This is a genomic window from Ehrlichia chaffeensis str. Arkansas (assembly GCF_000013145.1).
Lineage (GTDB): Bacteria > Pseudomonadota > Alphaproteobacteria > Rickettsiales > Anaplasmataceae > Ehrlichia > Ehrlichia chaffeensis.
This window is the reverse complement of record NC_007799.1, coordinates 692,059-807,401: the sequence shown is the minus strand read 5'-3', so window position 1 is coordinate 807,401 and position 115,343 is coordinate 692,059. Positions and strand designations below refer to the sequence as shown.

At 29.9% G+C, this 115,343-nt stretch carries 86 protein-coding genes, 5 tRNA genes, 1 other RNA gene and 3 pseudogenes (2 of these 95 only partly in view); 47 read left to right on the top strand and 48 right to left on the bottom strand.

The window, feature by feature from the left end; genetic code table 11:
- From pyrF to ccmE, 3 genes are all read left to right on the top strand, one after another.
- On the top strand, positions 1 to 145 hold the end of the coding sequence (pyrF, locus tag ECH_RS03290; protein WP_011452816.1) for an orotidine-5'-phosphate decarboxylase. It extends 551 nt beyond the left edge of the window; only the last 145 of its 696 coding nucleotides appear in the window; its start codon lies beyond the left edge, outside the window; its stop codon occupies positions 143 to 145.
- Positions 146 to 512: 367 nt separating this feature from the next.
- Positions 513 to 1,283 carry a 5'/3'-nucleotidase SurE gene (gene surE, locus ECH_RS03285; RefSeq protein ID WP_011452815.1) on the top strand — a complete coding sequence of 257 codons (771 nt, stop codon included), beginning with the start codon at positions 513 to 515 and terminating at the stop codon, positions 1,281 to 1,283.
- Positions 1,284 to 1,397: 114 nt separating this feature from the next.
- Entirely contained in the window at positions 1,398 to 1,799 is a 402-nt protein-coding gene (gene ccmE, locus ECH_RS03280; RefSeq protein ID WP_011452813.1) for a cytochrome c maturation protein CcmE, read from the top strand.
- A 240-nt stretch (positions 1,800 to 2,039) separates the two neighbouring features.
- On the opposite strand, the gene ECH_RS03275 is transcribed toward ccmE, so the two are convergent.
- From ECH_RS03275 to ECH_RS03225, 11 genes are all read right to left on the bottom strand, one after another.
- Positions 2,040 to 2,618, bottom strand: coding sequence for an NADH-quinone oxidoreductase subunit C (locus ECH_RS03275; protein WP_006010874.1), 579 nt, complete (start codon positions 2,616 to 2,618; stop codon positions 2,040 to 2,042).
- Positions 2,619 to 3,043: 425 nt separating this feature from the next.
- Positions 3,044 to 3,583: a NuoB/complex I 20 kDa subunit family protein gene (locus ECH_RS03270; protein WP_011452812.1), complete on the bottom strand. Its 540-nt coding sequence runs from the start codon at positions 3,581 to 3,583 to the stop codon at positions 3,044 to 3,046.
- A 6-nt stretch (positions 3,584 to 3,589) separates the two neighbouring features.
- Complete coding sequence (locus tag ECH_RS03265) at positions 3,590 to 3,961, bottom strand: NADH-quinone oxidoreductase subunit A (protein WP_006010877.1); 372 nt, start codon at positions 3,959 to 3,961, stop codon at positions 3,590 to 3,592.
- A 1,022-nt stretch (positions 3,962 to 4,983) separates the two neighbouring features.
- Positions 4,984 to 7,869 carry an excinuclease ABC subunit UvrA gene (gene uvrA, locus ECH_RS03260; RefSeq protein WP_011452811.1) on the bottom strand — a complete coding sequence of 962 codons (2,886 nt, stop codon included), beginning with the start codon at positions 7,867 to 7,869 and terminating at the stop codon, positions 4,984 to 4,986.
- Positions 7,870 to 8,123: 254 nt separating this feature from the next.
- Entirely contained in the window at positions 8,124 to 8,648 is a 525-nt protein-coding gene (locus tag ECH_RS03255) for a transcription antitermination protein NusB (protein ID WP_006010883.1), read from the bottom strand.
- A gap of 4 nt (positions 8,649 to 8,652) precedes the next feature.
- Positions 8,653 to 9,102 (bottom strand): 6,7-dimethyl-8-ribityllumazine synthase, encoded by a 450-nt coding sequence (locus tag ECH_RS03250; RefSeq protein WP_011452810.1) that lies wholly within the window; start codon positions 9,100 to 9,102, stop codon positions 8,653 to 8,655.
- A 2-nt stretch (positions 9,103 to 9,104) separates the two neighbouring features.
- Positions 9,105 to 10,844 (bottom strand): membrane protein insertase YidC, encoded by a 1,740-nt coding sequence (gene yidC, locus ECH_RS03245; RefSeq protein WP_011452809.1) that lies wholly within the window; start codon positions 10,842 to 10,844, stop codon positions 9,105 to 9,107.
- A gap of 378 nt (positions 10,845 to 11,222) precedes the next feature.
- A complete protein-coding gene (locus tag ECH_RS03240; protein WP_011452808.1) occupies positions 11,223 to 12,605 on the bottom strand; it encodes an alanine/glycine:cation symporter family protein in 1,383 nt (460 codons plus the stop codon).
- Positions 12,606 to 12,618: 13 nt separating this feature from the next.
- Positions 12,619 to 13,395, bottom strand: coding sequence for a CDP-diacylglycerol--serine O-phosphatidyltransferase (gene pssA, locus ECH_RS03235; protein WP_006011456.1), 777 nt, complete (start codon positions 13,393 to 13,395; stop codon positions 12,619 to 12,621).
- A gap of 4 nt (positions 13,396 to 13,399) precedes the next feature.
- Complete coding sequence (locus ECH_RS03230; RefSeq protein WP_006011451.1) at positions 13,400 to 14,080, bottom strand: phosphatidylserine decarboxylase; 681 nt, start codon at positions 14,078 to 14,080, stop codon at positions 13,400 to 13,402.
- A 478-nt stretch (positions 14,081 to 14,558) separates the two neighbouring features.
- Positions 14,559 to 17,957, bottom strand: a complete 3,399-nt coding sequence (locus ECH_RS03225) for an FAD-dependent oxidoreductase (protein ID WP_011452807.1) — start codon at positions 17,955 to 17,957, stop codon at positions 14,559 to 14,561.
- Positions 17,958 to 18,382: 425 nt separating this feature from the next.
- Between ECH_RS03225 and efp the strand changes: the two genes are divergently transcribed.
- The 3 genes from efp to ECH_RS03210 all read left to right on the top strand — a co-directional run bounded on the left by efp (position 18,383) and on the right by ECH_RS03210 (position 21,208).
- Positions 18,383 to 18,952 carry an elongation factor P gene (efp, locus tag ECH_RS03220; protein WP_006011629.1) on the top strand — a complete coding sequence of 190 codons (570 nt, stop codon included), beginning with the start codon at positions 18,383 to 18,385 and terminating at the stop codon, positions 18,950 to 18,952.
- Positions 18,953 to 19,135: 183 nt separating this feature from the next.
- Complete coding sequence (locus ECH_RS03215) at positions 19,136 to 19,903, top strand: inositol monophosphatase family protein (RefSeq protein ID WP_006011628.1); 768 nt, start codon at positions 19,136 to 19,138, stop codon at positions 19,901 to 19,903.
- A gap of 384 nt (positions 19,904 to 20,287) precedes the next feature.
- A complete protein-coding gene (locus ECH_RS03210) occupies positions 20,288 to 21,208 on the top strand; it encodes an RluA family pseudouridine synthase (protein ID WP_044148136.1) in 921 nt (306 codons plus the stop codon).
- A 561-nt stretch (positions 21,209 to 21,769) separates the two neighbouring features.
- Here the strand turns inward: ECH_RS03210 and ECH_RS03205 are convergent.
- From ECH_RS03205 to ECH_RS03195, 3 genes are read right to left on the bottom strand one after another with little or no spacing between them, the layout of a single operon-like run.
- On the bottom strand, positions 21,770 to 23,146 hold the full coding sequence (locus ECH_RS03205) for a PleD family two-component system response regulator (RefSeq protein ID WP_006011054.1): 1,377 nt from the start codon (positions 23,144 to 23,146) through the stop codon (positions 21,770 to 21,772).
- On the bottom strand, positions 23,143 to 23,424 hold the full coding sequence (locus ECH_RS03200) for a Sec-independent protein translocase subunit TatB (protein ID WP_006011052.1): 282 nt from the start codon (positions 23,422 to 23,424) through the stop codon (positions 23,143 to 23,145). The genes ECH_RS03205 and ECH_RS03200 overlap by 4 nt, the downstream gene beginning before the upstream one ends.
- Before the next feature lie 11 nt (positions 23,425 to 23,435).
- Positions 23,436 to 28,187 carry an NAD-glutamate dehydrogenase gene (locus tag ECH_RS03195; protein WP_011452803.1) on the bottom strand — a complete coding sequence of 1,584 codons (4,752 nt, stop codon included), beginning with the start codon at positions 28,185 to 28,187 and terminating at the stop codon, positions 23,436 to 23,438.
- A gap of 566 nt (positions 28,188 to 28,753) precedes the next feature.
- Here ECH_RS03195 and ECH_RS03190 point away from each other — a divergent pair.
- A complete protein-coding gene (locus ECH_RS03190; protein ID WP_006011382.1) occupies positions 28,754 to 29,383 on the top strand; it encodes an exopolysaccharide biosynthesis protein in 630 nt (209 codons plus the stop codon).
- Positions 29,380 to 30,759 (top strand): cysteine--tRNA ligase, encoded by a 1,380-nt coding sequence (cysS, locus tag ECH_RS03185; RefSeq protein WP_011452801.1) that lies wholly within the window; start codon positions 29,380 to 29,382, stop codon positions 30,757 to 30,759. The genes ECH_RS03190 and cysS overlap by 4 nt, the downstream gene beginning before the upstream one ends.
- Before the next feature lie 183 nt (positions 30,760 to 30,942).
- On the opposite strand, the gene ECH_RS03180 is transcribed toward cysS, so the two are convergent.
- The gene (locus ECH_RS03180; protein ID WP_226988390.1) at positions 30,943 to 32,793 is read right to left on the bottom strand and encodes a hypothetical protein; all 1,851 of its coding nucleotides are present in this window, start codon (positions 32,791 to 32,793) and stop codon (positions 30,943 to 30,945) included.
- 253 nt (positions 32,794 to 33,046) lie between these two features.
- Between ECH_RS03180 and ECH_RS03175 the strand changes: the two genes are divergently transcribed.
- A complete protein-coding gene (locus ECH_RS03175) occupies positions 33,047 to 34,021 on the top strand; it encodes a ribonucleotide-diphosphate reductase subunit beta (RefSeq protein WP_011452799.1) in 975 nt (324 codons plus the stop codon).
- Positions 34,022 to 34,603: 582 nt separating this feature from the next.
- On the opposite strand, the gene ECH_RS03165 is transcribed toward ECH_RS03175, so the two are convergent.
- Both ECH_RS03165 and ECH_RS03160 read right to left on the bottom strand, forming a co-directional pair.
- Positions 34,604 to 34,876: a DUF2610 domain-containing protein gene (locus ECH_RS03165; protein ID WP_006010031.1), complete on the bottom strand. Its 273-nt coding sequence runs from the start codon at positions 34,874 to 34,876 to the stop codon at positions 34,604 to 34,606.
- A gap of 5 nt (positions 34,877 to 34,881) precedes the next feature.
- Positions 34,882 to 35,460 carry a hypothetical protein gene (locus ECH_RS03160; protein ID WP_006010030.1) on the bottom strand — a complete coding sequence of 193 codons (579 nt, stop codon included), beginning with the start codon at positions 35,458 to 35,460 and terminating at the stop codon, positions 34,882 to 34,884.
- Positions 35,461 to 35,528: 68 nt separating this feature from the next.
- Here ECH_RS03160 and ECH_RS03155 point away from each other — a divergent pair, with 68 nt between their 5' ends.
- Entirely contained in the window at positions 35,529 to 36,536 is a 1,008-nt protein-coding gene (locus ECH_RS03155) for a class I SAM-dependent methyltransferase (protein WP_011452796.1), read from the top strand.
- Positions 36,537 to 37,127: 591 nt separating this feature from the next.
- Positions 37,128 to 38,894: a DNA primase gene (gene dnaG / locus ECH_RS03150; RefSeq protein WP_011452795.1), complete on the top strand. Its 1,767-nt coding sequence runs from the start codon at positions 37,128 to 37,130 to the stop codon at positions 38,892 to 38,894.
- A gap of 448 nt (positions 38,895 to 39,342) precedes the next feature.
- Here dnaG and rpoD read toward each other — a convergent pair whose 3' ends face one another.
- The 3 genes from rpoD to dusB all read right to left on the bottom strand — a co-directional run bounded on the left by rpoD (position 39,343) and on the right by dusB (position 42,904).
- Positions 39,343 to 41,211 carry an RNA polymerase sigma factor RpoD gene (rpoD, locus tag ECH_RS03145; protein WP_006010027.1) on the bottom strand — a complete coding sequence of 623 codons (1,869 nt, stop codon included), beginning with the start codon at positions 41,209 to 41,211 and terminating at the stop codon, positions 39,343 to 39,345.
- Positions 41,212 to 41,484: 273 nt separating this feature from the next.
- The gene (locus tag ECH_RS04960) at positions 41,485 to 41,655 is read right to left on the bottom strand and encodes a hypothetical protein (protein ID WP_011452794.1); all 171 of its coding nucleotides are present in this window, start codon (positions 41,653 to 41,655) and stop codon (positions 41,485 to 41,487) included.
- Positions 41,656 to 41,950: 295 nt separating this feature from the next.
- Positions 41,951 to 42,904: a tRNA dihydrouridine synthase DusB gene (gene dusB, locus ECH_RS03140; RefSeq protein ID WP_006010026.1), complete on the bottom strand. Its 954-nt coding sequence runs from the start codon at positions 42,902 to 42,904 to the stop codon at positions 41,951 to 41,953.
- Positions 42,905 to 43,420: 516 nt separating this feature from the next.
- On the opposite strand from dusB, the gene ECH_RS03135 reads away from it, so the two are divergent.
- The gene (locus tag ECH_RS03135; RefSeq protein ID WP_006010025.1) at positions 43,421 to 44,269 is read left to right on the top strand and encodes a 4-(cytidine 5'-diphospho)-2-C-methyl-D-erythritol kinase; all 849 of its coding nucleotides are present in this window, start codon (positions 43,421 to 43,423) and stop codon (positions 44,267 to 44,269) included.
- A 277-nt stretch (positions 44,270 to 44,546) separates the two neighbouring features.
- Here the strand turns inward: ECH_RS03135 and cutA are convergent, their stop codons facing one another.
- The 3 genes from cutA to ECH_RS03120 all read right to left on the bottom strand — a co-directional run bounded on the left by cutA (position 44,547) and on the right by ECH_RS03120 (position 48,248).
- Positions 44,547 to 44,867, bottom strand: a complete 321-nt coding sequence (gene cutA / locus ECH_RS03130; protein WP_006010033.1) for a divalent-cation tolerance protein CutA — start codon at positions 44,865 to 44,867, stop codon at positions 44,547 to 44,549.
- 102 nt (positions 44,868 to 44,969) lie between these two features.
- Entirely contained in the window at positions 44,970 to 47,456 is a 2,487-nt protein-coding gene (locus ECH_RS03125; RefSeq protein ID WP_006010024.1) for a response regulator, read from the bottom strand.
- Positions 47,457 to 47,588: 132 nt separating this feature from the next.
- Positions 47,589 to 48,248, bottom strand: a complete 660-nt coding sequence (locus ECH_RS03120) for an O-methyltransferase (protein ID WP_011452793.1) — start codon at positions 48,246 to 48,248, stop codon at positions 47,589 to 47,591.
- A gap of 234 nt (positions 48,249 to 48,482) precedes the next feature.
- Here ECH_RS03120 and ECH_RS03115 point away from each other — a divergent pair, with 234 nt between their 5' ends.
- From ECH_RS03115 to topA, 3 genes are all read left to right on the top strand, one after another.
- Complete coding sequence (locus tag ECH_RS03115; protein WP_006010021.1) at positions 48,483 to 48,776, top strand: DUF2671 domain-containing protein; 294 nt, start codon at positions 48,483 to 48,485, stop codon at positions 48,774 to 48,776.
- A 123-nt stretch (positions 48,777 to 48,899) separates the two neighbouring features.
- On the top strand, positions 48,900 to 50,291 hold the full coding sequence (locus ECH_RS03110; protein WP_011452791.1) for a bifunctional ADP-dependent NAD(P)H-hydrate dehydratase/NAD(P)H-hydrate epimerase: 1,392 nt from the start codon (positions 48,900 to 48,902) through the stop codon (positions 50,289 to 50,291).
- 396 nt (positions 50,292 to 50,687) lie between these two features.
- Positions 50,688 to 53,150, top strand: a complete 2,463-nt coding sequence (gene topA, locus ECH_RS03105) for a type I DNA topoisomerase (RefSeq protein WP_011452790.1) — start codon at positions 50,688 to 50,690, stop codon at positions 53,148 to 53,150.
- Between the two features lie 393 nt (positions 53,151 to 53,543).
- On the opposite strand, the gene ECH_RS03100 is transcribed toward topA, so the two are convergent.
- From ECH_RS03100 to ECH_RS03065, 10 genes are all read right to left on the bottom strand, one after another.
- Positions 53,544 to 53,615, bottom strand: a tRNA-Met gene (locus ECH_RS03100).
- On the bottom strand, positions 53,606 to 54,388 hold the full coding sequence (locus tag ECH_RS04775; protein ID WP_006010017.1) for a topoisomerase C-terminal repeat-containing protein: 783 nt from the start codon (positions 54,386 to 54,388) through the stop codon (positions 53,606 to 53,608). The genes ECH_RS03100 and ECH_RS04775 overlap by 10 nt, the downstream gene beginning before the upstream one ends.
- A gap of 66 nt (positions 54,389 to 54,454) precedes the next feature.
- Positions 54,455 to 54,811 (bottom strand): DUF2793 domain-containing protein, encoded by a 357-nt coding sequence (locus ECH_RS03095; protein WP_006010016.1) that lies wholly within the window; start codon positions 54,809 to 54,811, stop codon positions 54,455 to 54,457.
- 373 nt (positions 54,812 to 55,184) lie between these two features.
- Positions 55,185 to 55,658 carry a ClpXP protease specificity-enhancing factor SspB gene (locus tag ECH_RS03090; protein WP_011452787.1) on the bottom strand — a complete coding sequence of 158 codons (474 nt, stop codon included), beginning with the start codon at positions 55,656 to 55,658 and terminating at the stop codon, positions 55,185 to 55,187.
- Between the two features lie 22 nt (positions 55,659 to 55,680).
- Positions 55,681 to 56,015: a transfer-messenger RNA gene (gene ssrA / locus ECH_RS04715) on the bottom strand.
- Between the two features lie 100 nt (positions 56,016 to 56,115).
- Positions 56,116 to 56,187, bottom strand: a tRNA-Asn gene (locus ECH_RS03085).
- 406 nt (positions 56,188 to 56,593) lie between these two features.
- Positions 56,594 to 56,965 (bottom strand): holo-[acyl-carrier-protein] synthase, encoded by a 372-nt coding sequence (locus ECH_RS03080; protein WP_011452786.1) that lies wholly within the window; start codon positions 56,963 to 56,965, stop codon positions 56,594 to 56,596.
- Complete coding sequence (gene proS, locus ECH_RS03075; protein ID WP_011452785.1) at positions 56,962 to 58,236, bottom strand: proline--tRNA ligase; 1,275 nt, start codon at positions 58,234 to 58,236, stop codon at positions 56,962 to 56,964. Before proS ends, ECH_RS03080 begins: the two co-directional genes overlap by 4 nt.
- 609 nt (positions 58,237 to 58,845) lie before the next feature.
- Positions 58,846 to 59,814 (bottom strand): gamma-glutamyl-gamma-aminobutyrate hydrolase family protein, encoded by a 969-nt coding sequence (locus tag ECH_RS03070; RefSeq protein ID WP_006011082.1) that lies wholly within the window; start codon positions 59,812 to 59,814, stop codon positions 58,846 to 58,848.
- Positions 59,815 to 59,907: 93 nt separating this feature from the next.
- Positions 59,908 to 59,980: transfer RNA gene (locus ECH_RS03065), tRNA-Phe, on the bottom strand.
- A 153-nt stretch (positions 59,981 to 60,133) separates the two neighbouring features.
- Between ECH_RS03065 and coaD the strand changes: the two genes are divergently transcribed.
- Positions 60,134 to 60,631, top strand: coding sequence for a pantetheine-phosphate adenylyltransferase (gene coaD, locus ECH_RS03060; protein WP_006011080.1), 498 nt, complete (start codon positions 60,134 to 60,136; stop codon positions 60,629 to 60,631).
- 278 nt (positions 60,632 to 60,909) lie between these two features.
- On the opposite strand, the gene trxB is transcribed toward coaD, so the two are convergent.
- Both trxB and ECH_RS03050 read right to left on the bottom strand, forming a co-directional pair.
- Positions 60,910 to 61,866 (bottom strand): thioredoxin-disulfide reductase, encoded by a 957-nt coding sequence (trxB, locus tag ECH_RS03055; protein WP_006011077.1) that lies wholly within the window; start codon positions 61,864 to 61,866, stop codon positions 60,910 to 60,912.
- Entirely contained in the window at positions 61,867 to 62,484 is a 618-nt protein-coding gene (locus tag ECH_RS03050) for a peroxiredoxin (RefSeq protein WP_006011075.1), read from the bottom strand. It abuts the gene before it with no gap.
- Positions 62,485 to 62,867: 383 nt separating this feature from the next.
- Here ECH_RS03050 and ECH_RS03045 point away from each other — a divergent pair, with 383 nt between their 5' ends.
- A complete protein-coding gene (locus tag ECH_RS03045; protein WP_006011072.1) occupies positions 62,868 to 64,064 on the top strand; it encodes a pyridoxal phosphate-dependent aminotransferase in 1,197 nt (398 codons plus the stop codon).
- A 526-nt stretch (positions 64,065 to 64,590) separates the two neighbouring features.
- Here ECH_RS03045 and ECH_RS03040 read toward each other — a convergent pair.
- The 3 genes from ECH_RS03040 to ECH_RS03030 all read right to left on the bottom strand — a co-directional run bounded on the left by ECH_RS03040 (position 64,591) and on the right by ECH_RS03030 (position 67,613).
- Positions 64,591 to 66,483: a peptidylprolyl isomerase gene (locus tag ECH_RS03040; RefSeq protein ID WP_044147787.1), complete on the bottom strand. Its 1,893-nt coding sequence runs from the start codon at positions 66,481 to 66,483 to the stop codon at positions 64,591 to 64,593.
- A gap of 219 nt (positions 66,484 to 66,702) precedes the next feature.
- Positions 66,703 to 67,290: a tRNA (adenosine(37)-N6)-threonylcarbamoyltransferase complex dimerization subunit type 1 TsaB gene (tsaB, locus tag ECH_RS03035; RefSeq protein WP_006010433.1), complete on the bottom strand. Its 588-nt coding sequence runs from the start codon at positions 67,288 to 67,290 to the stop codon at positions 66,703 to 66,705.
- Between the two features lie 246 nt (positions 67,291 to 67,536).
- A tRNA-Arg gene (locus ECH_RS03030) sits at positions 67,537 to 67,613 on the bottom strand.
- 609 nt (positions 67,614 to 68,222) lie between these two features.
- On the opposite strand from ECH_RS03030, the gene truB reads away from it, so the two are divergent.
- From truB to ECH_RS02990, 8 genes are all read left to right on the top strand, one after another.
- On the top strand, positions 68,223 to 69,113 hold the full coding sequence (gene truB, locus ECH_RS03025; RefSeq protein WP_006010431.1) for a tRNA pseudouridine(55) synthase TruB: 891 nt from the start codon (positions 68,223 to 68,225) through the stop codon (positions 69,111 to 69,113).
- Between the two features lie 18 nt (positions 69,114 to 69,131).
- The gene (rpsO, locus tag ECH_RS03020) at positions 69,132 to 69,413 is read left to right on the top strand and encodes a 30S ribosomal protein S15 (RefSeq protein WP_006010429.1); all 282 of its coding nucleotides are present in this window, start codon (positions 69,132 to 69,134) and stop codon (positions 69,411 to 69,413) included.
- A 30-nt stretch (positions 69,414 to 69,443) separates the two neighbouring features.
- Positions 69,444 to 71,834: a polyribonucleotide nucleotidyltransferase gene (pnp, locus tag ECH_RS03015; protein WP_011452780.1), complete on the top strand. Its 2,391-nt coding sequence runs from the start codon at positions 69,444 to 69,446 to the stop codon at positions 71,832 to 71,834.
- Between the two features lie 26 nt (positions 71,835 to 71,860).
- Positions 71,861 to 72,655, top strand: coding sequence for a methyltransferase domain-containing protein (locus ECH_RS03010; RefSeq protein ID WP_011452779.1), 795 nt, complete (start codon positions 71,861 to 71,863; stop codon positions 72,653 to 72,655).
- A 29-nt stretch (positions 72,656 to 72,684) separates the two neighbouring features.
- Positions 72,685 to 74,481 (top strand): translation elongation factor 4, encoded by a 1,797-nt coding sequence (gene lepA, locus ECH_RS03005; RefSeq protein ID WP_006010419.1) that lies wholly within the window; start codon positions 72,685 to 72,687, stop codon positions 74,479 to 74,481.
- Positions 74,482 to 75,320: 839 nt separating this feature from the next.
- Positions 75,321 to 75,893 carry a hypothetical protein gene (locus ECH_RS03000; protein ID WP_006010417.1) on the top strand — a complete coding sequence of 191 codons (573 nt, stop codon included), beginning with the start codon at positions 75,321 to 75,323 and terminating at the stop codon, positions 75,891 to 75,893.
- A gap of 215 nt (positions 75,894 to 76,108) precedes the next feature.
- A complete protein-coding gene (locus ECH_RS02995; RefSeq protein WP_006010416.1) occupies positions 76,109 to 76,657 on the top strand; it encodes a hypothetical protein in 549 nt (182 codons plus the stop codon).
- Between the two features lie 757 nt (positions 76,658 to 77,414).
- Positions 77,415 to 79,604: a hypothetical protein gene (locus ECH_RS02990; RefSeq protein ID WP_143485404.1), complete on the top strand. Its 2,190-nt coding sequence runs from the start codon at positions 77,415 to 77,417 to the stop codon at positions 79,602 to 79,604.
- Positions 79,605 to 80,089: 485 nt separating this feature from the next.
- Here the strand turns inward: ECH_RS02990 and ECH_RS04880 are convergent.
- Positions 80,090 to 80,246 (bottom strand): annotated as a pseudogene (locus ECH_RS04880) (GTP-binding protein); the annotation flags it as partial.
- 737 nt (positions 80,247 to 80,983) lie between these two features.
- Between ECH_RS04880 and ECH_RS04955 the strand changes: the two are divergent.
- The 4 genes from ECH_RS04955 to ECH_RS02975 all read left to right on the top strand — a co-directional run bounded on the left by ECH_RS04955 (position 80,984) and on the right by ECH_RS02975 (position 85,920).
- A complete protein-coding gene (locus ECH_RS04955) occupies positions 80,984 to 81,121 on the top strand; it encodes a hypothetical protein (RefSeq protein ID WP_011452774.1) in 138 nt (45 codons plus the stop codon).
- Between the two features lie 958 nt (positions 81,122 to 82,079).
- Positions 82,080 to 83,201 (top strand): hypothetical protein, encoded by a 1,122-nt coding sequence (locus ECH_RS02985; protein ID WP_006009825.1) that lies wholly within the window; start codon positions 82,080 to 82,082, stop codon positions 83,199 to 83,201.
- A 377-nt stretch (positions 83,202 to 83,578) separates the two neighbouring features.
- A complete protein-coding gene (locus ECH_RS02980; protein ID WP_011452772.1) occupies positions 83,579 to 85,234 on the top strand; it encodes a hypothetical protein in 1,656 nt (551 codons plus the stop codon).
- Between the two features lie 359 nt (positions 85,235 to 85,593).
- The gene (locus ECH_RS02975) at positions 85,594 to 85,920 is read left to right on the top strand and encodes a DUF721 domain-containing protein (protein ID WP_006009837.1); all 327 of its coding nucleotides are present in this window, start codon (positions 85,594 to 85,596) and stop codon (positions 85,918 to 85,920) included.
- Between the two features lie 112 nt (positions 85,921 to 86,032).
- Here the strand turns inward: ECH_RS02975 and prfB (ECH_RS04875) are convergent.
- Positions 86,033 to 86,193 (bottom strand): annotated as a pseudogene (gene prfB / locus ECH_RS04875) (peptide chain release factor 2); the annotation flags it as partial.
- Between the two features lie 267 nt (positions 86,194 to 86,460).
- Between prfB (ECH_RS04875) and ECH_RS02970 the strand changes: the two are divergent.
- Together ECH_RS02970 and ECH_RS02965 are read left to right on the top strand one after the other, a co-directional pair.
- Positions 86,461 to 88,101 carry a hypothetical protein gene (locus ECH_RS02970; protein WP_011452769.1) on the top strand — a complete coding sequence of 547 codons (1,641 nt, stop codon included), beginning with the start codon at positions 86,461 to 86,463 and terminating at the stop codon, positions 88,099 to 88,101.
- Between the two features lie 121 nt (positions 88,102 to 88,222).
- Positions 88,223 to 88,549, top strand: a complete 327-nt coding sequence (locus ECH_RS02965) for a DUF721 domain-containing protein (RefSeq protein WP_006009837.1) — start codon at positions 88,223 to 88,225, stop codon at positions 88,547 to 88,549.
- 109 nt (positions 88,550 to 88,658) lie between these two features.
- Here ECH_RS02965 and prfB (ECH_RS04870) read toward each other — a convergent pair.
- Positions 88,659 to 88,819 (bottom strand): annotated as a pseudogene (prfB, locus tag ECH_RS04870) (peptide chain release factor 2); the annotation flags it as partial.
- A gap of 274 nt (positions 88,820 to 89,093) precedes the next feature.
- Between prfB (ECH_RS04870) and ECH_RS02960 the strand changes: the two are divergent.
- Both ECH_RS02960 and ECH_RS02955 read left to right on the top strand, forming a co-directional pair.
- Entirely contained in the window at positions 89,094 to 90,734 is a 1,641-nt protein-coding gene (locus tag ECH_RS02960; protein ID WP_011452768.1) for a hypothetical protein, read from the top strand.
- Between the two features lie 121 nt (positions 90,735 to 90,855).
- The gene (locus ECH_RS02955) at positions 90,856 to 91,182 is read left to right on the top strand and encodes a DUF721 domain-containing protein (protein ID WP_006009837.1); all 327 of its coding nucleotides are present in this window, start codon (positions 90,856 to 90,858) and stop codon (positions 91,180 to 91,182) included.
- Positions 91,183 to 91,294: 112 nt separating this feature from the next.
- Here the strand turns inward: ECH_RS02955 and prfB (ECH_RS02950) are convergent.
- From prfB (ECH_RS02950) to gatA, 3 genes are all read right to left on the bottom strand, one after another.
- Positions 91,295 to 92,396 (bottom strand): peptide chain release factor 2 gene (prfB, locus tag ECH_RS02950; protein ID WP_011452767.1). Its coding sequence is split into 2 segments (ribosomal slippage): positions 91,295 to 92,320 and positions 92,322 to 92,396, totalling 1,101 coding nucleotides; the frame shifts between segments, so codons are not numbered across the junction.
- A 331-nt stretch (positions 92,397 to 92,727) separates the two neighbouring features.
- Complete coding sequence (locus ECH_RS02945; RefSeq protein WP_006009839.1) at positions 92,728 to 93,474, bottom strand: YebC/PmpR family DNA-binding transcriptional regulator; 747 nt, start codon at positions 93,472 to 93,474, stop codon at positions 92,728 to 92,730.
- A 12-nt stretch (positions 93,475 to 93,486) separates the two neighbouring features.
- Positions 93,487 to 94,950, bottom strand: a complete 1,464-nt coding sequence (gene gatA / locus ECH_RS02940) for an Asp-tRNA(Asn)/Glu-tRNA(Gln) amidotransferase subunit GatA (RefSeq protein WP_006009841.1) — start codon at positions 94,948 to 94,950, stop codon at positions 93,487 to 93,489.
- Positions 94,951 to 95,294: 344 nt separating this feature from the next.
- Here gatA and ECH_RS02935 point away from each other — a divergent pair, with 344 nt between their 5' ends.
- The 9 genes from ECH_RS02935 (at position 95,295) to ECH_RS02895 (ending at position 106,665) form a co-directional block, all read left to right on the top strand.
- Positions 95,295 to 96,602 (top strand): bifunctional folylpolyglutamate synthase/dihydrofolate synthase, encoded by a 1,308-nt coding sequence (locus ECH_RS02935; RefSeq protein WP_006009843.1) that lies wholly within the window; start codon positions 95,295 to 95,297, stop codon positions 96,600 to 96,602.
- 486 nt (positions 96,603 to 97,088) lie between these two features.
- Positions 97,089 to 97,985 (top strand): hydroxymethylbilane synthase, encoded by an 897-nt coding sequence (gene hemC, locus ECH_RS02930; protein WP_006009846.1) that lies wholly within the window; start codon positions 97,089 to 97,091, stop codon positions 97,983 to 97,985.
- 181 nt (positions 97,986 to 98,166) lie between these two features.
- Positions 98,167 to 99,114 carry a DUF3023 domain-containing protein gene (locus tag ECH_RS02925; RefSeq protein WP_080502266.1) on the top strand — a complete coding sequence of 316 codons (948 nt, stop codon included), beginning with the start codon at positions 98,167 to 98,169 and terminating at the stop codon, positions 99,112 to 99,114.
- Positions 99,115 to 99,400: 286 nt separating this feature from the next.
- On the top strand, positions 99,401 to 100,234 hold the full coding sequence (locus ECH_RS02920; protein ID WP_006009850.1) for a DUF3023 domain-containing protein: 834 nt from the start codon (positions 99,401 to 99,403) through the stop codon (positions 100,232 to 100,234).
- Positions 100,235 to 100,678: 444 nt separating this feature from the next.
- Positions 100,679 to 101,407 (top strand): DUF3023 domain-containing protein, encoded by a 729-nt coding sequence (locus ECH_RS02915; RefSeq protein ID WP_044147810.1) that lies wholly within the window; start codon positions 100,679 to 100,681, stop codon positions 101,405 to 101,407.
- 352 nt (positions 101,408 to 101,759) lie between these two features.
- Positions 101,760 to 102,479, top strand: coding sequence for a DUF3023 domain-containing protein (locus ECH_RS02910; RefSeq protein ID WP_006009855.1), 720 nt, complete (start codon positions 101,760 to 101,762; stop codon positions 102,477 to 102,479).
- Positions 102,480 to 102,883: 404 nt separating this feature from the next.
- Positions 102,884 to 103,762, top strand: coding sequence for a DUF3023 domain-containing protein (locus ECH_RS02905; protein WP_011452763.1), 879 nt, complete (start codon positions 102,884 to 102,886; stop codon positions 103,760 to 103,762).
- A 615-nt stretch (positions 103,763 to 104,377) separates the two neighbouring features.
- Positions 104,378 to 106,222, top strand: coding sequence for a translational GTPase TypA (typA, locus tag ECH_RS02900; RefSeq protein WP_006009859.1), 1,845 nt, complete (start codon positions 104,378 to 104,380; stop codon positions 106,220 to 106,222).
- A 164-nt stretch (positions 106,223 to 106,386) separates the two neighbouring features.
- Positions 106,387 to 106,665 carry a hypothetical protein gene (locus ECH_RS02895; protein ID WP_006009872.1) on the top strand — a complete coding sequence of 93 codons (279 nt, stop codon included), beginning with the start codon at positions 106,387 to 106,389 and terminating at the stop codon, positions 106,663 to 106,665.
- A gap of 115 nt (positions 106,666 to 106,780) precedes the next feature.
- On the opposite strand, the gene nuoI is transcribed toward ECH_RS02895, so the two are convergent.
- The 3 genes from nuoI to ECH_RS02880 are packed head-to-tail and all read right to left on the bottom strand — an operon-like array spanning position 106,781 to position 108,473.
- A complete protein-coding gene (gene nuoI, locus ECH_RS02890; RefSeq protein WP_006009861.1) occupies positions 106,781 to 107,290 on the bottom strand; it encodes an NADH-quinone oxidoreductase subunit NuoI in 510 nt (169 codons plus the stop codon).
- A gap of 8 nt (positions 107,291 to 107,298) precedes the next feature.
- Positions 107,299 to 108,006 (bottom strand): signal peptidase I, encoded by a 708-nt coding sequence (gene lepB, locus ECH_RS02885; RefSeq protein WP_006009863.1) that lies wholly within the window; start codon positions 108,004 to 108,006, stop codon positions 107,299 to 107,301.
- Positions 108,007 to 108,020: 14 nt separating this feature from the next.
- Positions 108,021 to 108,473: a HesB/IscA family protein gene (locus ECH_RS02880; protein ID WP_006009865.1), complete on the bottom strand. Its 453-nt coding sequence runs from the start codon at positions 108,471 to 108,473 to the stop codon at positions 108,021 to 108,023.
- 69 nt (positions 108,474 to 108,542) lie between these two features.
- Here ECH_RS02880 and ECH_RS02875 point away from each other — a divergent pair, with 69 nt between their 5' ends.
- Positions 108,543 to 109,736: a deoxyguanosinetriphosphate triphosphohydrolase gene (locus tag ECH_RS02875; RefSeq protein ID WP_006009867.1), complete on the top strand. Its 1,194-nt coding sequence runs from the start codon at positions 108,543 to 108,545 to the stop codon at positions 109,734 to 109,736.
- Between the two features lie 206 nt (positions 109,737 to 109,942).
- Here the strand turns inward: ECH_RS02875 and ECH_RS04990 are convergent, their stop codons facing one another.
- Positions 109,943 to 110,098, bottom strand: coding sequence for a hypothetical protein (locus tag ECH_RS04990; RefSeq protein WP_162465262.1), 156 nt, complete (start codon positions 110,096 to 110,098; stop codon positions 109,943 to 109,945).
- A gap of 87 nt (positions 110,099 to 110,185) precedes the next feature.
- On the opposite strand from ECH_RS04990, the gene ECH_RS05020 reads away from it, so the two are divergent.
- From ECH_RS05020 to ECH_RS04695, 4 genes are all read left to right on the top strand, one after another.
- The gene (locus ECH_RS05020) at positions 110,186 to 110,257 is read left to right on the top strand and encodes a hypothetical protein (RefSeq protein WP_080545548.1); all 72 of its coding nucleotides are present in this window, start codon (positions 110,186 to 110,188) and stop codon (positions 110,255 to 110,257) included.
- 205 nt (positions 110,258 to 110,462) lie between these two features.
- Positions 110,463 to 114,854 carry an ankyrin repeat domain-containing protein gene (locus ECH_RS02870; protein ID WP_011452759.1) on the top strand — a complete coding sequence of 1,464 codons (4,392 nt, stop codon included), beginning with the start codon at positions 110,463 to 110,465 and terminating at the stop codon, positions 114,852 to 114,854.
- A gap of 45 nt (positions 114,855 to 114,899) precedes the next feature.
- A tRNA-Met gene (locus ECH_RS02865) sits at positions 114,900 to 114,974 on the top strand.
- 249 nt (positions 114,975 to 115,223) lie between these two features.
- Positions 115,224 to 115,343, top strand: the 5' portion of a protein-coding gene (locus tag ECH_RS04695) for a hypothetical protein (protein WP_052281500.1). The gene runs 72 nt beyond the window's last position; the window shows 120 of its 192 coding nt (coding positions 1–120); it begins with the start codon at positions 115,224 to 115,226; its stop codon lies off the right edge, out of view.

The window sequence follows — 115,343 nt, the reverse complement described above, 5'->3', positions numbered from 1 at the left end:
TAATGATCAAAAAAGGGTAAAGAGCCCTAAAGATGCAATGTTAGCTGGTGCAAATTATTTAGTAATTGGACGTCCAATTACCATGAGTAGTGATCCTGTGCAAACAGTTGAAGATATTTTATTATCAATATCAAAATGTATATGAGTTGCGAAATTGATAATGTTTTGTATCAAAGGTCATATGTTTTTGTTAAGTTATGAACAGTTAAAAGGTAGATATCATAATTTTTTAGGATAAAATGTTATTGTTTAAATATGTGGAGATGATTTTTTGGAAATATATTAATGTAAATAATATTGATTTTTAGATAGTACATATGAAATAGCATTTTAGCTATATAATGTTATTAATGTTCTATTATTAGGTCGTTAATCTTGTATTATTAGTACTTATTGTTAATGAATAGAGAATACATCTATTATATATGTTAGAAGTATAATAATAGTTGTTGTTATGGGCTTAAAAACTATATTATGTTATACTTGTTTAATTATTAGGGAATAAAAGTGCTATGAAAGTATTATTGACTAATGATGATGGATTTCATGCAAATGGTATTAAAGTTTTAAAAGAGATAGTGATGGCAGCAGGTATTGCATCAGAAATATGGGTAGTTGCTCCATTAAGTAATTGTAGTGGTTGTGGGAGATCTGTAGGTTTAAGACATGCAATAGAGGTGTATAAAGTCAGTGATACTGAATTTATTGTAAACAGTACTCCATCTACTACTATGTTTCTGGGATTAAAAGAAATTGTTGGTGAGAAACCGGATTTAGTTTTATCTGGTATAAATAGTGGAGTTAATATAGGTAATGATGTGACATATTCTGGTACTATAGCAGCAGCGGCGGAAGCAGCTATGATGAGTATTCCATCAATTGCGATCAGTCAGGAATATGATGGTAGAAGTGGTGAAATAAATTGGGAAAATCCACGGAAGTTCTTAAAGGGTATTGTAGATATGCTATTAGGTGCTCCATCTTGGGATAAATCTACTGTAATGAGTGTTAACTTTCCTTTGATATCAGCAAAAGGTATTAAATTTACAAGTCAAGGAAAATACATGCCATATAATAAAATAGAAAAGAAGAAAAATGCTGCTAGTAGTATATCTTATACGATACATAGAACTGCTCCTGATAAGGATAGTAGAGGTGAATCTGATGATAGTATTAGGGCATTAGATGATGGATATGTTACAATTACACCATTAAAATTTGATATGACGGATTTCGATATTCTAGAATCTTTAATGTTACTTAACGAAGGCTGTAATATATGATGTTTGTAATTTTTGCGTATACTGTAAGTTTTGGTTTATTGGTTGGGTTAAGCTGTTTTATCATTTTTAGTTATAGTAAAAGTAAGAGAATTCTAGAGAGTATTGATCGAAGAGATGAAAAGAAAACATAAAAGATTGCTTTTTACTGTTGTAACATTTGCTATATTTGGGATGTCAGTTGTTGTTGTCTTAAATAAGTTACAAAATAATATATCATTTTTTTTTACTCCGACTGAGGTTCTATCAAATGCTATATATAATAATAATCGTGATATTAGAATAGGGGGTATGATAATAAAAGGTAGCGTAGAAAAACATGATGATTTTATTTCTTTTTATATAACAGATTTGGAAAATCATATGAAAATATTATATAAAGGAATATTACCTCCTTTATTCTCAGAAGGTAGTTGGATAGTAGCAAAAGGAAAAATGGTAAGCAGTGAATTTATTGCAGATGAAATTTTAGCTAAGCATGATGAAAATTATAAACCTAGTAAGTATAAAACAAAATAAATTGTCAAAGTTTCTAAAGTTAAATGTTGTGTTTGTGTAATATCAAAAATTTATTGAAATTTGTTATTCATGATAATGTTAATAAACTTGATGGAATAATATAAGTATATTTTTCTGTGTAGAAATAAGTAATTTAGAAGAACAACATAAAAGTTTGTTTAGTGAATTTATGATGTTAAGTTTAATTGTTGTTTCATGTATAAAAAATGTGTGATATTTAGTTATATAATAATAGTTGTTTCATTCATTCTTTAATTCCTTCCATGGAGACAGGAAATCAAACGATCTGAAATCTTGCTGTAAATTTACGTTTTCATAAGCTACTTCTTTTTTTGATATGTCATACCGTACTTCTTTATAGCCAGTTAAAGGAAAATCTTTTAGCATTGGGTGGCCAGAAAATCCATAATCTGTTAGAATTCTGCGTAGATCTGGATTATTGGCAAATATTATTCCATACATATCAAATACTTCTCTTTCAAACCATCCTGCAGCACTGAAAATGTTAGTAATAGATGGAATGCTCTCATTCTCTTGTAAAGGTACTTTACAAGATACTCTTATATTGTTGATTATACTTAATAATGAATAGATTACTTCAAATCTAGCCAATCTTGTTGGATAATCTATTGCAAAAATATCAACTAAAATATGAAATTTACACTTTGTATCAGTACGTAAAAATGAAATATGATTATAGATGTTTTGTACATCTGAATGTAGTTCCAACGTTATATTGTCTTTTATGACACATTCTACATTTATAGATGTATTGATATATGTACTAATATTATCTATTGCATTATTACTATCTGACATCTGTATCCTCTTTTATTTTTTCTTTACTATACATTATTTTTCTGAATTAAGGTATTAACATTAATATTATGTATGTTGAATACTAGTATATCTTGTTTATATAACTTAGGTATTTTTTATTTTTTTAAAGAACCTTTTTATGGCACTATACAGTAAGTATATTAGGCTTGAAGATAAGGATAATGGTATAACTTAATGTTGAAGAGTAAATTTTATTATTACATAATTGTGAAATTGAGGATTTCTTCATAGCTTGTGCATTATTGAGTCTAATACCTATTTCGATATAGTATTTTTCTTACTTAATAACGCAAGTCAAAGTAGTATTGTGTAAATATTATTTTTGATCAAAATTTGACTGGTGCTTACATATGACAGCTATAATGGCATTATGTTAACAATAAATTTTAGTATTGTATTATATGCTAGTCTTGTGTAGATTTTCTTGTAATAGAAGTATTCCCTCTATTGATTTTTTGTTGAAGACAAAATATTCCGTATAATAATGCTTCTGCTGTTGGTGGGCACCCTGGAACATAAATATCTACTGGTACTATGCGGTCACATCCTCTAACTACTGAATATGAATAATGATAATATCCGCCACCATTCGCACAGCTTCCCATTGAAATGACGTAACGTGGCTCTGTCATTTGGTCGTATACTTTACGTAGTGCAGGTGCCATTTTGTTGGTGAGTGTTCCAGCAACGATCATAACATCTGCTTGTCTGGGGCTTGCACGAAACATAACACCATATCTGTCTAGGTCATATCTGCTTGCTGCAGTGTGCATCATTTCTACAGCACAACAAGCTAATCCAAATGTCATAGGCCATAAAGAATTTGATCTTGCCCAATTTGATATGTAGTTGATTAAGTCAGAAAACTGAGTTACCATGAAACCTTGATGGTTGTAACTTTGCCAGAATTGATTATTTAATACAGAATCATTCTTGTTTATCATACTAGTTTACTCCCATTCTAGTGCACCTTTGCTCCACTCATATATAAAACCTACTGTTAATATAGCCAAAAAAACCATCATAGACCAAAAACCATTTATGCCTATGTCTGAAAGACAAATAGACCATGGAAATAAGAATGCTATTTCAAGGTCGAATATAATGAATAATATTGCGACTAAATAAAATCGGATGTCAAAAATTTTTCTTGAATTTCCAAGAGGGGCAAATCCACATTCATATGGGGAAAGTTTCTCTAAATCTGGGCTACGGTTAGCTAAAAGCATTGGTAAGATGCAAAAAAGAAATGAAATAAAGCCTGAAACTGCTAAAAAAATTAGAACAGGAACATATTCGGCAATATTAAACATTTGTATCATATATGTACTTTAGTGAATAGTTAAATACTTACAGAGTTTTAATTTTATGTCAATTTATTAACATATATTACACACCCTTTATCATTAATCATATCATTAATTGAAAGTGAAGTATAATATATAATTGGTATGAAAAGAGTAAAATGGCTATTTTATTGTATGTTTTATATGCGGCATTGGAATAATTGATATTATATAACTGTTTTTTATAATAGTGTACATTGATAAATCTGTAGTGTAATAATAAACATGTTAATGAGATTTGATTAATTTTTAATCTAGAAAAAGATTAAAGAAGTACTCTGTAGAAGAAATTTTTATATCTATTAATAATCTGAATAAATTTACATTATAAATTTTTACATGACTTGTTAGAATTCTATACATGTAAAATACATCTTGTTAGGAACGTCCTATTATTACTAAGGTGTTCCAATGAATGAAAAGTGGATAATTTTTGTTAGAATGCTTTAATAAAATAATATTATGTGATATTAGACTTCTAAGCATGGCATATTATTAAGCGTGAAGCATTATTTTTAATTATATTCAAGAATTCTATAATAATTTGGCATAGTTTTGACTTATATGTATTTTAGTAGGTACTATATATGAAGTTGTAAGTATAAGGTTACTTGGTAATGATAAGGGCCTGTATATTTAGATTATGGTGTATTAAGTGTAGTTATATTTCTCTTAAGTAAACAATATACAAAGTGTAGAATATTGTATTTGTTAATATATTAGAGATATTTGTGTAATTTGTGGTTATAGTTTTAAAAACTTTTGATATTGTAAAGTATACTTTTTTACTTAAGTAAACAGCATGTAATTGGGTTACTGTAGCTGTTTGGTATGTAGGTGTAAGCTAGTTTATTGATGTTTACAAAGTTTTTATGTGTTGTTCAGCTCTACTGTGCTGAATATTAGCTTACATCTACTCTTCTTGGTAAATGATGTGTGTGTATGCGTATGCTAAGTAAAAGTATATTAATTTATAATATGCTTTTTTATGTATAGCTTTATGATTGGGCATTTAAATAAGGCTTTAAGTATTGTCCAGTTATGCTATGAGGGTTTTGAACTATTTCTTCAGGAGTCCCAGTAGCTACTACTTGACCTCCATCATCTCCTCCGTTAGGACCTATATCTATTATGTATTCTGCTGTTTTGATGACATGTAAATTATGTTCTATTACTACTATTGTATTACCTAAATCACGTAATTTATGTAGAACATGTAATAAATTATCTATGTCTGCAAAATGTAATCCTGTAGTTGGTTCATCTAATATATACAATGTTTTTCCTGTTGAACGTTTTGATAGTTCTTTTGATAATTTTATTCTTTGTGCTTCACCTCCTGATAATGTATTCGATGTTTGTCCTATTTTAATATAGCCCATGCCTACGCTGCGTAAGGCATCTAATTTTTCTTTGATTAATGGTAAATGGATAAAAAATTCGTATGCTTGATCAACTGTCATATCTAATATGTCAGCTATAGATTTTCCTTGATGTGTTACTTCCAGAGTCTCTTTGTTATAACGCGATCCTTTGCATTGTTCACACTTGACATATACATCAGGTAAAAAATGCATTTCTATTTTTACTTGCCCATCCCCTTTACATGCTTCACATCTTCCTCCTTTAGAGTTAAATGAAAACCTGCTTATAGTATATCCTCTTTCTTTTGATAAAGGTAATTCAGCAAACCATGACCTTATATGGGTAAATAATCCTGTGTATGTTGCTGAATTTGATAAAGGGGTTCTACCAATAGGGGACTGGTCTATTTTAATTACTTTATCTATATGTTCTAATCCTGATATAGATGTGCATTTACTGTATATACAGTTAATATTATTTAGTTGATCAGTTGCATGTTGATATAGAGTATTGTTTATTAAGCTAGATTTTCCACTTCCAGATACTCCAGTAATGCAAGTAAAGGCATGTAAAGGAATTTTAACATCAATGTTTTGTAAATTGTTTACATGTGCTCCAATGATTTCTATCCATTTGTAAAAAGTTCTATGCTTTTTGAAGTTAGGTATTATTTTTTTGTTACTGAGATATTGGCCAGTTATACTGTTATGATTATCCATTATTTCTTTTGGAGTACCACTTGCAATTACATAACCTCCATTTTGTCCTGCTCCTGGACCTATATCTACTACATAATCTGCATTTGTGATAGTTTCTTCATCATGTTCTACAACTATGACTGTGTTTCCTATATCGCGTAATGTTTTTAATGTATTAATTAATAACGTGTTGTCACGTTGATGTAACCCGATTGAAGGTTCATCTAATACGTAAATTATTCCTGTTAATCCGGATCCAATTTGTGATGCTAGTTTTATTCTTTGACTTTCTCCTCCAGATAATGTTCCTGATTCACGATCGAGTGTTAAATAACCTAATCCAACATTTTTTAAAAATATTAGTCTTTTAATGATTTCGTCTAATATTTTATGTGAAATATGCTTCTGTTGATCATTGAGTCTAGACGGTAGTGCTTTACACCATGATATTGCGTCTATAACGGATAACCTTGTCAATTCTCCGATATGTTTATTGTCAATTTTTACTGATAGTGCTTCCTGCCTTAGTCGAAATCCTTGGCATTCATTACATATGTTTATAGATGAATATTGTTCAGCTAATTTTTCGATAACTATGTCTTCTTTGTTATTTAAGATATTTATAATGCCTTCAAATGGTTTGTTTCTAGAATATTTATATCCTTCGTGTTGATAATGTGTAGGTATTTGTACTTCTTTGCTGCCAAATAAAATTATATCTTTTATATTATCATCTAATTTTTTCCATGGTGTTGTTAAATCAAAACTATAATGTTTTGCTAAGGACAAAATAATATTTGAGTAATGATAGCTAAATTGCGAATTAATTTTGTAATTAATGGTTTTTATATCAATTGGGCCTATAGGATGTATAGCTCCTTCTGAAATTGATAAATTATCATTTTTTATGACTAGATTTTTGTCAACGCTATATTTTTTTCCTATTCCACTACAAATTTTGCATGATCCATATGATGTATTGAATGAAAATAATCTTGGTTCTACTTCTTCTATGCTAAATTCTGTTTCAGGACATGCAAAATTTTCTGAAAAAACCAGTACCTGATTCTTGTAATACGTGTCACTTTTGTATTCTTGTGGTAAATCAAGTATTTCTATGTGAGTTATACCATTACCTATTTTTAACGCAGTTTTTATGTTTTCAGTTATATTGTCAATAGAATTTTCTAGAACTGATATCTGATTTATGATTACATGAATATCATGCTTTTTATTTCTATCTAGTTGTGGAATATTGTTAATATCATAAGTAATACCATCAATTTTTAATAGTTTGTAGTGCTGTTTTTTGATTTCATATATTTCTTTATTATGTTCTCCTCGTTTCCCTCTTATTAGTATACCTAAAATTGAAATTTTTGTTCCTATTGGTAATTTCAAGATAGTTTCTACTATTTGAGAAAGTGATTGTTTTGTTATAGGTAATCCAGTTATTGGGGAATATGGTGTTCCTATCTTGGAATACATGATTCTTAAATAATCATAAATTCCTGTAGTAGTTGATACAGTAGATCTTGAATTTTTCGATAAAAGCTTTTGACTGATTGCAATAGTTGGAGAAAGACCTGTGATTGATTCTACTTCTGGTCTTGTACATGAATCTAAAAACTGACGAGCATAGGATGATAGACTTTCTACATATCTGCGCTGCCCTTCTGCATATATTGTATCAAATGCGAGACTGGATTTTCCAGATCCACTAACTCCAGTTATTACAATTAACTTATTTTTTGGAAGATCTATATTTATGTTGTGAAGATTATGTTCTTTAGCATTACGTATACTAATCAAATCAGTCATATTTAGTTTACCACATTAATTAGTGAGTAACAGAGTAGGACTATTAATGATATATGAAGATTAACAATTTTCCAGTTAATTTTGGTAATTCAATAATAATATATGTTTGTAATCTTAAGTGTGTGTTTTTATTGTATTGTGATTACACTCAATACTAGGGGAAATATGATCTGATAATTGTGGAAATAGTTTTTATTCATTATTATGTAGATATGAGGTTATAAACTATGTTCTTTCTAGTTGTTCTCATGAATTTATGTACTATTAAAAATAGCAGAGGATTCAGTTTGTTCGATATGAAAATTTATACCTTTATTTAGGACAGGACGTGCTGTAAATTTTACTTGATTTAATATTGCATTAATAAAATTAACGTCTGTTCTTTCTAATATATGACTCGCTATATTAACGTATTCGTTTATAATGATTACTGCATCTGTATCGGAACATATTAATTCACAAACTGCGGTTTTAATAATAGAAAGGCTAATTAAGTTTATGCGGTCTATTGACCATTTCTCATTTAAAAATGTTGCAATTGTTGAATTGATTGTATTGAAGGTTAACAGCATTGTGTTCATAATTTTAAGTAGTAGCTGATTGTCAATCTGTATTAAATCTAATACTTCCTTCATTTCATATAGATAATCAATTAAGTTATCGATGTCATTTATAGTATAGTTATTAAATATCATAGAATAGGTTCCTTGTATAGCGAGGAACCTAGTTGTTGTTTTTTTTGAATGCCACAAATGTGTGTGGCATATATTATCTTTCATAATTTTAACTTAAAAATTTGTTATGTAATTCAATCATCGTTAAAGCTGCTTTGGCAGCATTTCCACCAACATTTCTTTTATTGATATCTGCTCTTGCCATTGCTATTTCTAAACTTCCAGCTGTAATTACTCCAAAACCCATAGGAACAGCATGGTGAGTTGCAATTTCACTTAGAGCTGTTGTTACCCCCTTACATACATAATAATAATGATCTGTTTGTCCTTTAATAACACAACCTAAAGCAATGTATCCATCATAGTGATGTCTGTCACTCATTATTGCAAACACTATAGCCGCGGGTATTTCAAAAGATCCTGGAACGTATACTATATCATATTTTACAGGTTTAGAATATTTTTTTAATTGATCTACTGCACCATTTAATAAAAGATCTGCTACATCAGAATAAAATTGTGATACTACTATTAGTATATTGATATGATCATTTGACATAATTAATCCTCCTGTTGCACGGTTTTGTAAAAATTGAATTTTTTAGTTACATAATGCTTTATTATTAATTGTTGCACTATTGTAATCGAATTGCTACATATCCAGTAGATAATTAATCCTGCAGGAAATGATGAAAAGATAAATATGAAAATATAAGGTAAAAATTTCATAAAGTTTGCTTGAGTTTTGTCTTGATTTAAACTGCTATGATTGTTTAACTTTTGTTGAATTATCATAGTAATACCTAATATAACTGGTAAGATACCAATGCAGATAGGTGGATTAAACTTTAATAATCCAAATATTGTTAATATGTTTGCAGTATCAAAACTTGATAAATCTTTTATCCATAAATAAAATGGTGCATGTCTCATTTCAATTGTGACAAATAACACTTTGTATAACGCAAAGAATACAGGTATTTGTATTAATACTGGGACAAATCCAGACATAGGATTGACATTATTCTTTTTAAAAATAGCTGATATTTCTTTACTCATTTTATCGTTATCGTTTTTGTATAACTCTTTTATTCTTACAATATCTGGTTGTAAATGCCTTAGTTTTAGCATTGAGACATATGATTTATGTGACAAGGGAAACATTATTAATTTTATTACTATTGTTAGTAATAGTATTGCTAACCCAAAGTTCCCTATAACATTATTGAAATATTCTAATAAAAGGAATACAGGTTTAGTAATAAAATATAAAACTCCAAAATCTACAGCTTTATCGAATAAAGAAATATTTAAATTATCTTTATATGTATCTAATAGCTTTAATTCTTTAGCTCCAGCAAATAAATAATTTATGCTAGTTACTGTGTTATTAGGGTGTGCAATATAGTTATCATGGCTAAAATCTACTTGGAAACGATCTTTACTATTATGTTTAGCATGTTTTACATGGAAATTTAGATTACTTTTTTGTGAAACGTTTGGTATTAATGCTGTGAACCAATACTTGTCACCGATACCAATCCATTGATTTTGATTGTCATTTATATCTTGTTGCTGGATTTTTATGTTTTTCTCTTTAGTGATGGCTTTATATGTCCATTCTTTTAGTGTGTTCCCAAAACTCCCTACAGCTCCTTCATGTGATATCCAATAAGATTTTTCTGCAGTATGTTTAGATCTATTTATTCTTCCATAGGGAATTAAATTTATTATAGAATCAGTATTATTTGTGACCATTTGTTCTATTTTGAACATGTAGTCATTGTCTAAGGTGATTTTTATTTTGAATACAACACCTTGTTTATTATCCCACGTTAAAGTTATAGGATTATTTGGAGATAAAGTTGATTGATCTGAATTCCAAATTGAAGAATGAGTAGGTACAGTGATTTTATGTTGGGGATCTATCCACCCAAACTCAATAAAATATACATTCTCTGTTTCCTCTGGAGATAATAATACTATTCCTTCAGAATTTTTATCTGGTGTGACATGATAGTTTTTGAATATTAAATCATCAAACTGTGCTCCTTTTAATGATATTGATCCATTCATTTTTTCATTGGATAATTTGATCCTTATGTTGGTATTGCTTTCTATCACTTCAGATCGTGTCTTGTGTATAAAATTATCATCAATTTCTGGAATCATAGCGTCAGAACTTGTATTATCTTCTATAGCATGTTGTGTAGTGAAAAATTTATCATATATAAACCTCCACCCCATCATGATCAATACAGATAAAATAACAGCCAATATTAAATTACGAACTTCTACCATATTGCTTAATGAGCACATTAATGAAATTTAGTGTAGCATATAGCTTTTTTTAAATCAATAAGGCAATATAAATTATCAAATTAACTAATATGGGTATAAATACATACCATGTAAATTTTATTAGTAGTTGATATGTCAAGATAGTTCAAAGATATATTTATTTTAGATGATGACTTGCATAAAAATAGTAGATAATCAATATATTAATAATTATACTTAATCTGTGTTTTGAAAATTGTGTATTGATTGTGATGGTTTTTTAGTAACATATATAAAAGCTAGAATTGCTAGTTTTTTTGATATGAAATATGAACTTTATTGTGTGAGAAACTCAATTTGTTATTTTAATGGTTGTTATAATAGATGTTCGTAATACAATTAGTTTTTGCATAAATATTTCTTAAGTTCTTGATTTATAGTACCACTTAATAAGATAATTGTCAGTCCATTAGGTATTGTGAGAAATATAAAGAGCAGGTCTCCTAATTGAGATATAGGAACTATGTTTTTGGATAATCCACTAATTAGAATGATACACATTATTAATGTCCGACATAATACAACATGACATGAATTTCCAAATATATGTTTCCAAGATATTTCACAGTAATAAGAGTATGTGATAATTGATGAAAATGCGAAGGAGAATATGATAAAAGGGAGTATAATATATTCACAAATTGGACAAATGTTGGAAAATATATTGTTAATTATTATTACATGATTACTACTGTTTATAGTGCTATAGGATCCAGTTAGTATAACAACTATTCCCGTGATAAATGATACAAGTACAGTGTCAATAAATGGTTCAAGCATTGCAATGCATCCTACTCTTGCAGGTTCAGTATCATTTGTTGAGGCATGTATGATAGGAGAAGTACCAATTCCAGCTTCATTTGCGAAAACTGATCTTCTAACCCCTGCAACAAAAGATCCTATTGCTCCTCCAGTAACACTATTTCCTTCTATTATACCGTGTAGCATTGTGCTTAGCGTAGAAAGTAGTTGATCTGAATGACTAATAATAACAGCTGTACATACGACTATATATAATATAACCATTATGGGAGATAATTTTGTCATAATATTTGCAATACGTGTTATTCCTCCCATTATTACTAATCCACTTAATAGTGTTAGTGTTATAACAATAGTACTGCTGTTTATTTTGTGGAAGGTGTTGCTTAATAATACAGTAGCTTGATTTGATTGAAATGATATTCCTCCAAAAGACATAGCTATTATCATTATGACAGCATATATGTATGCGATGATTTTTCCTGTTTTAACTAATCCTAATTCAGCTAATCCACATTTGATATATTGAAAAGGTCCTCCTATATTTTTTTTCTTTTCTAACAAGTAATATTTGAATCCTAATGTTACTTCAGCAAATTTTACTGACATACCTAAAATACCTATTATTATCATCCACAATACTGCTCCTGGACCTCCTGTAGAAATTGCTATAATTACTCCTGAAATTGTTCCTAATCCTATAGTTCCAGATATTGCTGTAGTAAATGCTTGGATATTAGAAATAGTATTACTGTTTTTTTTGTTATATGGCTTAATTAGAACATATAAAGCGTGTTTAAAAAGTCTTATATTGATAAATTTAAATTTTAGTGTGCAGAATGTTCCTAAACATATTACCCATAAAATAATTAGTGGAATTCTGAATATTGTGAGAGAAAAAATAGACTCTAATACTCCAGAAATGTGTGGAAAAAAATCTGCAAATTCAAGGATTGTCATTGTTAATTGTGTACTAGATTATTTTACCTTTAGTTTTGCACATAATGTATATGTATACCATGCTACTTATAGGAATTGATAATATATACATCATTCCAACAACTGGAAATGTAATCCATGGTTTTGTTATTGCAAATACAATGAATATGCCAAACAGTAGAATAAATATATAAGATAGATTTTTTGGTATATAAATATGTTTTGCAGAAAATGTAGGAATGTTGCTAACTAATAAAAATGCAATAACGGCAAAGTATATTGCTACATTATTTTGATCAGATAAATTTGTAACTAACCAATGATTATCATGGTAGTAAAAGGTCAACATTATTGGAATTAATGACAGTACTGCTCCTAATGGAGCAGGTACTCCTACGAAGAAAAATTTGTGCCAATCTAATTTTTTTTCTTCATATAAGGACACATTGAATCTTGCAAGTCTGATTGACATGCAAATGACGAACATCATTACTAGCATCCATCCTATGACTTTTATTTGCTTAAGAGACCAAAAATACAATAAAAATGCTGGAGCAACTCCAAAATTTAAAAAATCTGCAAAAGAATCAAGCTGAGCACCGAAGCCGCTTGTAGAATTGAGAAATCTAGCAATTCTACCATCCATTCCATCTATGAGTGCTGCTATAATGATGAACATTACAGCAGATTCCCATTTACCAATAAAAGTAAATTTTATAGAAGTCAGGCCAGCACATAAACCTAATAGGGTTACTATATTAGGAAATAACCTAGTAATAGGAAAAAATTTGCTACTCTGCTCCTCTTTCATATTATTATATAGACTTAACTGTTAATTGTTTAGGAGCGTCTTGTAAATATGCTAAAATAGTTTCTCCACCTATTACTGTTTGTCCCTTAAACACTGATATGTGAGTATTTAATGGTAGATATAAATTAACTCGACTACCAAACCTAATAATACCAAATCTTTCTCCAGAATTAACTTGTTGACCTTCAGAAACGTTGCATACTATGCGTCGTGCTATTAATCCTGCGATTTGATCTACAATAATTGAACGGTTGTCAATTTTGGATTCAATAATTAATCTTTGTCTCTCGTTTAATTCGCTTGATTTATTTAGTGAAGCTGATATGAACCTCCCTGGTATGTACTCTGTAGCCTTAATAGTTCCAGAAACAGGAATTCTATTGACATGAACGTTCAACACATTTAGAAAAATACTAATGCATACTACTTGTGTAGAATCATCTATAGGAGAGTTCACTTCTTTAATATCTAATATTAACCCATCAGCTGGACTAGTAATGAGATCATCTCCTTCTGGCACCATACGTATAGGATCACGGAAAAAATATATACATAGCAATGATATGACTAAACAAATTATTCCTAAGCTACAAGAAATAGCAAATCCAATGCAAGACGCAAGAAATGATATCATTATAAATATATATCCCTCTTTATGGATATTATGAATAAAATTATAAAGCATTACTCAACCCCAGACTTTTTGAAGGATTATAAACTTTGCAGTATTTTATGCAATTAATATTTGATAAATTTATATAATTTGGGAAATATTGTTGCAATTTTGAATTTTTACATAATTTTGTTGGTATGTGTTATTTTCAGCTAAAGATGTAAGTTCCAATTTTTATGATTGAATTTGCTAAATTAGGTTACTGGCATTTTTATGTTTAATGTTTATGAAAATATAGGATTTCTTATGGTCATTACTTAGTAGTTTTTGCAATATGAAATAAAAAGTTTGTAGTTTATAGGATTAATGTAATTAAAAATCGAATGTTATGTAAGTTTATAGGGAAAATATTATGTGCCTACTTTTAATGTTCAAATAATATCTCAGTTTTTTAGTACATCTGATTAAGTTTAGTAAGGTGTGGAATTTGTAGGACTTAAGTTATTGTGTAAACTTAAGGGTATTGATACTTAACTTGTATTTGTACGAATTATGTTTTTGAGGGTAACTTATGTGTGCAGTAATCTATCCAGTGTTTAGTACATTTTTCTTGTAAGCTATTTTGTTTAAGTCTTTCGTTTAAGAAATTGAAATCTACATAATTTGCATACTGATCTTGATTATTGCAACTATATACAAAATTTTCTTGCTTTGTTATAGGATCAATGTGTTTTTGTAGGCATTGAGCGCATATTTCTTTCATCATGCATTGCATGGGAGAATTAATAGAAGCTATAACTTTGATCTCTTTTTTAAAAAAAGTGCGCAATTGATTAAATATAGCATGTGATACTGCATCCATCATATGGCTTGAACCAATGATAAGAATTCTATCTATAGAATATAGAGGTATGTCAACGTCTTGTGATAGGTGATTGTTATATTGAATTATGGCATCAATTATATTACCACGATAAGATTTGTCTTGGGTTCTTTTTGGTTCAATCCTTTTTTCATCGCAACACCATACTACAGTACTTGATGACTCTTCTATGGATGATGGTTCAAATACATCTTCTAATTTTTTATATCCTGCGAAATATAGAACTTTACAATTATTTGATAATAATGCTTTACCTATTGAGAATAGGACAGCATTTCCTACTCCTCCACCTATTAAAATTATGTTTTGATTATGGGGAATTTCTGTTGGAGCTCCAGTAGGGCCCATAAAAATAATAGGTTCGTTTTTTTTAAGGTAATTACATAGATGACTAGATCCTCCTGTGTTAAGTACTATAGTTGAGATTAATCCTTTATTTTTATCTACAGAAACTCCTGTTAATGCTAAGCTTTCTATTGCGAATTGTGTATTTTCTATGTTCAAACTATTACACTCAAAGTTTTGTAATCTGTAAAACTGTCCAGGTTTGAAGTTAGCTGCTGCAAGAGGGGCTGATATGGTAAGTTTGGTGATAGTTTTTGTAATGTGTTTTATGTCTACTATATGTGCTATTAATTTATGATTTAATTTTGTTAGTGATAGGTTATCTTTTATTGGTAAGCATTGTTTTAATGCTTGGGTTATGATTGGATACCCATTTTTAGCGCTTGCCATTGCTTTGACTACGCTGCCTCTATATGGTAGATGTAGATCTCCAAAAATACTAATTTTTTTATCAGGTGATATGAATATACTATCTTTTTTTGTAGGTTTTGGGGATGTAGTGATTTCTATATTGTTACCTTGTAAGTCAAAGGTATGAGTAAAATCTTGACCTAGTACCCGAAATTGTTGGTTTTCTTTTATACTAACTAAGTTTGGTTTAGTTCCTGCTGCTATTATAATAGTTTTTGTAAAAAGCGTTTTTTTGTTATTATATTGATCAATCAATGTGATATTACTTACATGATTGTATTGATCAATATTTATTTCATATGGTTGTAAATTTTCAATGAAATATATTCCTTCTGCTAGTGCGTTGTTTATTTCATCGCTGTTTAATTTGTAGCTTGGTGCATCTGATAACTTATTTCTATAAACAATAGTAACTCCTCCCCATAGTTGTAGTAGCTCTATAATTTTTGCTTCTCTATTTTCTGTTTTTGCTAATATTTTTTCTTCTCTGATTTGAATTGCATGATTTAAAAATTCATTTGCAATAAGTTTTTCTTCTTCTGTCCAGTTTTTTTCTATATATGATTTTCCATAAATTTGTATTAATGTTTCATATCTTGTGAGGAATTTTTCTACTTGTAATGGATAATATGCAAGAGCTTCTGTTGCTGTATCTATTGCTGTTAATCCTCCGCCTATTATAATAATTGGTAGTCTAATTTGTAAGTTTGCAATTGAATTTGTTCTTGCAGCGCCGGTTAGTTGTAATGACATTAAAAAATCTGATGCCATACGTACCCCTCGTACTAAAGAATTATGTACGTTAATCATATTTGGACTACCAGATCCTGTTGCAATGGCAATATGATGAAATCCCATTTCAAAGGCATTTTCTATTGTCAATGTGCTACCAAATCTTATTCCTCCATACATTGCAAAATTTTTTCTTCGTTCTAGTATTAACCTTGCTATTTTTAAATAATTTTTATCCCATCTTGCAGTAATTCCATATTCAGATACTCCTCCAAATCCATGAGGTATGCGTTCACTTAAGTTTTCGTATAATTCTGTTTCTACATTTTTAATTAATTTGAATTCTGTTTTTTCACCAAATTGAGTAACTCCAGAAATATGTTGTGGTAAAGGTTCAATTTTTAATCCATCTATTGCAACAACAGTATGTCCATCATTTAAAAGGTGATGTGATAGATTAATTCCTGCTGGTCCTAATCCTATAACAAGCACATTTTTGTTTGTACTAATTTGGGGTAGATGTCGTTCAAAGTTTATAGGATTCCACCGCGTGAGTAATGAATATATTTCAAATCCATAACTTAAAGCAAGTACATTATTTACAATTTGAGTTTCAACCATTGGAATATTAACAGGATCTTGTTTTTGGTAAATGCATGATTTAGTACAGTCGTTGCAAATGTGGTATCCTGTTAAAACACATAGTGGATTATCAATCATAGCAATTGCTAATGCTGCTATAGTGTACCCTTGAGATTTTACTAGATTCATTTCTGATATTTTTTCTTCTAAAGGACAACCATGCAATTCTGTTGATAATATTGATTTTTTAAATGTATTGTTGTTTTCTAGTAATCCTTTTGAGCAACTGTCTTTATTTTGTTTGTGGCAAAAAATGCAGTAGTGACAATTATTTAAAGCTTGATATAAAGTAGGTTGTGTATGGGTAAGATTAAAGCCATCTCTGCGTTTGATGTGTTCTGACATCATGGCAGTTGTATCATTATTGATAGTTGTTGTTGTTGTATGGACTAGGTTTGAAAAATCTATTTTATTTGGTATGTTGAATAAGATACTATTTGATTTCGAATGTACCATGTATGCAGCATATTTAGCTGTAATGTCTAAGTTTTCTGAATACTTTTCTTGATCTTCAAACCATAGTAATACTTGTTGAGCAAATTTTTTCTCTTGAATAGGTAATTGAAATAGCTGACTGATTTGTTGTATTGTTTCTGATATATTTAAGCTGTTGATGTCTGGGTATTTTTTAAGAGCATAGCGTTGTATAAATAGTCTTTTACATTTATATATTTCTGAGAACTCTTTATGTTTATTACGTTGTATTATTATTTCGTCCTCAATCTTAAATAATTGTGTTATGAAATGCTCAAGTATATATGAAAGTTCTATAATATATGGTGTATTGTCAGCTTTAGTATTATTCTGGCGTTCTTTAATTAATATTTCATATAGATCTTGATTATTAGACTGTAGGTATGATAAGAATAGGTTATCTAATTTGACTAAGCCTTCTCTAGTATATAGATTCTGTACAGTGAGTTCGAAATCTAACATATTTTTTGTAAAGATTGTAACATACTAACTGAAATATGAAAATTGTATATTTGAATATTGAAGGTTGTAATTATCAATTTTACTTTTTAAACGTTAAAATTTATGACTGATGAGTTATGTTGATATATAAATAATACACCACTAATTTGCTCATTATAAGTAATAAAATTGTTAATATCAATATAAGAATAGTGACTTATTAGTTAAGGTTATATTTATTCTTAAATCTTACCTAAGTTTGTTGTTATTTATATAGTGGTTATGTTGTGTTGATCATTGGTAGGTTAATATAAAATAAGACCTTTATAAAAGTGGTGAATCATGAAATTTACTTGTGATTAAAGTTGCTATGGATGTTTATTTTTCTTGAATTACTTATGCTTTAGGAATAGAATTTCAGAGTTATAATTTTTTGTTTATAAGGAATGGCAGAAAGAGGTAGTGATATTAGGCCTGGGCATGTATTAGAACATAATAATGCTTTGTATTTAGTTGTAAAAGTTATGCATACTCAGCCAGGTAAAGGTGGTGCCTATATACAAGCTGAAATGAAGAATTTAAAAACTGGTGCTAAACAATATGAAAGGTTTCGTGCAGATGGAGATATAAAACGAGCTATTGTTGATGAATCTGATTATCAATATATCTATGGTGATGGGTCAATGATTACTATCATGCACCTTAAAACTTATGAGCAGCTTACAATTAGCAAAGATATATTGGGTGATAAAAGTATATACTTGCAAGATAATATTATTATTACTTTAGTATTCTACAATGGAGAAATAATATCTGCTAAAGTACCAGATTATGTAACTCTTCAAGTGGTTGAAACCGAGGCTGTCATTAAAGGACAGACAGTTTCTTCATCTGCTTATAAAGTAGCAATGTTAGAAAATAATCAACGTATTAGTGTTCCTACTTTTATTAAACCTGGGGATAGAATAGTTGTTTATACTCCAGATGATAGCTATTATGAGCGAGCAAAGGGATAAATATATTTAGCATTTGTGTTTTATAGAAGAATATGTTGCAGCATATGCTGAGGTGGTATCTCTTGTGTGTTGATGTCTAAGGAAATGTTAGAAATAAAAATGTGCGTGGGTAATTATTAAGTCTATTATATGTTGAGTAACTAATTGATATTATAAAACCGTATTTAAAGTAAGAGGTTGTGGATGTCTGTAATTTTTTCTTCTGTTACTAATATTATGTTAAAGTCAGCGAGACAATCATCTAGGGCTTTAATCAGAGATTTTAGTGAAATTAGGTATATGCAATCTTCTTATACCACTGCAAGTAATTTTACTAGATCTGCTTATTTGAGATCAAAAAAAATTATTACTGATGGACTGTATAATTACCGACAAGACTATGGGATTATATTTGATGATACTAGAGATGCATCTGATGTTGGAGAAAATTTTTGGTTTGTTAACCCAATAGATAGTAGAACTAATTTTATAAATTATTTACCTTATTTTGCTACACTAATTGCTTTTTTTCGTCAAGGAGAGCCCGTTGCTGCTGTAATTGATGCTCCAATACTAAAAGAGACTTTTTATGTAGAAAAAGGAGTAGGTGCTTTTTCAGAAAATGTGCAATCTCGTTATATCAAGATGCATGTAGGTAATAAACAAAGTATAAGTAGGGCTGTAATTGATTTTGTTATTACGCATCTTAATGTTGGTATGATTGATAAACAACTTAATTCCCAAGCTGTTATAATACGTGCTATGGGATCCATGACTTTAGGTTTTTCTTATTTATGTTCAGCATCTTATGATGCGTTAATTTATTCTAATCTTAATAAATATCAAGCTGCTGTTGGAAAATTGTTTATTGAAGAAAGTAAAGGTAAGGTTGTATGTGATAATGATTTATTTATAGCTAGTAATTTTACCTTATGTGATTATTTAAGAACGAAATTTAATAATGATAAATAATATTGCAATATCTTGTTTTGTTTTTCTTATGTAATAGTTTTAAATTGTGATAGAAATTTTGTTTATGATCTATTTGTAAAATTGGATGCTTGCTTTAGTAGTTAGTATATCATGTGATTTTTTTGTAAAGAATTTACTTTATATAGAATAGTATATTAATAGAAACTGAAGAATGTTTTGTTTAAATCTGTGTTTAGCTTTAGTGTAGGTTAGGTTTTAAAGAGTTGGTGATGCTATTTAAAAGATTAGATCACCATGGGTAATAGTAGACGTAATGGAAATTAGTAGGTAATGTGCAGCAATATATATTTAGTTTACGTGTAGATTTAGAGTTTTTTGAAAGTTAGTGATTCTTTGTATGTTGTTTTAAAAGTTTGGATAGTGATGAGTAAGTATTATATCGTAGAGGAAGATGATCATAATATAAGGATAGATAAGTTTATTAGAAGGATATTAAAAATTCCCCAGTCTTTAGTTGAGAAATTTTTACGTAAAGGTGTAGTGCTACTTGATAATACAAAAGTGAAGTCTGATGTAAGAATTAAAGCTGGAAATGTAATTTGTGTAAGATATGATAGAGTCATTTATGAAAGGAAACAAATTAGAAAAATTTGTAAAGCTGATAGTGATTTTCTAGTTCATTTGATCCGTAATAGTGTTGTATATGAAGATGATGACGTGTTGATTATTAATAAACCTGCAGGCATTTCTGTTCAAGGTGGTACTAAAGTTAAGATTAGTATTAGTGATATTGTTGATAAAATTAGAGATGGAGAATCTATGAAAATTGTTCATAGATTAGACAAAGATACTAGTGGTATTTTGATGTTAGCGCGTAATGCAAGAATATCCAGATTAATTATGCATGAGTTTAAAAATAGAAGGGTAGAAAAGAAATATCTGGCATTAACCCAAGGGATTCCAAAGAATGATATTGGACAGATTAATCATTCTATTATTAAAAACAAACGTAGTCTTTCTTTAGATAAAGTTAATGATTCATATTTACAAGAAGCTGTTACTTCGTTTTCTGTATTGAAGAAATTGCCTTATGGTATTGGATTACTTGAATTGAAACCTATTACTGGAAGAAAACATCAAATTAGAATACACCTTTCACATATTGGATGTTCTATTATTGGGGATAAGAAATACGGAAAATTTTGTGAACATGTATTAAATGATAACTTACAATTACATGCATATTTTTTATCGATTAACATAGGAGAAAAAAAAATAGACTTTACTGTTCCTGTTCCATCTTATATGAAAGATGCAATTATGCAGTTAGAGAAATTGTTATAAATTGTATATTAATGTAACTTACGTTACTCATAAAGATGTATAGACTTAATGTTGAAAATCTACAGCTTTACTGTATATTATTACTTCATTAACACCAAATTTAGATGTAAGGTTTGTACTACTGTTGTTATATATGTTAGGTAAAGTACTATATTACTGCTTAAATATACTTTATTGCTATAGAGTGTGAAGTAGTTTATTGATAAATATAGATATTCTAAAATATATATGTTTACTAAGCTACAAGTAAAGCTTAAAGTTGGGGGGAGTCTAATTAATTAAAAGCAAATATGTAAAAGTCATATAAAGTTTTCTGGTTGTAATTATACGATGTTATGAATGCATTGTATATTTTAAAATCTTATGTTTTTTTACATTGAAGTATTTATAATCTTAATATGTGATATGTGATATGTGATATGTGATATGTGATATGTGATATGTGATATGTGATATGTGATATGTGATATGTGATATGTGATATGTGATATGTGATATGTGTAGGTACTTTGTAAATCAAATATGATTTACAAAGTACAAGTACTATAAACAACGTTTTGTCTATGATAGATATGTGACAACTTTGTTTCTTCCTGTATTTTTTGCTTCATATAGGCACTTATCAGCCCTGTCTACTAGTTGTTTTATATTATTAATGTCAGACTGTTGTACTTCAACTACACCAATACTGACGGTTTTGTTTATATCACCTATACTTGTTTTAAAAGGAGTTTCTTCTATTACAGAAAGAATTCTTGTAGCTATTTGTTCTGCTGTAGTAATTGTTGTATCTGGTAATATTACAACAAATTCTTCTCCACCAAATCTTGCTAATAGGTCTGTAATGCGTATATTGTCTGATACACGTTTTTTAAACTGTTGCAATAGCTCATCTCCAACAGTATGTCCAAATGTATCATTGACTTCTTTAAAATGGTCAATATCTAATATCATTAAAGATAGATTTTTATCTTTTTGTAGTGATTCATTTACTATGTTATGAAAATGCATATCAAAGTATCGTCTGTTATAGCACCCTGTGAGAGGATCAGTTATAGCCATTGCCATGCTGTTATCTACATTGATTCTTAAAGCATCTTGATATCTCTTCCTTTTTACCTGTACGTTTACCCTTGCAATAAGCTCGTTACTGTCTATAGGGTTTGTAATGTAGTCGTGGATTCCTATGTCAAAAGCTTTACTTAATAATTTTGGATCCTCATTTTCATCAAGTAATACTAGAATAGGAGTATAGCGTGTTTCTATTTTGTTACGTAGTTGTGAGCACAACCTCAATCCATCTCCAGAAAATTCTAGATCAATAATGATTAAGTCATAGTTTTGTGTATTACTTAGGGTTAATGCTTGATCTATATTATGTGAAACTACAGTTTGTTGGAAAGACTTTTGTAAAACGTTATTTATATGCTCAGATCTTATCATATCTTCATCAACAATTAAGATGCTAGCATCGTCAATTTTATTTGCATAGTCCATCATATTATTGTGTAATAAACTCATATCTGCATTTGTTTTTCCTCTTAATCGTAATTCGTCTATAACCATCTTGAATCTTGTTAATGATCTGATACGTGCAAATAAAGCTGTGTCATTTATAGGTTTTGTTAAGAAATCATCTGCGCCATAGCTGAGACCACTAACTCTATTGTCTGATGTATTATCAAGAGCTGTAACCATGACTATTGGAATATATGTAGTTTCTGGATTAGATTTTAATCTCTTGCAAGTTTCATATCCATCCATTTCTGGCATCATAACATCTAATAGTATTATGTCTGGATGTTTTTCTTCAGCAATTTTAATTGCATCCATCCCATTTGTTGCTGTTAGAACGTTATAATATTCACTCATGAGCTTAGCTTGCAACAATTTTATATTTGCAGGTAAGTCATCTACTATTAATACTTTTGCAGTCATATGTCTTCTTTTTTACTTGATATTTTTTTTATTTCATAACTTTTATATACTTTTCCATCATTTCCTACTATTTCTTTAATAGTCACTTTATCATTTTGTTCTTCTATGCAGTCCATGTAAAACTTATTAAAATAGTTAAGCACTTCTCCTTTTGTATCTATAAATTTTTTGTAATAAACTCCTAAGTTCTTTGCTAAAAAGGGAAGCTTTTTCGGATCAATTACTAGGCATACTACTAGGATTATGACAATAATTTCCGATATACCAACACTAAACATTTGGAATTGTTTTAATTAATAAACATATCAAGAGATTTTATTATAAGCATTAATTTACTTAAATCAAGTTGAGTTGTGTTTATTTCATTTAAAAAATTATAATATCTGTTCAGCTTTTCTTGATTTTTGATATACCAACTTTGAATTATGTCATTAATTATGCTGTGTACTTTATCCAATTTTACTGCTAATGATAGTGTAGGTTCTACCTGTTTTAAAATACTTTCTGTGATTATAAACTGGTAGTCATTTAAGTCATCAAGTAGATTTCTAATAGCGATGCGTTGCCAATATGAAGAGTTTGATTCCATGTGTGCTGCAAGGTCACGTATACGGCTAAAGTTTAATAATGATCTTAGCTGGAAGTATATTTTTCCTACAGTTAATAAAGGTAAATTTGAACTATTTGTTAGGTGTATTATATCAAGGGAAACAGTCAAAAATTTTAATTTTATGATTTTTTTTGTAATTGATTCTTCAATATTATGCTCGCTTAAAGAGGATAAAGTATTATTGTATATTTCTAGAGATTCATTACATAAAATACTTTCTATGTTTTCTTCAAGTGATGATATTTGTGATGATAACTCATCTAATTTTGTGTCTATATTTGTAATTTTAGAAGAATTTCTAAGAAACCAGAAAGTAACTTGTCCTATGAATTTTTGTACTTCTCTAATTAAGGAAGTATATACGTTAATGTGAACTTTACTATCTAGTTCATCTAGTGTTTTCCATATTTCATATAAGTTATATATGTGAGTTGTTATGACGTATATTTTAATTATATCTTCAACGGTAATTCCAATATTTTCGATAATGTGATTGACAAAAATGCATCCCATTCTGTTTACTATGTCGTTCACTATACAAGTTGCTAATATCTCTTTTTTTAAAGGATGTTGCCTTATATACTGTGCAAAGTTATCTCTTATATACTGAGGAAAGTAGGAGAGCAGATATTGGGATTCATATAAACTTGATAAATTGCTTGAATGGTGAAAGATATTGGAAAGCATAATTTCGTTTTTTATAAATGTTCTGGTATATGCTATCAATATTGCAATTTGAGGGCAGGTAAACCCTTTCATTTCAGCACTCATTTTTGTGATTTCTTCATCACTTGGTAAAAATTCTATATCTCGGTTTAGTACTTGAATTTTTTCTAAATATTTTAATAGCCTATGATGTTGTTCTATTCTATTTTTTGCTTGTATACATTCTAACATTAAAGCTTTTGTTTCTAATTTATTGTGTGATTCTAAAACTATTGATGGTACTTCATGCATTATATCATCTAATATCTTATTACGTTCAGCTAAAGAAATGTACTTGTTTTGCATTGCTAGTCTTAGGCATATTTTTATATTGATTTCAAAGTCAGAACATATTACTCCTCCAGAGTTATCTGTAAAATCAGTGTTGATCTTTCCTCCGTTGTGTGCATATTCAACTCTTCCAAGTTGAGTACATCCCAAGTTTCCACCTTCTATTATCATTGCGGCTTTTACTTCTGAGCCATTAATTCTTAGTGCGTCGTTAGTTTTGTCTGCTACTACGGCGTTGCTTTCTTGTGAGGATTTGATATATGTTCCTATCCCTCCATTCCATATCATATCAACTTCTGCTTTTAATAAGTGTTTGATGAGTTCATTGGGAAAAATTTGATCTTCACTAATATTAAATAATTCTTTTATTTCAGGGGTTAAGTCCAATATTTTAGAATTGCGGTTAAAGATTTTTCCACCTTTTGAGATGCATGATTTATCGTAATCTTCCCAGGAAGAGCTAGTTAAGTTAAATAGCCTTTTGCGTTCAAGAAAACTTTTTTCTGGATCAGGTGATGGGTCAATAAAAATGTGATTATGATTAAATGCTCCAATGAGATGTATTTTATTAGATAATAACATTCCATTCCCGAATACATCTCCAGACATATCCCCGATACCAATCACTGTAAATGGTTCGTTATATATATCTTTATCCATAAGCCAAAAATGCCTTTGAGCTCCTACCCAAGCTCCTTTAGCTGTAATACCCATTTTTTTATGGTCAAATCCTATTGATCCTCCAGATGCAAAGGCATCCCCTAGCCAAAAATTGTATTCTTCAGAAATTTCATTTGCATAATCAGAAAATGTGGCGGTTCCTTTATCTGCTGCAACTACTAAATATGGATCGTATTCATCATATTTTATAATGTCATTAGGTGTGACATATTTGTCATCAATAATGTTATCGGTAATGTCTAATATACCTCTTAAGAAGTTTTTATAACACTCTACAGCAGTACTTTTTAGTAGAGCTGCATTTTTTGGTGCACGTTTTAAGATGAATCCTCCTTTAGATCCTACTGGCACAATTACAGAATTTTTTGTCATTTGTGCTTTCATTAGTCCTAATATTTCTGTACGAAAATCTTCAGTTCTGTCAGACCATCTAATTCCTCCACGTGCTACTTTCCCACCTCGTAAATGTATACCTTCAAATAGGTTAGAGTATACATATATTTCTCTAAAAGGGCATGGTAAAGGTATGTTTGGTACTTTACTTGAGTCTAATTTTATAGATAAATAATCTTTATCTTTATAATAATTTGTACGCAGAATCGCTAGGATTAGCGCATATATAGACCGTAGAATATGATCGTGAACTACATCTGTAACTTCTAGTAACAGTTCATTAATTTTATTTTCTATAGCATGAGATTCTTGATCATTAGCCATTTCTGGATTAAATCTAGCCTCAAATAGTTTTATAAAATTAAACAAGACTTTTGGATATTTTATGGCAACTTTTTGAGTGTAAATTTGACTATAATTAAATGATACTTGTTTTAAATATCTACTTAGTGCTCTTATTAGCATGACTTCTTTCCAGTGTAAGTTAGCTAATATGACTAAGCTATTGAAGTAATCATTTTCTATTTCTTTAGCAAATATTTTTTTAATTGTAGTTTCGAATTGTTGTTTGATACTGTTATGGTCAAAAGATTGTTTAGTATTTGACAGTATAAAATGATGTAGGTATACAGTAATTTTTGCTGTAATAGTATAGCTGTGGTGTAGGATTATATTTGTTCCCATCTTTTTAACTATACTTAGTATTTTTGAAAGTTGAAGGTTACTTTCTTGAGGTATATATATTTTTAACTGATAGTGAACACTATTTTTTATCAAGTAAAGATCAGCTTCACTAGTATTGTATTTACAAACTTGCTCTAATTTTATTATATCATGGTAAGCGCTTTTTGGATTAAAATATTCTTGATAGCTTGGTGGAAATGCTGTTAGATATTGTAAAAATGGGTTTATAGATCCTAAATTGCAGCACATAACATCTTGTAGTTTATCTTCCCATCTTCTAGATGCTGCGATTAACTTTTCTTCAATTTCTAATTCCGAAAAATCACTAAATAACTTATCTTGTGCTTTGAGTATAAATTGTAATCTAACTAAGTTATATTCGTTTAACATGTTATATTGATTATTGACAACTTTACCTGTAAGCATCTGCTCTAATATATAGCTCATTTTATTTGCAAGTTCAGTACTTGCTAAGGCTTTTGGTATAAAAATAATGCAGTTTACAAAGCTGTGACTCTGACCTTTTATTATAAAAAGCTTAATTTTTGGGTTATTAGCTAAAGACAGTATACCGATTGAAATTTCGAATAGTTCTTCTTCAGAAAATTGAAATAATTCATCTCTAGATAACCTTTGTAAGATGTCAATCAGTGCCTTATTACTATGCCCACCTTTAGTAAATCCTGCTCTCTTTTCTACAGCTTTTATTTTGCTTCTAATCAATGGAATAGAGTTTGCATCTTGAAATGAAATTATTGACGCAAAGAAACCATAAAAACAATGTTCTTTGACCAAAATATTATCCTGATTGAATATCCTCAATCCGACACAAATCATGTATTCATGTCTATGTACTGTAGATAAAATGTTGGATTGTATAATATATACATGTTCTGTAGAGTTAGATAAATTTTTACTAGATTCATCAGATGTATTAGTTTTTTGTAACCCAAGATTAGCTTTAGTATTAATTAGTAATTTGTGTTGGTCTACAATGTATTCTTCATACCCTAAAAAGATGAAGTTATCTTTCCTTAACCATTCTAAAAATGTGATTTCTTCTTCTATAGAATTATCATAAAGATCTTTCATAACGTTCAATGCTGAATCAAAATGATGTAACATTGATTTCCAGTCATTAACGCAATAGCCTACTAATTGTAAATTTTTTTCAATATCATGTTTTAAGGATTTATGGGATTCTTTGTCAATATTGCTAATAATAAAATATACTATTGATTCACTTGTTTCATCATTTAAACAAGACTGTGCAGGTGAGATTGCATGTATATGTTGTTCTTTTCGTTCAATGTTTAATACGGCATTTGTATAATGATATATTGATGCATTGTGTTTTTTTATTGCAATAATAATAGAATCAATTATAAATGGTAGGTTATCATTTATTATTTCAATAATAGTTACGTTGCTTATTGTCTCATTATCTTGTTCTTCTATGTTGAATATTTTAACTTTACTTTCTCTGGGTCGTTTGATCTTGATGAGTTGATATAAATCACGTGCTATAAATAGAAAAAAGTTAGTATCTAAAGTAATATCGCTATCATAAGAGAAACTGTAGAATTGTTTAACAAAGCTCTTAAATAAGCAGTCGTCTTCTTGTTTTATTAATTCTAGAACCGAATCAATAATTTTTTGATTAAAATTATTAAGCATTTTTTTAGTGCGATAGTTGACAATGATAATAGTAAATTATTTTTGTTAAAATACTATTATACTTCTTTAAAGTATAATGCAATTAATTTTTAAGATACTGTTGAATTTAAGAATTAGGATACTATGGAATATTATTTACAAGATATTGATATATCATACTAGGACAAGAATTGTAGGTTAGTGCTAGATAACATAATATGTGTATCAAAATAAATTAAATATATTATCAATCTTTTACTTCTAGAATATGCTATCAGTTATATAAAATTATAGTCAATTGATAACTAAGAATTTTATGTTGAATATTAACTTATGAAAATTACTTAAAATAGTACTATGACTTGATTTCTTGGTGGTGTTGTGGTTTTATTTGTGGCGAGTAAAAATATTAAGATATTGTTTCTAAAGTAATGTTGTATAGATTTTTATTATTAATTAGATGTGTTGGTTGTTAAATAATATTTTACTACTTGTAGATAGTAAAAATGTATAGTAAATTTTATTAATTATACAGTGTTATTTTTCTTAAAAGTATGTTATATAGTTTTTGAAATGAGTTTGTATATATGTCGCACGAAAAAAATAAAGCAGTTTCAGATCTATTGGAAGAAGTTACAAGTAACGCTGATGTAGACAAAATTACATTGTTTGAGTTAAAATCTGCACTTCATGCTCGTGGTTTTGGAGTATTGATGTTATTATTTTCTTTACCTCTTGCAATACCTATACCTGTTCCTCCAGGATATACAACGATATTCTCAATACCTTTATTAATGTTTGCATTCCAAATGTTGCTTGGGTTGCAAGCTCCTTGGATGCCTAAATGGTTAGAAAAAAAGTCTTTCAAACGTACAACATTAGCTTTAATTATTGAAAAAACTGCTCCTATATTAAGAAAAGCAGAAAAACTTACAAAGCCTCGTTTATTATTTATATTTAATAGTTTTGGAGAGAAAGTTATAGCTTTTATTTCTCTTATATGTGCTATATCAATAGCTATACCTTTACCTTTAACGAATTTCATACCAGCTGGTGGTGTGTCAATTATGTCTTTGGGCATGCTTAATAAAGATGGTGTGATGGTGATTCTTGGAGTAATAGTATCATTGTTTGGTATTATTGTTACTCTTATGGTAGTTATTCTGGGTCCCAAACTTGTTGTAAGTATGTTTTCTTTTTTATCTAAATTTACATGATCATATATAATACTTTAACTGGCATTAAAGAACCTTTTGTACCTTTTAGCATTGATAATGTAAGGGTTTATGTTTGTGGTCCTACAGTCTATGATTTTGCACATATTGGAAATGCTAGGTCAGTAGTTATATATGATGTGCTGTTTAGGTTATTGAAGTTGCTATATCCTAAAGTAACGTATGTAAGAAACATTACTGATATTGATGATAAGATTATTAATGTTGCACAAAATACTAACCAAAGCATATATGATGTTACTGCAATTTATATAAAAGCGTTTCATGAAGATATGAGAATGCTGAATTGTTTGGAACCTACTTATGAGCCAAGAGCGACTGACAACATAGATGTTATAATAAGTTTAATACAGAAGTTGGTAGATTCTGGTCATGCGTATGTATATAATGGTAGTGTGTTCTTTAATATAGAGTCTTATTCTTCTTATGGTCAGTTATCTGGGCGTAATATCTCACAACTTATTTATGGTAGTAGAATAGATATAGAGGTAGGTAAAAAGCATCCAGGGGATTTTGTATTATGGAAGCCTGCAACTGAAATAGATAATCAATTAATGAGTTGCTGGTCAAGTCCTTGGGGGTTAGGAAGACCAGGATGGCACATAGAATGTTCAGCTATGAGTTATCGTTATTTAAAGGAAAATTTTGATATTCATGGTGGTGGAGCAGATTTACAATTTCCTCACCATGAAAATGAAATAGCACAGAGTTGTTGTGCTTTTCCTGATAGCCGTTATGCTAAATATTGGGTACATAATGGGTTTCTCACAGTTAATGATGAGAAAATGAGTAAATCTTTAGGTAATGTTTTAACAGTTAGGCAGTTATTGAATAGTGGGATTACAGGTGAATTGATAAGGTATGTGTTATTGAGTACTCATTATAGAAAACCTTTAGATTGGAATAGTCAAATGGTGGCTAGTGCTCAAGAATCACTTAATCGTATGTATACTGCTTTGAGTTCTACAAATGTTGATTTATCGTTGGATGATAGTGTAGAGTTATCGAGTCATGTTATTGATTGTTTAAAAGATGATATTAATACTCCAAAAGCTATTTCAATGTTGCATGAAATGGTGACAGAGATTAATAAAACAGCTGATATGATAGAAAAGATATCTTTAACGAAAACTCTTATTAAGACTGCAAATTTTTTAGGTATCTTACAGCATTCTTGGCAAGATTGGTTTAAAATTGATGATAATAATCAAGAAATAAGTCAATTGATAGATGAAAGAAAAAAAGCGAGAGCCAATAATGATTTTAAAAGGGCAGATGATATACGTCAGCTTTTATTAAATCGTGGAATAGTTCTTTCTGACAATAAAGATGGAACTACGCATTGGTATAAGAAATAATAAAATAACAAGTGAATTTTTTTATAACTCTGCGTTATAAAGTTTTATCTTGAATACATATACAGAGATTATAGTAAAATATGAAGTAAATATTTGCTAATACTGAAATTTTACTGTGTTTAGTGATACACACTTTTTTATTAGAATCTTTTTATTATGGTTTGTACTATGATAATGTCATAATTATCTTGCTATTGTTCTTGTAAGTGCAGAAAATATTTCTGAAAGTCTTGTAAGATATGAAGGTGGAGTACTGGTATTGTTTGGTAATTTTCTAGTTACTTTATTACTATCTATATAAGAATTGGAGCATTGCCCAGTAATTTCTACTGCACCATATTGTGCGATTATAGAACTATCTATTACTATTGGAATTGTAGCATTAAGAGAGTTATTTTCTATTTTAATCAATCCAGTGTTTGATATAATTTTCGATTTTCTAACTTGTCCTACAATTGTAATATTACCTTTGTTTGTATGTAATAAGCCGCAAAATTTACCAAATACGGTTACATCTGTATCATGAAGTATTAAAATTGAAAAATCTACAGCTTTACTGTGTATTATTACTTCATTAACACCAAATTTAGATGTAAGATTTGTACCACTGTGTGTTATGTATGTTAAGTAAAGTGCTATATTACTGCTTAAATTTTCAATGATTAATTGTTTATTTGTTATACGTATATTATGAATAAACATAGGAATGCTATCATTAAAAAAAGTATTTGGTAGCCTCTGATTTTTACTGATGTTGTCTATTATGTTTAAGTGGTTTGCATTATGTATTATATTATGAAATAGCAATTCAGCATTTTCAGTTGAGGTATTGTTTTGTTTATTGATAGGCCATCCTATGGATGCAATGACGGTGTGGTATTGAAAATTAGGGTGGAATAGTTCTATGTTTAATGCACGTATTCCATTTGGATCTTTTTGATTGATAACATCACATGGATGAAATGATGTTATTACTTTTTCTGCTTGGCAGAGATCTGTTTGTCTAGTTATTATGGTTTTATGTTTTATATTTCTGCAGAAATTGGCTGGAATAGTAAATATATCAGGTAAGTTGTTCTTAATTATTTTTCCATTGATACTTACAGTTCCGAATATAGATAATATATTTTTGCTACATTCTTCTTTTGCATCAATAATAGTAATGCTACCATATTTATTGAAGATGCTGCCGTATACTGTGCCGAAGATAGTTATGTCACTTATTTCTAGAAATATCTCTGTGTATGTTGGAATATCGCATTTAACATTGATTTCGCATCCACTGTCTAGCAAAAGGTTGATTTTACGGAATGTTCTTTGGTTCAAAATATGAATTGATTTTAACCCAATAAATTGTTCGGCTGTTCTTAATAAGTCAATGTTTTTTTCTATTACATATGATGCTTGTATATTATATAAATTTCGTAAATGTTCTGCATATGAGGAAAAAGCTTTTTTTTGTACATACTGAAATAGTGTTGTTTTTAATTTGTTCGTTATCTTACTTCTAATTTCAGATGTTAGCAGTAGAATTTCCGTTTTGTATATTGTTGTAGGGTTAGTATCAGTATCAAAGCATTGATCAATGAATGATGACAGTATGATATATTGAATTTTATACTTTAATTTATTATCTATTATAATATCTTGCGTGTTGTGAGCAGAGTTAAATGCGATTCTATCTAGAATATTAATGCCATCGTTGCTAGAAATTGACATTTGGTGTTTGTGGTATAATGTGTGTATTTCTTTTATACTGTTCCATAAAGTGTCTGAGGTTCTATCATCAATTAGGGGCATTTTTGCTTCCCCGTTTGCAATAAACCATTCCTTATATTCTTCTAACATAGATGTTACTTCGTTTCTGAAGGAAGTAAAATCTGGCGTGATATCTAGCATGAGTGCTATACATAATGGTATTACATTGCTGATATCTATGAGAGCTTCATCAATCTTTTCTAATGTGATGTCCCTTATATACTGCTTTAAATTTATGTTATTTATTGCTGCTCTTTGTTGAACTTTTGTTAGCATAGCATTATTACACATACAATTTTATCAGTACTGTATAATTGTAAATAATTTAATATGCAAATTATTTTTTTAATATTTTTAGTCAAAATATAATATAAGTATATTAAGATTATAAGTACATAATATTTTGTATAGTTGTATTTATTATGTTTAGTAAAAAAATCTTAGTTGATTTTTATGGTAAATAGTTGTTATAGTTTTCCTGGATTTAGCTTGTGATCCATGTTGTTTTTTTGTTCAGTAGTACTTAGAGATGTCATTATTAGATTCTAGGCCAATTTATAAGCCATTTAACTATCCTTGGGCATATGATGCTTGGTTATGTCAGCAAAGAATACATTGGTTACCTGAAGAGGTACCACTTGCAGATGATGTTCAGGATTGGAAAACAGTGCTTTCGGAAAAAGAAAAAAATCTTTTAGTTCAGATTTTTCGTTTTTTTACTCAGGCTGATATTGAAGTGAACAATTGTTACATGAAACATTATTCAAATATTTTTAAACCTACAGAAGTATGTATGATGCTTTCTGCATTTTCAAATATGGAAACTATACATATAGCTGCTTATTCGTATTTACTGGATACTATTGGAATGCCTGAAATTGAATACCAAGCATTTTTAAAATTTGAGGTAATGAAGAAGAAATATGATTACATGCAAAGGTTTGAGGAATGTAGGAAAAATGATAAAAGACATGTAGCAAAAACTTTAGCAGTTTTTGGTGCTTTTACAGAGGGGTTGCAGTTGTTTGCTTCATTTGCAATCTTATTAAATTTTCAACGTTTTGGAAAAATGAAAGGTATGGGACAGATTATAGCTTGGTCTGTAAGAGATGAAACATTACATACGGAATCAATAATCAGATTGTTTAATACTTTTATTCAAGAGAACTATGAAATATGGGATGATTCATTAAAACAAGAATTATATGAAGCGTGCAGAATAATTGTTTCATTAGAAGATGAGTTTATTAACTTAGCATTTGCTTGTGGAGATGTTGAAGGTTTGTCTTCTAAAGAAGTTAAAGAATATATTAGGTATATTGCAAATAGAAGATTATTGCAATTAAATCTAGAACCTATATATGATACAAATAAAAACCCTTTATTATGGTTGGATGAAATTTTAAATGGGGTAGAGCATACTAATTTTTTTGAAAATAGAGTTACAGAATATGCTCGTGCTGCTACAGAAGGAACATGGGAAGAAGCATTTGAAGATCATTGATATTAAAGTCATTTTAAGGTATATAGAATTGTATTAATGTAATCTGGACTTTTTTTACTTCTGTAAAAAATAATGTATAAGTTTGTTATATTCAAACTTTAGGGGATTCTGTATATGAGGTCTTGGTATTGTATTAAAAGGATTCTATATAAAATTTAGGAATAATAAGTATGATTGTAATGCATGCTTTAATATCATATCTTTCTAAGTAATGGATAGAGATACAAATAAGGGCTATTTATCAATTGTATTGTTTAAATAATAATCATATATTGTGTGGTTGTGTTCAATTGTTTTTAAGATTACGCATTGTTTCAAAAATATGTCTTTCATATAAAACATAAATTTCTATAGCAAGAGTATATGTTTTAAATGCAATAAATATATTTGAGGAGTTTTTAGTATTTTTATGAGAAGCGACCGTTAAGGCATATACACAAAGATCTGCGAAACAAATACCATATATTGTGTGGTTATGTTGAACTGTTTTTAAGATTACACATTGTTTCAAAAATATGTTTTGCATTATAAAGCGTAAATTTCTATAGCAAGAGTATACGTTGTAAATGAAATGAATATATTTTAGGAGTTTTTAGTATTTTTATGAGAAGCGACCGTTAAGGCATATACACAAAGATCTGCGAAACAAATACCATTTTTCTGTGCTAATGCATGTAACTTTGCTAAACTATCTTTAATTTTTTCTGGTATGTTACCTCCACGTTCTTTTGCTAACCAGTTATCTTGGTGTTGTACAGGGTGGTTTTCTGGTTTTGGTTCTCCAATATATATTGCAAAGGGAGAACTCTGTCCGTTGAAATCACATGGAACAATAAATTTCTTTATTCCTGGCATCTCATTTACCTTGAATAACCTGAATTTTGAGTTGTTTGCTTACTTATGTTGTGGAGAACTATTTGAGCAATATCCTTTTTTATTTTGGATTCTGGAGCAACCAAGACCCCTTCTTTGATTAAAATTTTTGCAATTAATAGAACTTCTTCAAGCAATTCAATGTCATTATTTACTAAATCTAGCAATAAACTGTATGCCATTTCGTAACTAATTTCTTCACTATGCAGTGTGATATTGTTGGTGTCATATTGTTGGGTTGTGACATCATAACAATTGTTATTATCTTGTGATAGTATTTCTTCTTTAATTGTTGGTTTATCTAATAGATTTATAGATGTTGTACCTAAACCATTAGAGAATGTATTATGTGTTATGTTATTGCCATATTCCTGATCTATTGTACCTTTTGTATCGTTTTTATGTAAAATGGTAAAGGAAAGATTGATGTTTGGTTGATTTACTTTGTTGTAAGGATTGTATTTATTTTTAATGGAAGTTAACATGCTACATAAATTATAAACACCATCTCCTATATAGTTTGAGGATTGTTCGCTTAATTGTTTATTGAAAATAGATAACATCATAATATTAAAAATTTACAACCCATTTTACTATTTATATCATATTAACGTAAATAATACATTAATTAATTATGCATTCTTACTTAAAAAAAATTATATTTGATTGTGGAGGTGCTATTTCAGTAGAACAGTTTATGAGAATTGCCCTTTATGATGTACATTACGGCTATTATATGACACAAATGCCTTTTGGTACTTATGGGGATTTTATTACTGCTCCTGATATATCTCAATTGTTTGGAGAAGTTATTGCATTATGGATATTGTTAAATTGGCAAAAAATGGGGTCTCCATCTAAATTTATTATAGTAGAATTGGGGCCTGGTAGAGGAACATTAATAAGTGATGTTGTTAGAGTTTTGAGAAAATTCGAACAATGTTACGCAGCAATGGTTGTTTATCTTGTTGAAATAAGCCCTATATTAGAAAAATTGCAGCGAGATGTTTTAAAAGATGAAAAAGTGTTCTGGTGTAAAGATATAAAGGATTTACCAGATTATCCTGTATTAATTATAGCTAATGAGTTTTTTGATGCTTTGCCTGTTAAACAGTTTGTGTATACCAATGATTCTTGGTGTGAAACATATGTTACAGTAGAGAACGATGAATTTAAAATTGCCTATAAAAAAGTAAATAAGATCTTTGAAATGTCAAATGACATGAAAAATCCAGTAATAGAGATATGTGATGAAGCTGTTTCTATAGTAAAATGTATGGAAAATAAGATTCTACAAAGTGGTGGTGCAGCAGTGGTTATTGATTATGGATATATAGATTGTCCATATAAAAGTACTATACAGTCTGTCAAGAATCATCAGTATAATAATTTACTTAAGAATGTGGGAGAAAGTGATATAACTGCATATGTGAATTTTGCTGTATTACATAACAGTTTGTCTACTCTCAGTTCAGTGATTATGACGCAAAGGGATTTTTTATATAATTTTGGTATTAAAGAAAGGCTGCAAGTACTGATTGCAAATGCTACGGAGCTTCAAAAACAAAATTTAATAGCAGGTTTTTTGAGATTGACTGAAAATATGGGTAGTATGTTTAAAGTATTTTTGGTAAATCCATAGTTGAACTATAATTAATAAAATATTGTTAATCATGTTTTTTTACAATGATATAAGTGTATTTTATGTTCTGTTTAAAGTTTTATCTAACTACTACTTATTCATATCTTACTCATGCTGTTTTATATGTTTTATTGATGTAATAATCAATAGTTGTCAGTAATGTTTTTCTTATATTATTGTAGTGAATGTATATAGACTCTGTTTAAAAAGTGGTGTGCTGTATTCCATATTGTTAATCATGTTTTTTGCAATGATACGAGTATATTTTTGTTCTATTCAAAGTTTTATCTAACTACTATTTATTCATATCTTACTCATGCTGTTGTGTATGTTTTATTGATATAACAATCAGTAGTTATCAATAATGTTTTTTCATATTATTAGTGGATGTATGCAGACTCTGTTTAAAAAAATGGTGTGCTGTACTCCATATTACATTTTAATCTCACATAACCATAAAAAATGTTTTTAGTCTAAATCTGGATTTAATTGTAATAACCTTCTATGATTGTATAATAAATTATGGCTCTATTTATTATAAGAAGTAATATGCTTTATTATTAGAAGAATCAGGCTGTCTATAGTTGTGACATGAATGTTATTGATATTATCAAGAGTAAAATAAAGTTATCTGATGTAGTTGGACAAAGAGTTAAGCTAACTAAAAGGGGTAATAGTGTTATTGGACTATGTCCGTTTCATGGTGAAAAGACGCCATCTTTTACTGTGAATGATGAAAAAGGATTATATTACTGTTTTGGTTGTGGGGCAAATGGTGATGTTATACAGTTTACTTCTGATATTAATGCTTTGGATTTTAAGGGTGCAATAAATTACTTGGCAGAGATATATGGTATTGATTTGCCACAAAGTACTAATAATAAGACAAGTATAACTCCTATATTGGATGCTGCAACATTATGGTTTGAAGAACAATTACGTAATAATCATGTGGCAATAGAATATATAAGGAGTCGCAAAATTTCTAATGATACAGTAAAAAAATTTAGGATGGGGTATGCTCCAACATATGGTTTGGGTAAATATTTATTATCTTTAGGATTTAATATAGATGATATTAAAAATACAGGATTATTAAATTCTCAAAATCAAGATTATTTCTACAATAGGGTTATCTTTCCTATTTGTAATTCTAGTGGAAATATTATAGGGTTTGGTGGTCGATCAATTATTAGTACACAGAACCCTAAATATTTGAATTCTAAGGGAAGTGCTTTTTTTCAAAAAAGAGAAAATCTATATGCATCGCATTTTGCCGTGCGTGAAGCAAAAAAGCAGGGGAAAATTATAGTGGTAGAAGGATATATGGATGTTCTAATGCTACATCAAATGGGTATTAGCAATGTAGTTGGATTACTGGGAACATCAATGACTTCTGAGCATGTAATGTATTTGTGGGAAATAACTTCGGAAATTATAGTGTGGATGGATGGTGATATTGCTGGGAAAATGGCTTCTATTAAATCCGCATCTCTTGCATTATCTTTAATTAGACCTGGATGCATAATAAAATTTGTTGATGTTTTTACAGGAAAGGATCCTTATGATATTTGTATAAATGATGGTGTTGATAGTGTAATTGCTTTGTTGGATAGTGCAAAATTACTATCAGAGTTTATTTGGGATTATGAACTTGCTAGGGTTAATGTTAATAAGAATTCTATTATGCCTGAACAGTGTGTCATGTTAGAAGCAAGAATTAAGCATTATCTTAGCCAGATTAGCGATAATAACGTTGTAAAATATTATAAAAAGTATTTTTATTCTCAAATCCGTAATTTGCAGTATTCAAAAGATAAAAGTAAATTTTTGAGTACTGATAATCCGGTGAGTAAGGTAGATAATAGATTAAAATATGTGAGTGATGAATTTTTTTTGGAAGAGTATAATCAATTGAGAGTGGTATACGTGATTATGGAATTTCCAGAACTGCTTGACGATCCGATTATTTTTGATCAATTTTCTAAATTTAATATAAGTGATAAGAATATATATGTATTGCAGCAGAATATTATTAATATAAAAGTTACTTTATGTAATCATGTTATATCTAAGGAGGTCTTACTTTCAGAATTAAAGAAAAATAATTTAGATGAGATAGTAAATTTTGTTATCAAAAGAATGTCTACATCTAATTTTATGGTATTACAAGATAGAGAATATAGTGTAGATGTATCAAAGAAAGAGATAGAAAAAATAATGCTTTTAGATCACTTGCAATGTATTCAGAAGGAGATATTAGATTTACGCTTGAAGGGGCAAAGGGATCTTGCAGAAAGACTATCTAATCAAGCACAGGAAATAGATAATAGATTAAGAGAATTATGGAATTATTAAGAATGAGAGGTAGTTATGAGGTATTGCGTATTTTATAACTTAATGCTCTTAGACTGAGGATACAGATAGTTTTTTTTATTAACTCATGTGTTTTTATGTGATGTGGTTTACGCTTGAGAAGTAATGTCTATATAATGGTATAATTAATATAGTTAGTGATAATTTGAGAGAAACTTTATTAATGCTTTCATGATTTGAAGTGTTTTTTAATTTTGATATGTTACCAAAAGTTATATGAGTTTTTGTTAGAGACTTAGTTCTTTATCAGTTTTTATATCATGATGAATGTGTCTTTGATTTTTATTATATTTTACTGATGGTTTTAATCTATAACACTAAAAAATCATTAGTTATCCAGTTAATAAACACGCTAAAGTTTTGTTATATATGTAATTATTCTCAGTTAAAACCTGTGTTTATTTTGCAAATTAATCATTATTAGATAGATTTAGAAAAATCCTCTAAGCTTTCTTGCACGACTTGGATGACGTAGTTTACGTAAAGCTTTTGCTTCAATTTGTCGTATACGTTCTCTTGTTACATTGAATAGTTTTCCTACTTCTTCTAAGGTATGGTCTTTTCCACCTTTACCTATTCCAAACCGCATACGTAAGATTCTCTCTTCTTTTGGTGTTAATGTTGATAATACTTTTGTAGTTATTTCTCGTAAGTCTGCAAGTACTGCTGCATCTTCTGGCTTTACTGCACGTTTATCTTCTATGCAATCACCAAAGGTACTACTGTCATCATCTCCTATGGGGCTTTCTAAGCTTACGGGGTCTTTAACTATTTTCATTACCTTACGTATCTTATCTACATTAATGTTTAATCTTGCTGATAATTCCTCTAATGTTGGTTCTCTACCCATTTCGTGTAGCATTTGTCTTAGTGTGCGATTGATTTTATTTACTGTTTCAATCATGTGTACAGGAATTCTAATAGTTCGTGCCTGATCTGCTATTGCTCTAGTGATAGCTTGCCTCACCCACCACGTTGCATAAGTTGAGAATTTATATCCACGTTTGTAATCAAATTTATCTACTGCTTTCATTAAGCCAATATTCCCTTCTTGTACTAAATCTAGAAACTGTAAACCTCGATTTGAATATTTTTTTGCAATCGATACTACTAACCTTAGATTTGCTTTTATCATTTCTTGCTTTGCTTGATTTGCTGCACGTTCGTGCTTTTGTATTTTTGTGACTAATGCTTTGAATTCGGTAAGGTTATTTTCTCCAGACAGTAGCTTAATTTTACTGTACATACTTACTATATTACTCTCTTCATTGAGTAACATGTTATCCCATTGAGGAGAAGTGCCTTTTTTTTGCAATACAGAATTAGTATTATATGCATCTAAGAAGTCTTTGCGTTGTATACCATAGCTTTCTGCAAGGGAAATAATTTTTGCCTCTTCTGCTGCTATTGATTTACTTAAGCTATATATTTGTTGTGTGATTGATAGGACTGCGGAATTACTAAGTTTAATTTGATATATCATTTCCCATATGCTATCGTGTAAGTCATTGTATTGTTTTTCAATATCTTGGTTAATTTTACCTTGATATTGTTTTTTGAGTTCTAAAATTTTTTCTGCTGATGCAATTACTGAATCTAAGATGCTTACTACTTTGGGTAGCAATGCATTTTCCATTTCTAATATTGAAGCATTTATTGAAATGTTTTCTTCATCTTCATCTTCTGGTATATCTGGATCTTCATCAGGTTCATCCATTAAATCTTTATCATAACCTAAAACACTAGCATCATCAGTGTCAGAAAATTTTTCAGGAAATTCATACCTGTAATTTGCATCTAAATCTATTAAATCTCTTAACATTATTTGTTCATTTACTAAGTCATCCCTCCATGACATAAATGTACGTAATACTATTGGGGATTCTACTAGTGACCTGAGCATATTTACTTTTTCTGATTTGATCTTTTTGGCAATTTCAATTTCTCCTTCACGAGATAGTAATTCAACAGAACTCATTTCACATAGGTACATGCGTATAGGGTCATCTGTTTGTCCAAAATCCCAAGATTTTATACTGGTGTCTGATACATCATCTTCGTCCATTTCATCTTTGATTCTGTTTTCTTCTATTATGCTATTTGCCTCGTCTTCATCACTTTGTTCAAGAACATTAATACCTGAATCCTGAAGCATTGATATAGTTTCATCTATGTTGTCAGATGACAGCACGTAGTCAGAAAAAACATCGTTGATATCGTTAAATGTAACAAATCCTTGTTTGAGTCCCTTACTCACAAGAGTTCTGAGTAATTCTTTATCTGTTTGTAGATCTTTCATAGCTAATAATATTCAGAAACGACAAACTTGGATTCATATCATGCTATAAGTACATTGTCAATTACAAAACGTTATAAGACATATATATTGAGAAGAACAATTAGCTATTTGTTTATTGTTTAAACAAAGATTATCTTTCGTATAGAATACATGTTTTGTGAAAAAATCTATTATTATTTCGATAATAGTTACGTTACTTATTGTCTCATTATCTTGTTCTTCTATGTTGAATATTTTAACTTTACTTTCTCTGGGTTGTTTGATCTTGATGAGTTAATATAGATCACGTGTTATAAATAGAAAAAAGTTAGTATCTAAAGTAATATCGCTATCATAAGAGAAACTGTAGAATTGTTTAACAAAGCTCTTAAATAAGCAGTCGTCTTCTTGTTTTATTAATTCTAGAATCGAATCAATAATTTTTTGATTAAAATTATTAAGCATTTTTTATTTCCGATAAATTTTAGTGATTTACATGATTTAAAATTTTATTAAATGTGTAATATTGTCAAATATACATGTAAAATAGCAATTATTATTTTTCTTTTTTTTAGGGAAGTATATAATGTTTTTCTTGTATAAAACACTGGTTTTGTGAAAAATCTATAATTTCATTTCTAGTAAGGTTTGAATTAAAAAAAATAATTTGTAATATGTTATTAGTTGTTGGTTGCCATTTGTATACATTAAGTGGTAATTATCTACTGTTATTTTGTATACAAGCGTTTTCAGTACAACATTAATTTTGTGAGAAAAAATCTGTTATTTTGTCTTTGATAAAGTTGTAATCATTAGAACAGTTAACTTGAGATCTAAACTCGGATGAATTCTCTAGAGAAGAACTATACCATCCTATGTGTTTTTTTGATATTTTTACTCCAGTATCTTTTCCATAGTATTCTATCATATGATCATAATGATTTGTGATAATTTTTAATTTTTCTGATGGTGAAGGATCAGGTAAAATTGTGCCTGATTTTATGAAGTGTAAAGCTTGATTGATAAACCATGGCTTGCCGTATGCTCCTCTTCCTATCATGATTCCATCTGCTTGTGATTCTTCTAGTGATGTTTTTATATCATTTAAGTTTTTTATATCTCCGTTAACTATGACAGGAATTTTTACACATTTTTTAATATTTCTGATAAATTTCCAATCTGCCTTCCCAGTAAACATTTGTGTTCTTGTTCTGCCATGTATTGTTATCATTTTTATTCCAGTTTCTTCAGCAATCTTAGCTAATTTAGGTGAATTTAAGTTATTGTTGTCCCATCCAGTGCGCATTTTTAGTGTTACTGGAATTTTTACTGCTTTTACTACAGATTCTAGAATTTTTGCAGCTGTAGTTTCATCTTTCATTAATGCTGAACCAGCGTAACTGTTGACTACTTTTTTTACAGGACATCCAAAATTTATATCTATGATTTGTGCTCCCATATCTTCATTGAGTTTAGCAGCGTCTGCCATTATTGTTGGATCACATCCGGCAAGTTGTACTGCAGTGTTAATTTGAATTTGTGATTTTTGTAAACTTTGTTTAGTTTGTATAATCATTGCACGGCTTGCTATCATTTCTGATACTAATAATCCAGCCCCAAGGCTCTTTACAAGGTAACGAAATGGAAAGTCAGTTACACCAGACATTGGTGCTAATATTACTGGATAATCTGATATAAATTGGCTAATGTCCATATGTTTTAATATTTTGAGTTTATTATATTTTGATGTAAGTAAAAAACACTATCAATATAATATATAATTTTATAGAAAGGATCTACTTTTGTTATTGGTTTATCTGTATTTTAAAGTAAATATTAGTAATAAGTAAGTACTTGGTATACTATATATTATAAAATCTTAAAATACCGACCATCCATTATAATCTGGTTTAGTATATATTATAGATAATGCTTAATACTGCTTCCAGGAATAACTCAGAGTCTACGAAGTCCTACATCTTTGTCTAATATAGTTTTTTCTGAAAGAAATAATAAGCTTCACTAATAAAAAAGTAAATTATAATAAAAAGTTTCTAATTTGATGATATAATATTTTATGATGTGTAATATTTATATTATATATTGCAGTGTGTATGTATTTAAAATTTATTAAAAGGATTTTTTATTTAATAATCACTAAAGATATTTTACAAGCTATGTAGTCTTCACTATTAATAGTGTATAGTATATTGTTAATGATAATATAATTATGTTAAAGTTTTTAGTTAAAGCACCAGCAAAAGTTAATTTATTTTTGCATATTACTGGTAAACGGAGTGATCAACATCATTACTTAGAGTCATTGTTTGTCTTTGTTAATGTTTACGATATCTTAGAGGTTGATGTTGGTGGTTCGAAACGGGGAGTATATTTCTCAAATCTGAGGATTAGCAAATATAATAATACTGTATATAAAGCAATAGAGTTGTTATTGAAACACAGTGCTGTATGTCCTAATGTTTCTGTGAGTATTATAAAAAATATTTTAGTATCTGCAGGTTTAGCAGGTGGATCAGCTGATGCTGCTGCTATTATGCGTTTACTAGGTAATATGTGGAACATTGATTACACATTGTTACAGGATTTAGCCTTAAAAATTGGAAGTGATGTTCCAGCATGTTTGGAATCAAAGACCCTTTTTGCTAAAGGGGTAGGGGAAGATATATTGTTATTACCTGATTTGTTATTGCCAAAATATATTATACTTGTTGCTCCAAGGGGAAAGACGTTAAGTACAGCAAAGGTCTTTAATAATTACCAGAGTGCTACTTACTCTCCTTCCATATGTGATAAGCTTCCTGTAAAGCAAGATGATTGGATGGAATTAATTTGTAATGCTAAAAATGATTTATTAGAAGTAGCGTTGAAATTTGTTCCTGAGATAGAAGAAATATTATTTGTATTAAAGCAATTAAAAAATTCTGTAATTGCTCGTATGACTGGTAGTGGAGCAACTTGTTTTGCTTTATTTAATGAATTAAGTCATGCTGAAGATGCAGCTAGAAAATTGCAGATGACACGTCCTGATTGGATAATTTTTAATGCTAAAATACTTTGAATTTTCTTTTGACAATTATTAGTGGATTTATTTCCTGTATAAGCTTATTGTCTGATGAAATTATAATAATGACTATAGTGTATAGGAAAGTGAACTCTTTATTTTCTACAATTCTTGAATTAAATTCTTGTTTTTTCTAGTGTAATAGTAAACTTATAAGTAGATTTCTCTACTATATAGACAGTTGTATGATTGAAATATTATGGTAGCAAGTATATATCTGTTTAGAGCTCTAGTATTTTTATTGTGTGTTGTTCTTTTTTATGTGATAGCAAGCTTATAAAGCAGTACAGTCATTTACCCATTGTATAAATTTGTCATTTGCATTGGTTGGATCTATTGTGATGATTGCAGGAGTATCATATGGGTGGATTGCTTGTATTTTATTTGTAGCATGTTGGACTAAGTCATTTGTCGTTTTTAATATGATAGCACATTCAGTGTTGTTATGTATTTCATCTTCCCAGACATATACTGATGTAATGTTACTAAATATATTAGCACATGCTATTAGCTTGTTTTCTAACAGAATATTGCTTATGCGGTATGCATCTTCGTAAGTAGGAGTAGTAGTATAGAGTAAAGAGATGTTTTTCATATATAATTTTATTGTAGTTTAGATATTATGGTTTTTATTGTAAAAACGAGTTTAGATCAAGTTTTATAGCTAAATATTGCTTGTATGTAATAAAGGTTATATTTAATTCTGCAAGAAAGAATTGTCTGATATTTCTAGTACTTTTTCTGTAAGTTGTTTAAGAGTGAAAGGTTTAGATAGGAAATTGATTTTACTTACATCTATATTGCTGTATTTATTGAATACTTCTTCAGCATATCCAGAAATAAAAATGATTTGAATATTTGGTTTTACTTTTAGTATTTGTTCTACAATTTCTGGACCACTTATTTTTGGCATCACTACATCACTGATAACAATATCTATAGGATATTTATTGATTATGTCTAATGCTTGATCTCCACAATTTATATCTATGACTTTGAATCCTTTTTTAGTCAATGCTTTTGTTGTAAATATTCTAACAGGATCTTCATCTTCAATGAGTAAAATAGTTGTAGAAGTATTGACTTCTGGTACTGTGGTGCTTGTTTCATTTGAATATTTATTATATGGTATTTCAATATCGTTATTATTTGATAAATGTACTGTAGGGATAAGGATAATAAAAGTAGTACCTGAATTTACTATACTTTTAACATATATATATCCATCTGTTTGTTTAACTATTCCATACACTGTAGATAAACCTAACCCTATGCCAGCAGTTGTTTCTTTTGTTGAAAAAAATGGGTCAAAGATTTTTTTCATTATCTTATCTTCCATTCCATGTCCTGTATCTGACACTTCTATTGCAACGTATTCTCCATCTTCTATTTGTTCTTTATCTGGAGAAAACATGTCTTTTAATAGTACCTTTAAAACATCTGTTTTCGTATTGTAGGTTTTTATACTTAGCTGTCCCCCTGTTTCCATTGCAGCTCTTGCATTTACTACAAGGTTGATAATTACTTGTTCTAGTTGACATAAATCTGCTTTTACTAAATTAATATTTTGTTCGTATTGAATTTTTAATTCTATGCTTTCATTGATTAATCTCTTAATCATATGTAGTAAATCTGCAATTATATTGTTTACGTCAAGGATTTTAGGTTGTAAAGTCTGCTTTCTTGAAAAAGCCAGTAATTGCTTTATCAAATTTGTTGCTCTGTTTGCATTCTGTTTTATTTGCATTATGTCTGAAAAAGAAGGATCTGTTGCAGTATGTCTTATCAATAATAAGTCGCAAAAACCTATGATTGCTGTTAAAATATTGTTGAAATCATGAGCTATACCTCCAGCTAATTGTCCAATAGCTTGCATTTTTTGAGATTGCTCTAATTGTATTTCTAGATTTTTACGATCTTCACTATCAGTTATATAACATATAATAAACATGTTATTTTGATGTATGAATTTATTAAAATGAATTTTTACATATGAGTTATTATAGAGTTGTGCTTCCAATGACATATTTTTTACAATGTTATTTTGGAAGTACTTTTTAATTTTTTTATTATAAGAAGGTAGTATATATTCAAAAATATATTCTTTACTGTGTTTAACTAATCTTTTTAGTGTATTATTTGATTTTAAGATCTTACCATCTGTATTACATTGTAAAATAGCTATTGGAGCTTCTGTGAAACATGGGTGTAAATGATAATTAAGAATATCGGAATTTACTGGAGTTAAGAGCCCATAAATATAACTATGATTATTTTTATCATAAAATGCAGCTTGTGATATATGTGCTTTAAATGTGATTCCTGTAGTTGTGGATAGAGTAACAGTATTGTTATCTATTACCTTTTCTTTGTTGTCACTTTTTGTTAAAAAATTAGCAAATGTAGTACCATTTTCGACAGAATTTAATTCAAACATCTTTAGGAAACTGTCGTTTACGGATAATATTACTCCTCTGTGATTAAGTAAATATGCTCCTACACAATGTTTTTGAATTAATCTTTCATATACTTGTTCTTTTGTGATTTTTACAGCTTTAAGTACAAAATATTCTTGTGGTCTTGCAAGAGGAGCAAAAAATAAATTTACAGTTTTTGTATAGTTAATTTCTATTTCTGGGTTCTCCAATACTGGATCTAATATTAGTGTAAAGTTAGAAATTTTATTTTTTGTATTTAAACAAAAATATGTATTGATTGATAGCTTGTTCTTTAATGCATTTTCAAATGCTTCGATTTCTTGTTCACTGATATTACCTAATTTTAATATATCAAATAAGTCTAATTTTCTTTCTTGGTTTTTTATAAATCTTTCATAGAATCTTGCATCAGCATATATTATTTTACCATTATTTTTTATTATTAAACAAAATTCTGTATTATGATTTAAGGAATTAGCAAAAATCATATTTTGATATTCTATAGAAGCAATAGTATACAAGTATTGTCTTAATTGTATTGATATTGCTAATATACTAATGCTGGTAAATATGCAGTTAATAATTATATTTATGTAGCTATCGTATATATTAAAAAGGTATAAGCTGGATATGCATAATAGTGGAGCTATTAAAAAAATGGCTAGCTTGCATACTGACAATCCATGTCTTCTTATTACAAAATCTACTTTATTGTTTTGTGTGTTGTCAGTATGTCTTTTTTTCATTTCAATATGACTTAATACTTACTGATGACATGATAATATAAATGCCTAAGATTGCTATATGAATATTATACTGTTGGGTAGAGGGTGATCACATAATTTAATTTTCTATTAATATTCAAGTTGAGAAAATCCTTAGAACAATTTTAATGCAATTGTCATACCTTCTTCTGTAGGTAATAAAGTTGTAAGATATTTGTTTTTATCAGATAGCCTTTTATTAAAGGAGAGCATTTTGTTAATTGTAGCTTTAGATACTTTTTTATTTACATTATCATTAGAGTATACAGTGCCAAATAATAGTGTATTATCGGCAACTATTAAACCACTTTTTTTTATATTTAATTCTGCCCAATCTAAGTAATCACAATATCCTGATTTATTGGCATCTATAAATATCATGTCAAATGGTGACATGTTAGTTAATTTGTTTAATGCTGATATTCCTGTGTCATTTATTACTGTTATGTTATTAGATAAGTTGTATTTTTTGAAGTTGTCTTCTGCTAATTTAGCATTTGTAGTGTTTTTTTCTATGGTATATATGTGCCCATCTTTTGGTAATGCTTTAACCATACATATAGCAGATGATCCAACAAAGGTTCCAATTTCAATTATAGATTTTATATTGTTCATCTTTATTAATAATTGTAATATCTGGCCTTCCATAAGACTAAGTTGCATTAAGGATATATCATCCTCGATAAGTTGATGTGTTGCTACAACGTCTGTATCTGTAATTGAAAACAAATCATGAATATATTGTGATTTTTTGCTTAATATTTTGTTACGCATGAAACCATTTTATATGATAAGAATTAATAGTATAATCTAGATTGTAATTTAATTTGAGTTTTTATTCAATTATTAATATATTATTACGTGGTAAATTAACAACACTTTTTCTAAAAAACGTGATATATCAATAATTTTTATATCGTTTTATTACAGTTATATGATATAATTAACATCATTAAATAGTTATATAAGAACTAATAATATAGTTAATATGGTGAGGTAGTAATAACAATGAGTTTTTACACACATGATGTAATAAAGAAACAAGTAGTAGATACTTTTAATAAGTCAAATAGTGCTACTTATTCTGTACTGAATGATCCTGCATATCGTGATAGATATAGAGAAAAATTCCTTGAAGCTCAGAAGAAGGGTATGGATATGGTTGTGTACTATGACGGTACTATAGCATTGATAGAAAATAAAATAGCAATGTACCAATATGGTTGGCACAAGAAAAGAAGAGAATTTGAACGTATTAAGTTTGCTGCTGAAACTAAGAAAAAAAAGAATAAATCAAATTAATTATTGCATAATAATTTGGAAGGGTGTGGTAGTACATTACAGGAAGAATTTCACTTAAGATAACTCTTGTATTTTTGTTAGTAAATATTATCCTTTCAGGTGTATTAGTAAAAAATGGCATTTATGGTTATTCTAAATGGTCAACAAGTTGTTTCTTTTGAAAAGAGTTGTGGTGTGGCCATTGATGAGCTTATTTGTAGAGCTGGAAAGGCTATAAGTGATGTTATATTTAAGCTATTCCCAAAACAGCCTGTTGCAATAATTTCTGGACCTGGTAATAATGGTAAAGATGGTATTGTTACTGCAAAAATACTGAAAGCTCATGGCTGGCCAGTAGTCTTGATGTTGTATAATTGTACTACCGATATAGATGAGGATTGGGTTGTTCCACTAACTTATGATAATGTTGTTAATTGTCAGAGTTGTTTAGTTATAGATGCCTTATTCGGAATAGGGTTATCGCGCAATATACCTGAGAATTTATCGTGTATATTTCACTATATTAACGATTCTAATAATAAAGTTGTTGTTGCAGTTGATATTCCTAGTGGTATAAATTGTGATACAGGTCAGGTTATGGGCTGTGCAATACGTGCTGATGTTACTGTAACTTTTTCGGTATTAAAAATAGGGCATGTTTTGTTTCCTGGTTGTGATTATTCTGGAAAAGTACATGTTGTAGATATTGGCATTGATATTGATGATAGTAAAGTTGTAATACGTAAAAATGCTCCTGCTTTGTGGAAACACAAAATGCCTAAGTTGGAGTATACATCAAATAAGTATAATAGGGGATACACATTAGTGTGTTCTGTTGGTAATAAGTCTATAGGTGCTTCAAAACTTGTTGCAATGTCTGCTTTGAGAGTAGGTTCTGGTATAGTAAGTATTGCTTGTGACAGTAATGCTGTTGCATTTTATGCAAGTTGTCTAACGTCGATTATGTACAAGCTTTATGATGATGTAATTAATGATGATAGAATTACATCTATTGTAATAGGACCAGGATGTGGAATAAATGATATTACTAAACAGCGTACTATGGATATCCTAAATAAACAAAATTGTGTTTTAGATGCTGATTCTATCTCAGTATTTTCTGATTCTTATGAAGTTCTTTTTTCCAAAATTCAACATAATGTTGTTATGACACCACATGAAGGAGAGTTTAAGCGTATATTTCCATTTTTAACTGGTGGTAAAATAGAAATGGCAAGGGAAGCAGCAAGTTTATCGAAAGCTGTGATAGTGTTAAAAGGTCCGGATACTGTAATTGCTGATCCTATAGGTAATGTTGTAGTAAATAATGCTCCATTTAGTTTAGCTACAGCAGGTAGTGGTGATGTTTTATCTGGAATTATTGGTGGATTATTATCTTCTGGTATGAGTCCATTTGATGCTGCATGTTGTGGAGTATGGATACATACAGAATGTGCAAGGAAGTATGGTATTGGTTTGATTGCAGATGATATAATACTGGAAATACCTCAAGTATTAAAAAAATTATTTTGTTAAGATTGGTAATCTTTTTTAGTGTATATGAGCAATTATAACGTATGTAGAATATGATGTTTTCAATCATTTTAAGTATTTTTTTATGATATTAGAGGATGTATGTAAAGTGTTGTACGTTTTTTCTATGGATCTTATGTTACTTTATGAAATGAATTAATAGTAATCGTTGTTATTATAACTCTTGTCAAATAGAAAAAAAGTAATAAATATATGTGGTGGAGTATGGTATTGAAGTGTTTTTTAAATATATGTGATGTAGAATACCTTGTTCTTTTTTCTGGTATACCTCTACAATAAATTTAAAATTCTTTTCACAATTATCGTTAGTAATAGTGCTAATCTATTGATAGAGCATAGTAAGAAGGATTTGTTAAATGGTAATCTTAGGGTGTAATAATGAGTTTAATTATAGTAGAATCCCCATCTAAAGCAAAAACTATAAGTAAATATTTAGGTAGCAAGTATAAAGTTGTTGCATCATTTGGGCATATTAGGGATTTTCCAGCAAAAAGTGGTTCTGTTGATCCGGATAAAGATTTCGCTATGACTTATGAAATTATTAGTAAGTCAGAAAAATATGTAAATAAGTTAATTCAGGTAGCTAATAAGGAAACACAAGGAATTTATCTTGCAACTGATCCAGATCGTGAGGGTGAAGCAATAGCATGGCATATTATAGAAGTATTGAAGGAAAATAATGCTATTGATGATAATGTTGTAATTAATAGAATGGTTTTTAATGAGGTAACTAAAAGTGCTATTCTTGAATCTATAAAACGCCCAAGAAGTATCAATATGGATCTTGTGTATGCACAGCAAGCACGTAGAGCATTAGATTATTTAGTTGGTTTTACGTTATCTCCTTTATTATGGAGAAAACTTCCGGGTAGTAAATCTGCTGGTAGAGTTCAATCTGTTGCTTTAAGGTTAATATGTGACAGGGAAAGTGATATTGAAAAGTTCATTACACAAGAATATTGGGATATTGAGGCTAAATGTTGCAATACAGAAGGTAAGCAGTTTTCTGCATTTTTAAGTTGTTATGCTGGTAAAAAATTAGAGAAGTTTGATATTAAGAATGAAGAAGATGCACAAAAGTTGTCAGAAGAAGTAAGATCTCGTAGTTATTCTGTTATAAATGTTGAGAAAAAGCATACAAAGCGTAATCCTTATCCTCCTTTTATTACATCAAGTTTACAGCAAGAAGCATCAACAAAGCTTGGATTTACTGCAAAAAATACTATGCTTATTGCTCAAAAACTGTATGAAGGAATTGATGTTGGAGGGGAAATTGTTGGACTCATTACTTATATGAGGACGGATGGATTTTATATTGCAGATGAAGCATTAGAGCATATTAGGAGTATCATTGTTTCTATGTTTGGTAAAGAATATTTACCGGAATCTGCTCGCAAGTATGTGAAAAAGGTAAAAAATGCTCAAGAAGCACATGAAGCAATTAGACCAACGAATATTACAATTACTCCTGGTAGTTTATCAAATTATCTCACTCCAGAGCAACTCAAGCTTTATGATCTTATATGGAAAAGGACTGTTGCAAGTCAGATGAATTCTGCTGTAATTGATCAGGTTATAGTAGAATTAGGGTCGCTGGATAAAGTAGTAACTTTGCGAGCCACAGGTTCTTCCTTGTTTTTTGATGGATTTTATAAGGTGTATGGTCATGGTGAGGATGATGATAGTAAAAATAATATGCTACCGTTACTTCAAAAAAATGATAAATGCCCTTTAGATGAAGTGGTACCTCATCAACATTTTACTAATCCTCCTGCTAGATATAATGAAGCAAGTTTAGTGAAGAAAATGGAGGAAATAGGGATAGGAAGGCCTTCTACTTATGCTTCTATTATTTCTGTATTGCAAGATAGACAGTATGTTATACTAAATCAAAAAAGATTTTTTCCAACAGAGAGAGGTAGAATAGTAAATGTTTTTCTTGTTAACTTTTTTAGTCGCTATGTAGAATATGATTTTACTGCTGACCTTGAAGAAAAGTTGGATTTAATCTCTAATGGGAAGATTAATTGGAAGGAAGTACTACATCAATTCTGGTTTCTGTTTATTGATAATGTTAATTCAGTAAAAAAACTAGAATTTACTGAAGTATTAAAAGTTATTAGTTGTGAGATGGAAAATTATATTTTTTCTTCTGATAAATCTGAATCTAGTAGAGTATGTCCTGTATGTAATGATGGAACATTAGAGCTTAATATTAGTAAGAATGGTATTTTTTTAGGATGTTCTAAATATCCAGAGTGTAAGTATACAAAAAATGTTGGAAGTGGTATTGTTGATGATACAGACAATACACAATATCCTAAAATATTAGGTATTGATGCTGCAACAGGACAAGAAATATATCTTAAAAAAGGTCCGTATGGTCTCTATTTACAGATTGGTAATGATAAAAGTGGTAAACGTGCAGCTATTCCAAAAAATATAGATGCTAATTTATTAGATTTGCAAATGGCAGAAAAAATATTAAGTTTACCTATAAGCTTAGGTACTCATCCGGATACTGGTCAAGAAATTAAGTTAGGACTTGGTAAGTTTGGTGCATACATATTGTATGGTGGTAAGTATTTTTCAGTAAAAAATGAGCATAATTTTTTAGATATTAGCATTGAAAACGCTATTAATATTATTGCGAATAATTCTACAAGTGGGGTTATAAAGTCTCTGGGTATCACTGAAGATAATAAAGAAGTATTCTTATGTAAAGGAAGATATGGATTCTATTTAAAATATGATAAGTTGAATGTTGCTTTGAAGAAAGATACAGATATTGAACAAATATCTTTATCGGATGCTATTAAGCTCATATCAGAAAAATTATAACTAGAAATATAAAGTTATGTATAAATAGTAATATAGTACTGCTAAGTGATAATTTAATCTTTTAGTTCTTGACATTATATATAAATACAATAATGACAAAAAAATGAAGGTTAGTATATCAAATGTAGAGCAATGATAAACCTACTGACTTTCCTCTGGCCCAATAATTAGAATATCATGTATTGTAGCTAGCATAATAATATTGGCAGACTCAGTATATAATCATCCATTAACTCTAAAATGTCAGATACCATAATAGGATACCAAAATAACATGTATTGTGCTAGCATAAATCATGTTGACAGTGATACTCAGTGTATAATCATCCATTAACTCTAAAATGTTAGGTACCACAATAGAATACCAAGGACTCTCTAATGCTAATGAATTAAGTGGCTAAGGAGGGATTTGAACCCGCGACTGAGAAATTATGATTCTCCTACTATGCCACTGAACTACTTAGCCCCTAAGTAATCATATAACGCATGATCTATTTTTTGTAATATCATTATTAGTGTTAAGAATACTTCTTTATTATCTTCAGTGATACCCAGAGACTTTATAACCCCACTTGTAGAATTATTCGCAATAATATTAATAGCGTTTTCAATGCTAATATCTAAAAAATTATGCTCATTTTTTACTGAAAAATACTTACCACCATACAATATGTATGCACCAAACTTACCAAGTCCTAACTTAATTTCTTGACCAGTATCCGGATGAGTACCTAAGCTTATAGGTAAACTTAATATTTTTTCTGCCATTTGCAAATCTAATAAATTAGCATCTATATTTTTTGGAATAGCTGCACGTTTACCACTTTTATCATTACCAATCTGTAAATAGAGACCATACGGACCTTTTTTAAGATATATTTCTTGTCCTGTTGCAGCATCAATACCTAATATTTTAGGATATTGTGTATTGTCTGTATCATCAACAATACCACTTCCAACATTTTTTGTATACTTACACTCTGGATATTTAGAACATCCTAAAAAAATACCATTCTTACTAATATTAAGCTCTAATGTTCCATCATTACATACAGGACATACTCTACTAGATTCAGATTTATCAGAAGAAAAAATATAATTTTCCATCTCACAACTAATAACTTTTAATACTTCAGTAAATTCTAGTTTTTTTACTGAATTAACATTATCAATAAACAGAAACCAGAATTGATGTAGTACTTCCTTCCAATTAATCTTCCCATTAGAGATTAAATCCAACTTTTCTTCAAGGTCAGCAGTAAAATCATATTCTACATAGCGACTAAAAAAATTAATGAAGTATTTTTATTTGTAGTTGTTATAACTAGGTACCCATTGTGTATTATTATATGTATAAAGCTGATTTTTACTTTTTACCCATAAAGTTAAGCCTGTATTTGGTTGTATAAAGTACCATTGGTTAATGTAATAATATGTTACATTATTTTGCTTGTTTTGCCATTCTTGAATTGCTGGAGTAGGTCCAATAATATACATATCTCCCGAAGATATTTCTTTTATTGGGGTGTTGCATTGTAGTTCTAAAATACAGTTATTCATGAGCATATCTATTTTTATTAATGCTTCATTTACAGTAATTTCTTTATGTGCTTGGTTATGCATTACTAAATCAAACTTAAGATTGATAGATTGTGTCATCATATATTTGTCTCCTTAAAATAGGTGGATTGAGAATTTGCTAGATGGAGTAGAGATAAAATTTGTGTGGAAAAATCTATATAAAGTTTAGGAGTACATGTATTAACGTAACTAAATCCTAGTAAGGGTTCCTTATTGTGTTGCATATTTTTGAAATTTAGAATATAGAGTTGTATTGTATATTTGTATTCTTAAAACTGGATTGATGATTAATTGATTATGTACAATAGATTAAATAGAATTTTTGTAGTATTAGATATACATGTGGGTAACCTTTGAAAATACAAAAAACTACATAATGAATAAACACTAGGTGAAGATTTATACTATACCAAGAATTACATTAATGAATTTGTTGTAATAAAGCGTAAAAATTTTATTTTTTCAGGAATGTATCAATAAATATGATATTATCTTGGTTACCTTTCTGACTTTTATCTTCATTACTATCATCAATATCATGGTCGCAATCGTCAAATTCTTCTATATCACTGTTTGTATATTGCTCAAAATCTAGTACGAAGCCTTGATAAACATCTATATATTTGATAATAGACTGGTATGGAATAACAACTGTTTCTTCTTTTCCTCTAAAACTTAATACTACACTAGCACTGTTATCAAATACTTGTAAGCTTCTAAATTGATGTTGTAATATTACAGTAATTTCTTGTGGATAGTTGTTTTTTACATGCTCAGGTAGTGTTACTCCTTTATAATGTGTTAAAAAGGATATAGCAATATGTACATTGTAAAAATGTTCTGATTGTGCCACAACAGTTAAAGCGTTTTTGACTACACTACACATAGCAGCATGCATAAGCTTTTGATAATCTATTACGTTACTCATAAACAAGTTTCTGATCATATAAAAAAGGGTTTTTCTGTTGCCCGGAAAACCCTTAAAAAAACCGCGCTAATAATAAAACTAAGCAGCTACTAAGTTAGCACTGCTATTATTATCATTAGCAAAAACGAAATTATCGTTTGCACTTATAAATTTTGAGCATTTAAACGGCTGTTTTCTCACCGAGCAAAAACTATCCCCTTTACTATGCATGTCGATCCTGTTTCATCCCCATGACCTGAAGTGGAGATGCCGAGCACTGCCCTCGGGTCCAATACATCTATTTTAAGATGCCTTTATTGCCATAGTGCTAAAAGCACAACTGTTATTATAATACTATATTTTATATAAGTCAATATATTTATACGTGAATAAGTGCCTTTTTAAAGTATAGACATAATAAGCACTGAAATGCGTTAAGAATTCTAGAAAGGTTTACAAAGAACTTTGAATTAAAGCGCTCCCCGGGCCGGATTCGAACCAGCGACCAATTGGTTAACAGCCAAGTGCTCTACCACTGAGCTACCGAGGAAAAGACATATACAATATACATATTGTATTCCTTACGTGCAACAAAAATTTAATAATAATTGTAATTTGAAAAATGGAATTATACTAAATAATAAGTTTTGGATATATATTATGCCATGAAATAATAGATCATTCTGATTAAATTGTAAAAATTTTTGTTTATCGACTTTTCATATTATATACTATTAATAAATATAGATTTGAATGTAAATAATATGATATTTTCAAAGTTTATGTACACTTTAGTTTTTTGTTATGTTTAAATTACCTTATGCTTTACAGTACTTGACTCTTTAATATCGCTATAAAACAATAGCGTACTTATCATGTTGATTTGTCTTGTATCTGCTGATTGTTTATAATTTTTCCATATGTTATTTGTGTTGTATTATGTTCTATATCAAGTGTTATAACTCTGTATATAGAACCACAAAAGCAATAGCGTAGTCTTTTTCATCACTGATTGATAATTCAATTTTATATTTTATATTACTATTATTTATGGTAATTTGTGGTTTGCCGTGTAGGTTGTTAGATACTATAATATCTGGCATTTTTATGGATTTTCCAAAACCTGTTCCTACAGCTTTCACATAAGCTTCCTTTGCTGCGAAACGTTTTGCAAAGTGTCTTACTTGTGCATCAAAATTTGTATATTTCTTACTATCTTCTATTTCTTTTTCACTAAATACCCGTTTAAGAAATTTAGTACCAAATTTTTTCCATAAATTTGATATACGAGGAACATAAACAATGTCTGTACCAATCCCTAGTATCATTTTTTTAATTTATTTAAGAATTGTTCTGTGGAAATTAAAACTTTATCTTTTGTTAATCTATTCCTTACTTCAATAAGGTCTTGTTCTACTGTTGATTTACCAATTATAACTTGCCATGGCATACCTAGCAGATCTGTTCTTGCTAACTTAATACCAGGACTATCATCTGTGTCATCATATAGAACGTCATCATATAACTGCATGTGTAGATTTTCTGCAACTTTCTTACATTTATCATTTGATGTATATAAGTTTACTAAGGAAAATTTAAATGGGGCTACTGTTTCTGGCCAAATAATGCCTTTATTATCATGAAATACTTCAATTATTGCTGCTACTAGCCTTGATACTCCTATGCCATAACATCCCATTTGTAGGAGCTTATTATTATTGCTATCGCAAAAATTAGCATTCATAGGTTTTGAATATTTATCTCCTAGATGAAAGATATGACCTATCTCTATTCCTTTACTTATTTTTACTTTATCTGATGAAATAGGGCAAGCCTGAGGATCATGCATGTCATCTGCTGCAGTGTAAGTATTTTTTATTTTTTCAACATCAATACTCTCACTATTCATTAATTCAATAATGTCTTGGTCATAGTATAAGGTGCTTTCTCCAGAATTTGCTAATACATGAAATTCATGACTTAAATTTCCTCCTATGGGTCCTGAATCTGCTTTAACTGCTATTGGAGTTAAGCCTAACTTTTGAAAAATTTTGATGTAAGTTTTGAACATTAAGTTATAAGATGAAATAGCACCACTGAAATCTTTATCAAAACTATATGCATCTTTCATTAAGAATTCTCTACATCTCATTATACCATATCTTGGCCGTAATTCATCGCGAAATTTCCATTGTATTTGGTATAGAATTAGTGGTAGATCTTTATGACTTACTGGTGTTGTCCTTAGAATATCAGTGATTACTTCTTCATGGGTTGGACCAAAAAGCATTTCTCGTTGATTTCTATCTGTAATGCGTAACATTTCAGATCCATAGTCATCGTATCTTCCTGATTCTTTCCATAAGCTTGCTGGTTGTATCAGTGGCATCAATATTTCTAAAGACCCTGATTTATTCATTTCTTCTCTGACTATGTTTTCAATATTTTTTAGTACCTTTAACCCTAAGGGAAGCCAAGTGTATATGCCGGAGGCAATTTGCTTGATAAGACCAGCACGTATAGAATATTTATGTGATATTACTGATATATCAGCAGATGTTTCTTTTAATGTAGGTACATAGTAATCTGATAAACGCATTAAAAATATTAATTAATACAAGTTGCAGCACAGATATCATATATATATTCAATAGTCAATTGTGATAAACGATTATTACGTAAATAATATTGTTTTGTAAGGTAGTAACTTACTATATGGATAGTGCAAACTAGAAATTAGTATAAGAAAAGAGATGTTTTCGTTAGCATTGGTTAGTGCAATGTAGTTATATCCTGGTGGTAGGAGGGATACTTGTTTAATGTACTGTTAGGCGTAGTTGAATAATAATCAAATCTATATGTTAAGAAAATAATGTTATAGGGTTTGACTAAGTTATTTATAAATGATTCCTAGAAGTGATTATCATATAAGTATTGTTCGAGAATTCTGTGCCTAGAAAAATACTTGTTTATTAACATATCATGGGTGTGTATGGTGAGCGAATAATAGCAAAACCATAATGTAATATGAAATTTATTAAATATTGTGGAGGCCATGTGTCTTGATTTTAGTATGAGTTTACTGTAAGAAGACCTATGATTTTGCTGAAGGAAATACTTATTGTACAGGAGATAACATTTGGAATCTATGTTTTATATAACCTGACAAAATGTTTAAACCTGTATAAGCAAAATTTAATAATCTAATTTAATTCCTATAAAGAAAATCATTGATAATAGCAATTGCTGACAAAGTTGCTTGACGTCTTCTTATATCATTGTCATTATCATTATCATCTTGATCAGATCCCTTTATTGCGTTAATTGCTAAAGCTTCTGGATGATCTTGAAATAAGATGTTGCCATTTTTATCTTCAATTGCTTCGATAATACCATCGTCAGAAAATCCTACTATTCTATATCCAAGGGATTCTATTTTTTTTATATTTTCTTGACTGTTATTTACTACTCCTCCATGTGCGTCTGGGAAATATATTGCAATCCATCCGTTGTCATCTGGTTTAGTATATTTAGAAATAATGCTTGATAATCTGCTTCCAGGTACAACTCGGAGTCTATGAAGTCCTACATCTTTTCTATGTGGGTCTGGCATTGAAATAGAATGTGCTGCTACAGCTTCTTGAGATGCAATTATCTTTTTTACTCTAATGACTTCTATTCCAACTGCATGCATTATACCTTGTAGTCCACCACACACGCCTATTAAGTGAATTTTTGGATTGTCTTCTATGATTTTTACTATTGCATTGGTAACAAGTTGCCTGTTTGGAGTTGGTGTATAAGGTTCAGTGTCTACGTTGTAATAATTTCCAGGAATAAATATTCTGTTAATTTTGTGTTCCTTGATAAAATTATGAACAGCATGCTGAATTTTGTCAGCTTCTATTTTCTCTAATAATGAAATATCATCTTTAGCCTCTTCTAAAGATTCATTTTTTATTTTTTTGAAATCTACTATTACATTGTAATCAAGTAATACGACTTCTGCTCCTAATTTTTCTAACATTTCAGCAATGTTGTTTGAAAATGTCCATTCTTCAGGGTAAGTTTCTTCTGCAGTACGTACAAATCCCACAACCATTTTATTTGGTGCTGTTTCTATTGCAATTGTTGATGTAGAAAATAAAAAAAATAATATTAGTATGAAATAACGCATTTAGTCTCCGTAAAACTATTGACTTGTAGGCTATATGAACAAACATGCCACAAAGGCTTTACTAAACTCTGAACATAAGGAATATGCCGAAAGTGGCTTGAGTTGGAATTGAACCAACGACACAAGGATTTTCAGTCCTTTGCTCTACCAACTGAGCTATCAAGCCAAAACTATAATTTTTATAATGCTAATACAAGCCTGTAAATTAATTAAGTTCAGAAATTATATATTGTAAATATTATCTGTTCAAGTAAAAATATAAGCTTAAAATAATTAAGATGTTGTGATATAATAAATTTTTATTCATTGATAATTTTCTGTGAAAATAGGCATATATCCTGGTACTTTTGATCCTATTACTTTTGGCCATATTGATATTATAAAGCGAGCTTATAATTTGGTTGATAAGTTAGTAATAGGTGTTGCTAGAAGTTGTACAAAAAAAACTATTTTTTCTGCTGAAGTTCGTGCGGAACTTATACAGCATGAGATAAAATTGCTAGGTATGGCAGTAAATACTGTAATTTTTGATGGATTATTGGTATATTTTGCTAAAGAAAATAATGCATCTGTTATAATTAGGGGATTAAGAGCTGTATCTGATTTTGATTATGAATTTCAAATGAGTTGGGTAAATTATAAACTTACTTCTCAGATTGAAACTATCTTTTTACCAGCTTCAGAAGATACTCAATTTATTTCTTCAAGTTTTGTCAAAGAAATAGCACGATTAAATGGAGATGTAAGTGTTTTTGTGCCTGTGAATGTACAAGAATGTTTGAAAAATTTCTATCAAAAGTCTAATGTTAATGGTTAATAATTTTTAACATGATTTTTACTTTTTAGCTACTGTATTATGTTAGAAAGTGAAACATTTAATTATCCTTTTCTATGAAAGAGTAGCAACAAATTTCTATTTCTTGTATATTACAATGGGCATTTTCAAACAACATTGCTGAAGTGTTAAAAAAATTAGGAGCAGAAATCGTATTACTTGATTACAATGCTAGTGGATTTCAAGAAATAAAAAATGAATCTTTAGAAGAGGCTAAACTAAGTAATTAATTCTTAATATTGTATCGGTAGATTATGGGTTTATTGCTCTGATAAAAATTTGGCAGCTTCCAATGCAGCCATACACCCAGATCCTGCTGCAACAACAGCTTGTCTATATATTTTATCTTGTACATCACCTGCAGCAAAGATTCCAGGGTGACTAGTTACTGTACTACCAGGTTTAGTAATGATATATCCTTCGTTATCTAAATCTACTATATTCCCATTATCTTTGGTTGTTAGTATTTGTGTGTTTGGAGTATGTCCTATAGCAATAAATACTCCTTTTACGGAAATAGTAGTGATGTCTCCAGTTTTTACAGACTTTAATGCTATAGCTTCTACATTCCCACTTTCCTTATTTCCTAGTATTTCTTCTACAACGCTGTTCCATATAACTTGTATTTTATCATTACTGAATAATCGTTCTTGCATTATAGGTTCAGCACGTAGAGTATCTCTTCTATGAATTAAAAATACTTTTGTTGCATATCTTGTTAGATATAATGCTTCTTCTACAGCTGTATTACCTCCTCCTATTACGGCAATATCACTACCAGCGAAAAACGTTCCATCACATGTAGCACATGCAGATACACCTCTACCTTTAAAGGTTTCTTCGCTTTTTATGTTGAGCCATTTTGCTTGAGCTCCTGTTGCAATTATAATACTATCTGCAATGTACTGATCACCAAATATTCCTATACATTTAAAAGGGTATACATCTGAATGTATTTCTTTTATTTCGTCAGATATAATCTGAGCTCCGGAGTTATGAGCTTGTTGTTTCATTTGTTCCATTAAATCTGGACCTTGTACTGCATGTGCAAATCCTGGAAAATTTTCAACATCTGTAGTAATTGTAAGCTGTCCCCCGGGGCACATTCCAGTTATTAATATAGGTTTTAAGTTTGCACGAGCAGCATATATAGCAGCAGTACAACCTGCTGCTCCAGATCCTATAATTAAAACTTTTGTATTATATGTTTGTGTCATTTATTCATCCATAATACTTTTTTCAAGGTGATCTATGTGTGATTTTAAGTAATCTTCAATACCATGTTGTGATGCTTCCATTGCTGGATCTCCTTTCATCCATCCAGCTGGGCATACTTCTCCATGAACCTGATGATGTTTTATTGCATCTATTATTCTTAAAAGCTCATCTACGTTTCTACCTATAGGAAGGTCATTTATCGATTGATGGCGTACTATGAAATTATCATCGATGACAAAGGTTGCCCTTAATGCAATACTATTGTTATGCAATACCCCATAGCTATTAGAGATAAAATGTGAGTCATCTGCGATTAGTGGGAAACTAATTTTATCAATTCCACCTTTGTTTATGCTAATGTTACGCCAATGGCTATGACAAAACTCTGAGTCTGTACTAATACCAATAATTTCAGTGTTTTTTTCTATAAATTGAGGTATTCTATTGTGTAGAGATATAATTTCTGTAGGGCATACGAACGTAAAATCTCTAGGGTAGAAGATCAAAATAGCATATTTGCCACTGACATATTCTTTCAAATTAAATTCACATATTTTGTCATCTGGCATAACGGCTTTTGCTGTAAAGTCAATAGCTTGTTTTGTTATGAGATTCATAAAATTACCTAGTTAATTATATAGCAACAATCGTTATAGTACTTAATACTACAATTTAATAGTTTTGTAATTATAATTTATGATATAAATTGTCATATAATATGAAATTTATATTTAATTTTTTATTTACAATCTAAATTATAGGACTCTTGTGTTGTTTTATCACGTGATCTTTATTTATAAGGGATGTGTGATGCAAAAGTTTTGTATACTGGGTTGTTAGGTTATTTTTTAAGTTTATTTCATATTGAGAATACTGAAGTAATATCTGCTATTCGATATTATTAATACATTATATAATTATGATGTGGATAACAATAATATTGAATATTAGTTGAAGTGTACTAGAATACATTTGTTTATATAAAAATGTTAGGGTAATTATGTCACTTATAGCTGAAAGAATGGGGTGTATCAAACCTTCACCTACACTTGAAATTGCAAATCAAGCTCAAAAATTAAAAATGTCAGGAGTAGATGTAATTTCTTTGAGTGCTGGTGAACCTGATTTTGATACACCACAGCATATTAAGCAAGCAGCTATTGATGCAATTAATTCTGGTAAAACTAAATATACAGCAGTTAATGGTATTATTGAATTGAAAAAAGTGATTATTGATCGTTTCAAACAGGATCATGATTTAATTTATAATGTCAATCAGATTTCTGTTGGAAATGGTGCAAAACAATGTATTTATAATTTATTTATGGCTACTATAAATAGTGGTGATGAGGTAATAATACCATCCCCATATTGGGTGTCTTATCCAGATGTGGTAAAAATATCTGGAGGAAATCCTGTTATTGTTGATTGTGGTGAAACATTTAAATTAACTCCTGATATATTAGAATCTGTAATTACTGAGAAAACTAAGTGGTTAATTATGAATTCTCCGAATAATCCTACAGGGTTAGTATATACATATGAAGAATTAAAAAGTATTGCTGAAGTTTTATTGAAATACCCAAATATTTATGTAATGACTGATGATATATATTCAAAGATAATATATGATGATCTTGAATTTTTCACTATTGCCCAAGTTGAGCCACGCTTATATGATAGAGTCTTTACAATTAATGGTGTCTCAAAAGCGTATGCCATGACTGGATGGAGAATAGGGTATATAGCTGGTGATTCGAGAGTTATTAGTGCGATTTCTGTTATACAATCGCAAAGTACAACAAATCCTAATAGTATTGCACAGTTTGCATCAATACAGGCTTTAGCTGGTGATCAAGAATTTTTAAAAGAACGAAATAAAATATTTGCGGCACGTCGTGATATGATGGTAGATATGGTAAATAATACCTCATTGTTATCTGTTAAAAAGCCTCAAGGTGCGTTTTATGTATTTATTTCTTGTAAAAAGTTGATAGGTAAAAGTACAAGGAATGGTTTGGTTATAAATAGTGCTATGGATTTTACTAAGTACTTATTAGAAGATTACAATGTTGCTGTAGTGCCAGGTGAAGCGTTTGGAGCACAAGGATTTTTTAGAATATCTTATGCTACTTCTACTGAACATTTATCTAAAGCTTGTGATCGTATTTTAGATGCGTGTGGTAAATTATCATAGAGTGCTAAACAATAGTATTACATTTTTAAATTATGTTAGATACGTAAGCATGTGTTTTACGCGAAACAAGGTTGTAAATAAAAATATTACCATGAATAGTCATGTGATTCTTGGTAAATTACAACTAAGCTAAAGTAATTGTTATTAGTATTAGTAAGTTTAACATTACGCAGGTATGGTATTTAATGTTCAGGGTTATTTTTTATAAATGTTTTGTCTATAGTTTATTAATAATCTTATTTAAGAGTTTGTTTTATATGATAGCTTTTGTAAGGGATGCATTTATTAAATTAGTAAAAATGAAACATTATTTATGTTTTTACAAATACTCTGCGATCAACGTTATATAGTTTATGTTATTTTTTATAATCTAATGAAATTGATAATACGTTGTATGTACAACTCAACGTAAGAGTTATATTTTGATATATGTATAGGTAATGGTTCCTTTTAATTGACTGTAATTGCTTATTATTCTAAATTAATTTATGCAAACTTAAGCTGCATTTTATTGTGAGAGATCAGACTACCGCACATTATCAATTAAATTTTGGTTAATTTTAACGGAATATTTTTTTATTAGATGTGCTATTAGTTGATTTTTTAGCGATTCTAAGTTATCATTTGCAATTTTTTCCTGAATGTTTTTGAAATCTACGTTGCTTACTTGATCAGCATTTTTTATATCTTTCAATATTGCTATTAGCATTTTTTGTTCTGAAGAACTGATATCATGTTGATAATTTTTACTGATTTCTCCTTTTTTAAGATGAAAAATTTCATTTATAAGATCACTAGGATAATTTTGGCCAGGATTATCTACTGCAGCAACGCTGTTCCTATAAACTACTTGGTTCGGCTTTAGTAATACACCATCAATATTATTTATGTCTATACCTGATTTAAGTTTTATGACAACCTCTTGTGTTAGCTTAGATAATTTTTGAGCTTTTAAATCATGCTGCCATTCGTATACTAATTGTTCCTTACTTTCATCAAAAGTTTTTTCTCTTGATGGTTCTATCTTAGTAACATTGACACTAAAAAAATAACCGTCATTGTCTGTGAAGTTGGAAGGTTTGTTTAATTGAGCTGAAAATGCAGCTAAAACGATTGCATCATAATTTGTTTCTAACATTTTAATTTTGTTATCAGATGGATCTTTGCCTGAGATATCAACATTTGCTGTTTTTATAGATAAGTTATATGATTCTGCTATTTCTTGAATAGATGTACCGTTATTAATCTTATCATTTATAGCCTGGATTTCTGTGTATAAAAGGTCAGTAGCTTTTTTCTTTTTAATATTTTGGGCAATTTTTTCACTTAATTCTGCTAGATCTTTAGTGGAGATTTTGTGAATATTTTTTATTTTTATTATATGCCATCCAAACATGCTGTGTAATATAGGACTTATTTCTCCTTCTTTTAGGGAAAATACTTGATTTCTTATATCATTAGGAAGTGTATTCTTTACAATGTTGAACAATGTTATATTATCTAGAGTGGTGTGAGCAATATTTGTAACTATACTGTCAAAGTCTGTACCTTCATTTAATGCTTTTAAAGCAGTTTCAGCTTCATTTTTAGTACTAAATACTAAATTAAATATATCTCTTTGTTCATCTAATTCGTCAGCTTTTATTTTATTATCTATTTCTTCTTGTGTTACATTTGTTTGGTTAATAAAGTTTTCATGGTCAATTGTTACATATTCTATAACTCTACTTTCTGGAAATGTTAGATTTCCACTTTTGCGTTTTTCTTCATACAATTTTTTTAGCTCATCAATATTTGGGACAGAAATGTCATTGGTTGTAGGGGATATTTCTATAACATCTATAGTACGTGCTTGATGCAGATTTTGTAAAATTTGCTTTATTAACTCTGGATGATATTGAGTGTAAGTGTTTTGTGTTCCGCTGAATAAACAACTCATGAGCATGGTTATAGGAAATGCTTTTTCTAATTTGTTTATGTATAACCTTTCTGTAAGCCCTGCATTTGACAATCCAATGTTAAATTTTGTTTTATCAAAGTTTCCATTTTCGTCTTGAAAGAACTTTATGCTTTTTATGTGATTTAATATGCTGTTTTCTCCTACTTTGAGATTTAGTGAATCAGCAAATTTTGTTAAGACTTTGTTTTCAATCAGCTTGTTTAATGTAGAAAGTTTAATATTAAATTGCGCAATTTGCTCCTCTGTTAATGGACGATTGAGCACATGTTGTATATACCTTAATTCATCATGATATGCACTTGTATAATCTTGTAATGATAATTTTTCGTGTCCGATTTTTGCAATATATTTTTCGTTGTTAAAGCTACCAGGGAAAAAAGATGCTCCAAATGCTATAAAGACTAAAGAACATACTAAAATTATAAGCAGCGGTTTTACGAAAAAAGCTTTAGATTTCATGTGTATACGCATATAAGTATTAAACGTGTTTAATATATCAGACAAAAAATCTCATGCAAATATTTTCATTGGAAATCATAAAGGCACTTTTTATAAAAAAATTTACAGATATCAGTAATTTTTAGATTTTTATTTAATAGTAAATGGTAGTTGTAGTAGTTATATTGATATAATTATATAAAGGCTTCATTATTTAATTAGCATGTAGTCTAGGTAACATTAGTTTATTGTATTAAAGTATATAGGCGTGGAATTTAGTGTAGGTAAGTTATTTTGTAATTTATAAGCCAATATCAAAGCAGCAACTCTTGCGTTAAAATTTTTTGACGTTATGGATTGGATGTGGTGTGTAAAATCATGATAGTTAAAGTTTTTGTCTAGTAGTTTTATTTTATTTGTTGCAATAAGTTGATTATTAAAAGTTTGAGAATAGAATTTATTGTTAGACATTTCAATTATGGATAGTATTTCTCCGTCATTAATTTTTGTTGAATTGTATATCAGGTATGCTTGCATTTCTAGAGTGCTGATACCATGTAGAGTGATTTTTGATGCAAGGTGTATTCCTTGAGCTGCAGCTATTCCAACTCTAATGCCAGTAAAACTTCCTGGGCCTACTACTACTCCAAGGTTTGTTATAGTGTTATATGAATTGTTAGATTTATCAAATAGTGTATGAATCAATTGAAATAGAGATTCTGAGTGTTGGTTGTCAGATGTACTTTCTTCATAGTACATAGTTTGATTTTCACTAATTATAGCAACAGAACATATAGGACCTGATGTATTAATTGTCATGATAGCCATAGTTTTTTTATTTTGTGAATTGGTTAATCATAGCATATCGTAGAAATGAAAAATAGTGTGAGTTTAGAAATTTTATAAGTGAGTTATTAATTGATAAAAAAATTATAACAATGAAGATGTGATAAAAGGATGTACCAATAAATGTCTTAACTATAGGGTTTAATAGAGTTGCTCTTAGGTGATTTGTGGTAAAATGATAAGTGTAATCTCTCACACATTATTATAATTGCAAAAGATGTAAAAAACTGGTGCACCCTGAGCGATTCGAACGCCCGACCTTTTGATCCGTAGTCAAAAACTCTATCCAGCTGAGCTAAGGGTGCTATTGGTATAGCTATATAATTTAATTCAAGATCTGTAAATAAATTTTTGATAGTAGATATAATTATAATTCATTAATAAGTGAAATTTATTGCTGTATAAATGATTTATATTTATGGTTGATATTATTTTATATAATCAATATAAAAATTAATATCCTTAGATAACCTACTGATATTTCCTTATTAATTATATAAAGGAATGTTTATGTATAACTGGGTTATTTGAATATAATGAAGTTACCGTTGGCATATTGTTAATATGAAATTTTACAAATATTAAGTAATCTTTGTAAGAGTTATATTTTGATATATGATAACACTGTAATGATTTCTTTTAATTGACTGTAATTGCTTATTATTCTAAATTAATTTATGCAAACTTAAGCTGTATTAATATAATATGATTATTACACTTGTGATATGCGTATGTATTATCAATTAAGTGTAGTAATGTTTAAAATGAAAAAAGAAACTCAATAACTTGATTTTCTATAATATTATTTATAACATTTAGATGTTTTGGTTTTTATTATTTAATGGTAACTATGTAATTTTAATGCCTATATAATGTTTCCGTAGGTTATTAAGTTGATTTGAATTTTTAATTGTATGTATGGTTGGATAAACCTAGATAAGCCATGTGGTATAAGTTCTGCTTCTGCAGTTAATCTAGTTAAAAAAATTTTAAATGTCAAAAAAGTTGGTCATGCAGGTACATTAGATCCTTTAGCTTCTGGTGTGTTGCCCATTGCTATTGGTGAAGCTACAAAAGTTATGCCTTATGCTGTTGATGTTGTGAAATCTTATTTGTTTACAGTGCAATGGGGTGAGCAAAGAACAACTGATGATATAGAAGGAAAGATAGTAGCAAAAAGTGATATAGTACCTAGTTCAGAAGATATTAAAAAAGCTATTCCAAATTTTATTGGATTGTTAAGACAAGTACCTCCTAATTTTTCAGCAGTACATGTGAATGGAGTAAGAGCTTTTAAATTGGCGAGAAATGGTCAAGATGTAAGTTTAACTTCTAGAGATGTTAACGTGTTAAAATTGAAATTATTGTCTGCTGATCAAGAGAATAACAAAGCAGATTTTTATTTATTATGTAAGAAAGGCGTATATGTTCGTTCTATAGCAAGGGATTTAGGAATAGAGTTAGGATGTTTGGGGTATGTTAGAAAATTACAGAGAGTTAGGGTAGGTTGTTTTAGGAAGAAAAATGCCATTACTTTGGAAATGTTAAAGATGTTATATAATAATAGTAGAAAATGTAGTTATTTGTTACCTTTATGGTATGTTTTGCAGGATATGAAACATCTTAATGATGTGTTTTCTGATATTCAGATAAAAAAGATTAAAAATGGTCAAAATATTGAGTTAAATAACTTGTATGTAGTAAGGAATTGTGGTATCTGTTATGTTAGTACGGGTAATGTGCCAGTGGCAATCTGTAGTATAGTTAATAGTGTTGTAAGGCCAGTACGTATTTTTAATGTTTAAAGATTTGGTATTTTAGTTATGTCAATTACACGTGAAAGAAAGTCTGAATTAATAAGTGAATATTGCCTTAAAAAAGATGATACTGGTTCTTCTTTTGTACAATGTGCAATCTTATCAGAGAGAATACGTAATTTGACTGAGCATTTAAAAGTTCATAAAAAAGATTTCCATTGTAGACGTGGTTTAATGGTATTGGTTTGTAGAAGACGTAATGTATTGCAGTATGTTAGGAAGAAATATGGGGATAGTGAATATTTAGCATTGATAAAACGATTAGGTATCAGGGATATTTTTCACTGATTTAATTTATAGAAAAGTAGGAAATAATGTATGTTTAATTTGATAAGAAGATCTGCAGAATGGGGAGGGAAAACCTTAGTTTTAGAGAGTGGAAAGATAGCAAGACAAGCTAGTGGTGCCGTTATGGTTAGTTATGCCGGTACTACAGTTTTGGCAACAGTAGTAACAGGTAAAACTAAGGAACCGGTAGATTTTCTACCATTAACTGTACAGTTTGTTGCGAAGAGTTATGCTGTTGGTAAGATTCCTGGTGGTTTTTTGAAGAGAGAAGGTAAACCATCTGATAGGGAGACGTTGATTTCTCGTTTAATTGATAGGAGTATAAGACCTTTATTTCCTGCTGGATTTTATGATGAGATTAGTATAGTGTGTAATTTGCTTTCATATGATACTGTAACACCTCCAGAGGTTACAGCATTAGTTGGAGCAACTGCAGCTTTATCTATATCTGGTGTTCCTTTTAATGGTTTGGTTGTTGGTGCAAGGGTTGGCTATTTACCATCTGAAGGTAAGTATTTATTAAATGCATCTGCTGATGAGATGCTCTGTAGTTCTTTAGATTTATTTTTATCAGGTAATGAAGATTCTGTTTTGATGGTTGAATCCGAGGCATCTGAGTTATCTGAATCTCAGATGTTAGGTGCAATAACTTTTGGGCATCAACATTGTCAAGAGGTTATTAATTTAATTAAAGAATTTAGTCATGAAAGTGGTCAAACACCTATTGACTTCATACCCCATGATATTAGTTCACTTGTGAGTGATATAGAGTCCTCTTATAAAGAGGATTTTAGTTTAGCATACTCTAACACTATAAAGAAAGAAAGGGTATTAAAATTGGAGGAATTGAGGGGTAAAGTATTGTCTGAAGTGGCAGATAAATATAGTGCTGGTGATGTGGAGTGTAGTGATCAAGATATAGTTACTGCATTAAAAACCTTTGAAAGATCGTTAGTGAGATCCAAAATTATTGATACCTCTTCTAGAATAGATGGCCGTGCATTTGATGAGATACGTGATATAGAAATTGAAGTGGATGTATTGCCTAAAGCGCATGGTTCTGCTTTATTTACTCGAGGGAACACGCAAGCATTGGTTGTTACTGCATTAGGTACACCTCAAGATGAGCAGATAGTTGATGATTTAGATGGTGATAGAAGAGAAAATTTTTTGTTACATTATAATTTTCCTCCGTATGCAGTTGGTGAGTCTGCAGCTTTACGTGCTCCTGGTAGAAGAGAAATAGGTCATGGTAAGCTTGCGTGGAGGGCAATTCGTTATGTATTACCTGAAAAGTCAGATTTTCCATATACTATTAGAGTAGTTTCTGAAATTACAGAGTCAGATGGTTCTTCTTCAATGGCTACAGTTTGTGGTGCGTCTTTGGCTTTAATGGATACAGGTGTGCCAATTAAATCTCCTGTTGCTGGAATTGCAATGGGGCTCATTAAAGAAGATGATAGGTTTATAATACTTTCAGATATATTGGGTGATGAAGATCATCTTGGTGATATGGATTTTAAAGTAGCTGGTACTGCTGAAGGTGTTACTGCTTTACAAATGGATATGAAAATATCGGGTATTGACATTGATATAATTGAAAAAGCATTACTTCAAGCTAAAGATGGTAGAATGCATATTTTAAGTAAAATGAATGCAGTGATACAAGAATCTCGCAATCGTATAAAAAATCATGCTCCTAGGATAGAATCTATTTTTATAAATAAGGATAAGATTCGTAATGTAATAGGAAGTGGAGGAAAAAATATACGTGATATATGTGAAAAAACAGGTGCGAAAATTGAAATAATCCAAGATGGCACTGTTATGATATATGCTGTTAACAATGAGGCAGTAGAATATGCTAAAAGCATGATAATGGATATTGTAACTGAACCAGAGATAGGTAAGGTTTTTGAAGGTACTGTTGTTGAAATTATGAAGTTTGGAGCTTTTGTCAGCTTCTTGGGTGGTAAGAAAGGATTAGTACATATTAGTGAAATAAGGAATGAACATATTAGTTCAGTAGGTAGTGTTATTTCTTTGAATGATAAAGTAAAAGTGTTAGTAATTGGTATAGATCGTGAACATATCCAATTATCTATGCGCAGAGTAGATCAGGAAAGTGGAGAACCTATAGATGGTGAGCTTTATAATATAAGGAAAAATAGTTTTTCTGATGATTCATGTGGTAGTACTGGTGGTAGTAGTTTTAAGGAGAGCTATAACCCAAATAGTAGACATGGTAGTCATGAAAAAAAACGTAGTGGTGGTAGTAGTAGATCATCACGTCGTAACAGTAATGGACCTAACTATTATAGAGAAGATTTACCATCGTCAAACGGATTTGGGAATAATAATCGCTCATTCAGTAATAGTAGAAATGGTCATGATGTTCCTAGGAAGCCTAGGTTTTTTTAATTTAGATTGCTACGTAGAAGATCTCTATGCTTATTTTTGATCGTGCCCTTGTAAGGTTTTATAGGGATAGGCTATCTTGTAATAAGGATAATGACTTTATATTTTCTGCAATTAGTGATATTTTATTAGATAAGATTGCTTTGTTTTCGGTTGCTACAGGATTGGCTTTAAATCTTGGTGTTAGGACTAACTCTTTTGTTGAAAATTTATTACATAAAAAGCTAATATCTTCTAAGGAACAAGTAGTTCAATGTGATTTATCATATTGTGTGTTATATAATGTGAATGGCGGGTATAAGATAGTAGCCGATGAAGAGGCATTACCATTCCGTAATAATGTTTTTGATCTTGTTATTAGCAATGTATCATTGCATAATGTTAATAATTTATTTAGTGTACTATTAAATATATATAATATCATAAAAAGCAAGGGAGTTTTTCTTGCTGCATTATTTGGTAGTAAAACTCTTTATGAATTGAAACATTCGATTATCAGGGCTGAGATGGATTTTGGTATTGCACCTAGAGTTTTGCCGTTCATTAATGTTCAAGATATTATTTCTTTATTACAGAAAATTAGATATTCTGATATTGTAGTAGATGTTAATACTATTGTGGTAAAGTATAGTGATATATATACTTTGTTTAGGGATTTAAAAAATATGGGTGAAGGAAATGTGTTACGTGTTAGAAATAAATATCCTTTAACTAGAACTGTTATTACAAAGATTTTTGAGAATTATAAACAATATTTTTCAGTAGATAAAATTAGTATTCCTGCTACTTTTGAGATTATTACTTTGAAGGGAAGTAAAGTGTAAAGGTTATAAAGGTGTGAGGATAAATTGAAATGGATGAAAGTCATATAAGAAATTTTGCTATAATAGCTCATATTGATCATGGTAAGTCTACGTTAGCTGATCGGTTAATAGAAGAATGTAATGGTTTGGATGAACGGGAGATGAAGGATCAAGTACTTGATTCCATGGATATTGAAAGAGAACGTGGTATTACAATTAAAGCACAAACTGTTAGATTAGCATATAAAGCTAAAGATGGACAAACTTATTACTTAAATTTAATGGATACACCAGGACATGTGGATTTTTCATATGAGGTAAGTAGAAGTTTGGCTGCTTGTGAGGGATCATTACTTATTGTAGATAGTAGTCAGGGAGTTGAAGCACAAACTTTAGCAAATGTATATAAGGCTATAGATAGTAATCATGAGATTATCCCAGTGCTAAATAAGATAGATTTAGCATCTTCAGATCCAGACAAAGTAAAGTTGCAAATAGAAGATATGATTGGTATTGACGCAAGTGAGTCACTACTTGTGTCAGCAAAGTCAGGTATTGGTATACAAGATGTATTAGAAGCTATTGTTTCTAGATTACCAGCTCCATCTGGGAAATCAGAGAATCCGTTAAAAGCTATACTAGTTGATACTTGGTATGATACATATCTTGGTATAGTAATTTTGTTGCGTATTAAAGATGGTGTTATAAGAAAGGGCATGAAAATTGTCATGATGTCAAATAATGCTGTGTATCAAGTTGATAATGTAGGTATTTTTACCCCGCATAAGAAAGTTGTGGATCAACTTTCAGTAGGTGAAATTGGATTTATTACTGCATCTATTAAAGAATTATCTGATTGTAAAGTGGGAGATACAATTACTGAAGAGCAGAGAAGATGTAGTGAACCACTTCCTGGATTTAGGACGATTCATCCTGTAGTGTTTTGTAGTATTTTTCCAAATGAAGCTGGAGAATTTGAAAGATTACGTGAAGCTTTGAAAAAGTTACAACTCAATGATGCAAGTTTTACTTTTGAAATTGAGGTTTCTAATGCGCTTGGATATGGATTCCGTTGTGGGTTTTTAGGAATGTTACATTTAGAAGTAATTCAAGAAAGGTTAGAAAGGGAATTTAATTTAGATTTGACTGCTACAGCTCCAGGGGTAATCTATCAAGTTACTACTAGAAGTGGTGATGTTCGTAAAGTTCATAATCCTCATGATTTTGGTGAATCGCAAGATATTGCTAATATTAAGGAGCCATGGATCTGTGCTACTATTATGGTACCTGATCAATATTTAGGTGTTATTATGTCATTATGTAATAATAAAAGAGGTGAAAAACTAGATTTGTCATATTCAGGTAATACAGCATTGTTAAAATATAGATTACCATTATCTGAAGTTGTGTTTGATTTTTATGATAGAATAAAGTCTATGTCTAAGGGTTATGCTAGTTTAGATTGGGAAATGGATGAATATTTGGATAGTGAAATTGCTAAATTAAGTATTCTAATAAATTCTGAACCAGTAGATGCTCTTGCATGTATTATTCATAAAAGTAAAGTGGAACAGAGAGGACGTGAAATATGTCTTAGGTTGAAAGATTTAATCCCAAGACAACAATATAAAATTGCAATACAAGCAGCAGTGGGAGGAAGAATTGTTGCTCGTGAAACTATTTCTCCGTATCGTAAAGATGTTACAGCAAAATTATATGGTGGAGATGTTACCAGAAGGATGAAATTATTAGAAAAACAGAAGAAAGGAAAGAAAAGATTGCGATCTATAGGGAATGTTAATGTTCCGCATAATGCGTTTATTCAAGCGTTAAAAATAATAGATTAGCTTTTTTATGTTGTTATAAAAATGTAATATTTTTGCTAAATACAATTATTAATTTTTTAATTTTAATTAATTAGTAGTATAGGTATTATAATTAAATATTGATATTTATTAAGTTTTTTATTTTTGATCTATAATGTATCTTTTGTATGCGAACAATCAGTTTTTAATATTTATTAATTAAGTTGTTATTAAATATTAATACTTAATATAATTTTTTAACCAAATAAAGATTATGTAGTTTATTTAAGAGTTTCTGTAACTTAGGATTTATTGTTTATATTATGGTAAAAGCATAGAGAATACTACTTCTACTAATTAAGTAAAATATTGTTGATAGAATCTTGTTAAGTAACATGTTGTTATAGAGATTGCTAAAACTAAACAAGAAAAGGCTTCATATACTATGATAGTATCAAAGTGGTAAAAGTAAAGATGTTAGGCAGTTGAATAATAATTTATCTAAGTGTTGTGAAGATTAGAAAAAGAAAAGTTTTACGTCGTAGATATGAGGCTAAACAAAAAAAAAACTGTTAATGCTGGAGCGTATATGGATGATAGTCAGATTATAGCTCAATTATCAAATAATATAAGTATATCTAAGTAATAAAATAAATTACTTGATAAAAAATAGTATGTTTGAATTATAGTTAAAATTTAATATATTAGTTATTATATTAAAATTATTTATAAAAATTAATATTTATTTTTTTATATATTTTAGTTAATATTAAGGTTAATCTTTATAATAGTTAATAAATAATTGAAAATCTTAAAGCATAATATAAAGGTTAAAATAATAAATCGTATATTAATTTTTTATTTATTTTAGGTTAATACTTATGGCAAAATATCATGATACAATAATAAATTGTAGTAGTTTAATAGCTATTGTTGGTGCAATAGTAGGACTGACATTGTGTTGTACAAGTAAGGTACGTCATGGTCAGGCTTATGTTGGTGTGTTTGTACTTATACTTATAGCTACACTTGCATTATTATGTGCAAATTATAAAAAAAGTATAAGTGAAAAGTATACTCAGTTAAATAATTATTTGACAAAGTTTTCATCAGAACCTAATTCTTCTCCTAATTATTATAATCCAGATACTGGTCTATCTACAGATTATTATTTTGATTCAAGTGTAAGACCTGTTGAAATGCCTAGGGATGAACAAGTGTATTTTTATTATGAAGAACCTCAATTTCATAGAGTATGTGGTATGACAACTTATTATGATGACGCTGTAGGTAATAGTGTTGGAATGAAGACTTTTTCTGGTATTAACGATGAAGTAGGCAAAACTAATATTGCTCAAGGCATAGCAGAGGAAAGTGTAGGGCAAATAGTTACTGATAGTGATGTTGAGGAAGTGACAACGTTAGAGAAAGAACAAAGCAAAGTTAGAAATTAGTGGTATTTAATGATATAAAATTTAACCTGTTGTATAATTTATTAGTTGTATTGTATGTGTTGATATAGTGATTTAAGTTGTTTTGTATACTTTATAATGATTTTTTTCTTTATAGGGATTTATGGTAGGGTAAGAAAATTATTAGAGCGTGTTTTTATTAATAAGTTAATTATATATTAAGAGATATTCATACGTGTTTGTAAAGGTGTTTTTGCATGGAAGTTAGTAGGATAGTAGTTCTTATATGCAATATAGCGGTAATAACTGCTTCAGTTGTAGGATTAGCATTAAGTTGTGTGAATATGCAACATCAAGATTTGAGTTGCGTTATGGCTTGTATGTTTGTATTCTTTTTATTGTATGGCTTAGTATTACTTTGTGCTAATTATCTGGGTGTAAAATTTGATAGAACTGTTAATATCTTATATAATAACACTATTGCTGATTGTACTGACCAACATAATAAGGAAGAAAGAAGTAGTGTGTTGTCAAATTTGAAAGAAACTTTTTTTCAAACGAGACATAGGCAAGCATATAGCTTTTCATATGCCATCGGTCAATCAGAAAGTGATAGTTCTGATATACAAGATCAGGACCTAAGTGATGGTGAGGATGTTCAATCTATTCAAGAAGTTTTATGTCAAGGTGATAGTGATGATGTTGAGTTTCCTATGGCTTCTTTTAATCGTGGTGTTAGTATGTACTTAGATTCTGCTGATGTGAATATGGGAATGGCAGAGAGATTCATTGAAAAGCATTCTTAATAATAAAAAATAGTTTTTCTAATGATTAATAGTGTTATTCATAAGTTTACAGTTTTGTAAGATCTTAGATGTAATCATCATAATAAACCAGTTTATAATAAACTGGCTTTTTATACTACTAAAAGTCAAATTGCTAGTATTGGATTATAAAAATAGATGGTGTTTTTAATGTATGTGGACATTCTGTATTTTATTATTTAAGAGATAACAAAAAGTTTATTTATTATTATATATATATATATATTTTTTTTTTTTTTTTTTGAAATATCCATTTATATTATTTTATAATTCTGAGTTTTACACATTGGATTTTCTGTTAATAAAATCTTAGATTTGTAACTTAGTACTTAATCTGAGTAAGTGATTGTTATAAGTTTATATGTAATAAATGATATTATTAGTTAAAAATATATATTTATTAATTAGTGATTTACTTAATTGATTACTGATGTTGTGTATTTTTGGAATTACGTAAGTTAAAACATCCATTTCTATTTATAATAATTATTATATTACAATATCCATAAAAGGTAAAAAATCATACATTTATTAGAAACAATTAATATATAGTTAAAAGATAATTAATGTATAGTAATTATTTTTATTTACTTTTAGTATAAAAGTTTTATTATATTAATATATTTTATTAATATATCAAGATATTCTTATGATGAATTTCCAGCGAAGTAAGGCTTTTACGGCTCTTAATATTATTGGCTTAATGTTTATATACTGTGCTTCTGTTGTATTATTGTATATGTACATTACGCGTAAAGTATCTATCAATCAGTTTATAGCGCTTTTATCATGTTGTTTAATATGTTCTATATTTTTACTTAAATCTGTATATAAGAGATTATTGACTCGTAAAGATGAGAATACACCTTTACCTGTAGAACCAGAGCCTATTATACTAAATAGGTACGTTCCTGAGTATAGTACAACTATTTTACCAGAGCATTATGCTGCAAATTATTCTATCCATCGTAATTTATGTTCTATATCCCAAAACCTTAAATTGCTTATATCTCAGCCATATGGTATTTCTGAGATGGAATCTTATCCTTGTAGAAACCATTATCTCAATGTTGTACATGGTAGTCGTGATGTTCTTCTTTTTCCAAAGTTTAGAGGGTATTTTGATTATATTTTAGATAAGTTAATATGTGCTGGCATGTTTGTTGAACATAATCCTGTTGATATTAGAAAGGTGAAAGATTTATTAGGAGAAGAGAATTTTACATTTGTTATATTAGCAGCACAATTAATTATTAGAAATGAAGCTTTGTATGCAACTTATTCTGAAAGTGCATATGATAAAATTGCCATGTTATATAATTTATCTATAGAGGAAGTACCATATCAGGAAAGACTAAATTCGGCTAATAAAATAATAAGATTACTAGGAAATAAAGTATATAGTTTTTCTAGTCAGGATGAACTATGTAAATTTTTATCAAATGTATTTCGTGAATACATGCATGACTGTGTATCCGAAATTGGTAATGAAAATGATTTTTACAGGATGGTTAATAATGATCAAAAGTTTAAATTATTACAAGAGATATTCTGTATGAGTTATTTTAAGTATTATTGTATATATGGACATAGATCACATGCTGTAGTTACGCAGGAAATAGATTTAGCTTCTAATATAATTGGACAATATGATGAGCCTAAGGCTGTGGATGATGAACCTATTATTGAACGTATCTGTAACATGAGAAAATCTGGTTTTGAGGTTGAGTTGATAGACAATTGTTGTAGTGTGCTGAATGTTCAGGAGATAATCTCTCAAATTTTTGAACAGACTGTCATTGAAAATAATAGACGAGTTTCTTCCTTTGAAACAGATAAAGTGACCAGATTATTAGGTACTATAGAGGATGTTATAGAAAAGGTTAAAGAAGTAACCCATTATGATGCAGTTGATGTTGTTAGTAGCGGTAGGGATTATTATAGATTGATGATTAATATGGCATATAGTGGTCCTCCTTATAATAGGATGTTTATTTCTAAAGAATTGAGTATGATTATGAATCAGGAAGAATGTCTTTTTAGTGTTTTTTCAAGTTTTTATGATTATGCTAGGATAGTAGATAAGGTTACTTGGAGTCTTGCTGATTTTGAAGAGTGTGAAGCAGAAGCAGCTAATAGATTTAAAGATGCGGAATATTATATTTTATATACAAGGTTAAAAGCTAAATTGGATGTAGGATTGTTTATTTTACATACTCGTCCTGATTTACCCATGACTCAGGATCAGATATTAAAGGTATGGTATAATGATGATGCATCTCAATTTGGTTTAGATAAACATATACTTAAGGATGTACTTAGAAATATAGTATGTTGCGCTAGAGTTGTGTGTTGTTTGCCTTATTTGTTGCATTCCTATCCTGAAAATATTGTTGATTATATTAGAATGTTGGCTCGTTTAGATATAGATATATATTGTACTGCTAATATGATAATATCTTATGATTCATATGATATATGTGTTTTTAAGGATCAGGATGAGTTCCAACAAATGATTAATTCATTTTTAATTTCTTATAATGAATACTACAAAGATTTAGATACGGGATTGGACAATTCTAGAGTTACTTTTGGGAGTTCTTTTGATATTGTGTTGGTGAGTTTAATGTATACTTCTCTTTATAATTCGTCCTTAGTAGAACAACATGTTATAGATGCTGCATGTAATAGAATGAAAAGTTTCAATTTTTGTTACCTGGAGAGAAATTATCGATCTTTAATGACAATAATTGCTGAAACAGTTAACTGTAGACATAATAGTATATATTGGCCATTGTGTGAGATGGATCTATCTAATAGTATTGATATGTCCCAAGAATCTAATGATGAGTCTATTGGTGAGAAATGGTATCAACATACGATTTTGCCTGTTTTAGGAAATAGTGCAATGACTCGTGGAAGCCATTAATTTATATAAATTATTCTTAATTTTTAATAAAAATATATAATTATGATATTATTAGGTCTGGTTTTATTGAAATATTTCAATTGAAGTTGTAGTGTTTTTTTATAAAAGGTGTTTGTTTTGATAATGTAAAAAAGGGTAATTTTGTTTATAATAAACTTTGTGTTCGGTAGGTTCAAAGAGTTTTACTAATCTAGGAATGTTAGTTACAAATGTTATTTGCTTATAAGTTAAATAGATTTTGTTGTGAGAAAATTATAAATGAGGGTTTTTATATAAATAACTTATAAAAATGCTGATTAACAGGTTATTAGGATGCAGTATATCTATCCATATTGCTGTTTAGGTACTTGTAAATTATTATTAATGAGTAATCATATATGAAAAACATATGTTATTCAATAGTTTATAATATAACTTCTCAGCATTTTCACCAAATTTCTCAATGTTTGATGCAACATCTTCTTTATTATTATTATTTTGTAATACATTTCATAAATTAACCCCTCTGTTCCTTGTTTACATTGACTACTGGTACTGATAGTTGGATACATAATAAAATCCAAATTAAGGTTTTTAATATAATTTACGTTAACATCAAGCATTTTTTTTTATTTTATCAATTTTTTGATTAATCAATTGAAATATTCAAGGGAAATGTGTGTGTACTGACTGTAAATTTTGATGAAGTTATTCTGTCAAAGTAGTAAAAAATATTTTTGAATTGATGGATCAAGTAGGAAAGTCAGTGATTTCTATGAGTTTTTTAGTTGTAGTTGATTGTTATTGTAGTGCATTGTTATATGTCTTAGGTTTTTATATAAAAATAGAGTTAATGTTCTACAGCATTTAATAATTGTACTGCGGTAAAAAGAGTGGAAGGTATGAACATGGGATTGTTCATAATATACATATGTAGTATGTATGATCAATTTACAGAGTTATGTTAACAAATTGCTTGATATTGCTGAAAGATAAATCTTATTCATTCAATGGCATTTCTAGAGTTGTTATTCTGTATTTTGAGCACTAGGTTTTTTATATTAGATTGTTATTAATTCATTGATTTATAATAAAATTGTTAGTTCAAGTATATGTGATGTTTAACACTAAAGTGTAATCTTATTAAATTATTTTAAGAAAAATATTCGATAATAATTAATAATTAAGTATATAATGTTTATTATTATACTAAAATATACTATATATGATATATTTATATTGCATACTAGTTAAATAGAGTATTTACGTGAAAGTGATTTATTTTTAAGTGTTAGTAATTTTTAGTGCTAGTATATTTCTGCTGTTGATAGTTTGTATAGTATCAATGATACGAAAAAAGTGGATAGATTATAATTTCTGTACTGCTTAGTGTAATATTTATGGTTATCTTGTCATCTGTGTTATATTGTGGTGTTTTCAAAGAAAAAGTAGAAGATAAAGAACTTGTAGATCTATTTCTTGATCAATCACTATTGAATGACAATCATGTGTTTCTAAAATTTTGGATGAAGTTGTAGACTACGATATTGTACTGTTAAGGATGTTGTAGATAATATTGTTAAAGTTACTGATGAATTACAATGATAATAGTCCTTATATTAATGCCATAGTAACCATCAATCTATAATAATCCCTACCTCTACCAACAACATCAACTTTTTTTGAGATTAGCCATATATTCAATAAAGTCTTAGATAATAGATTAAACTGCTGTTACGATAAAAACGGAAGGGTCTATTGGGTGGAGAGTTCTTTGTTTTGTGTAATAGCTGCTGGATTTGTTTGTAAATATTCTATATAGCGTACTGTATATTCTAATGAAATATAGAATTCATTAAAATGATTTCTCAAGTAGATATTGCACATGAGAAAACAGTGCTGATAAATTAGCAGTATTGTAGCAAATCAAATCTTTAGTAAAAGGAAAAGTATACGTATTTGAAAGTTGTAATAAATGAAAATCATATATTCTAGCAGTATATAATCTGAATTTAAGAATAATTAAGCAGTTTGATTTTGATAAAGATGTGTCAAATTTTGATAGGGTGACCGATAAAAAACAGATAATTAAAGGCATTACTTTCCATCTGCATTCAATATTACTGTGCTTATACACATGATGATAATAGCATATTAATATCATAATACATTGTATGGGTATGGGGCAGTATTGTTTGTAACCTAATATATTAAAGTTACTATTATTGGTGGTAGAATTAAAGTATGTTAAGTATATTTAATAGTTTCTTTTTTTATATCAATGTTAGATTTATTATTTCCTATAAATTATAACATGTGATGTGTTTATATATTAAAAAATATTTATATATTTACTAATTTGATAAAATATAACTATATTATCTTAAGATTTCAATAAAAAAGACAAAAATTAAATTTTAATATTTAATATATTTTTATTAATAAGTAATATTATTATTTATAAAAAACTTAATAAAAATTAATAAAATAATTTATATGAGAATTTCTTATAAAATGGCAGTTAAAATAGCAATAGGTTTTGTGATTGCAGCACTAGCAGTGGTTGTAGCACTATCTATTGCAAGTGTTATTCCTAGTATGATAGCCCTCAAAATATTTATGGTTATTGCATCTACTCTGTTGGTGAGTAATGTTAAACATATTACAAGTAAAATAGCAGAATGGCATTCTAAAAAACAGTTTGATGATACAGTATCACGTTCTTTAAACACTGCAGATAAAGTTTTAGATGCAAGTCTTACAGATGCTATTGCTTCTGTGCATAATGTTGAGAAACCTAAAAATTTTTTTACATCTGATAGTAGTAATTATGTTTTATTTCCTGAATTTGATAAAAATTTTAATAATATATTAGATAAGCTGTTATCTAACAATGTAGTTAATGAAGATACACTTGATCAAGAGTTAATGTCGTCTTTGTTTACAGAAGAAGAGAAGATATTGGCTATATTATCTGCTAGATTTATTTGTAAGCATCCTAGTATGTATGCAATGTATTCTAGTGATGCACGTAAATGTATATCATTACTTGGTAAATTGAATTTTAAAAAATCTCAACATGCAAATAACGCTCATGATAAAATGAAATCCTTGGTAAGGGAGGAACACATTAGTGTTAAGAATAAGGATGAATTTAATAAAATGTTGAAAGAGGCTATGTTTATACATACACAGGATTCTGTTTTTATGAAATTACTTCATGGTTTGAAAGATATTGAGAACTGTCCTGAACATGTGTTGGAGTTAATGAGTCTTTTTAAATCTTATAAATATTATGATGTGTATAATGATTCTACTGTAAAGTATTATGTTGATTTGGCTTCTAAACAATTAGATAAAGTAAATCCTAGGTTAAGATCAGGAATAATTGCTAACGGTAGTGATGATAATGCTTCTAAAGATAAATGTAGTGCTGATTCTAAGAAAGATCCTGCTGATATTAAAGAGGGTTGTCATAGTATGTCTAATACAAAGTCTAGTTCTATGGGTATCTATAGTGTTCATGATATTACTAGTGATATTGCTAATGACACATTAAAACGTAGCTTTGTTGAAAAATTAGCAAATGGAAATAGTCCTAAAGGTAGAGTAGTATAAAAAGGTAGTAAAAATTTGATATTTATGATAAGGTATGGATTAGCATAATATTATGTAAATTCTTTGTTTTATACTTAACATGTTATTGGTAATTAATGTAATTATAAGATAATTATAGGTATATTTGAATATAGTTACTGTAAATTTAGTGTTGAATATTATTACTAATGTATAATGATGCATACTGTTAATTATTTTTATAGTTAATAGAGCTGCTGGTATATAAATTAGTGATTTTATATTAAGTAATACTACTATAAATTTGTTAATCTAAAGCATTGTTTTTTTAATGTATTTTACGATTTTTATGTAATGTATTACACTAATTAAGTAATGAATTCTATTACATCCTATTTGAAATTAGTTGGTCTTAGAAGATGAATAAAACCCAATCTTTATGTTTATTACTAACATGTTTTCTGTTTTTTACTGCTGCAGCTTTAGTATATTACTTTAGAAAAGATATTTCTACGACACCTTATTTACATGTGGCTGCTATATTACTTATGGTACTTATGGCAATTATGGCGATTGCTATGCTTGTCATTGTTGCACACATGGCTATGATGTGTTCTCAATCCTATACAAAGATTCAGTCTAATTTACCATCTATTAAAGAAGGTAAGGAAGTACTTGTATTTGTTCCTTTGACTGAAGACACAGTAAGTAGATTAAATTTTGGTGGTGGTGATATTTTTAAAATCGAGTGTAATACTCGTGCATCTGTAATGAATTTAGGACAAGGCAATGGGAAAGGTATTGTATTAACATTAACTCGAAAATATGGATTGTGTTCTCAAAGAACGGTTGATGTTCAGGTAGATACTAATCGTAAATGTGCTATGTTATTTAACGATCAACAAGCTGCTAATGTCAAAGGTCCAGGTTTATATTGCGTAACTAAACTTAATGAAAAGAGTGGGGTATTTCAAGATAGATTAAAGAGCGATACATCATTGACTGTTGAATATGTGGAAGTGCACGGCGGGAAAGTAAAAGTATGGCATAGGTATTGTAAGCGAACTCTAGGTCAAAACTTTGCGAGTTTCCTATTAAGTAAGAAAGTTGAGGATAAATCTCATACAGCTAGTGATGATGATGATACTATAAGTTTGTATGAGGTAATGTTAAGAGGTCTATTGCGGTCATGCCCAAGTAGTTCGACATTAATATTTCCATCTGATGATTGTGATGAAAACTCAGAAGCTTGGGTTAATAGAGATGATGGTAAATTAGCTTTGTCTTTTTTAATGAGCTTTAGCCCTGCATCAATCTTAAGTACTCTAAAGAATTTGAAAGATAAAGAAGTACTTGAAAAAGTACAACTTCTGCAGAGGTATATTTCTCAATGTGATTTAACTCCTGATGACGAACATCTGCCTATAATATGTGAGAGAATAAAATATAAGTTTTTTGAAACACATGAGAAAATAAGTTCATATAATAATATAGAGGATCGTTTGACAACATCTGGTAGTTCATTTTTTACTCTACTTCGTACTAAAATAGAAGAGGACAAAGAAGGTATTTTACCTGGGGTTCTTGCTATTGCTGCTCATCAATTTCAGAATGATTTAGCTCCTGATACTAAATCAAATATGTTCTTTGTTGGTATATTATCTGAACAAGGAAAGCATGGCATGATTAAGGAAGTACGAGAACTCTTCGGTAAGAATCCAGATCAAACATTAATTGGTGATCCATATTCACTAATTGCATTTGATAGTTGTAAATTAATAGGGTTACAGATCTCTCCTGCTCTCAAGCTCATGGGAAGTGTATTAGGACCTACTTGTACTGCTCAGGAATTAGTTGATAAAGCAAGAGGCTATGTTATGGATATATATTGGAAAAATATAGTAGTACCGAATATGGTATTGGACTGTGTTGAGTTTGGAAATGCACAAAATGTCTCTTTATGTGCTGGACAAGATATGGCACTGGAAAATAGTAGTGACAACGTAAGTATAATAAGTGGGGCTAATGTTTGTTGTTTTGGTAGTTGTGATCCAAATCCATATAGTAGAATATGACGTAGACAATATGTTGTTTAGATCTGGCCTTAAGACTATAGAGTTTGCTGTTGAAAAATTAATATTCAGTAAATGTTGTTTAGTGGTTATAATCTAAATCCATATAGTAGAGTCAGGTAGACAATATGTTGTTTAGATCTGGCCTTAAGACTATAGAGTTTGCTGTTGAGAAATTAATATTAAATGAATGTTGTTTTGGTGGTTGTGATCCAAATCCATATAGTAGAATATGACGTAGACAACATGTTGTTTAGATCTGGCCTTAAGACTATAGAGTTTGCTGTTGAGAAATTAATATTAAATGAATGTTGTTTTGGTGGTTGTGATCCAAATCCATATAGTAGAGTGAGATAGACAACATGTTGTTTAGATCTGGCCCTAAGACTATAGGGTCTGCTGTTGAAAAGTTAATATTAAATAAATGTGATAAGAATCATATTAGTAAGATTGAAGTACTTCTGTTTTTTAATTGGAACAATATTGTTGGAGAAGAAATATCACAAGTTGCTAAGCCAAAGAAACTATCGTTCTTAAATGCTATGAACACAGGAGTTTTATATCTTGTTGTGAATAATGGAGGTGTGGCAATTAATATACAATATGCCATTCCAATTATTATAGAAAAGATTTCTGTTTTTTTTGGGTTTAAAGTAGTTAATATAATAAAAATTAGGCAACAGTTATAGTATTTTGTAACTATTAATCTATTTATTGTTATTGTCGAGTATATTGTATACAAGTGAATGAAGTAGTACTTAGATATTGTAATGGTGCTGAGATTATGTGTTATCAATAGAATTATATTTTTGTTGTAAGTGCTGATATGATAAATGAATCTAAGTTCCCATCTAATACAGAATTTACATTACCTACTTCATGCCCTGTGCGTATATCCTTTACCATTTGATATGGATGCATAACATAGATCTAATTTGATTATCCCATCCTATATTGCATCTTCATGGGTATATTTGAATATAGTTATATAAATTTAGTGTTGAATATTATTACTAATGTATCATGTATAATGATGCATACTGTTAATTATTTTTATAGTTAATAGAGCTACTGGTATATAAATTAGTGATTTCATATTAAGTAATACTATTATAAATTTATTAACCTAAAGTGTTGTTTTTTATGTACTTTACAATTTTTATGTAATGTATTACACTAATTAAGTAATGAATTCTATTACATCCTTTAAAATTAGTTGGTCTTAGAAAATGAATAAAACACAATCTTTGAGTGTATTGCTCACATGTTTTCTGATTTTTGCTGCTGCAGCTTTATTATATCGCTTTAGAAACGATATTGGTGGGTACCCATATTTAAATGTGGCTGCTATATTAATTATGGCAGTGATGGCTATTGCTATGCTTGTCACTATTGTACACATAGCTATGATGTGTTCTCAATCCTATACAAAGATTGAGGCTGCTTTACCATCTATTGAAGAAGGTAAGCAAGTAATAGTATTTGTCCCCTTGACTGAAAACACAGTAAGGAGATTAAATTTTGGTAGTGAGATTTCTAAAATCGAGTGTGATGGTCGTGCATCTATACTGAATTTAGGACCAAAACGAGAGAAAAGTATTGTATTAAAAGTAACTCGAAAATATGGATTATGTTCTCAAAAAACGGTTAATGTTGGTGTAGATGGTAGTCGTAAATGTGCTGTATTGTTTAACAATCAACAAGCTGCTCAGATTGAAGGTCCAGGTTTATATTGCATAACTAAGTTTAATAAAAATAGTGAGAAATTGCGAAGTGAATTACAGGACGATATATCAATGAGTATTGAGTATGTGGAAACAACACATGCTGGAGACCTACTAGTGTATTATACGTATAATAGGCGACAGCTAACTGAAAGCTCTATGAGTTTCCTGTTAAATAAGAACGTTGAGGATAAATCTCATACAGCTAGTGATGGTGGTGATACTATAACTTTGTATGAGGTGGTATTAAGAGGTCTATTGCGTTCATGTCCAAGTAGTCCGACATTGATATTTCCATCTGATGATTGTCAAGACTCAGAAGCTTGGGTTAATAGCGGTGACGGTAGGTTAGCTTTGTCTTTTTTACTGCACTTTAGCCCTGCATCAATTTTAGGTAGTGCAGATAGGTTGAAAGATAAAACACTAGTTCAAAAAGTACGCTTCTTCCGGGATTATATTATTGAAAAGGATTTAAATCCTAATGACGACGATTTGCCTGTACTAGGTGATAAAATAAAATATAAGTTTTTTGAGACACATGACAAACTATCTTCATATCGTAATCTAGAGAATCGTTTTACAACACGTGGTATATCATTTTTTAGGCTACTTCGTGATCAAGTACAAGGAGATGATATTGTAGCTGGGATGCTTGCTCTTGCGGCTCATCAATTTCGAGATGCTACGGAGCCTGAGACTAGATCAAATATGTGCCTTAGGAATATTTTAAATGTAGAAGGAAAGCATGATATGACCGAGGAGGTAAGACAACTCTTCGGTAGTGGGCCAGATTCACTATCAGGTAATGATCCATATTCAATAATTACATTTGCTAGTTATAAATTAATGGGGTTAGGTATCTCTCCTGCTCTCAAGTTCCTGCAACCGTCATTAGGACCTGCTTGTACTCTTCGGGAGTTAGTTAATGGTGCAAGAAAATATGTTATGGATATATATTGGAGCAATATAGTAGTGCCGGATATGGCACTAGATGGTGTTAACTTTGGACCTATAGAAGATACCTGTTTATGTACTGGAAGAGATATAGAAATAGACAGTAGTAGTGACGACGTAAGTCTAACTAGTGAGATTGATGTTTGTTGTTTTGGTGGTTGTAGTATGAATCCATATAGTAGAATGAGGTAGACAACATGTTGTTTAGATCTGGCCTTAAGACTATAGAGTTTGCTGTTGAGAAATTAATATTAAGTAAATGTTGTTTTAGTGGTTATAATCTAAATCCATATAGTAGAGTGAGATAGACAACATGTTGTTTAGATCTGGCCCTAAGACTATAGGGTCTGCTGTTGAAAAGTTAATATTAAATAAATGTGATAAGAATCATATTAGTAAGATTGAAGTACTTCTGTTTTTTAATTGGAACAATATTGTTGGAGAAGAAATATCACAAGTTGCTAAGCCAAAGAAACTATCGTTCTTAAATGCTATGAACACAGGAGTTTTATATCTTGTTGTGAATAATGGAGGTGTGGCAATTAATATACAATATGCCATTCCAATTATTATAGAAAAGATTTCTGTTTTTTTTGGGTTTAAAGTAGTTAATATAATAAAAATTAGGCAACAGTTATAGTATGTAATTATTAATCTATTTATTGTTATTGTCGAGTATATTGTATACAAGTGAATGAAGTAGTACTTAGATATTGTAATGGTGCTGAGATTATGTGTTATCAATAGAATTATATTTTTGTTGTAAGTGCTGATATGATAAATGAATCTAAGTTCCCATCTAATACAGAATTTATATTACCCACTTCATGCCCTGTGCGTATATCCTTTACCATTTGATATGGATGCATAACATAGATCTAATTTGATTATCCCATCCTATATTGCATCTTTAGGGTATATTGAATATAGTTACTATAAATTTAGTATTGAATATTATTACTAATGTATCATGTATAATGATACATACTGTTAATTATTTTTATAGTTAATAGAGCTGCTGGTATATAAATTAGTGATTTCATATTAAGTAATACTGCTATAAGTTTGTTAACCTAAGGCATTGTTTTTTTAATGTACTGTACAATTTTTATGTAATGTGTTACACTAATTAAGTAATGAATTCTATAATATACATCCTATTTAAAATTAGTTGGTCTTAGAAAATGAATAAAACCCAATCTTTGAGTGTATTACTCACATGTTTTCTGATTTTTGCTGCTGCAGCTTTATTATATCGCTTTAGAAACGATATTAGTGGGTCATATCCATATTTAAATGTGGCTGCTATATTAATTATGGCAGTGATGGCTATTGCTATGCTTGTCACTATTGTACACATAGCTATGATGTGTTCTCAATCCTATACAAAGATTGAGGCTGCTTTACCATCTATTGAAGAAGGTAAGCAAGTAATAGTATTTGTCCCCTTGACTGAAAACACAGTAAGGAGATTAAATTTTGGTAATGAGATTTCTAAAATCGAGTGTGATGATCGTGCATCTATACTGAATTTAGGACCAAAACGAGAGAAAAGTATTGTATTAAAAGTAACTCGAAAATATGGATTATGTTCTCAAAAAACGGTTAATGTTGGTGTAGATGGTAGTCGTAAATGTGCTGTATTGTTTAACAATCAACAAGCTGCTCAGATTGAAGGTCCAGGTTTATATTGCATAACTAAATTTAATAAAAATAGTGAGAAATTTCGAAGTCAATACCAAGACGATGCATCAATGAATATTGAGTATGTGGAAATGGAAGGCGGGAACCTACTAATGTATTATACGTATTATAGGCGACAGCTAAGTAAAGACTATATGGATTTCCTGTTACATAAGAAAGTTGAGGATAAATCTCATACAGCTAGTGATGGTGGTGATACTATAACTTTGTATGAGGTGGTATTAAGAGGTCTATTGCGTTCATGTCCAAGTAGTCCGACATTGATATTTCCATCTGATGATTGTCAAGACTCAGAAGCTTGGGTTAATAGCGGTGACGGTAGGTTAGCTTTGTCTTTTTTACTGCACTTTAGCCCTGCATCAATTTTAAGTAGTGCAGATAGGTTGAAAGATAAAACACTAGTTCAAAAAGTACGCTTATTCCGGGATTATATTATTGAAAAGGATTTAAATCCTAATGACGACGATTTGCCTGTACTAGGTGATAAAATAAAATATAAGTTTTTTGAGACACATGACAGACTATCTTCATATCGTAATCTAGAGAATCGTTTTACAACATCTGGTAGATCATTTTTGGAGCTACTTAGTGATAAAGTAAGAGAAGATGATATTGTAGCTGGGATGCTTGCTCTTGCGGCTCATCAATTTCAAGATGCTATAGAGCCTGAGACTAGGTCAAATATGTTACTTAAAAATATTTTAAATGCAGAAGGAAAGCATGATATGGTCGAGGAGGTAAAACAACTCTTCGGTAGTGAGCCAGATTCACTATTAGGTAATGATCCATATTCAATAATTACATTTGCTAGTTATAAATTAATAGGGTTAGATATCTCTCCTGCTCTCAATTTACTGCAAGCGTCATTAGGACCTAGTTGTACTCTTCAGGAGTTAGTTAATGGTGCAAGAAAATATGTTATGAGTATATATTGGAGCAATATAGTAGTGTCGGATGTGGTACTAGATGGTGTTAACTTTGGACCTATAGAAGATACCTGTTTATGTACTGGAAGAGATATAGAAATAGACAGTAGTAGTGACGACGTAAGTCTAACTAGTGAGATTGATGTTTGTTGTTTTGGTGGTTGTAGTATGAATCCATATAGTAGAATGAGGTAGACAATATGTTGTTTAGATCTGGCCTTAAGACTATAGAGTTTGCTGTTGAGAAATTAATATTAAATAAATGTTGTTTTAGTGGTTATAATCTAAATCCATATAGTAGAGTGAGGTAGACAACATGTTGTTTAGATCTGGCCCTAAGACTATAGGGTCTGCTGTTGAAAAGTTAATATTAAATAAATGTGATAAGAATCATATTAGTAAGATTGAAGTACTTCTGTTTTTTAATTGGAACAATATTGTTGGAGAAGAAATATCACAAGTTGCTAAGCCAAAGAAACTATCGTTCTTAAATGCTATGAACACAGGAGTTTTATATCTTGTTGTGAATAATGGAGGTGTGGCAATTAATATACAATATGCCATTCCAATTATTATAGAAAAGATTTCTGTTTTTTTTGGGTTTAAAGTAGTTAATATAATAAAAATTAGGCAACAGTTATAGTATTTTGTAACTATTAATCTATTTATTGTTATTGTCGAGTATATTGTATACAAGTGAATGAAGTAGTACTTAGATATTGTAATGGTGCTGAGATTATGTGTTATCAATAGAATTATATTTTTGTTGTAAGTGCTGATATGATAAATGAATCTAAGTTCCCATCTAATACAGAATTTACATTACCTACTTCATGCCCTGTGCGTATATCCTTTACCATTTGATATGGATGCATAACATATGATCTAATTTGATTACCCCATCCTATATTGCATCTTTTGTTGTGTTCTTCTGCCATTTTTTTTTCTTTCTCTTGTAATTTTAGTTGATACAGTCTGCTTTTTAGTAAATTATGTGCTTCAGCTAAATTTTGATGTTGAGATCTATTGTTTTGGCATTGTACTACAATTCCAGATGGTATATGTGTAATACGTACAGCACTTTCTGTTTTATTAACGTGTTGACCTCCTGCTCCAGATGCTCTGTATGTATCTATTCGTAAATCTTTGTCGAGGATTTCAATATTAGTATCTTCATTAATTACTGGGGAAACTAATATACTTGAGAAAGTAGTATGACGTTTAGCATTTGAATTGAAAGGAGAGATACGTACTAGTCTGTGAATGCCACTTTCAGTTTTTGCCCACCCGTATGCATTATCTCCTATTACTTTTATAGTAGCAGATTTTACTCCTACTTCTTCTCCATCTAGCTTATGGACAATTTCTGTTTTAAAATTATGGTATATTTCTGCCCACCTTACGTACATTCGGAAAAGCATACTAGACCAATCATTGCTTTCTGTACCTCCAGCTCCAGATTGAATCTCTATAAAGCAATCATTATGATCTGCTTCATTAGAAAATAGACATTCAACTTCTTTTTTTTGAACCTTTTCTTTTAATTTTGCTAAACCTGCTTCTAACTCATTTAGTAGTTCATCTGTATCATTATTTATAACGGATAATAGTTCAGTATAATAATTATACTCTTCCTCTAATTCTGTAAATGAGTTTAGAGTTTTAGATATTCTAGCACGTTCACATAGAATACGTTGTGCTAAAGAATTGTCATCCCACAGGGACGTACTAGAACACTGCAGACTAAGGTCAGCTAATAAACTTGTTAAATTGTCAATGTCAAAGATGACCCCGAATCAACTGTAAAGCCTTACCTAAACTTACTAACTCTTCATCAGCATAGGATTTCGTGATCATAATAGTATAAGAAAAAATTAACTGTTAGATTTTACTCGATTTATTAAAATATACAACAAAAATAAGCATAATAACAACTTTAACATAAATACCATAATCGAATAACTAATTATAGAATACAAAACCTATATTAGGAACGCAAGCTATAAATTGTTAAAGAAAGATTAACCGTTGTTGGGTGGTAGTTCTGCAGAAAAATAACACTTATTCACACAGTGCATCATTTTCACCCATTCATATACGTGTATTATATTGAATAGTGATACTAAAAGATCAATATAAAAATATTATAACTTATACACCTAACTAATTCAATCTTACCATTGTAGTTTTAATAGAAAGTAAAGTTGCTGTCTATATATTGTACATCATCGTTATTTTCTAATAGATCCATTAGATTTGAAATTTTCTTTTGTATTTCTTCATCTTCTATTTTTACAGTATCACTTGCTTTCCAAAATAGTCTAGAAAACTCAGCATCAGAGAATTTATGAAATAGTTGATCTCTTACATTACCAAAATCTTGAACATTACAAATGACATAGTATATCTTTTCTTGAGTATCATCTTGTATAATTTCTTCAACATCTAAAGCGTGTAATTCTATAGCGGTGTTAAACAATGAGTCAAAGCTGTCTATAGATGAAGCTTTATATGCTATGACTCCTACATGATTAAAAAGAAAACTTACACTTCCAGATTCTCCCAATTTACCATTATATTTTGATAGAGCGTGTCTTAATTCAGCTGCTGTTCTATTGCGATTATTAGTTAAAGTTTGAATCATAAGGGCTATATTTCCTGGACCATAACCTTCATATACTACTTCTTCGTAATTATCAGTTTGAGTATTTCCAGTTGCACTTTTGATTGCAGCATCAATTCTGTCTTTAGGAAGATTTTCTTTTTTAGCTGCAATGATTGCAGACCTTAATCTAGAGTTAAATTCTGGATCTGGTAATCCTTGTTTTGCAGCTACAATAATTTCCCGGATTAATTTTGTAAATTTTTGAGCTCTTTTTGCATCTTGAGCTCCTTTCCTATGTTTTATATTTGCAAATTGTGAATGACCAGCCATAATGGTTACCCTCTATTTTAAAATTTTTCCTGTATGTTTTTCTATAATACTAGCTACATTTAAAATTCCTCCCTCATCGTAATAGTTACCTATTACTTGTAAAGAAAGTGGTAAGTTACTTTTTGATAATCCTATTGGAACGGAAATAGCAGGTAATCCTGCTAAACTTGCTGGAACGGTGAATACATCATTTAAATACATAGTTAATGTATCTAATTGTTCGTTTATTGCGAATGCTTCTTTAGGGGTAGTAGGAGTCAGTATGTAGTCAATTTTTTTAAATGACTCAACAAAATCATTTATTACTAAGTGTCTGATACGCTGTGCTTTATTATAGTATGCGTCGTAATATCCTGATGATAATACATATGCTCCAATTAATATTCTGCGTTTTACTTCTGTTCCAAAATTATGTCCACGTGTTAACTCGTACATCTCATTAATGTCATCAGATGATATGCGTGCTCCATACCTTATTCCATCATATCTTGCAAGGTTAGAAGATGCTTCTGCAGAACATATAATATAATATACAGGTAATGCATAACTTGTATGTGGTAAACTAATTTCTATAATTTCAGCTCCTTCATCCTTGAGATATTGTATTCCCTTGGCCCACATTTCTGAAACTTCAGTATATTCTTGATATTTACCCGATAATTCATACTCCTTTGGTATGCCAATACGTTTACCTTTAATTGTATGTGTAATACTTTCAGAAAATTTAGGGACAGCTATATTAGCAGAAGTTGAATCTTGAATATCATATCCACAAATTGACTGTAACATTAAGGATGCATCTTCTACTGTACGTGTCAGTACTCCTGCTTGGTCAAGAGAGCTAGCAAATGCTATCATACCAAACCTTGAACATCTTCCATATGTTGGTTTCAGCCCTACTATCCCGCATAGTGCTGCAGGTTGACGTACTGATCCACCTGTATCACTACCTAAAGCACCAGCACATAAGAATCCTGCTACAGCAGCACTTGAACCACCTGATGATCCTCCAGGTACAACTTCAACACCATCTGCTCTTACCCATGGATTTTTTACATGTCCAAAACAACTGTTAGAATTTGATGATCCCATCGCAAATTCATCCATGTTTAACTTTCCTAGCATGACAGCTCCATTGTCAAGTAGCCGTTTAGTAACAGTTGAATCATATTGAGGGGTAAAATTTTTTAATATGTTAGAACATGCTGTTGTTCTAACGTGTTTTGTACAGAATAAATCTTTTATACCCACTGGAATTCCAGTTAAAGGAGTTAAATTTTCTTTTTGATGTGTAAAGATGTAATCTGCTTTTTCAGCTGCACTTAAAGCAATTTCTGGTGTTTTGGTTATAAAAGCATTTAATTTTTCGTTGTTAACTGCTTCAATATGAAGTTTAGTTAATTCTACAGCGGAGAATTCTCTTTTTTTTAAGTTGTCATGCATTTCTGCAATAGATAATTTTAAAATGTTTTTCATGTTTGAGTAAGTAGATAAGAGTGGCTGTAAATTACCATATTATCTACGATAAAACAATTAAATTTTTGGTAATTTAAAAATATACTTGATAAACTGAAAGTAATTCACTGAAAATCTATTGTTTATTTTGAAAATCAGGTATTTGTAACTTATATCGTCTTTTCATGAATATGGATATTAAACTCAATTATAAAAATAACTGTGAATAGATTAGGAATTTAAGATTTGTTGTTGGGTATCTAATTTTTTAAAAGTTTGGGTATTGATATTTATTGGATAGGGTATATAATATCTTGTATCTAGTTATGCAATCATTTTTTTTGAGTTACCTAAGGAGGTAGGGTATGGTAAGTATGCCCCACTGGCCTAAACCTATAGGTTTAGCACCGGCTGATCTGGTTTGTGATATGATTCCTGGTAGAATGAGACAATTATTAGATAGGCTAGGTAATCCTGAAAAAAAATTACCTCCAGTGATACATATTGCTGGAACTAATGGTAAGGGGTCAACTATATCGTTTATACGTTATATTTTGAATTCTGCAGGTCTAAAAACTCATATTTACACTTCGCCACACTTAGTAGAATTTAATGAAAGAGTAGTCCTTGCTGGAAAAAGAATATCTGATCAATATTTACATGAGGTTATAGAGATTTGTAGAGAAGCCAGTGAGGGTATCCCTGTTACTTTTTTTGAAGGTACAACTGCAGCAATATTATTAGCATTTTCAAAAGTTGACGCAGATATTGTATTAGTAGAAACAGGTGTTGGTGGACGTCTTGATGCAACAAATGTAGTACACCCAATATTAAATATTATTACTTCAATATCATTAGAGCATACAGAAGCATTAGGCAATACTGTTGAATTAATAGCTGGTGAGAAAGCTGGAATAATGAAAGAGAATGTTACTTGTGTTATTGCCCCACAAGATCAAGAATCAATAATGAACGTTCTAGAATATCATGCAATTAAGAAAAACGTTCCGTTATACCGAGGGGGAATTGATTGGTTTTGTGAAAGGAAAGGCGATAGTATGCTTTTTAAGAGTAGTGTTGATGAGTTACTTTTTCCATTGCCCTCATTACGTGGAGAACATCAGATAATAAATGCAGGTAATGCCATAGCTGCTTGTAGTATACTTTCTGGTAAGTTTGGGTATAATATAGATTATGAAAATATTGTTCAAGGTTTAAAAGAAGCTTATTGGCCAGCTAGATTAGAAAAAATTACTACTGGTTTCCTATCTAAAATGGTGCCTCAACTTTGGGATTTGTTTTTAGATGGGGCTCATAATCCTGCCGGAGGTGAAATGCTATCACGTTGGATACAGAATAATGAATTAGGAGATTTGTACATTATTATTGGAATGACTAGAGAAAAAGATAGTGCTGTATTTTTAAATTATTTAAAACCTTATATAAAATTCTTGTCTAGTGTTTGTATAAAATCTGAACCAAGAGCTCAAACTGCAGCAGAACTATTACAGACTGCATTGTCATTAGGTATAAAAGCTGTTGCGGCTAAGACTTTGGCAGATGCAATTTCTAAAATATTAGAAGTAGGAGATTGTAATAGAAAGTCTACAATTTTAATTTGTGGGTCATTATATTTAGCCGGAGATGTTTTATTAGAAAACAGTATGGAGTAATATATTTCTGCAGAGTTATTTAATTTGATACATGCAGTTTTATTATTATCTTGAAGTTTTTATAGAGAAAGTCGAGTTAAGGTAACACGGTATCCTTCTGTCATGTATTTATTAATGATTCTCAGCATGGGAACTGAGTGTAATATTGTAAATTTATGTGAGTTTATAATGTATGCTAGTTATTATTTCTTATCCATTAAAGGCATTATATCTTAGAAGTAGAAGGGTTATTAATTAACATATATTTAATAGCATCAAGCTAAATTATCAATACTGTAGATTATATTTTTATGAGTTCCTAGTTTTTAGGGCTTTTGATAAAGGAGGTTATACTTAAGTTAGTATAAATGGATTGCATATAAAGCTATATTGATTGAATATTCAAGCTTGATATTGGGTTTTCGTTTGATTTGTTTATAAATGCTGTAGCATGTGGCGTATAGTTTTGTTATTATTGAGCTTTTATGAGTATTTTGCTAATTCATTATGAATATAAGAATTGGGACGAGAGGAAGTATTTTAGCGATAGCACAGACATTAGAAATTAAAAATCTGTTAAACAGATATTTTCCTGAAATTAGTGTTCAAATTGTTAAAATTAAGACTTCTGGAGATATCAATAATCAGGTTCCTCTGAGTGCTATAGGTGGAAAAAGCTTATTTATAAAGGAAATAGAGGAAGCATTATTAATGGGGAAAGTAGATTTAGCTGTGCATTCAGTAAAAGACATACCAGCATTTTATTGTGAGGGGTTGATCATTCCTTGTGTGTTAAAACGTAATAGCCCATATGATGTTTTTATTTCATCTAAGCATAAAGATATAAAATCACTTCCTCTTAATGCAACCATAGGTACATCTTCTGTGAGAAGAAAAGTACAGTTAAATTATTTGCGTCCAGATCTTCAAGTAGTTCCTGTTAGAGGTAATATAGACACTAGAATATTAAAGGCTAATGTTGGTGAATTTGATGGTATAGTATTGGCTGAAGCTGGATTAATCAGAATAAATAGATGTGATGTAATTAAAGAAATATTAAGTCCTAAAATAATGTTAAGTGCAGTAGGACAAGGTGCAATAGGTATTCAATGCAGAGTTGATGATCATAGTATAATAAATAAGATTAAGGTTTTAAATTGCCATCAGTCTTACGTTTGTGTAATGGCTGAAAGAAGTTTTTTAAAAACAATTAATGGTTCTTGTGATACGCCATTAGCAGCGCTAGCTCAGTACGTTAATAACGATACAATTCATATGTCTTGTATGCTTGCAAATGAAAAAAATATGGTATTTGCAAGCTGCTGCTTTAATGAGTGTGATGCGGAAAAATCAGGTATTAATATGGGAAAGAAATTAATGGATGAATTGAGTCAGTATTATTAAAAATATTAGTATTTTTTATTATTATAGTATTAATTTGCGTTGGTTTCTAAGTAAGAATAACAATTTTTTGTTGTATTATATGTTTTGATATACTTGACTTGATATTAGATGTGCTTTTATAATTTATATATAAATTAATTATAATTCATAATAAGTAAAAGTATTATATTGAGATTAGTATATGTTTAGTAAAATGTCTTTGGAAGATCAAAAAAAATATAATGATTTATTATGTAAAAAAGTAACAAGTTTGCCATTTATTGAAGTTTCAGGATGTTTTGTCATAGGTACGACTGATTCTAATGGTGAGTTAAATGTTAGGGTAACTAAAACTCATGTAGATCAAGAGCAAATACCTTTTGGGACACAGTCAGGAAATAAGCTGATTTTAATGAAGTGTAGAATGCCAAGTAGTTTTGTAATGGAGGAAGAACCGTTAAGGAATACGATTAATCCTATTGCCAAATTTTCTAGTACTTTTGAAGTAAATATGTACTTTTTAGTTAACGATGGATCTGCTACAGACTTCTTTCTTAATGTATGGCGGAAAACACACTATAGAAAGTATAAACGTTTTGCAAATTTTTGTGGTTATGGAAAGTTTGTATATGCTAGAGTACGTACTGCATCGAATGATAAAGATTTTGATGAGTTTGAAGCTTTAGCAAATGTAGCCCAATTAAAAGCAAATTTTACTGTACAACAAGAAATCAAAGGTTTACTGTCAAGTAAGAAAAAAGTGATAGTACGATCTACTATAGATGGGTCAGAATTAGGTGCAGTTGGTGGTGAAGGTATAGTAGGCAAACATCTGGAAATGAAAGAAGTTCCAACAGATGATTTACTCGGTGGAATATTTACGCAAGGTGAGTCAAAATTAGGTGCAGTTGGTGGTGAAAGTGTAGTAGGCAAACATCTGGAAATGAAAGAAGTTCCAACAGATGATTTACTCGGTGGAATATTTACGCAAGATGAGTCAAAATTAGGTGCAGTTGGTGGTGAAGGTATAGCAGCCAAACATCCGAAAAAGAAGAAAGAAGTTCCACCAATGGTAAATGAAGTAATTACGGTATTACAGAATATTTCTGTTGAGCTTGAGAAGGTGATCAGTAAGGACGGTAAAACATGATTTTGTAATGTTATAATGGTGCTTTTTATAGATGAAATCATATTTATAAATATTTTTGAGATATAGGATAATGAACTGTATTCAATATTAATAGTTTCAGGTAATACACTATAATGAAAGCATTGTAAGTTGTAGTAGTTAACTATATTTAGTGTAAAAGTTTAGAGACAGAAAAATTACAGTATAAGTTTGTGTAAAAATCATCATCTTTATTTGTATAATTTGTTTATTTTAATTAAAAAATACATACTATCATAATAAAATTAGGTAAGTTTGGTGGTAGTATATGTTTAGTAATAAATCCTTAGAAGATCTTATATCATGTAATAGTGTTCTATGTGCTAAGATAACCTCTCTTTTAAAGCTTCAAGTCAAAGAGTGTTATTTAATTGGTACTAATGGCCCTAGAGGTAAATTATTAGTTAGAGTTACTAAAACTCAAGAAAATCTTTCTTTAGGTGTGGGTGTAGATCTAGGAAAGAATCTTTTCTTAATAAAGTGTAGAATACCACGTAGTGTAGTAATGCAAGATCGAGAGCTTAGGTCTCTTGTAGGTGGTCCTGTAATATTGAAGCGCTATGTTAAGCTCAATTTATACTTTATGGCTAAGGCAGAATGTTTTTCAGATTTTTTTTACAATATATGGAAACAAGTAGTAGAGTATGATGGATATAAGGATGTTTTTAATTTTTGTTCTTATGGTAAACTTGTATTTGTTAGAGTACGTGGAGGAGATAGTGATAAACATTTTAATGAGTATCAAGCCTTAAAGAATATTGCGCAGTTAAATGCAGATTTTCTTTTGGAAGAAGAGAAAGGTTTATTGTCACGTAAAAAAGTACAGAAGTTAATAGAATCAGTAGATAATAGTGATGATTCATCCTTAGGTGCAGTAGGTGGAGCTTTAAGAGTGGTACCTAGTTTTCAGCAATCTAAACATCGGATACTAAAAAGTCGTGAATGTGAGTCAAAAGATAACATGATTCAATATTTAGAAGATCTTTCTATACAACTTGAAGCTATGATTAGTAAAGATGAAGTGATTACATATTTAAAGAATATCTCTGTTCAATTTGAAAATATGATCAGTAGAGATGATGAGTTATGTGGTCTAAAATAGCCAAGTCTTAAAGGCGATATCTAAAATGGTAATGCTAGTTATTTTCGTTATGCTTGCCTAAGTATATTTTTAAATATGGTAGTTGAGGTTTGTCTTAATATGATCAGTAGGATGACAAGTTATGTGGTTTAAAATAGTCAAATCTTAAAGACGATATCTAAAGTAGTAATGCTAGTTGTTTTCGTTATGCTTGCCTAAGTGTATTTTTAGTATGTAGTTGAGATTTGTCTTAAAGTTTTTTTTATTGGTTAGTAAAATGTTACTATTTTCAATCTGTATTTGTCCTTAATCCATTATAAAAGTTAATATGAAGCCGTTTTGATCTCATGGTTAAAATATATTACATTAATGGATTGTATTTAGCATGCTCGTAACTACTAATAATTGAAAAGCTTCTATTATGCGATAACATATTGGGAATGTTAAAATTGTAATAGGTTAAATGTGTTTAATAATAGAAATGTACAAAACAGAAAAACTTATAATAAAGCTTTATGTAGTGCATTGTCATCTTGTTACGGAATAAGATTGAAGTCAGCTTACGTAATAGGTAATACTGAAGGTGAGCGAATGTTAGTGCATGCCTCTAAGACTCATAAAGATCCACTTTATAAACATGTTCCAGCTTCAGGATCTGTTTTATTTTTACTAAAAGGTAGTTTATCAAAAGATCAAGTATTAAACAATCCAGAGTTGCGTGGTTTGCTGGGAAGTAGTTTTGGAATGTTTACTCGTAGTCTAAAATTTCAGTGTTACCTTCTAGTACCAGAAAACAGGGTAAATCGGTTTTATGCTCGAGTGTTTCTAGAAACATCATTAGGAAATGGGCGATCTTATAATAATCTTGGTTGTTATGGTAATATTATATTGGGTCATGTACATGGTGGACCATATAGTAATGTTTTTGATGAAACAAAAGATTTAGCAACTTTTGTAGGGTTAGATGCAACCTTTTTAGTCTCAAAAAGTGTAGGAAGTTGTTGTTATAAGACTGAAGAGCGAGAATTTGTTAACAGCTCGGATTTTGTAGATTTAGAGACGGGGAGTAATGAAGAACAAAGTGTATTGCAACAACAATCAAATCAGTCAAATCGGCGTTTGGAGAGAGTAGTGGCACAATTAGAAGATGTTGTTATATCTAATGTAAGTAGTAGTCCTGGTGTGCAGCGTTGAACTAAAAAGATCGTATGATTAATATGAATAAAAACAGTACTTGTCTTACTTCGTCATTCAAGTTGTTGATGTTATGATTCTGCATTTGGTAGGAGTTTTCATACTATTGTCTGTATATAAATAATAAATATTAGTTGTAATATTCTGTGTTAGTGTAGGTAACAAATGGATTTTGAATACTATGGGATTGTGTAAATTATTTTATTTGCTGATTTATTAAATATAATAAATCTTATAAAAATCCATATTCAGCGGTTAGAATATTTTTATATTAATGAATACAATTTTTAATTGAAGTTTATCATAATAAAAGTTAATATAGAAATATATTATGTAGACAATTTTATGTTGTATGTTAGGTGAAATATGTTTAACTGATAAAATAAAATTTAATACCCTGTTACAGGAAAAGTTATTAACTCTTGATTGTGTACAGTTACAAGCAGTTTATCCAATAGGTATTACTGATTCTAAAGGTCAGTTAATAGTGCAGAGTACTAAAACTCATCGAAGAAGAAAGTTACCTCTTCCAGGTCCAAGGAGTAACCTATTTTTACTTAGATGTAGGTTACCGGCTGCTGCAGTAGAAGATGATGAAGAATTAAGAGGTTTACTGGGTGAACCTGGTATATTAACTGCTTATTATAACATAAGTGTATACTATATGGTGCATAGTAAAAACCTTGATCCGTTTCTGTTACATGCGGCAAGTAATATGTCACTATGTCGAAAAAATTTTGTAGGTCTTGGTAATTACGGTGGGATTGTAATCGTTAGAGGTCATGGTACAAAATATGATGAAGATTTTAGTGAAGAAAGAGACTTAGTACAAATTGGTGGTTTAAGTAATGTAAAATTTTTATCTGAAGAAGATTTTACGAAATATTTTGAAGTAGAACAGGCTGAAGTAGAACAAGCTGCAGCACAACAAGAAGTATCAGGTGCAGATGTAGTATCTGAGAGTTCTGGTAGTGGACAAGATAAGGATAAACTAGCAGCCGAAGTCATGACACAATTAATGGGTCTTTCTATTGAAGGCATTGAATCTCAGTTTCCTGAAAAGCATAAGTAATATTGAAAAAATATTTCTAACTTTATAGAAAACCTGGGATTCTCTGGTTTCCTACAGGAGGTGGTAATCCATGTTTCAAATGTTAAGTTATATAATATGGTCAATTAATAGTACAGGGAGCATGACAGAAATGTATATTGCTTTATATGTATAAGATCTATCATAGTAATATAAAACTGCTGTAATTTCTTGGATACGGAATTGTTTGACGTACATGGGTGTACGGTCTATGATTTTTCATAAAACTGTGTTTATATCATAATAATATAGTATTCTATAATTTATAATATATTGTTGTGTGATATTCTATAGCAATATTATCCGTAATTTAAGGTATTGCAGAGTTTTTGTAATATTAATATGATATATAGGAATAATATTATTAAATTATAGTGGTTATGTATATGCTAAACAGACAGTATATTAGAGGAAGGACGACTTATAATCTGAGTTTATGTAATAAACTTTCAATATGTGCAGTAAATCTAAAGTCGTGTTATGTAATAGGTAATACTGGACCTAGAGGTAAGACACTAGTGCGTGTTACTCAAACTCATAAGGATGAGAAATTACCTATTCCGAACACGGGAGACACTATATTTTTATTAAAGGGTAATATACCAGCTTATATTTTAAGAGATGATCCAGAATTACGTCGTTTGACAGGTAAACGGAATCTGGGGCCATTCACTCGTTCTGCACATTTCCATATATACCTTGTAGTTAGCGAATCTAAAATTGATGAATTTAGGCAAGATGTATCTTCTAATGTTGACCGAGATGGTAAAGTGTTTACTTGTGGTAACCTTGGTTATTATGGAGACCTTGTATTAGGTAGAATACCTGGAGGTCCTTATGATTGTGCATTTAATGAATGCCGTGACTTGGAATATTTTTCAGGATTAGATTTAGACTTTGTAGTATCCAAACAAAAACCTGATGATTCTTCATGTTGTCAAAGTTGTATTCCAAGAAGCACAAAACAGGATAATACACAAAATGATTCTTCATGTTGTCAAAGTTGTATTCCAAGAAGTACAAAACAGGATGATACCCGAAGACAAAGACCAGAGATGCGTCAAGTATTAGCATGGGATTATGATCTTCAAAGCGCAGTAAACAGTCAGGGTTTTGTAGAGGAAGAACATGCTAGGGCACAAGAAAGAGAAGAGAGAGAGCAGCGATATAGAGTGCGTGCTGAAGTAATGACAGAGTTAATGGATATTTCTGTTGCTGGAATTGAACGTGACCTTAATATTATACAAAGTCACATGAATAAATAGTGTATATATAGGATGTTAATATCTAATGAGTTTGATCACAGATATCTACAAAGGTGGTGTAGGTAAATTAAGAGAAGAAGTGTAGAAGATATTTCTGTTAGGTAAAATAATACTAAGAATGGTATTATGTTAAGTTATAAAGCTTTTAGGTGATGATTTTGTATAATATCAATGGTATCCTTGTATTTTTTTGGAAAAAACCCTACCTATATCAAGACATGTCAAAGTTTGTTGTTGTTGAGATGATTCTTGGTATAGGTTTTATAAAGTAATATAGCAAGATAACATTCTACATGATTTTAGTTATCATGGTAAATTAATTTTATTGCAATTTAGAGATAAAGGTTACTCGTATTAGTAGTTTTATTTTTATTAGATGATAAAATGAAAAAGTGTAATTTCAATATGGAAAGTTGTGTGTATAACAACATGTGTGTCTATTAGTTATATGTTATGAGATGCTTTTGTTGGTATATTATGTTTCATTTCTAAAATGTAGTACTATAGTTTTTATTTAAGTAAGATAGGTATCAATAATTGTTAAATCAGTGTTTGTTGATTAGTAACATGTGTGCTATAAGTTAATATATAGAGTTTTAAAGTTTAAGAGATATTATGTTGTCACAAGGTGATTATCAGTCGATATGTAATTTAGCAATTATTGCTCATGTTGATCATGGGAAAACAACGCTATTAGATGGTATGTTAAAACAGAGTGGTACATTTAGAGAAAATCAAGATGTAGCTGAAAGGGTGATGGATAATAATGATTTGGAACGTGAACGTGGTATTACCATTTTAGCAAAGTGTACATCTGTTATTTGGCAAGGTAAGAAAATTAATATAATTGATACTCCAGGACATGCGGATTTTGGTGGAGAGGTAGAAAGAGTATTGTCAATGGCAGATGGAGTGTTACTGCTTGTTGATGCGTCAGAGGGTCCTATGCCTCAGACTAAGTTTGTCTTATCAAAAGCATTGAAAGCTGGATTATTACCAATAGTGATTATAAATAAAGTTGATAGGCCAGATAGTAGAGTAGATGAAGTACTAGATGAAGTGTATGAGTTATTTATCAATCTGGATGCTACTAGTGAGCAATTGGATTTTCCAATATTATATGCATCAGGAAGAAATGGATGGTGTGTTAAAAATTTGTCTGATAATAGGGAAAGTTTAGTACCATTATTTGAAGCGATTGTTGAATATGTAAAGCCTGTTTCTTATGATGCTAATGCACCATTTACTATGTTGTTGACTTTATTAGAGTCGGACAAATTTTTAGGTAGAATATTAACGGGAAAAATATATACAGGTACAATACGGGTTAATGACAGTGTTAAAGTATTGAATTTATCTGGTGAAGTTGTTGAATATGGTAAACTTACAAAGCTTTTGGCATTTTCAGGGGTAAAGCGTATCCCAATTAAAGAGGCAAAAGCTGGGGATATTATTGCTGTTGCAGGTCTTGAGAAGGCTTCTGTATCTGATAGTATTCTTGATAGTTCTATTAATTTTCCTATTACATCAACACCTGTTGATCCTCCAACTATGGCAGTAACTATTAGTGTGAATGACTCGCCATTTGCTGGTACGGAAGGAGTAAAATTGACATCGACTGTTATTAAAGCACGCCTTGTAGCTGAAGCTGAAACAAACGTTGCAATTACAGTTAAAGAGACAGAGCAGGGTGATGCATATGAGGTTGGTGGAAGAGGAGAACTACAGCTTGGAGTGTTAATTGAGACTATGAGAAGGGAAGGTTTTGAACTATCTGTATCTAGACCTCGTGTTTTATTACGTAAAGATGATCAAGGTCAAGTTTTAGAACCTATAGAAGAAGTTGTTATAGATGTAGATGAAGCATACAGCGGTGTGATTATGGAAAAATTAAGTTTCCGTAAAGGTGATATGCGAGATTTACGTCCATCTGGAAAAGATAGAGTGAGAATGATATTTTTAGTTCCTTCACGTGGTCTTATAGGGTATCAGGGAGAATTTTTAACAGACTCTCATGGTACTGGAATTATGAACCGGTTATTCCATAGTTATGCTCCACATAAAGGTAATATTCCTACTAGAAATAATGGAGTTCTTATTTCTACTGATAAAGGTGATGCAGTAGCTTATGCAATATTTAATTTGCAAGATCGGGGTATTATGTTTGTTAAACCTCAAGATAAAGTATATTGTGGAATGATTGTTGGGCTTCATAATCGTGAAAATGATATTGATGTTAATGTATTAAAGGGTAAACAATTAACTAATATAAGAGCAGCAGGTTCAGATGAAGCAGTTAGGTTAGTTCCACCAAAAGTAATGACTTTAGAAGAAATGATAGCATTTATTAATGATGATGAATTAGTTGAATGTACACCTAAATCTATCCGTTTGCGTAAAAAATATTTAGATCCTAATGAACGTAAACGTGCTTCCCGTGCTAGTAAGAATATGGTCTAGTTTAGGTTAAGTATTTAAAAATCATATAATTTTGGATATTTGATAAAGGTTGAGTTTTTATTAACTAAGTATCTTGGTATTTTATTATTAAGAAAAAAGGTAGAGATTTATAGTAACTAATCTTCTATAGGAATATGGAATGCATCCATATTTAGGGGGTTTTAGTGTTTATATTGAATGATATAATTGAAATAAAATCACAGATAGTAAATATTCTTGATATACAAATTGAGTATTTAAAACAATTAGATTTTTCAACAGTGAAAGATCTCCAGTGTATAGAAAAAGAATTACTAGACCTATTAAATTGTAAACGTAAGAAAATTAAGTCTGATATAAGTATTATATCATCTTGTCATGATCAAAATATAATTGAGTTATTGAATAGTGTGTATTTAAATTATAAAAGAGTTCTAAAAATTAGAAATGATTTACTTGTATGATACACTAATGACAAAAAAATATAAAACGTTATAACTGATTTTAAAAGTATATCGTAATAATTGACAGAATTTTTAATGTAGAAGATGATTATATATACTTAAAAATTTGATTTTATTAATAAAATTGGCTATTCTTTTTGATCCTTAAATCAATGGCTTCTTCCCATATTTGTCCATTATGGAGTAATTTACTTTTGTTGTACATAAGCTCCTCTCTTGTTTCTGTTGCATATTCAAAATTTGGACCTTCTACTATTGCATCTACAGGGCATGCTTCTTGGCAGAAACCGCAATATATGCATTTTGTCATGTCTATATCATAGCGTACTGTACGGCGACTACCATCATCTCGTTCTTGAGCTTCAATTGTGATTGCTTGAGCTGGACATATAGCTTCACACAATTTGCATGCTATACAACGTTCTTCTCCATTTTTATACTTGCGTAATGCATGTTCTCCTCTAAACCTTGTACTTAAGGGACCTTTTTCTAATGGATAGTTTAAAGTAACTTTTGGCTTAAACATATAACGTAAAGTAATGTACATACCCCTACAGTTAAGAAGAGCACTACGTATCAAATTTGTGATAGGTGATAACTTTGAAAAATTTTTCTTATAAATCATAAATAGGCCTAATTAATAGTATGCCATATTCTATCTAACCTTATTGCAAAAGGTAAAACAGTATCAGACTTTTTAAATGACAGTGCTACCACATGAGCTTTACCTACGATGTTTTCAAGAGGGATGTATCCAACATCTGTAATAAACCTGCTATCTCGGGAATTATCCCTATTATCTCCTAGTACAAAAACATACCCTTCAGGTACATGATATACAGGAGTGTTGTCAAGTGGGCTACCTGGAACTTCGTCTAATATTTCATGAGTATTTCCATTATATAGAGTTTCTGAATAGCGGCTAATTACCTTTCCGTCATCATCAACAAAATCACCCAGCTTTTCATACTTCATTTTTTCTCCATTAATATACAAAAACCCATCAATGAGCTGTATTTTATCTCCAGGTACTCCAATGACTCTTTTGATATAATGAAGATTCATCTCTTTAGGTGGACGAAATACAACAACATCACCAGCTTTTGGTAGTTTAGAAAAAATGCGACCTTTTATTATTGGTAGTGAAAAGGGAATAGAATGCTTGCTATAACCATAGCTATACTTACTGATAAATATATAGTCACCTACTAACAATGTACTTTTCATTGAACCGGAAGGTATGTGGAATGGTTCAAATAAAAAGACCCGCAGCAATAGAGCTACAACTAAGGCAAGAAATACAGTTGAAAAAAGCCTTATGAAAGAGTAATATTTTTTCAAAGTTATACCATGACTTATATAGAGAAACTATTACCACATCCACACTTAGATTTTGCAATTGGGTTGTTGATTATAAATCTTGACCCATTAATATCTTCAACATAATCTATTATAGAGTGCTTTAAAAGATTATTAGATGCTTGATCTATTAGTAATAGAGGCTTTCCGGTCTCTTCATCAAAAACGGTAAACTTTGCACTGCTTCCTCCCTCTAACTCATCTTCGTCATCGTATTCTTCATCATCATCGTCAAGAAAGTCATAATCGTCGTCTTCATCATCTTCGTCATCAGCAAGTAATGTATTTATATTGCAAATGTTGAAGTTATACTGAAATCCTGAACATCCACCACCAGAAACGGATAGGCATAAAAGAGAATCTGCATCTTCTTCTTGATCAATTAAATGTTTAATTTTATTAACAGCATTTTCTGTAAGGGTTAAGTCTGCACTCTTTAAGTTTGACATATATGCAATACCGAATTAAAAACTAACGAGTGAGTATATCATACTTTTTATTTGTGTCAAATTATAACTATGTTAGATCTAGTAAAATATGCATGTAATCCTACTGAAACAAGAGGTAGAATATTTCATGAAGAGGAAGACCAATATTGCGACTGTTATCAAAGGGATCGTGACCGCATTATATATTCGGGTGCATTCCGTAAATTACAGTATAAAACACAAGTATTTATTAATTATGAAAATGATTATTATAGAACAAGACTAACTCATAGTCTTGAAGTTGCTCAAATAGCAAGGTCATTAAGTAGAAAGCTGAGATTTAATGAAGATTTAACAGAAGCTATATCTTTAGCACATGATTTGGGTCATCCTCCATTTGGGCATGCAGGAGAAGATGCTTTAAATGAGATGACTATGCATCATTTAGGATTTGATCATAATATTCAGGCTCTGAGGATATTAACATTTTTAGAAAAAAGATATATAAAATTTGATGGCATGAACCTTACTTGGGAAACATTGGAAGGAGTAGCTAAACATAATGGTCCTATTACAGGGGAAAATCGAATTAATTCTAATAAAAAAATACATAAGTTTATGTTAGATTATGATTCATATTATAAGTTAGACCTTGACAATTTTTCTAGTGCTGAAGCTCAAATTGCATCTATCTCTGATGATATAGCTTATAATATGCATGATATTGATGATGGAATAAGAGCAAAAATTTTGGTTATAGAGGAATTATTAGAATTACCATTGATTGGGGACATCTTAAAGAAAGTAATAGATGATAACTCTGGATTAAGTGTATCTGATAATCGAATTGTGCATGAGTTTCTAAGAAGAACTGTTGATATTATGTTAATGGATATAATATCTCAGGTTACAAACAATATTAAAGAGTATGATATACGTTCTCATGATGATATTAGGAAGTTAGGTAAAGTATTTGTACATTTTTCTGAAGAAATGAATCAGTATAAAATAGGCTTACAAAACTTTCTTAGAACTAAATTATACAACTACTATAAAGTGAAAAGGGTAAAAAATAAAGTAAAGCGTATAATAAAAGAATTATTTCAAGTTTTTTATGATGATCCACAGATTTTACCTTCTGATTGGGGTGTGAAAGCAATGGATGCTAATTTAATAGATCGATCAATTGTAATTTGTGATTTTATCTCAGGCATGACAGATCGTTTTGCTATTCAAGAGCATAGAAAAATCTTTGATACAACGTACGAGATGTTGGTATTTTAGTAGTATTGATCGTAGTATAGATGTTATACAAATCTATATTAATTATTTTTTTAAGTATTGTTGATATTCAAAGAATTATTTCAAGTTTTTTATAATGATCCACAGATTTTACCTTCTGATTGGGGTGTAAAAGCGATGGATGCTAATTTAATAGATCGATCAATTATGTATTTGTGATTTTATCTCAGGCATGACAGATCGTTTTGCTATTCAAGAGCATAGAAAAATCTTTGATACAACGTATGAAATGTTAGTATTTTAGTAGCATTGATCGTAGTATTATCATACAAGTCTATATTAATTATTTTTTTAATTATTGTTGATATCCAAGGAATTATTTCAAGTTTTTTATGATGATCCACAGATTTTACCTTCTGATTGGGGTGTAAAAGCGATGGATGCTAATTTAATAGATCGATCAATTGTGTATTTGTGATTTTATCTTAGGCATGACAGATCGTTTTGCTATTCAAGAGCATAGAAAAATCTTTGATACAACGTATGAAATATTGGTATTTTAGTAGTATTGATCGTGGGATAGATGTCATACAAGTCTATATTAATTATTTTTTTAAGTATTGTTGATATCCTATGACTGCGGATTATTGAAACCACTTTAATGTATTTAAATATGCATAGCCTTATGTTGATTGTTTAAATGGTTGGAAATTTATTATTTGTAATAATTTGCAAGGATAATCTAAATAGTTTGTATAGGAAGTTTTTATGGCAGATCCAAAACAAGATAATTTACAACAAAATCCTAATTCGCAAGAGGATAATATTCAAAGTTCAGATCAGGTTAATCCTCAGCCTGGTGGAGAAGATCAACAACATGTTGAAGGTCAACCACCGCTAGCCCAACCAGTAGAAGAAGGTGCTGTTGGTGGATTAGATGTTGCTGATTTGCCTTCTCAGCAAGAAACAGGAGAAACTGTAGAAGAAGGTTTGTATGCGGTACCTTTACCTAAAGATCAGAGACCTACTCCTACTCAAGTATTAGAAGAAGATCCTTCTGTTGAAGAAGAAGAAATTGCTCCTCCACTTCCGCCAAGAGGGGATGTAGCTGAGCTTCAGGAAGCAGTTGAAGAAGATCCATTGTATGCGGTACCTTTACCTAAAGGTCAAAGACCTGCTCCTACTCAAGTATTAGAAGAAGATCCTTCTGTTGAAGAAGAGGAAGAAATTGCTCCTCCACTTCCGCCAAGAAACAATGTGGGTGAAGTTGAGCCTCAGGAAGATCCTATATATCAGGGAATACCCGGGCATCAGGAAGAAATGGAAGAAGATCCATATGCGAGTCTTGATCAAGTTTCACAAGGTGCAGGTGCAGATGGAATTCAGGAAAACCCTGTACCTCAAGAAGCAGGTGAAGAACTTGAAGAAGATATATATCAAGATCCTGCTGACTTCCAAGGACTTGGTCAAGGTGGTCAACAGTTAGATCAAGCGGGATATCAAGGTCCTAGTATAGGGGACAGACAGTTAGTGAATGGACCATATGGCTTTAATGATGGTTCGTACGCTATGGAGTTTGACGATGTTATGTGGGAAGGTGTTAGGGATGCAGTTATTCATGATGAAGAGATAGATCCTAAATTTCTAGTAACTGATGGGTTAATGCGTCATATTTGTGATAAAATAGTACAATCTGAAGGAAATTTACCTGAGCCAGATCTAGAAGAAATTGTTAGTATTTTAAAAAATGATAAGGAAGGGATATCTGAACTAATTAATGAGCCAGTGCAAGTTGATATTCCTAATAATCCTGTCCGTGAAGGTAGAAATGTAATGACATTACTGCATTTAGCTTATGCATATAATGTTGATCCAAGGATCATTAACGCTATAGAAAGTGTAGAGAATTCATTCGGCGAGAGTGGTCTTGATGGTTATAATATTCAGGATGCTGATGGAAATTTACCATTGCACCATGCTGCTAAAAATTGTAATGGTCAAGTATTGGATAATTGTATATCTAAGACAAATAGTAATATAATTAATATTAGAAATTTTGGAAATCAATCCCCATTGCATGTTATGGTTCAGAACCCTGGCTGTTCTATAGGGAACATACAGGTTGCTAATGAATGTGGTATGGATTTTAATCTTATAGATCATCCTACTGGTAGGATGCCTATACATTATGCTGCTGAAGCTGCTTCTTCTGAGGTGCTATCATATGTAATCAGAAATACAAAAGCTGAGTCTCCTCAAGCTAGTGCAGTTAATACACAAGATGTAAATGGACGTACTCCATTGCATTGTGCGGCAATCAGCGGTAATTCAAAAGGGTTATCTGTGATGTTATTACAAAATGGTGTAGATTGTGCTGTACGTGATAAGAATTATAGTACACCTTTACATTATGCTGTTGCTGGTAATGATATAAAATCGATAAAAAATTTATGTTCAGTTAAAGGACGTGTTCAAGGTGTTAAAAGTTCTGCTGCATCATTATTATGTGAAGATTTGCAAGGTGATACACCTTTGCATATTGCTTGTAAAGTTGAAGGTACCAAGGCATTTGAAACCGTAAGGCAATCTATAAAAAAGCACCATGGGAAACAAGTTTTGCAAGAATTATTAATAAGAGAAGGAAGTGGGCCTAGGTTAAATGTGTCTGGTTTTGGTTCGCAGAGTATATTATCAGGTGTAAGTGGAGACTTATATGGTTATCTGAATTCACAAAATTTTCCTACTTCTCCAGTGCATGCTGCTGTTAAAGCGAATAATCTACAATTGCTTAATTTATTTTTAAAAAAATCTCCAGATATCCTCAGACAATCGTCCCCTAATGGATTCAATCCTGTTCATATGGCTGCTTTATTTGCAGATGTTAAAACTGTAAAATTGATTATTGAGAACGCTTCAGGAGAAGAAGTTAATGCTCAGAGTGATAGTACACTTACTCCATTACATCTAGCATGTATCCGAGGTGATGGTAGTATAATAAAAAGGATGGTTGAACATGAAAGTGTGAATGTTAATCAAACTATGGGACCCGATCAAAATACTGTGTTGCAATATGCAATTAATAGAGGTAACCATAGTCTTATTAAGAGATTATTGTCCCATCCTTCTATTGATCTTAATGTTAGAAATGCTGATGGTAAAACGTCTGCGCATTCTGCGATGGAAAAAGGAGATTTGAAAACTGTAAAAGCTCTATGTAATGCTGGAGCAGATGTTAATACTGTGGATAATAACGGCCGTTCTGTGATATCTAGTGCTATATATTCAGGACAAAATGAAAAAAAACTTGTTCCTATAGTTAAGCTTTTATTAAATAGTGGTGCAAAAATTGGTCAAAGTGAGGATAAAAATATACTTTTACAAAAGTGTATAAATTCTGGGTATAACAAATTATTAGATTTATTACTGGAACAAGGTGAAAGGATTAATGTAGAAGGTAAAGCATCTCCATTAGTTTCTGCTGTAGTGTCTGGTAATACTCATGCTGTTAAGAAACTGGTTGCTAGTGGTGGAGATATTAATCAAAAAGTCTCTGATGAGAACAGTATTCATTATAAAAATAGTTTGTTAATGATTGCTGTGGAAAACACTGATCTTGTTATGCTGGAATTGTTATCTTCTAAAGGATGTAATGCTACTGCCGTAGGAAGAGATGGTAATACAGCATGTCATATGCTTGTTAACCATCAAGAAAAAGGTTTTGCTGAAAAGGGTGTAAAAACGCTAATATCTAAAGGTGGAAGAACTGCCAGGGATATTCTCTCAAAACAAAATAGTAATGGTGATACACCGCTGCATTTAGCTCTTAAGTTATCTGGTACTAAGATAGCATCTGCTATGATATCTGCTTTGGACAAAAAAGATTTCTCAAAGATTGCGGGAGCAAAAAATGATGCAGGAGAGACGTTATTACATGTAGCTGTTAATTCAGGTAATCCAGATTTAGTAAAATTATTAGTAAGTAATTTAAATAAAGATGTGCTAGAGGCTTTAGCATGTACACCAAATAACAATGGTGATACACCTTTGCATTGTGCACTGAAGAATTATGATGGTAAATGTGCGCGAATAATATTAGAAGGTTGTGATAAAAGGGATTTAAGTGCTGTAATAGGTGTGCAAAATTTGTACGGTAATACAGCATTGCATTTAGCTCTGAGACCTGGTGCTGAAGGCTTACAGACCATTCAGCAAGGTTTGAATGAAGTAGTTGATTTAATGTTAAATGGTTTGGATAAAGAATCTTTGTCAAGTACAGTTAATGTTCGAAATGACGAAGGGAAAACTCCTGTGCATTATGCTGTATCAGGGGATAGTACATATTCCAAAAAATTGATTAAAGCATGTAGTTGCGACACATTAACGATACCTAGTTTGGATGGTAAATTATTATCAGGATGTGTTGAAGGGGAAAGTCATCTTAAAAAGCCTAAAACAATATTAGATAAGGTCTTAGGACGTTCTGTATACAAGACCCTACTAAAATATGAAGCAAAAGCTGCAGTTCATGGTCTACATGGACCCGATTTTAGTAGTCCTAAATCATTACAAGAGGGGATACAAAGTGGAAAGTTTCAGGGAGTCTCTAGTAGTAGTGAATCATTATCAGAAAAGGAAATACAGAGTGAACAGGTTCAGGGATCATCTCCGTTTCAGGAGTTTATTCCTAGTGTTCCTGTTTATAAAACATTAGATGGTGTAGAAGAAGGTGTTGATAGCAGTAAGTCGCAAAAATCTGTGTTGCATAGACTTCCATCTTATTCTCCTGAACTGAATACAATAACAATGAGTCCTACTGTATCTCTAGGTGCATCAGCGAAGGAGAGTGGTTTTGAGACCGATACCGTATCTGTATCTTCCTCTGTGGAGGAAATATCGAGTTTAAGCAGCAGTGGTTTATCATCGTTATCTTCTAGAGGATTGTCATCTTCAAGTGAATCATTATTTCTTAGTGGAATATTTGATAAGGGTGAAGGACAACATAAGGCTTCAGAAGAACAGCTACAAGAATTAAGTGAGGAAATTACAGATATTGTTCAGGGACTACCTCCTATTACATCTGAAGATATAGGTGCTCAAGCAGTATCTCCTAGTACAAGTCAAGGTGCTGATGTGAAAAAAAGTTCTTGCCAGAGCAAATAATTTAGTATAGTAAATATTTGATCTGAAATTTATGGCATATTAATATGCGGGGTAGAGCAGTCTGGTAGCTCGACAGGCTCATAACCTGTAGGTCGCTCGGTTCAAATCCGGTCCCCGCAACTTTTTCATGAAATCTGTGAGTTGTTGTTTGTTTCGTAATATCATAGAAAGTTACTATGTGTAGGTGAAGTATTGCCGTCAGTAGGTGACAGTTTTGAGGTACTTGCCATAAGGTATTTATGCGCTGATTATTATATAAAGTTTCTACTCTTACGTTAAAATTATATTAAAATAATAATAAAAATATTTACTTTACAAAATAGTTCTGTACCCTCATGATTAATATATATGTGTGTTATTAGAGGGTTTATGAGAGATAATAGTCATAAAAAAAATAGGTTGTTTAATAAGCGTAAAATTCATAAGTGGCAAATGGCATATATTGTATTGTCAGTTTCCTACTTAATATTATTGACTAGTGCATTTTTT

Coding starts and splice junctions, on each gene's coding strand:
- ECH_RS03125 (WP_006010024.1), bottom strand. CDS start 47,456: ATGAAAAAAAGACATACTGACAACACACAAAACAATAAAGTAGATTTT.
- ECH_RS02955 (WP_006009837.1), top strand. CDS start 90,856: ATGTTGTTTAGATCTGGCCCTAAGACTATAGGGTCTGCTGTTGAAAAG.
- ECH_RS02960 (WP_011452768.1), top strand. CDS start 89,094: ATGAATAAAACCCAATCTTTGAGTGTATTACTCACATGTTTTCTGATT.
- ECH_RS03175 (WP_011452799.1), top strand. CDS start 33,047: ATGTCATTATTAGATTCTAGGCCAATTTATAAGCCATTTAACTATCCT.
- ECH_RS04960 (WP_011452794.1), bottom strand. CDS start 41,655: ATGCTTAATAATTTTAATCAAAAAATTATTGATTCGATTCTAGAATTA.
- ECH_RS02920 (WP_006009850.1), top strand. CDS start 99,401: ATGTTTAGTAATAAATCCTTAGAAGATCTTATATCATGTAATAGTGTT.
- dnaG (WP_011452795.1), top strand. CDS start 37,128: ATGAATGTTATTGATATTATCAAGAGTAAAATAAAGTTATCTGATGTA.
- ECH_RS03090 (WP_011452787.1), bottom strand. CDS start 55,658: ATGAGTAACGTAATAGATTATCAAAAGCTTATGCATGCTGCTATGTGT.
- trxB (WP_006011077.1), bottom strand. CDS start 61,866: ATGACACAAACATATAATACAAAAGTTTTAATTATAGGATCTGGAGCA.
- ccmE (WP_011452813.1), top strand. CDS start 1,398: ATGAAAAGAAAACATAAAAGATTGCTTTTTACTGTTGTAACATTTGCT.
- ECH_RS03190 (WP_006011382.1), top strand. CDS start 28,754: ATGTCGCACGAAAAAAATAAAGCAGTTTCAGATCTATTGGAAGAAGTT.
- surE (WP_011452815.1), top strand. CDS start 513: ATGAAAGTATTATTGACTAATGATGATGGATTTCATGCAAATGGTATT.
- efp (WP_006011629.1), top strand. CDS start 18,383: ATGGCAGAAAGAGGTAGTGATATTAGGCCTGGGCATGTATTAGAACAT.
- ECH_RS03050 (WP_006011075.1), bottom strand. CDS start 62,484: ATGAATCTCATAACAAAACAAGCTATTGACTTTACAGCAAAAGCCGTT.
- ECH_RS02975 (WP_006009837.1), top strand. CDS start 85,594: ATGTTGTTTAGATCTGGCCCTAAGACTATAGGGTCTGCTGTTGAAAAG.
- ECH_RS02945 (WP_006009839.1), bottom strand. CDS start 93,474: ATGGCTGGTCATTCACAATTTGCAAATATAAAACATAGGAAAGGAGCT.
- ECH_RS03205 (WP_006011054.1), bottom strand. CDS start 23,146: ATGACTGCAAAAGTATTAATAGTAGATGACTTACCTGCAAATATAAAA.
- gatA (WP_006009841.1), bottom strand. CDS start 94,950: ATGAAAAACATTTTAAAATTATCTATTGCAGAAATGCATGACAACTTA.
- ECH_RS03165 (WP_006010031.1), bottom strand. CDS start 34,876: ATGCCAGGAATAAAGAAATTTATTGTTCCATGTGATTTCAACGGACAG.
- ECH_RS03195 (WP_011452803.1), bottom strand. CDS start 28,187: ATGCTTAATAATTTTAATCAAAAAATTATTGATTCGGTTCTAGAATTA.
- ECH_RS03040 (WP_044147787.1), bottom strand. CDS start 66,483: ATGAAATCTAAAGCTTTTTTCGTAAAACCGCTGCTTATAATTTTAGTA.
- ECH_RS03080 (WP_011452786.1), bottom strand. CDS start 56,965: ATGATACTAGGGATTGGTACAGACATTGTTTATGTTCCTCGTATATCA.
- uvrA (WP_011452811.1), bottom strand. CDS start 7,869: ATGACTGATTTGATTAGTATACGTAATGCTAAAGAACATAATCTTCAC.
- ECH_RS03200 (WP_006011052.1), bottom strand. CDS start 23,424: ATGTTTAGTGTTGGTATATCGGAAATTATTGTCATAATCCTAGTAGTA.
- topA (WP_011452790.1), top strand. CDS start 50,688: ATGAGTTTAATTATAGTAGAATCCCCATCTAAAGCAAAAACTATAAGT.
- ECH_RS03210 (WP_044148136.1), top strand. CDS start 20,288: ATGAGTAAGTATTATATCGTAGAGGAAGATGATCATAATATAAGGATA.
- ECH_RS03215 (WP_006011628.1), top strand. CDS start 19,136: ATGTCTGTAATTTTTTCTTCTGTTACTAATATTATGTTAAAGTCAGCG.
- ECH_RS03045 (WP_006011072.1), top strand. CDS start 62,868: ATGTCACTTATAGCTGAAAGAATGGGGTGTATCAAACCTTCACCTACA.
- cutA (WP_006010033.1), bottom strand. CDS start 44,867: ATGAAAAACATCTCTTTACTCTATACTACTACTCCTACTTACGAAGAT.
- ECH_RS02870 (WP_011452759.1), top strand. CDS start 110,463: ATGGCAGATCCAAAACAAGATAATTTACAACAAAATCCTAATTCGCAA.
- rpoD (WP_006010027.1), bottom strand. CDS start 41,211: ATGAAAGATCTACAAACAGATAAAGAATTACTCAGAACTCTTGTGAGT.
- ECH_RS02925 (WP_080502266.1), top strand. CDS start 98,167: ATGTTTAGTAAAATGTCTTTGGAAGATCAAAAAAAATATAATGATTTA.
- rpsO (WP_006010429.1), top strand. CDS start 69,132: ATGTCAATTACACGTGAAAGAAAGTCTGAATTAATAAGTGAATATTGC.
- ECH_RS03240 (WP_011452808.1), bottom strand. CDS start 12,605: ATGACAATCCTTGAATTTGCAGATTTTTTTCCACACATTTCTGGAGTA.
- ECH_RS02980 (WP_011452772.1), top strand. CDS start 83,579: ATGAATAAAACCCAATCTTTATGTTTATTACTAACATGTTTTCTGTTT.
- ECH_RS03010 (WP_011452779.1), top strand. CDS start 71,861: ATGCTTATTTTTGATCGTGCCCTTGTAAGGTTTTATAGGGATAGGCTA.
- ECH_RS02880 (WP_006009865.1), bottom strand. CDS start 108,473: ATGTCAAACTTAAAGAGTGCAGACTTAACCCTTACAGAAAATGCTGTT.
- truB (WP_006010431.1), top strand. CDS start 68,223: ATGTATGGTTGGATAAACCTAGATAAGCCATGTGGTATAAGTTCTGCT.
- ECH_RS02965 (WP_006009837.1), top strand. CDS start 88,223: ATGTTGTTTAGATCTGGCCCTAAGACTATAGGGTCTGCTGTTGAAAAG.
- ECH_RS02990 (WP_143485404.1), top strand. CDS start 77,415: ATGTACATTACGCGTAAAGTATCTATCAATCAGTTTATAGCGCTTTTA.
- ECH_RS03265 (WP_006010877.1), bottom strand. CDS start 3,961: ATGATACAAATGTTTAATATTGCCGAATATGTTCCTGTTCTAATTTTT.
- typA (WP_006009859.1), top strand. CDS start 104,378: ATGTTGTCACAAGGTGATTATCAGTCGATATGTAATTTAGCAATTATT.
- yidC (WP_011452809.1), bottom strand. CDS start 10,844: ATGGTAGAAGTTCGTAATTTAATATTGGCTGTTATTTTATCTGTATTG.
- ECH_RS02910 (WP_006009855.1), top strand. CDS start 101,760: ATGTTAGGTGAAATATGTTTAACTGATAAAATAAAATTTAATACCCTG.
- ECH_RS02995 (WP_006010416.1), top strand. CDS start 76,109: ATGGAAGTTAGTAGGATAGTAGTTCTTATATGCAATATAGCGGTAATA.
- ECH_RS03160 (WP_006010030.1), bottom strand. CDS start 35,460: ATGATGTTATCTATTTTCAATAAACAATTAAGCGAACAATCCTCAAAC.
- nuoI (WP_006009861.1), bottom strand. CDS start 107,290: ATGATTTATAAGAAAAATTTTTCAAAGTTATCACCTATCACAAATTTG.
- ECH_RS03115 (WP_006010021.1), top strand. CDS start 48,483: ATGAGTTTTTACACACATGATGTAATAAAGAAACAAGTAGTAGATACT.
- ECH_RS03230 (WP_006011451.1), bottom strand. CDS start 14,080: ATGCTTTATAATTTTATTCATAATATCCATAAAGAGGGATATATATTT.
- ECH_RS03095 (WP_006010016.1), bottom strand. CDS start 54,811: ATGATGACACAATCTATCAATCTTAAGTTTGATTTAGTAATGCATAAC.
- ECH_RS03120 (WP_011452793.1), bottom strand. CDS start 48,248: ATGCGTAACAAAATATTAAGCAAAAAATCACAATATATTCATGATTTG.
- ECH_RS02970 (WP_011452769.1), top strand. CDS start 86,461: ATGAATAAAACACAATCTTTGAGTGTATTGCTCACATGTTTTCTGATT.
- ECH_RS03270 (WP_011452812.1), bottom strand. CDS start 3,583: ATGATAAACAAGAATGATTCTGTATTAAATAATCAATTCTGGCAAAGT.
- ECH_RS03070 (WP_006011082.1), bottom strand. CDS start 59,814: ATGCGTTATTTCATACTAATATTATTTTTTTTATTTTCTACATCAACA.
- ECH_RS03135 (WP_006010025.1), top strand. CDS start 43,421: ATGTTAAAGTTTTTAGTTAAAGCACCAGCAAAAGTTAATTTATTTTTG.
- lepA (WP_006010419.1), top strand. CDS start 72,685: ATGGATGAAAGTCATATAAGAAATTTTGCTATAATAGCTCATATTGAT.
- ECH_RS03110 (WP_011452791.1), top strand. CDS start 48,900: ATGGTTATTCTAAATGGTCAACAAGTTGTTTCTTTTGAAAAGAGTTGT.
- cysS (WP_011452801.1), top strand. CDS start 29,380: ATGATCATATATAATACTTTAACTGGCATTAAAGAACCTTTTGTACCT.
- ECH_RS04955 (WP_011452774.1), top strand. CDS start 80,984: ATGGTTATCTTGTCATCTGTGTTATATTGTGGTGTTTTCAAAGAAAAA.
- dusB (WP_006010026.1), bottom strand. CDS start 42,904: ATGGACATTAGCCAATTTATATCAGATTATCCAGTAATATTAGCACCA.
- ECH_RS02875 (WP_006009867.1), top strand. CDS start 108,543: ATGTTAGATCTAGTAAAATATGCATGTAATCCTACTGAAACAAGAGGT.
- tsaB (WP_006010433.1), bottom strand. CDS start 67,290: ATGGCTATCATGACAATTAATACATCAGGTCCTATATGTTCTGTTGCT.
- ECH_RS02905 (WP_011452763.1), top strand. CDS start 102,884: ATGCTAAACAGACAGTATATTAGAGGAAGGACGACTTATAATCTGAGT.
- ECH_RS03250 (WP_011452810.1), bottom strand. CDS start 9,102: ATGTCAAATGATCATATCAATATACTAATAGTAGTATCACAATTTTAT.
- ECH_RS03225 (WP_011452807.1), bottom strand. CDS start 17,957: ATGTTAGATTTCGAACTCACTGTACAGAATCTATATACTAGAGAAGGC.
- hemC (WP_006009846.1), top strand. CDS start 97,089: ATGAATATAAGAATTGGGACGAGAGGAAGTATTTTAGCGATAGCACAG.
- ECH_RS03255 (WP_006010883.1), bottom strand. CDS start 8,648: ATGAAAGATAATATATGCCACACACATTTGTGGCATTCAAAAAAAACA.
- ECH_RS03000 (WP_006010417.1), top strand. CDS start 75,321: ATGGCAAAATATCATGATACAATAATAAATTGTAGTAGTTTAATAGCT.
- ECH_RS03180 (WP_226988390.1), bottom strand. CDS start 32,793: ATGCTAACAAAAGTTCAACAAAGAGCAGCAATAAATAACATAAATTTA.
- pnp (WP_011452780.1), top strand. CDS start 69,444: ATGTTTAATTTGATAAGAAGATCTGCAGAATGGGGAGGGAAAACCTTA.
- ECH_RS03155 (WP_011452796.1), top strand. CDS start 35,529: ATGCATTCTTACTTAAAAAAAATTATATTTGATTGTGGAGGTGCTATT.
- ECH_RS03275 (WP_006010874.1), bottom strand. CDS start 2,618: ATGTCAGATAGTAATAATGCAATAGATAATATTAGTACATATATCAAT.
- ECH_RS02935 (WP_006009843.1), top strand. CDS start 95,295: ATGGTAAGTATGCCCCACTGGCCTAAACCTATAGGTTTAGCACCGGCT.
- ECH_RS02985 (WP_006009825.1), top strand. CDS start 82,080: ATGAGAATTTCTTATAAAATGGCAGTTAAAATAGCAATAGGTTTTGTG.
- pssA (WP_006011456.1), bottom strand. CDS start 13,395: ATGAAAGAGGAGCAGAGTAGCAAATTTTTTCCTATTACTAGGTTATTT.
- proS (WP_011452785.1), bottom strand. CDS start 58,236: ATGCGTTTATCAGATTACTATGTACCTACATTAAAAGAAACATCTGCT.